Annotated in this window: 103 protein-coding genes and 1 pseudogene (1 of these 104 running past the window's edge); 68 read left to right on the forward strand and 36 right to left on the reverse strand. The window is 39.2% G+C overall.

The window, feature by feature from the left end; genetic code table 11:
• The 3 genes and pseudogenes from BUA53_RS03900 to BUA53_RS03910 all read right to left on the reverse strand — a co-directional run.
• Positions 1-306, reverse strand: a pseudogene (locus BUA53_RS03900) (hypothetical protein); the annotation flags it as partial.
• Positions 307-461: 155 nt separating this feature from the next.
• Entirely contained in the window at positions 462-1,439 is a 978-nt protein-coding gene (locus BUA53_RS03905) for an aldo/keto reductase (protein ID WP_139256337.1), read from the reverse strand.
• Between the two features lie 5 nt (positions 1,440-1,444).
• Positions 1,445-2,491 carry an NAD(P)-dependent alcohol dehydrogenase gene (locus tag BUA53_RS03910; RefSeq protein WP_072833958.1) on the reverse strand — a complete coding sequence of 349 codons (1,047 nt, stop codon included), beginning with the start codon at positions 2,489-2,491 and terminating at the stop codon, positions 1,445-1,447.
• 130 nt (positions 2,492-2,621) lie between these two features.
• Here BUA53_RS03910 and BUA53_RS03915 point away from each other — a divergent pair, with 130 nt between their 5' ends.
• Complete coding sequence (locus tag BUA53_RS03915) at positions 2,622-3,095, forward strand: hypothetical protein (RefSeq protein ID WP_072833959.1); 474 nt, start codon at positions 2,622-2,624, stop codon at positions 3,093-3,095.
• A 37-nt stretch (positions 3,096-3,132) separates the two neighbouring features.
• Here the strand turns inward: BUA53_RS03915 and BUA53_RS03920 are convergent, their stop codons facing one another.
• Positions 3,133-4,056 (reverse strand): DUF3078 domain-containing protein, encoded by a 924-nt coding sequence (locus BUA53_RS03920; protein WP_072833960.1) that lies wholly within the window; start codon positions 4,054-4,056, stop codon positions 3,133-3,135.
• A gap of 183 nt (positions 4,057-4,239) precedes the next feature.
• Here BUA53_RS03920 and BUA53_RS03925 point away from each other — a divergent pair, with 183 nt between their 5' ends.
• Together BUA53_RS03925 and BUA53_RS03930 are read left to right on the forward strand one after the other, a co-directional pair.
• On the forward strand, positions 4,240-5,304 hold the full coding sequence (locus tag BUA53_RS03925; protein WP_072833961.1) for an NADH:flavin oxidoreductase/NADH oxidase: 1,065 nt from the start codon (positions 4,240-4,242) through the stop codon (positions 5,302-5,304).
• A 58-nt stretch (positions 5,305-5,362) separates the two neighbouring features.
• Positions 5,363-5,938 carry an NUDIX domain-containing protein gene (locus BUA53_RS03930; protein WP_072833962.1) on the forward strand — a complete coding sequence of 192 codons (576 nt, stop codon included), beginning with the start codon at positions 5,363-5,365 and terminating at the stop codon, positions 5,936-5,938.
• 64 nt (positions 5,939-6,002) lie between these two features.
• On the opposite strand, the gene BUA53_RS03935 is transcribed toward BUA53_RS03930, so the two are convergent.
• Positions 6,003-6,347, reverse strand: coding sequence for a hypothetical protein (locus tag BUA53_RS03935; RefSeq protein ID WP_072833963.1), 345 nt, complete (start codon positions 6,345-6,347; stop codon positions 6,003-6,005).
• A 200-nt stretch (positions 6,348-6,547) separates the two neighbouring features.
• Here BUA53_RS03935 and BUA53_RS03940 point away from each other — a divergent pair, with 200 nt between their 5' ends.
• Entirely contained in the window at positions 6,548-7,129 is a 582-nt protein-coding gene (locus tag BUA53_RS03940) for a WG repeat-containing protein (protein ID WP_072833964.1), read from the forward strand.
• A 26-nt stretch (positions 7,130-7,155) separates the two neighbouring features.
• Here BUA53_RS03940 and BUA53_RS03945 read toward each other — a convergent pair whose 3' ends face one another.
• A complete protein-coding gene (locus BUA53_RS03945) occupies positions 7,156-7,941 on the reverse strand; it encodes a Rieske (2Fe-2S) protein (RefSeq protein ID WP_072833965.1) in 786 nt (261 codons plus the stop codon).
• Positions 7,942-8,142: 201 nt separating this feature from the next.
• On the opposite strand from BUA53_RS03945, the gene BUA53_RS03950 reads away from it, so the two are divergent.
• Entirely contained in the window at positions 8,143-8,520 is a 378-nt protein-coding gene (locus BUA53_RS03950) for a SnoaL-like domain-containing protein (protein WP_245793003.1), read from the forward strand.
• Positions 8,521-8,574: 54 nt separating this feature from the next.
• Here the strand turns inward: BUA53_RS03950 and BUA53_RS03955 are convergent, their stop codons facing one another.
• Positions 8,575-9,774, reverse strand: a complete 1,200-nt coding sequence (locus BUA53_RS03955; protein ID WP_072833966.1) for a DEAD/DEAH box helicase — start codon at positions 9,772-9,774, stop codon at positions 8,575-8,577.
• A 256-nt stretch (positions 9,775-10,030) separates the two neighbouring features.
• Positions 10,031-11,137 (reverse strand): AI-2E family transporter, encoded by a 1,107-nt coding sequence (locus tag BUA53_RS03960; protein ID WP_072833967.1) that lies wholly within the window; start codon positions 11,135-11,137, stop codon positions 10,031-10,033.
• A gap of 135 nt (positions 11,138-11,272) precedes the next feature.
• Here BUA53_RS03960 and BUA53_RS03965 point away from each other — a divergent pair, with 135 nt between their 5' ends.
• From BUA53_RS03965 to BUA53_RS21150, 5 genes are all read left to right on the forward strand, one after another.
• Positions 11,273-12,454, forward strand: a complete 1,182-nt coding sequence (locus BUA53_RS03965) for an AI-2E family transporter (protein WP_072833968.1) — start codon at positions 11,273-11,275, stop codon at positions 12,452-12,454.
• A gap of 342 nt (positions 12,455-12,796) precedes the next feature.
• The gene (locus tag BUA53_RS03970; protein ID WP_072833969.1) at positions 12,797-13,126 is read left to right on the forward strand and encodes a DMT family transporter; all 330 of its coding nucleotides are present in this window, start codon (positions 12,797-12,799) and stop codon (positions 13,124-13,126) included.
• A 52-nt stretch (positions 13,127-13,178) separates the two neighbouring features.
• Complete coding sequence (locus BUA53_RS03975) at positions 13,179-14,228, forward strand: nucleoid-associated protein (RefSeq protein WP_084079807.1); 1,050 nt, start codon at positions 13,179-13,181, stop codon at positions 14,226-14,228.
• Between the two features lie 101 nt (positions 14,229-14,329).
• Positions 14,330-14,506: a DUF1328 family protein gene (locus BUA53_RS03980; RefSeq protein WP_072834279.1), complete on the forward strand. Its 177-nt coding sequence runs from the start codon at positions 14,330-14,332 to the stop codon at positions 14,504-14,506.
• A gap of 132 nt (positions 14,507-14,638) precedes the next feature.
• On the forward strand, positions 14,639-14,803 hold the full coding sequence (locus tag BUA53_RS21150; protein WP_175546010.1) for a hypothetical protein: 165 nt from the start codon (positions 14,639-14,641) through the stop codon (positions 14,801-14,803).
• Positions 14,804-15,102: 299 nt separating this feature from the next.
• On the opposite strand, the gene BUA53_RS03985 is transcribed toward BUA53_RS21150, so the two are convergent.
• Complete coding sequence (locus BUA53_RS03985; RefSeq protein WP_072833970.1) at positions 15,103-17,496, reverse strand: hypothetical protein; 2,394 nt, start codon at positions 17,494-17,496, stop codon at positions 15,103-15,105.
• A 136-nt stretch (positions 17,497-17,632) separates the two neighbouring features.
• Positions 17,633-21,031: a methylmalonyl-CoA mutase family protein gene (locus tag BUA53_RS03990; RefSeq protein ID WP_072833971.1), complete on the reverse strand. Its 3,399-nt coding sequence runs from the start codon at positions 21,029-21,031 to the stop codon at positions 17,633-17,635.
• Positions 21,032-21,244: 213 nt separating this feature from the next.
• Here BUA53_RS03990 and BUA53_RS03995 point away from each other — a divergent pair, with 213 nt between their 5' ends.
• From BUA53_RS03995 to BUA53_RS04005, 3 genes are all read left to right on the forward strand, one after another.
• Positions 21,245-22,720, forward strand: coding sequence for a RapZ C-terminal domain-containing protein (locus BUA53_RS03995; RefSeq protein ID WP_072833972.1), 1,476 nt, complete (start codon positions 21,245-21,247; stop codon positions 22,718-22,720).
• A gap of 5 nt (positions 22,721-22,725) precedes the next feature.
• Positions 22,726-23,430, forward strand: coding sequence for a nucleotidyltransferase family protein (locus tag BUA53_RS04000; RefSeq protein WP_175546022.1), 705 nt, complete (start codon positions 22,726-22,728; stop codon positions 23,428-23,430).
• 157 nt (positions 23,431-23,587) lie between these two features.
• A complete protein-coding gene (locus tag BUA53_RS04005) occupies positions 23,588-25,534 on the forward strand; it encodes a M1 family metallopeptidase (RefSeq protein ID WP_072833974.1) in 1,947 nt (648 codons plus the stop codon).
• A gap of 55 nt (positions 25,535-25,589) precedes the next feature.
• Here BUA53_RS04005 and BUA53_RS04010 read toward each other — a convergent pair whose 3' ends face one another.
• Positions 25,590-26,696 (reverse strand): metallophosphoesterase, encoded by a 1,107-nt coding sequence (locus tag BUA53_RS04010; RefSeq protein WP_072834280.1) that lies wholly within the window; start codon positions 26,694-26,696, stop codon positions 25,590-25,592.
• A gap of 473 nt (positions 26,697-27,169) precedes the next feature.
• Complete coding sequence (locus BUA53_RS04015; RefSeq protein WP_072833975.1) at positions 27,170-27,553, reverse strand: RidA family protein; 384 nt, start codon at positions 27,551-27,553, stop codon at positions 27,170-27,172.
• 71 nt (positions 27,554-27,624) lie between these two features.
• Here BUA53_RS04015 and BUA53_RS04020 point away from each other — a divergent pair, with 71 nt between their 5' ends.
• From BUA53_RS04020 to BUA53_RS04030, 3 genes are all read left to right on the forward strand, one after another.
• Entirely contained in the window at positions 27,625-28,245 is a 621-nt protein-coding gene (locus tag BUA53_RS04020) for a 3-hydroxyacyl-CoA dehydrogenase family protein (protein ID WP_072833976.1), read from the forward strand.
• Positions 28,246-28,343: 98 nt separating this feature from the next.
• Positions 28,344-28,958 carry a 2'-5' RNA ligase family protein gene (locus BUA53_RS04025; RefSeq protein WP_072833977.1) on the forward strand — a complete coding sequence of 205 codons (615 nt, stop codon included), beginning with the start codon at positions 28,344-28,346 and terminating at the stop codon, positions 28,956-28,958.
• A gap of 36 nt (positions 28,959-28,994) precedes the next feature.
• Positions 28,995-30,074: a PA0069 family radical SAM protein gene (locus BUA53_RS04030; protein ID WP_072833978.1), complete on the forward strand. Its 1,080-nt coding sequence runs from the start codon at positions 28,995-28,997 to the stop codon at positions 30,072-30,074.
• Between the two features lie 114 nt (positions 30,075-30,188).
• Here the strand turns inward: BUA53_RS04030 and BUA53_RS04035 are convergent, their stop codons facing one another.
• Positions 30,189-31,019: a hypothetical protein gene (locus BUA53_RS04035; RefSeq protein ID WP_072833979.1), complete on the reverse strand. Its 831-nt coding sequence runs from the start codon at positions 31,017-31,019 to the stop codon at positions 30,189-30,191.
• A gap of 146 nt (positions 31,020-31,165) precedes the next feature.
• A complete protein-coding gene (locus BUA53_RS04040) occupies positions 31,166-32,383 on the reverse strand; it encodes an acyltransferase family protein (RefSeq protein ID WP_072834281.1) in 1,218 nt (405 codons plus the stop codon).
• A gap of 294 nt (positions 32,384-32,677) precedes the next feature.
• Between BUA53_RS04040 and BUA53_RS04045 the strand changes: the two genes are divergently transcribed.
• The 10 genes from BUA53_RS04045 to BUA53_RS04090 all read left to right on the forward strand — a co-directional run bounded on the left by BUA53_RS04045 (position 32,678) and on the right by BUA53_RS04090 (position 42,380).
• A complete protein-coding gene (locus BUA53_RS04045) occupies positions 32,678-33,190 on the forward strand; it encodes a UpxY family transcription antiterminator (protein WP_072833980.1) in 513 nt (170 codons plus the stop codon).
• Entirely contained in the window at positions 33,187-33,960 is a 774-nt protein-coding gene (locus BUA53_RS04050; RefSeq protein ID WP_084079811.1) for a polysaccharide biosynthesis/export family protein, read from the forward strand. The genes BUA53_RS04045 and BUA53_RS04050 overlap by 4 nt, the downstream gene beginning before the upstream one ends.
• A gap of 13 nt (positions 33,961-33,973) precedes the next feature.
• On the forward strand, positions 33,974-36,385 hold the full coding sequence (locus tag BUA53_RS04055; protein WP_072833981.1) for a GumC family protein: 2,412 nt from the start codon (positions 33,974-33,976) through the stop codon (positions 36,383-36,385).
• Complete coding sequence (locus tag BUA53_RS04060; RefSeq protein WP_072833982.1) at positions 36,385-37,350, forward strand: SDR family oxidoreductase; 966 nt, start codon at positions 36,385-36,387, stop codon at positions 37,348-37,350. Before BUA53_RS04055 ends, BUA53_RS04060 begins: the two co-directional genes overlap by 1 nt.
• Positions 37,351-37,499: 149 nt before the next feature.
• Positions 37,500-37,877, forward strand: a complete 378-nt coding sequence (locus BUA53_RS04065; protein WP_072833983.1) for a GxxExxY protein — start codon at positions 37,500-37,502, stop codon at positions 37,875-37,877.
• Between the two features lie 140 nt (positions 37,878-38,017).
• Positions 38,018-38,587, forward strand: a complete 570-nt coding sequence (locus BUA53_RS04070; protein WP_072833984.1) for an acyltransferase — start codon at positions 38,018-38,020, stop codon at positions 38,585-38,587.
• 48 nt (positions 38,588-38,635) lie between these two features.
• Complete coding sequence (gene rfbB, locus BUA53_RS04075; RefSeq protein WP_072833985.1) at positions 38,636-39,709, forward strand: dTDP-glucose 4,6-dehydratase; 1,074 nt, start codon at positions 38,636-38,638, stop codon at positions 39,707-39,709.
• Between the two features lie 115 nt (positions 39,710-39,824).
• On the forward strand, positions 39,825-40,280 hold the full coding sequence (locus BUA53_RS04080; protein WP_072833986.1) for a four helix bundle protein: 456 nt from the start codon (positions 39,825-39,827) through the stop codon (positions 40,278-40,280).
• Between the two features lie 20 nt (positions 40,281-40,300).
• Positions 40,301-41,161, forward strand: a complete 861-nt coding sequence (rfbA, locus tag BUA53_RS04085) for a glucose-1-phosphate thymidylyltransferase RfbA (RefSeq protein ID WP_072833987.1) — start codon at positions 40,301-40,303, stop codon at positions 41,159-41,161.
• Between the two features lie 16 nt (positions 41,162-41,177).
• On the forward strand, positions 41,178-42,380 hold the full coding sequence (locus tag BUA53_RS04090) for an acyltransferase family protein (RefSeq protein ID WP_139256338.1): 1,203 nt from the start codon (positions 41,178-41,180) through the stop codon (positions 42,378-42,380).
• Between the two features lie 223 nt (positions 42,381-42,603).
• Here BUA53_RS04090 and BUA53_RS04095 read toward each other — a convergent pair whose 3' ends face one another.
• Entirely contained in the window at positions 42,604-44,679 is a 2,076-nt protein-coding gene (locus BUA53_RS04095) for a hypothetical protein (protein ID WP_139256339.1), read from the reverse strand.
• A gap of 527 nt (positions 44,680-45,206) precedes the next feature.
• On the opposite strand from BUA53_RS04095, the gene pseB reads away from it, so the two are divergent.
• The 22 genes from pseB (at position 45,207) to BUA53_RS04200 (ending at position 66,977) form a co-directional block, all read left to right on the forward strand.
• Entirely contained in the window at positions 45,207-46,256 is a 1,050-nt protein-coding gene (gene pseB / locus BUA53_RS04100) for a UDP-N-acetylglucosamine 4,6-dehydratase (inverting) (protein ID WP_072833990.1), read from the forward strand.
• Positions 46,234-47,388, forward strand: a complete 1,155-nt coding sequence (gene pseC / locus BUA53_RS04105) for a UDP-4-amino-4,6-dideoxy-N-acetyl-beta-L-altrosamine transaminase (RefSeq protein WP_072834284.1) — start codon at positions 46,234-46,236, stop codon at positions 47,386-47,388. The genes pseB and pseC overlap by 23 nt, the downstream gene beginning before the upstream one ends.
• Positions 47,381-47,686, forward strand: a complete 306-nt coding sequence (locus BUA53_RS21155; RefSeq protein WP_175546009.1) for a hypothetical protein — start codon at positions 47,381-47,383, stop codon at positions 47,684-47,686. Before pseC ends, BUA53_RS21155 begins: the two co-directional genes overlap by 8 nt.
• Positions 47,601-47,942: a class I SAM-dependent methyltransferase gene (locus BUA53_RS21735; RefSeq protein ID WP_175546011.1), complete on the forward strand. Its 342-nt coding sequence runs from the start codon at positions 47,601-47,603 to the stop codon at positions 47,940-47,942. The genes BUA53_RS21155 and BUA53_RS21735 overlap by 86 nt, the downstream gene beginning before the upstream one ends.
• A 96-nt stretch (positions 47,943-48,038) precedes the next feature.
• Positions 48,039-48,911 (forward strand): aldo/keto reductase, encoded by an 873-nt coding sequence (locus tag BUA53_RS04115; RefSeq protein WP_072833991.1) that lies wholly within the window; start codon positions 48,039-48,041, stop codon positions 48,909-48,911.
• Between the two features lie 27 nt (positions 48,912-48,938).
• Positions 48,939-50,276 carry a glutamate-1-semialdehyde 2,1-aminomutase gene (locus tag BUA53_RS04120; protein WP_072833992.1) on the forward strand — a complete coding sequence of 446 codons (1,338 nt, stop codon included), beginning with the start codon at positions 48,939-48,941 and terminating at the stop codon, positions 50,274-50,276.
• Between the two features lie 2 nt (positions 50,277-50,278).
• Positions 50,279-51,280, forward strand: coding sequence for a UDP-2,4-diacetamido-2,4,6-trideoxy-beta-L-altropyranose hydrolase (gene pseG, locus BUA53_RS04125; protein ID WP_072833993.1), 1,002 nt, complete (start codon positions 50,279-50,281; stop codon positions 51,278-51,280).
• On the forward strand, positions 51,281-51,766 hold the full coding sequence (locus BUA53_RS04130; RefSeq protein WP_072833994.1) for a GNAT family N-acetyltransferase: 486 nt from the start codon (positions 51,281-51,283) through the stop codon (positions 51,764-51,766).
• Positions 51,756-52,799 (forward strand): pseudaminic acid synthase, encoded by a 1,044-nt coding sequence (gene pseI / locus BUA53_RS04135; protein WP_072833995.1) that lies wholly within the window; start codon positions 51,756-51,758, stop codon positions 52,797-52,799. The genes BUA53_RS04130 and pseI overlap by 11 nt, the downstream gene beginning before the upstream one ends.
• Positions 52,800-52,845: 46 nt before the next feature.
• Positions 52,846-53,553: a pseudaminic acid cytidylyltransferase gene (pseF, locus tag BUA53_RS04140; protein ID WP_072833996.1), complete on the forward strand. Its 708-nt coding sequence runs from the start codon at positions 52,846-52,848 to the stop codon at positions 53,551-53,553.
• Positions 53,543-54,478, forward strand: a complete 936-nt coding sequence (locus BUA53_RS04145) for a Gfo/Idh/MocA family protein (RefSeq protein ID WP_072833997.1) — start codon at positions 53,543-53,545, stop codon at positions 54,476-54,478. The genes pseF and BUA53_RS04145 overlap by 11 nt, the downstream gene beginning before the upstream one ends.
• Position 54,479: 1 nt before the next feature.
• Positions 54,480-55,787, forward strand: coding sequence for a DegT/DnrJ/EryC1/StrS family aminotransferase (locus BUA53_RS04150; RefSeq protein WP_072833998.1), 1,308 nt, complete (start codon positions 54,480-54,482; stop codon positions 55,785-55,787).
• Positions 55,772-56,752: a CDP-glycerol glycerophosphotransferase family protein gene (locus BUA53_RS04155; protein ID WP_072833999.1), complete on the forward strand. Its 981-nt coding sequence runs from the start codon at positions 55,772-55,774 to the stop codon at positions 56,750-56,752. Before BUA53_RS04150 ends, BUA53_RS04155 begins: the two co-directional genes overlap by 16 nt.
• Positions 56,749-57,306 carry a GNAT family N-acetyltransferase gene (locus BUA53_RS04160; RefSeq protein ID WP_072834000.1) on the forward strand — a complete coding sequence of 186 codons (558 nt, stop codon included), beginning with the start codon at positions 56,749-56,751 and terminating at the stop codon, positions 57,304-57,306. The genes BUA53_RS04155 and BUA53_RS04160 overlap by 4 nt, the downstream gene beginning before the upstream one ends.
• A 23-nt stretch (positions 57,307-57,329) precedes the next feature.
• On the forward strand, positions 57,330-58,553 hold the full coding sequence (locus tag BUA53_RS04165; RefSeq protein ID WP_072834001.1) for a polysialyltransferase family glycosyltransferase: 1,224 nt from the start codon (positions 57,330-57,332) through the stop codon (positions 58,551-58,553).
• A complete protein-coding gene (locus tag BUA53_RS04170) occupies positions 58,550-59,449 on the forward strand; it encodes a glucosamine inositolphosphorylceramide transferase family protein (RefSeq protein WP_072834002.1) in 900 nt (299 codons plus the stop codon). Before BUA53_RS04165 ends, BUA53_RS04170 begins: the two co-directional genes overlap by 4 nt.
• A gap of 1 nt (position 59,450) precedes the next feature.
• Positions 59,451-60,341: a GNAT family N-acetyltransferase gene (locus BUA53_RS04175; protein ID WP_072834003.1), complete on the forward strand. Its 891-nt coding sequence runs from the start codon at positions 59,451-59,453 to the stop codon at positions 60,339-60,341.
• A 58-nt stretch (positions 60,342-60,399) separates the two neighbouring features.
• Positions 60,400-61,680, forward strand: coding sequence for a lipopolysaccharide biosynthesis protein (locus BUA53_RS04180; protein ID WP_072834004.1), 1,281 nt, complete (start codon positions 60,400-60,402; stop codon positions 61,678-61,680).
• A gap of 14 nt (positions 61,681-61,694) precedes the next feature.
• Positions 61,695-62,795, forward strand: coding sequence for a glycosyltransferase family 4 protein (locus BUA53_RS04185; RefSeq protein WP_175546012.1), 1,101 nt, complete (start codon positions 61,695-61,697; stop codon positions 62,793-62,795).
• A complete protein-coding gene (gene asnB / locus BUA53_RS04190; protein ID WP_072834006.1) occupies positions 62,783-64,684 on the forward strand; it encodes an asparagine synthase (glutamine-hydrolyzing) in 1,902 nt (633 codons plus the stop codon). The genes BUA53_RS04185 and asnB overlap by 13 nt, the downstream gene beginning before the upstream one ends.
• Positions 64,675-65,904 carry a glycosyltransferase gene (locus BUA53_RS04195; protein WP_072834007.1) on the forward strand — a complete coding sequence of 410 codons (1,230 nt, stop codon included), beginning with the start codon at positions 64,675-64,677 and terminating at the stop codon, positions 65,902-65,904. Before asnB ends, BUA53_RS04195 begins: the two co-directional genes overlap by 10 nt.
• Before the next feature lie 86 nt (positions 65,905-65,990).
• Positions 65,991-66,977 (forward strand): glycosyltransferase, encoded by a 987-nt coding sequence (locus BUA53_RS04200; protein WP_139256340.1) that lies wholly within the window; start codon positions 65,991-65,993, stop codon positions 66,975-66,977.
• Here BUA53_RS04200 and BUA53_RS04205 read toward each other — a convergent pair.
• Positions 66,938-68,311, reverse strand: coding sequence for a hypothetical protein (locus tag BUA53_RS04205; protein WP_072834009.1), 1,374 nt, complete (start codon positions 68,309-68,311; stop codon positions 66,938-66,940). The genes BUA53_RS04200 and BUA53_RS04205 overlap by 40 nt on opposite strands.
• 264 nt (positions 68,312-68,575) lie before the next feature.
• Here BUA53_RS04205 and BUA53_RS04210 point away from each other — a divergent pair, with 264 nt between their 5' ends.
• The 9 genes from BUA53_RS04210 (at position 68,576) to BUA53_RS04250 (ending at position 76,612) form a co-directional block, all read left to right on the forward strand.
• Complete coding sequence (locus BUA53_RS04210) at positions 68,576-69,772, forward strand: glycosyltransferase (RefSeq protein WP_084079816.1); 1,197 nt, start codon at positions 68,576-68,578, stop codon at positions 69,770-69,772.
• 2 nt (positions 69,773-69,774) lie between these two features.
• Positions 69,775-70,509, forward strand: coding sequence for a tyrosine-protein phosphatase (locus BUA53_RS04215; RefSeq protein WP_072834011.1), 735 nt, complete (start codon positions 69,775-69,777; stop codon positions 70,507-70,509).
• Between the two features lie 104 nt (positions 70,510-70,613).
• Positions 70,614-71,489: a MerR family transcriptional regulator gene (locus BUA53_RS04220; protein WP_084079818.1), complete on the forward strand. Its 876-nt coding sequence runs from the start codon at positions 70,614-70,616 to the stop codon at positions 71,487-71,489.
• Between the two features lie 74 nt (positions 71,490-71,563).
• Positions 71,564-72,043, forward strand: coding sequence for an RNA polymerase sigma factor (locus BUA53_RS04225; protein ID WP_072834013.1), 480 nt, complete (start codon positions 71,564-71,566; stop codon positions 72,041-72,043).
• A complete protein-coding gene (locus BUA53_RS04230) occupies positions 72,040-73,515 on the forward strand; it encodes a phytoene desaturase family protein (RefSeq protein ID WP_072834014.1) in 1,476 nt (491 codons plus the stop codon). The genes BUA53_RS04225 and BUA53_RS04230 overlap by 4 nt, the downstream gene beginning before the upstream one ends.
• Before the next feature lie 3 nt (positions 73,516-73,518).
• On the forward strand, positions 73,519-74,361 hold the full coding sequence (locus BUA53_RS04235) for a phytoene/squalene synthase family protein (RefSeq protein ID WP_072834015.1): 843 nt from the start codon (positions 73,519-73,521) through the stop codon (positions 74,359-74,361).
• Positions 74,358-74,912, forward strand: coding sequence for an isopentenyl-diphosphate Delta-isomerase (gene idi / locus BUA53_RS04240; protein ID WP_072834016.1), 555 nt, complete (start codon positions 74,358-74,360; stop codon positions 74,910-74,912). Before BUA53_RS04235 ends, idi begins: the two co-directional genes overlap by 4 nt.
• A complete protein-coding gene (locus BUA53_RS04245; protein WP_072834017.1) occupies positions 74,909-75,412 on the forward strand; it encodes a sterol desaturase family protein in 504 nt (167 codons plus the stop codon). Before idi ends, BUA53_RS04245 begins: the two co-directional genes overlap by 4 nt.
• 87 nt (positions 75,413-75,499) lie before the next feature.
• A complete protein-coding gene (locus BUA53_RS04250; protein WP_262494387.1) occupies positions 75,500-76,612 on the forward strand; it encodes a lycopene cyclase family protein in 1,113 nt (370 codons plus the stop codon).
• Here the strand turns inward: BUA53_RS04250 and trxA are convergent.
• Together trxA and ligD are read right to left on the reverse strand one after the other, a co-directional pair.
• The gene (gene trxA, locus BUA53_RS04255) at positions 76,609-76,908 is read right to left on the reverse strand and encodes a thioredoxin (protein ID WP_072834019.1); all 300 of its coding nucleotides are present in this window, start codon (positions 76,906-76,908) and stop codon (positions 76,609-76,611) included. The genes BUA53_RS04250 and trxA overlap by 4 nt on opposite strands.
• A 117-nt stretch (positions 76,909-77,025) precedes the next feature.
• Entirely contained in the window at positions 77,026-79,128 is a 2,103-nt protein-coding gene (gene ligD / locus BUA53_RS04260; RefSeq protein WP_072834020.1) for a DNA ligase D, read from the reverse strand.
• A 670-nt stretch (positions 79,129-79,798) separates the two neighbouring features.
• Here ligD and BUA53_RS04265 point away from each other — a divergent pair.
• Positions 79,799-80,998, forward strand: coding sequence for an acyloxyacyl hydrolase (locus BUA53_RS04265; RefSeq protein WP_072834021.1), 1,200 nt, complete (start codon positions 79,799-79,801; stop codon positions 80,996-80,998).
• Positions 80,999-81,011: 13 nt separating this feature from the next.
• On the opposite strand, the gene BUA53_RS04270 is transcribed toward BUA53_RS04265, so the two are convergent.
• Positions 81,012-82,205: a glycosyltransferase family 2 protein gene (locus tag BUA53_RS04270; RefSeq protein ID WP_072834022.1), complete on the reverse strand. Its 1,194-nt coding sequence runs from the start codon at positions 82,203-82,205 to the stop codon at positions 81,012-81,014.
• 130 nt (positions 82,206-82,335) lie between these two features.
• Between BUA53_RS04270 and BUA53_RS04275 the strand changes: the two genes are divergently transcribed.
• Both BUA53_RS04275 and BUA53_RS04280 read left to right on the forward strand, forming a co-directional pair.
• Positions 82,336-83,289 (forward strand): polysaccharide biosynthesis protein, encoded by a 954-nt coding sequence (locus BUA53_RS04275; protein ID WP_072834023.1) that lies wholly within the window; start codon positions 82,336-82,338, stop codon positions 83,287-83,289.
• Positions 83,286-83,951 (forward strand): nucleotidyltransferase family protein, encoded by a 666-nt coding sequence (locus tag BUA53_RS04280; protein ID WP_245793006.1) that lies wholly within the window; start codon positions 83,286-83,288, stop codon positions 83,949-83,951. Before BUA53_RS04275 ends, BUA53_RS04280 begins: the two co-directional genes overlap by 4 nt.
• 13 nt (positions 83,952-83,964) lie before the next feature.
• Here the strand turns inward: BUA53_RS04280 and BUA53_RS04285 are convergent, their stop codons facing one another.
• From BUA53_RS04285 to BUA53_RS04330, 10 genes are all read right to left on the reverse strand, one after another.
• Positions 83,965-85,203: a glycosyltransferase family 2 protein gene (locus BUA53_RS04285; RefSeq protein ID WP_072834024.1), complete on the reverse strand. Its 1,239-nt coding sequence runs from the start codon at positions 85,201-85,203 to the stop codon at positions 83,965-83,967.
• Positions 85,204-85,206: 3 nt separating this feature from the next.
• Positions 85,207-86,385 carry a glycosyltransferase family 2 protein gene (locus BUA53_RS04290; RefSeq protein ID WP_072834025.1) on the reverse strand — a complete coding sequence of 393 codons (1,179 nt, stop codon included), beginning with the start codon at positions 86,383-86,385 and terminating at the stop codon, positions 85,207-85,209.
• A 27-nt stretch (positions 86,386-86,412) separates the two neighbouring features.
• Positions 86,413-87,687, reverse strand: a complete 1,275-nt coding sequence (locus BUA53_RS04295; protein ID WP_072834026.1) for an ABC transporter ATP-binding protein — start codon at positions 87,685-87,687, stop codon at positions 86,413-86,415.
• A 5-nt stretch (positions 87,688-87,692) separates the two neighbouring features.
• Positions 87,693-88,547: an ABC transporter permease gene (locus BUA53_RS04300; protein WP_072834027.1), complete on the reverse strand. Its 855-nt coding sequence runs from the start codon at positions 88,545-88,547 to the stop codon at positions 87,693-87,695.
• Between the two features lie 112 nt (positions 88,548-88,659).
• Positions 88,660-90,411 (reverse strand): AMP-dependent synthetase/ligase, encoded by a 1,752-nt coding sequence (locus BUA53_RS04305; RefSeq protein ID WP_245793007.1) that lies wholly within the window; start codon positions 90,409-90,411, stop codon positions 88,660-88,662.
• 500 nt (positions 90,412-90,911) lie between these two features.
• On the reverse strand, positions 90,912-91,916 hold the full coding sequence (locus BUA53_RS04310; protein WP_072834029.1) for a tetratricopeptide repeat protein: 1,005 nt from the start codon (positions 91,914-91,916) through the stop codon (positions 90,912-90,914).
• Between the two features lie 91 nt (positions 91,917-92,007).
• The gene (locus tag BUA53_RS04315; RefSeq protein WP_072834030.1) at positions 92,008-93,228 is read right to left on the reverse strand and encodes a DUF1015 domain-containing protein; all 1,221 of its coding nucleotides are present in this window, start codon (positions 93,226-93,228) and stop codon (positions 92,008-92,010) included.
• A gap of 2 nt (positions 93,229-93,230) precedes the next feature.
• Positions 93,231-94,364: a 3-phosphoserine/phosphohydroxythreonine transaminase gene (gene serC / locus BUA53_RS04320; RefSeq protein ID WP_245793008.1), complete on the reverse strand. Its 1,134-nt coding sequence runs from the start codon at positions 94,362-94,364 to the stop codon at positions 93,231-93,233.
• Between the two features lie 136 nt (positions 94,365-94,500).
• Positions 94,501-95,493 carry a zinc dependent phospholipase C family protein gene (locus BUA53_RS04325; protein ID WP_245793009.1) on the reverse strand — a complete coding sequence of 331 codons (993 nt, stop codon included), beginning with the start codon at positions 95,491-95,493 and terminating at the stop codon, positions 94,501-94,503.
• Positions 95,494-95,531: 38 nt separating this feature from the next.
• Positions 95,532-96,179, reverse strand: a complete 648-nt coding sequence (locus BUA53_RS04330; protein WP_072834031.1) for a DUF502 domain-containing protein — start codon at positions 96,177-96,179, stop codon at positions 95,532-95,534.
• Positions 96,180-96,287: 108 nt separating this feature from the next.
• Between BUA53_RS04330 and BUA53_RS04335 the strand changes: the two genes are divergently transcribed.
• The 4 genes from BUA53_RS04335 (at position 96,288) to BUA53_RS04350 (ending at position 103,152) form a co-directional block, all read left to right on the forward strand.
• Entirely contained in the window at positions 96,288-96,902 is a 615-nt protein-coding gene (locus BUA53_RS04335) for a TetR/AcrR family transcriptional regulator (RefSeq protein WP_072834032.1), read from the forward strand.
• A 4-nt stretch (positions 96,903-96,906) separates the two neighbouring features.
• A complete protein-coding gene (locus BUA53_RS04340; RefSeq protein WP_072834033.1) occupies positions 96,907-98,295 on the forward strand; it encodes a TolC family protein in 1,389 nt (462 codons plus the stop codon).
• 32 nt (positions 98,296-98,327) lie between these two features.
• Positions 98,328-99,506: an efflux RND transporter periplasmic adaptor subunit gene (locus BUA53_RS04345; RefSeq protein ID WP_072834290.1), complete on the forward strand. Its 1,179-nt coding sequence runs from the start codon at positions 98,328-98,330 to the stop codon at positions 99,504-99,506.
• Positions 99,507-99,585: 79 nt separating this feature from the next.
• Complete coding sequence (locus BUA53_RS04350; RefSeq protein WP_072834034.1) at positions 99,586-103,152, forward strand: efflux RND transporter permease subunit; 3,567 nt, start codon at positions 99,586-99,588, stop codon at positions 103,150-103,152.
• Between the two features lie 315 nt (positions 103,153-103,467).
• Here BUA53_RS04350 and BUA53_RS04355 read toward each other — a convergent pair whose 3' ends face one another.
• Positions 103,468-106,326: a M16 family metallopeptidase gene (locus BUA53_RS04355; protein ID WP_072834035.1), complete on the reverse strand. Its 2,859-nt coding sequence runs from the start codon at positions 106,324-106,326 to the stop codon at positions 103,468-103,470.
• 239 nt (positions 106,327-106,565) lie between these two features.
• Here BUA53_RS04355 and BUA53_RS04360 point away from each other — a divergent pair, with 239 nt between their 5' ends.
• Together BUA53_RS04360 and BUA53_RS04365 are read left to right on the forward strand one after the other, a co-directional pair.
• The gene (locus tag BUA53_RS04360; RefSeq protein WP_072834036.1) at positions 106,566-107,369 is read left to right on the forward strand and encodes a TIGR00266 family protein; all 804 of its coding nucleotides are present in this window, start codon (positions 106,566-106,568) and stop codon (positions 107,367-107,369) included.
• Positions 107,370-107,470: 101 nt separating this feature from the next.
• Complete coding sequence (locus BUA53_RS04365; protein WP_072834037.1) at positions 107,471-108,070, forward strand: LURP-one-related/scramblase family protein; 600 nt, start codon at positions 107,471-107,473, stop codon at positions 108,068-108,070.
• Between the two features lie 29 nt (positions 108,071-108,099).
• On the opposite strand, the gene BUA53_RS04370 is transcribed toward BUA53_RS04365, so the two are convergent.
• From BUA53_RS04370 to BUA53_RS04385, 4 genes are all read right to left on the reverse strand, one after another.
• Entirely contained in the window at positions 108,100-108,990 is an 891-nt protein-coding gene (locus BUA53_RS04370; protein ID WP_072834038.1) for a polysaccharide deacetylase family protein, read from the reverse strand.
• Positions 108,991-109,431: 441 nt separating this feature from the next.
• Positions 109,432-110,511: a carboxypeptidase-like regulatory domain-containing protein gene (locus tag BUA53_RS04375; protein ID WP_072834039.1), complete on the reverse strand. Its 1,080-nt coding sequence runs from the start codon at positions 110,509-110,511 to the stop codon at positions 109,432-109,434.
• 21 nt (positions 110,512-110,532) lie between these two features.
• Positions 110,533-111,549 carry an NAD-dependent epimerase/dehydratase family protein gene (locus tag BUA53_RS04380; RefSeq protein ID WP_072834040.1) on the reverse strand — a complete coding sequence of 339 codons (1,017 nt, stop codon included), beginning with the start codon at positions 111,547-111,549 and terminating at the stop codon, positions 110,533-110,535.
• A gap of 57 nt (positions 111,550-111,606) precedes the next feature.
• Positions 111,607-112,446 (reverse strand): 3-hydroxyacyl-CoA dehydrogenase NAD-binding domain-containing protein, encoded by an 840-nt coding sequence (locus BUA53_RS04385; protein ID WP_072834041.1) that lies wholly within the window; start codon positions 112,444-112,446, stop codon positions 111,607-111,609.
• 68 nt (positions 112,447-112,514) lie between these two features.
• Here BUA53_RS04385 and BUA53_RS04390 point away from each other — a divergent pair, with 68 nt between their 5' ends.
• The gene (locus BUA53_RS04390) at positions 112,515-112,709 is read left to right on the forward strand and encodes a hypothetical protein (RefSeq protein ID WP_072834042.1); all 195 of its coding nucleotides are present in this window, start codon (positions 112,515-112,517) and stop codon (positions 112,707-112,709) included.
• Positions 112,710-112,791: 82 nt separating this feature from the next.
• Entirely contained in the window at positions 112,792-113,409 is a 618-nt protein-coding gene (locus tag BUA53_RS04395; RefSeq protein WP_072834043.1) for a hypothetical protein, read from the forward strand.
• A 61-nt stretch (positions 113,410-113,470) separates the two neighbouring features.
• On the opposite strand, the gene pheS is transcribed toward BUA53_RS04395, so the two are convergent.
• Together pheS and ypfJ are read right to left on the reverse strand one after the other, a co-directional pair.
• Positions 113,471-114,502 carry a phenylalanine--tRNA ligase subunit alpha gene (gene pheS, locus BUA53_RS04400; protein ID WP_175546013.1) on the reverse strand — a complete coding sequence of 344 codons (1,032 nt, stop codon included), beginning with the start codon at positions 114,500-114,502 and terminating at the stop codon, positions 113,471-113,473.
• An 82-nt stretch (positions 114,503-114,584) separates the two neighbouring features.
• Positions 114,585-115,343, reverse strand: the 3' portion of a protein-coding gene (ypfJ, locus tag BUA53_RS04405; RefSeq protein ID WP_072834044.1) for a KPN_02809 family neutral zinc metallopeptidase. 81 nt of this gene lie beyond the right edge of the window; 759 of the gene's 840 nt are visible here — the last part of the coding sequence; the start codon falls outside the window, past its right edge — the gene reads right to left on this strand; the stop codon is at positions 114,585-114,587.

Here is a 115,343-nt window from a genome sequence, read left to right on the forward strand (position 1 = left end):
CAGAGCTGTATTGGCTAAAACAGCGTTATCCAATGACCTTTGTAGCTCAGTGATGTGATCAGATAATGAAAGATCCACAGCACCAGTTGGGGAGGACTGAGTAACCATGTCGATAGCATTTGAACCTGCAAGTTCCTTACGAAACTGCTTAACCCATTCACCAACAGTTTTTACCCGCTTAATATTAAATAGCTCTGCTGCCTCCAGGTAAGATAAACCCTTATCCAGAACAGTCCTTGCTAAATGCATCTTAAAAGTTGGACTCCATACCCACCGCTTGCCGTGTTTTTTAATGAACCTTTCCATAAAATTGACAGTTTGTCTGTAAACTTTTTCTGGAACGAGACACAATAGTTAATCCTCTTCATTTCTGCAGATTAGAGTATAAGAGGAATTATCAAAGCTGGAAGGGTAAGTATTGATACAGAACTTCTTGTCAAATTGTCAACAAATTCAACTCATTAACCTTCTTTCCCAATTGTAACTTCTTTCCAATCGCTTGCCTTATTTAATAGATTAATTGATGTCTGATCAAGCTGCAATTGAGCGGCTTCTATAAGGTCGTCCAGTTGTTCAATGCTGGTGGCACTGGCAATGGGAGCCGTAATGGAAGGCCGCGCAATCAGCCAGGCAATGGCGATACTGGCGGGAGTGGTATTGTAATCTTTTGACACTTCATCCAGTGCGTTCAATATGCGCAATCCCCGGTCATTCAGGTAAGTCTTAACGACGGCGCCGCCCCTGGCACTTTTATCTACATCTTCTGCTGAACGGTATTTACCTGATAAAAAACCACTGGCGAGCGCATAATAGTTAATGACCCCAAGGCCTTTTTCAAGGCAAAGCGGTTCATATTCCTGCTCAAATTTCTGGCGGTTATACAGGTTGTATTCGGGTTGAAGGGTCTCATAACGAGGCAGGTTATGCGCTTCATTATATTGAATGGATTCGCTCAATCTTTCAGGGCTTAAGTTGGAAGCACCAATCGCCCTGACCTTTCCTTCCTTTACCAGTTCAGCAAATGTTTCTATGGTCTCTGCCACGGGAGTATCGAGGTCATCCCAATGGCTTTGATACAGGTCTATGTAATCTGTCTGCAGTCTTTGCAAAGAAGCATCCACAGCTTCCAGGATGTGCTCACGGGTGAGCGACTTTTTACCCCCGGCCACTGCGCCACCAACCTTTGTGGCAATGACCACTTTATCCCTGTTGCCCTTTTGCCTTAGCCATTTGCCTATAATGGTTTCTGATTCACCTCCCTTATTTCCTGGCTTCCAGTGAGAATATACATCTGCTGTATCTATAAGGTTGAACCCTGCATCTACAAATGCATCCAGTAATTTAAAGGATGTTGCTTCGTCAATGGTCCAGCCAAAAACATTTCCGCCAAAAGCAAGGGGAGCGACGTCTATAGCGGAAGTTAATTTTCTATTGATCATTTTAATTATTTAAGTGTAGCCATGTCAATCACAAAACGGTAACGCACATCGCCTCTCATCATTCGTTCGTAAGCTTCATTGATATAATCGATATCGATCACCTCCACATCTGAAACAATATTGTGCTCAGAACAATAATCAAGCATTTCCTGGGTTTCAGGCAATCCTCCAATCAATGAACCACCAATGCTGCGCCTGTTGCCAATGAGATTAAAAGCAGGTACCTGCGCCGGAGCCGGTGGGGCGCCTACGCAGATCATAGTTCCATTGGTATTGAGCATGTTGAGGTAAATGTTATAATCATGCGGAGCTGAAACCGTATCAATGATAAAGTCGAAATAATTTTTAAGATCTTTTAGTTGCCCGGGGTCATTGGTTAAAGCAAAACGGTGAGCACCCAGTCTTTTGGCATCAGCTTCTTTAGCAGGAGAGTGACTAAGCATGGTCACCTCAGCGCCGAAGGAAACGGCAAACTTCACGGCCATATGTCCCAGTCCACCCAAACCTAAAATACCAACTTTATGACCCTTGCCCACTTTCCAGTAACGCAGGGGCGAGTAAGTGGTAATGCCGGCACAAAGTAGGGGTGCCACTGCTTCCAGGTTCAATTTATCCGAAACTTTTAATACAAAATCTTCAGTGACCACGATACGGTTGGAGTAGCCGCCATAGGTAATTGTTTTGCCATCTTTTTCATAGCTGTTGTAAGTGGCTACAGAACCATTTACACAATATTGTTCCAGTCCTTTTTCACAGTTGGAACATTCCCTGCAGGAGTCAACCAGGCAACCAACACCAGCCAGGTCACCCTCTTTAAATTTCGTTACATGCGCGCCCACCTTAGTCACCCTGCCCACGATCTCATGGCCCGGAACAATAGGATAAACAGAGCCTCCCCATTCATTTCTCACCTGGTGTATATCGGAGTGACACACGCCGCAATATAATATTTCAATTTGTACATCATGTAGTCCCGGTTCGCGCCGCTGGAATTCAAATGGCCCCAATGGGGCGGTATTATCCTGTGCTGCATATCCTTTCGTTGCTGTCATATGGCTATTGTTTATTGATTTTGAAAGGCAAAAGTAAGGCTTGGTACATTCAATAGATGGCTGAGGCTGCCATGTAGTTTGTTGTATTGAACATTTGATGCTTTAGTTTCGCGGGGTAGATATTACAAATATGAAAGCTGCTTCGAGTAATGAGATCAAACAGGAATTAAAGGGATTGTCAAATGCAAAGCTGCTTGAACTTTGCCTGCGGTTGGCGCGCTTTAAAAAGGAAAACAAAGAATTACTGACCTATCTTCTGTTTGAAGCCGATGACCTGGAAACTTACCTTAAGAATGTAAAGGACGAAGTTGACGAGCAGTTCCTGGAAGTGAATACTACAAGTATGTATTTCGCCAAAAAAACGCTAAGAAAAATATTGCGTATAGTCAATAAGCATATCCGTTATACAGGGAGCAAACAGGCTGAAGCAGAATTACTGATCTATTACTGCAAAAAACTTAAAGCGTTAAAGATTCCTTTCCGTAAAAGCAATGTGCTGGACAAATTATTTGATGCCCAGGTGAAAAAAATAAAAGCTGCTATCAATTCCATGCACGAGGATCTGCAATATGATTACATCAGGCAGCTGGAAGAGCTTCAATAAAATCTTTACTTAATACAACGCTTATAGGGAAGCGGTATTAAAATTTAGCCTGGAGTCCAATGCCTACCAATGATTTTAACTGCACTGCAGGGGATTTGCCATCATTTCCAAATAAGCGAACATCATCATCATAGATAAGGTCAACATTCCAGCTTGCTGAAAGCAGCTTTGATAACTTCAATAACAACACATTCGTCATGAATACATCTATCTTTTCAGGATTGTGCTTATAGTTGGAAAAAAGATCCAGGCGTGCTTTATAGCTAACTGTTTTGTTGAATTCATTAAAGTAATTGGCAGAAACAAAGGCACCGAATTCAGACCTGGAATGTTTGCCGGGCTCAACGCCATACAGACCCTTTGCTGAAAGCGAATCATTCTTTACAAAGACCCACCTGGCAGCAGCCGGAGACATGAAAAGAGAAAAATGTTCACCGGGCTTATAATCCATACCAATACTGGCGAGTAAATAGCCAGGGGATAAGAAGTCAGAGGCAAGGGACTTTATATCATTGGCATAGGTGTATCCCTTGAAAAGCTGTGACCTGAAGTTCAACAACCCTGACACATTCCACTTTGGTGCCACAGACCTTCCATAGATAGATAGCAGGTCGATCCTGTCATCATTTTTACGGCTACCCAGGCTCGTGGTATTTACATAACCAAGGTTGAAGTCAAGTGTATTGTCCCAGCTATGCTTGTCTTTTTTATAAAAGGAATAAAGATTTAATATGGAGCTTACAGCCAAAGAGAACTTGTCACCTCCTGCAGCCCAGTTGGTAAGGGACCCCTGGGATAGATTAAAACTGTAAAGGCCACCTTTTCTCCATTCTTTTTGAATAGTATCCTCAGGTTTTTTGATGGTAACTTTTGTATCCTTGCTTAGATCTTTAATCGTTTGATCCTGTGCTTTTGCTGAAAATGCAGCTAACAGGATTAGGACAGTTAGTAGTTTTTTCATATAATAAAATTACTACAGCAGGAATAGATTATAGCATTTGTTCATTTCATATGCACCTGGTACTTCATAGTAAAAATTTAGATCAGGACAGCTTCTCATTTTATAAAGCAATTGAAATTGGTTAAAAAAACCTTTTGCCTGTGGTATGGTTGGAAGTTTGCAGGGTTTCACTAAATTGTTTTTATGGCTTCATTGTTTGAATCATTAACTATTCGTTCTGTCAGGTTAAAAAACAGGATCATTGTTTCGCCGATGTGTCAATATTCCTCTACAGATGGTTTTATCAACGATTGGCACCTGGTTCATTTGGGTTCCAGGGCGGTAGGCGGTGCTGCAGCAGTGATGACTGAAGCAACAGCTGTATCACCCGGTGGCAGGATCTCTCCAGGAGACCTTGGCATCTGGAAAGATGAACATATTGAAGGATTGAAAAGAGTCACCGATTTTATTGCAGCCCACGATGCTATACCGGGCATACAATTGGCGCATGCCGGGCGTAAGGCAAGTCACCAGGTACCATGGAAGGGTGGTGAAGCATTAACAAAGGAAGAAGGCGCCTGGCCAACCATAGCACCCAGTGCCATAGCTTTTAAAGAAGGCGAACCTGCTCCGGGGGAAATGTCCATTGAGGAGATCAGGGACTGTGTGGTGCAGTTTAGAACTGCGGCAGAAAGAGCATTAAGGGCCGGTTTTAAGATCATTGAGATACATGGAGCTCATGGATATTTAATTAATGAATTCCTCTCCCCTGCCAGTAATAAACGAAAGGATACTTATGGTGGATCCTTTGAGAACCGAAGCAGGTTCCTTGTAGATATTGTTGAATCTATCCGACAGGTATGGCCGCAGGAGTATCCCTTGATTGTTCGCATTTCAGCAACAGACTGGACAAGCGATGGTTGGAATGGAGATGATTCTGTGATGTTGGGGAAACTACTGGAAACTAAGGGAGTTGACCTGTTAGATTGTTCTACAGGCGGTAATATCAGTGGCGTGCGCATTGAATTAAAACCTATGTACCAGGTTCCCTTTGCAGAAAGAATAAAGAAAGAAACTTCCTTGCTTTCAGGTGCGGTAGGCCTGATCACCACTGCTGCTGAATGTGAACAAATCATTGCACAAGGAAAGGCGGATGTGGTGTTCCTGGCAAGACAATTACTAAGAGATCCTTATTTCCCCCTCCATGCAGCAAAAGAGCTTGGGGTAGATGTACCATGGCCTGAGCAATACCAGCGGGCAAAAAAGTAATGCCTTGGGCGCTTATTATAAGTGCATAAAAATTGTATAGCGTATTGAAAGTGCAGTTATGGGAGATGTTACAATAAAAAATTCTGAGACCTTATCTAAATGGAAACACGAATTAAAGAAGATACAATTTGAGCGGACCAGTAAATCAGGTAGTACTCAAAGCCAGGAACGGGAGGTATATGATCATGGTAATGCTGTTGCGGCCTTGCTATACAATAAGCAAAAGGGCACTGTATTGCTGACCCGCCAATTTCGCTTACCGGCATATTTAAATGATGGGGAAGGTATGTTATTGGAGGCCTGTGCTGGTTTGGTAGAAAATGGTGAGGAACCTGAAGCAACCATGAAGCGGGAGATCAAGGAAGAAATGGGATATGAAATTGAACAGCTTCAAAAGATATTTGAAGTGTATTCTTCGCCAGGGTCTTTAAAAGAATTATTGTTCCTGTTTGTTGGTGAGTATGATCAACAGCAAAAGGTGGCAGATGGTGGTGGATTAAAAGATGAAGGTGAAGATATTGAAGTGGTAGAAATGCCGCTGGCCGAAGTGATTGAAAAAGCCAGCAGTGGACAAATAAGAGATGCAAAAACTGTCATCCTTATTTTATGGTTACAACAAAAACAACTTGTTTAGGAACCGGCAATAAAAAAGGTAAATCATTACTCATGATTTACCTTTTACCTGCTGCTTTGTGAGATTACTCTTCTTTCACTTTAGGTTTTAATTGATCTTTGGTTACAAATACCCTTCCGCCCTTTTCATTGATCCAGTAATATTTTGTTCCATCATCTACATAGATCTTTTGGCCTTCAGGACCAACCCATTCTGCTGATTCCTTGTCAGTAAGCTTTGCCTTTCCTTTTGTAGCAAGTTCGGCAGTTTCATTACCGACAGCTTTTGCGCCTTTTTTAATACCATGACCAGCTTTTTTAGCACCTTTCTTAATGCTGTGACCTACTTTGCTTGCCGTGCTTTGCGAGTAGGCAGGTGTAGTGAAACCAATAAAAGCGAATACGGCAATAATTGCCAGGATTTTTTTCATAGTGTTATGTTTTTTCAGTTTATACTCCGGAATGACAAGTAACTAAAAAGATGCCAGTTAAAACCCTGCAATAGTTAAAGTCCGTGACTTTTGTTTTGCCAACCAGAATCATATTTTTCTGTGCCTGAGGTCATACAAATTGGGAATTATCATTTCTACCTTTTGAGTAGAAAAAATTCTTCAATTATAAAATAGCAGTTATGAAATACTTGAGCATTTTAAGCTTTATGCTGCTGTGTACTCCAGGTTGGTCTCAGCAATGGGCTAAACAATATGATTATGTAGATGACTGGTATTGCGGTCTTTGCATAGTTGAGAAAGATGGAAAACATGGCTTTGTTGATAAGGAAGGCAATTTAGTTGTTCCTCTTATTTACCAGGAAGAGATGCATTTTAATGAAGGCATGGCTGCCGTGATGAAAGATGGAAAATGGGGTTTCCTGGACAGTACAGGGAAATTGGTGATCCCATTACAATATTCTGAAGTCTATACTTTTACTAATGGGCTTGGCCTGGTTATGAAGAATGATAAATATGGTTTTATTGATCCTTCAGGTAAAGCTGTCATTCCTTTAATATTTGATAATGCTTCAAGCTTTTCCGAAGGCCTTGCTGTAGTAAGTAAAAACGGGATGTGGGGTTTTATTGATACCCATGGTAAGGAAGTTATACCCATGAAATATAGTTATGCGGTTTCTTTTAATGAAGGTTATGCCAAAACTAAAAGGAATGGTAAGTGGTTATTGATTGACAAAAATGGAAAGGAATCTCCTGCTGAGTAACCTTACCATAAAAGGGTATTACTATCCTATAACAGAAGATAGATATTTCCGTTTGATTCCTCAAGCGTGTAAGTATCTATTTTTTCTTTTGCCGGTCCTGCTTTTACCTCTCCGCTGTTAGTGTCAAACTGGGATCCATGCCATGGGCATTGAACAGTGCCACAGATCATTGATCCATCGGCCAGTGAAGCACCCTTGTGGGAACAATGATCACTGAAGGCCACGTGTCCTTTTTCAGTATTACCAATAACGATCCTTTTGCCGTTAATGTGCATGAGCTTCATGGCGTTGATCTTTATTTCGCCTACCCTGGCAACCTTTATTTTTTTGTCTTCAGTGTTGATATATTCCTGGTTCCATTTGGCAGCATTGGCATAGCGGTGATCTATACCTATCTGGTTGCGGTGAACCAATGTGCCTCCCATCCATCCGGCAATAGATAACAATATTACGCCGATAGCTTCCAGGCCAAGAATAAGGTATGGATTGGCAGAAGCATCTCTACGGTAGAACCACACATACGTGAATATTCCAAGGTTGACAAGATTGATAATGGCATGCTGCGTGCCTCTTTTTTTGGCGGAACTTTCAGGAGGTATGGTCATAAAATAATCAATAGCTCCAGGAACAGCGGCTGCAAGCGCCCCGATAATACCTGCAATATCAAGGTAATAGGCCACCAAAGAAAGGGCTGGCCTGTTAGAAATGACACCAAAAAGGTCAAAAACAAAGGCCCCGGTGAAGAATGCGATTGGGAACGATACTAAAATGGGGTGAAGAGGATGAGAAGCCAGGTGTGCTTTACTTTTCATTCTTGTTAGTTTGCTGTACACAATCAAAAATCTTACCTCAACCACTGCTATTTATTGGTACATCATATTAGAGATTTCTTCACTAGCCAGGTTTTTGGACAGCAACAGTTTGGAAAATATCTTTTCCATTTATCATAATAGTATGGTGTGGTAGTAGATTGTATCTACCTTGTATGTCCTTTTCATCAAAACTTTTTTACCATGACAACCAAAGAAGCAACAATGACAACCCAGGAAATTGCAGATCGTTTTTATGAAATGACACAGCAAGGAAAATGGAATGAAATACAGCAGGAGTTTTTTGCTGAAGATGCGGAAAGTATAGAACCCGAACATTCTCAGGGTTTAAAGACTGTAAAAGGATTGGACGCTATTAAAAAGAAAGGTGAATCGTTCAACCAGATGGTAGAAGAAATGCATGGCGGTTACTGTAGTAAACCAGTAGTAGGCGGCAATTATTTCAGCGTAGCCATGGGTATGGATGTGACCATGAAAGGCTCAGGCCGGACCAAGATGGATGAAATAGCCGTGTATGGTGTAAAAAACGGTAAGATCATTAGTGAACAATTCTTTTATTAAAACAAAAAAAGCGATAGGGTCACTATCGCTTTTTTATTTTCATTACTATAGAAATCAGGCTCTTGCCCTTCTTTTAAATCCTGAAGTGGATGTATTGGGTGTGGCAACTTCCTTTCCTTTAGATTCAAAAGGATGTTCAACTGCGGGGATCTTTAACCCAATCAGTTTATTGATGCCTCGGAGGTTGCTCATTTCTTCCCTGCCATCGCAAAAAGAAAACGCGCTTCCATCTGCTCCTGCCCGGCCTGTACGGCCAATGCGGTGTACATAGGTTTCAGGCACATCTGGCAGATCAAAATTAATGACGTGTTCCAGGGCGTCTACATCTATACCACGGGCAGCAATATCCGTAGCTACAAGTACTTTCAGCTTACCTCTTTTAAAATTGGTCAATGCATTTTGCCTTGCTGACTGCGATTTGTTACCATGAATAGCATCTGCTCCAATTCCTGCTTTTTTCAGGTCTTTTGCAATTCTGTCTGCACCATGTTTGGTACGGGTGAAAACAAGTGTTCGCTTGATGTTTTTCTCCGTGAGCAGGTGAACCAGCAGTGTTAGCTTTTGGTTCTTCTCGATAAAATATACATATTGATCGATCTTCTCAACAGTTGAAGATACCGGGGTAACTTCAACACGAACTGGTTGCTGCAATAAAGAACCTGCCAGCTCTGCAATAGCAGGGGGCATGGTAGCCGAAAACAAAAGTGTTTGCTTTTGCTTTGGCAGCTCGCGAATCACTCTTTTTACATCATGGATAAAGCCCATGTCAAGCATACGGTCAGCTTCGTCCAATACAAACATCTGTAAATGGTCAAGGTGAACATATCCCTGGTTCATCAGGTCTAACAACCTTCCCGGGGTTGCTATAAGTATATCCGTTCCATTGCGTAATGCTAATGTCTGGGTATGTTGTGAAACACCTCCATAGATCACTTCATGGGTAATACCAGTGTAACGGCCGTAAGCTTCAAAGCTTTCGCTTATCTGGATAGCCAATTCCCTGGTAGGAGTAAGGATAAGGCCCCGGGTATGTTTATATCCTTTACTGTTACGTAGTTCCTGGTGAAGTAGTTGGAGCATGGGAATGGCAAAAGCTGCAGTTTTACCTGTGCCTGTTTGTGCCAATCCTAAAATATCTTTCCCTTTTAATACTACGGGAATGGATTGTTCTTGTATGGGTGTAGGTGTAGTATAACCCTCTTTCTTAAGAGCCTTTAAAATAGGCTCTATTAGACCTAATTGTTCAAATAACATGAAATAATTGATTCTTTTAATTTAAAAATAAAGCTCAGCTGAGCTTATTTCTCATCATTAGGACCAGATGAGCTTCTACGGAATAGGGGAGAAATTTATCAAGTCTTTAATTCGAGTACATGGTAAAGATAGTATTTAGTTTGTAAAAGCTATGGTAAATGAACGGCTTCTAAAATGGTTTTATAATGAATATGAGCATGATATAAATAAATAATTAAGCTTACATAGTAATTATGCCTGGTATAAGACGCTATAATCAGGATGTTTTTGCATTTTTTGGAGCTCTTTTTAGCAAAGGCCATTTCATAGAACTAGCCTGGTTACGTTCATCACCCAATAAAAGCCCCCATTGTTTAAATTCCGTGGTACGATCAAAAACGATCTTCAGAACAGCAATAACGGGTAGAGACAAAAACATTCCTGAAACTCCAGCAAGGGCCCCGGCTACAAAAACCCCAATGATCGTTATCAGGGCATTGATCTTTACCTTGGAACCAACGATACGGGGCATAAGAATATTATTATCAAGGAACTGAACAACTGCAATGGTTCCCAGAACTGCAAATATTGGCCATATTTCCTGGGAAGAGGAAATGGTTAATAATACGCCGATGATGTTTCCAAATAAAGCGCCTATGTACGGGATCAGGTTCAATATGGCAAAAATTGCCCCAATAAGAATGGCATGTTTAATACCTATCAGCAGGAGTATGCCGCCAAGTAAGATGGTTATATAAGAGATCTGTATTAATAGCCCGATAAGATAGCTTTTAATGATGGCTTCAGATTCTGTGATTACTTCTCCAACCTTTGAATGTTGGTTTTTAGGAAACCAATAATAGATGAACCTGATCAGTATATCCTTGTAATAAAGCAGGAGGAAAATATAAATAGGCAACAATCCAAGGAAAATAAGTATCCCGGTTACTGAAGAGGCAGCACCACTGAGAATGCCAGCAGCATAATTGAGTAATTTATCATTTTGTTCATTGATGAGTTGGGCTTGTTTTTCAGTAGATAACTTTGTTTTTGCATCAATCCACTTGCTTAAAGTATTAAGGTGGAGCTGAACATTAGCTTTGATCTGCGGAAAGTCTGAAATAAGATTACTTATTTGGGAAGAGAAGAACCAAACGAGTAAACCCACAATAATGATGAGTGAGAATACCGCTAAGAATATGGCCAGTGATTCAGGTAATTTTCTTTTTCTGAAAAAACGATAAATAGGAAGAAGCATAATTGCCAGGAAGAAAGCCATTACAATAGGCGTAATAATATCCTTACCTACCAGTATGATCATTCCCAGGAAATAAAGGCCCATTAGTTCTATAGCTCTTCTTACGGTCAGGGGCAATTGTGTCATGCAAGGATTTATATTATAAAAATAAGCACAGTAAAAATGCCTGGAATGTATTCGTGATTCCTAAGCCCAATTACTTAAAAATAGACCAACCTCAACAAATGGTACTGCTTTTGCATTTGGTATTCAAACCACCAGATGGAACAAAGACAGGATTTCGAATTGTATCCCTTTTATGTAAAGGCCAGCATTGTACTTGTTGGGTTGATAGCAGCTGTATTCATTTTATATGTACTATCTCCTGTTATTGTACCCCTGGCCTTCGCTGTACTGATCACTATTTTGTTGAACCGGTTGTATGTACAGCTTGAAAAGCGCATGCCAAAGGTTCTGGCGATCCTTGCCACAATACTCATTGCTATTCTATTGCTGGCTGGTCTCTTTTATTTTCTGTCTACCCAGATAGCTGGTTTCATGCAAAGCCTACCTTTATTAAAGCAAAAGATATTTGCGCTGCTCCATGACTTACAGATCTGGTCCAAACATAAATTGGGCATAAATGTCGACAAGCAGGTTTCTTCCATTACCACTGGATTCAGTGAAGGAGGGGGTCAAATGATCACTAATACCATAGGAACCCTGGTAGCAAGCCTGGGTGTGATCGTGTTGGTTCCCACGTATGTGTTCATGATGTTTTATTACAAACCTCTTATTCTTGATTTTATATTCCAGGTTTTTAAAGAGGAAAATTCGCTGAGGGTTGCCGAGATTTTGAGTGAAACAAAATCGGCTGTTCAAAGCTTTATGCAGGGCTTAATGATCGAAACGGCTATTGTTTGTATAATGAACAGTGTTGCCCTGTTGATCATTGGAGTGCCATCGGCCATAGTCATAGGAGTGATAGGAGGAATTCTGAATATCCTCCCTTATATAGGCGGTGTTGTGGCGATAGCCCTGCCGGTGCTCATGGTTACTATTACAAGTGAAGGATATACAGAACAGTTATTAGTAATAGGTGCTTATGCTATCATCCAATTCATAGATAATAATATCCTTGTTCCAAGGATCGTTTCCAAGAAAGTGCAGATCAATGCACTGATGTCCATCATTGTTGTTTTACTTGGTGGTTTATTATGGGGCATACCAGGTATGTTCCTCTCTATTCCCTTTATTGGCGTATTAAAGATCATTTTTGACCGGATAGAAGACATGAAACCATGGGGTAGATTGTTGGGCGATGAGATTCCAACAGAACATACAGGGTTGGTATGGCAAAAGCGATGGGACCGCATTTTCCGTCGTATGCAAAAGAAAAAGGAGATCGAGGAAAACCTTGCAGCTGCAGAGCAATCTGCGGGCGAAGACAAAACAACAAGCTGATCTGCTATATTTCTTTACTACTATGTATTTTTTTCAACCCGTAATGGAATTTGGCATCTTTTTTTCATAACCTAACCAAGGTAAAAGAGGTATGAAAAAGCATTATAAATTCAGGTTACATCGTTTCAAGGTAAAAGGCATGAATACAGTTCTGGCCTATGCTGCTTCTATGATGTTATCTGGAATACCTCCTGAAGTTTGCGAGTCTACAATATCTGGAGTATACTGCTCTGTCAAAAAATCCATTGCCGGATTGCTCCATTGACATAACTGCCAATATTTCAATTTAATTTCTTTATTTAAAATTTACAGTAGCGGTACATTCGCCACTAAAAAAATTCAATGGCCTGGATCTTATTGATTTTAGCAGGATTATTAGAGGTAGGGTTTACCACCTGTTTGTCCAAAGCAAAAGAAACCAGTGGAACAGCATTTTGGCTATGGCTTATTGGTTTTTTTATTTCAGTAGTATTCAGCATGTATTTTCTATACAAAGCCACTCAAACCCTACCTATGGGTACCGCGTATGCAGTTTGGACAGGCATAGGAGCTGCGGGAACTGCCATTATCGGGATCTTTTTATTTAAGGAGCCCGCAGGGTTATGGAGAATTTTTTTTATAGCCACCTTGATAGGATCTATAATAGGGCTTAAATATGTTTCCAGTCAATAAGATGCTTTCAGAAAGGGTAGAAATGATATCTTGCCGCCCTTTATATTGACCTATGATAGCAATGACAATAGATACACCCTGCCTGAAAGCTGTTTGTATGCATTATGTGGGGAGTAAGAATAACATAGATGCCTTACATATTTCTCATGAATCTTTAGAGCTTGACGGTGATAGTATCAAATTATTACAAGATGGATTTCTGAACAAATTCAAAACTATTCCGGAGCAATACGCATTTCACCATACTGATTCACTCAAATTCAATGAAGTATACACCTACTGCAGGCAATTGTTTGAAGATCCTTCCAGCTTATCACAGGTATCAGGTGCCATAGCCAGGCATTTATATGAATCTTCCACACACCCTAAGGTAAAAGGTGGTGAATTCTATATTGCTTATTTTGATGGGTTGCCTATGCAAAGCAGGATGTACAAGGCCATTGGATTATTTAAGACAGAAAACAAATCAATTTTCCTGGATGCCAGCAGGCAGCACGGAAGTTTTCAGCTGGATATGAAGGAAGGAGTGGAGCTTTCTAAAATTGATAAAGGATGCCTGGTCATAAATACAAAAGAAGAACAAGGGTATGATGTAATGATATTTGATAACCAGAACAGGGGAGAAGAAGCACAATACTGGAAAGAAACTTTCCTTGGACTTACTGCCCAGCAAAACGAATTTCATCACACCTCTCATTTTTTAAGTCTAACAAAACAATTTATTACTGAACAGCTTGAAACAGAACTAAAACTTCCTAAAACCGACCAGGTAGAATTGCTGAACAAGTCCATTGATTATTTTAAAAGCAAAGAGTCTTTCGATATTGAAGAATTTCAGAATGAAGTTTTCACCAATGATGAGCTTATAGGTTCTTTCCGGAGTTTTGGATCAAGGTATATTGAATCTTCTGACTTTGATATTGCTTCTTCCTTTGAAATTTCACCTGAAGCTGTAAAAAAACAAGCAAGGATATTTAAAAGTGTTGTTAAGCTGGATAAGAACTTCCACATCTACATACATGGGCGTACGGACCTCATTGAAAAAGGTGTAGATATGGATGGTCGAAAGTTCTACAAGATATACTACCAGGATGAAGCTTAAACAGATAAGGTTATTATAGCTTCCACATAATGGGGAAGGCTCAGTCTACTGGCATGCTTTATGAAATAATATCAGTATTAATTCACTTAAAACTTAAAGTTATGTTACGCTGGACAATCATTTTTTTAGTAGTAGCTATTATAGCGGCCATCTTTGGCTTTGGTGGAATTGCAGCTGGTGCTGCCGGTATTGCTAAGATTTTATTCTTTATCTTCCTGATCCTTTTTGTATTGAGCTTAATTGCTGGCAGAAGAGGCAGCGTTGGCGATGGTATATAAACATCTAAATATTGTATAAGTGCAATCCTTTTTAGGATTGCACTTATTTTTTAGCGTGTAAGAAGGGAACGGGAAATACCTTAAGAGAGGTCTATTCTTATAAAGTAGTAAATTTGGTTAAAACAATACACTATGGGATTACTTACACCTAAAGGCAAAAAGGGCGATAAAAAAGGATCTGCAGCACCAAAACATGCAGCACAGGGATCAAAGTTCATCACTAACAAAAGCTCTAAAAGTGCAGGTGGTGGCTTTGTCAAAAAAGGTATGACAGGGGGATCTCAGCGGGGCAGTTAATTACCCGGGGATCTAAAAATAATAAGGGGTTGCGGTGGCAACCCTTTTTTTATTAAAAAAGCGAGCCTGGTGGGACTCGCTGATCAGGAAATTTTGGTTGCTCTTGCGACAAGATCTTTCGGTAAATGAGGATGGTGACGGCTTTTCTTTCAGATGGTAGACTTAAAAACGGGCTTTTTCAAAAGGATATATCGAAGATAATGGGTTGTTAACCTCAAAGCATTAACTTATCGGCGAAGTCCATATAATCAACGTTGACCCGGTTTTGGAAAATCGTTGATTGATCATTTTAATAGATCCTATTCTATAACCTCTTCATGATGCGTAACCAATCCTTCTTTAGAAATTCCTTCAATAACCACTCTAAAGGCCTTTGATACATCATTATTGTAAAACTGCAATTGTACTGATGTATTATTAGGCCTTACAAGGACTAAAGGGTTCCAGTAAAGAGTGGTTCTTACATCTGGTTGTTCATTTCTCTTGTCAAACCTTGAATAATTTGGTGAATAAAATTCCCTGATGGGTGTGTAACCAATAATTGTATTGGTGTTCAGGCCACCAGGCTTTGACCTTGTATCATCTCCTTTACGTGTATAAACTGCTATAGCTCCTCCGCTTCCATTGAAACCGCCCATGAAAGGAGGACGGAAAACTTTTACAAAAGCAATATCTGAAACAGGAATGGTATTCAGGAATTCTGCATCTATTGGCATTTCATCAAGAAATAATTGAGGTGATCCACCCCGCCAGGATAAAGTGGGTGTACTTCCGGTAGAATTGATCTGCAGGCCTGCCACCTTTCCCTGGAGGTAATTGAATACATTCATTTGGCCTAAGGCCATTGGATCGTTGGCAAGGTCAAACTGGTAACCATCTCCACCACTGAACAAACCTTTTGTATATTTTTCATCCATTTGCTTTAACAAAGGCTTTGATTTCGCCGTTACAGTAATATTCTCCATCAATTTCCCTTTCTGCATTCTTTGAAGACGTACTAATTCTGCTGCAAGCAGTGTATGCCTGTAAAAACCTGAAGTATCGTTGGTGGGTTTGAATTTTATAAAGTTTTTGCTGGCACTAAGGTAATTGGGAGTTGATAACCTGTCGGTCATGAACTTGGCTTCAGCACTGCTGAATAATTTTGATTTTAACTGGTAATAGACCTTTAGCGTATCAAAGAAAATAAAATCCGGTTCTTTAAAACTGCCATCACGGTTAATGGGTGTTAAAACAGTTTGAGTAGCTGAATCCTTTTGAGTCAGGAAAAGGAAAATGCTTTCTTTACCACTTAACTGGCTTTTAGTAACACCATACACCTTTCCGGAAAGCGAAAGGTAAGAGGTATCACGTGGTTGCTGTATCTCAGGAAGTTTGCCTTTAGTGATATCCTCCCATTTAAATCTTCTCCATCCATGTGTCAGCATTACCAGGTCAAGATTGTTTAAAACTGAATCTGCCTTTGAGGAAAAGTAATAAGAAGGGTTATGCACATAACCTTTAAGGTCACCCGTAAGCAGGAAGTGAGTGATAATGCTTGATGAACTATCTGCTTCAATGCCTGCATCAGTAATAGACACTGAAAGATTGGCTCCCTGTAAACCTGCGGGAACATTTAACCGGATATCATTTTGCGCTCTCTTATTCAAACCCCAGTGAACTACTTCCAGGCTGGTAGCAAAACTATAATCTCCATTATCAATAAAAGTGATGCGTTCTGCAATGGCGTTCCAGTCAGCATCAAAAACTGTGATGGTAAGAATACCGGATGGTAGGTTTTCTGTTGGAATAACCTTTCTTGAAATTTTTGTGGCAACCAGGTTTACTTCAGACTTAAATGCAATGCCACCGTTCATAGTGCCAACTAGATGAAGCATTTTAAATTTATCCTCAACTGCATTACTTTGAATAGTCACAATACGTTTTTTCTCAGAAATGACAACCTGCAGTGATGCGCCAGATGTTTTAACAGGAGGCAATTCAGAGGTGTGTGATATACCTTTCCCATCTTTCCATTTTGCCAGATATATTGTGCCTGCAATGGGGGTGAATATAAAGCTGCCCATGCCATCATGCTTTGTGCGGAAAGAATCAATTAATGTTCCTTTGTTATCTTCTATAGCGCCACGTATATTGACAGGTAATCCATATTGGTCAGCAGCTTTAAAGGCCACCCTGTTAGATATACCTGCAATGGCATCTCCTCCCTCGGGAAAGAAATCCACTGTAGTTATGCTGGCAGTTGAATTAGTTTTTGCTGAGATGTTTTTGTTTAATATTCTTATATCCTTGCTATAAATAAATGAACTATCAAAGTTCAACATCCACTTTGTATAGCTTTTTACATGAATAAAGTTCCCGGTATAGTTATCGGGAATATCCAGCTGGCCATTAGACGTACCTTCCACTACAGGGCTAACCGTATGTGCAAGCACTTCTCCATTATCGCCTACCCAATCAATATAGATTGTCTTGGTTTGCTGGGCAGGAAACAGGCCATCCATCAGGTACGCTTTAAACCAAATAGTTTCCCCTGCCTGGTAGACGTCCTTATCGTAGTGCAGCCATACCTTTTCAGGTTGATAGTTACGGTTGTAATGGGCGAGGGTAGAATCGAGGGCCTGGGAACGTGCAATAGTGCTCATGGCCACAATGGCTGCCATGAATACCAGTTGTCGTAAATGTTTATCCATACTGCAATTGAAAGCTGTTAAGATACTATAGTATAAAATAATAATACTGCTGGTTTAACAGATCAGCAACAATTGAAAACTTTCATATAGTGGTATAAATATAAAGGGCCCTTTTACAGGTGCCCTTACAATATAATTACATATTGCGCCGGTATTGTCCGCCTACTTCGTATAGCGCATGTGTTATCTGGCCAAGTGAACAATACTTGACAGTTTCCATTAATTCGGCAAATAAATTACCATTATTGATAGCTACCTCTTTCAGCTTTTGCAAAGCCTGGGTGTTTTTATTTTTATTTCGTTCCCAGAATGCATGCAGGTTTTGTATCTGTTGTTCTTTTTCTTCCCTGGTGGAACGGATGACCTCTCCGGGTAAAATAGTAGGACTGCCTTTTTTATTAAGAAAAGTATTTACTCCTATCAGTGGCAATTCACCTGTATGCTTTTGATGTTCATAATAAAGACTTTCTTCCTGTATTTTATTGCGCTGGTACATCCTTTCCATTGCTCCAAGTACACCACCCCGTTCGGTAATGCGGTCAAATTCTGAAAGAACAGCTTCTTCCACAAGATTTGTCAATTCTTCAATAGCAAAGCTTCCCTGTATAAAGTTCTCTGTTTTAGCAGATCCCAGTTCCCTGTTGATGATCAATTGAATGGCCATAGCACGCCGTACACTTTCTTCAGTGGGTGTAGTAATCGCTTCATCATAGGCGTTGGTATGAAGGGAATTACAATTGTCATAAATGGCATACAGGGCCTGCAATGTGGTGCGTATATCATTAAAATCTATTTCCTGTGCATGCAGCGACCTTCCGGAGGTTTGAATATGGTATTTTAATTTTTGTGACCGGTCATTGCCTTTGTATTTATATTTCATGGCCTTGGCCCATACTCTCCTGGCCACCCTGCCTATTACACTGTATTCGGCATCCATACCATTACTGAAGAAAAAAGAAAGATTGGGCGCAAAATCATCAATGTTCATACCCCTGCTCAGGTAATATTCAACATAGGTAAATCCATTGGCAAGGGTAAATGCCAGTTGAGTGATGGGATTGGCGCCCGCTTCGGCTATATGGTAGCCCGATATAGAAACGCTATAGAAGTTGCGTACTTTATTTTCAATAAAGTATTCCTGCACATCACCCATTAGCTTCAGCGCAAATTCAGTGGAAAATATACAGGTATTCTGTGCCTGGTCTTCTTTCAGTATATCAGCCTGCACTGTCCCTCTAACCTGGGAGAGCGCTTCCGCTTTTAGTTGAAGGTATATTTCGGCAGGAACCACTTCCTCACCTGAAAGTCCAAGCAGCTTCAGGCCGAGGCCATTATTACCATGCGGTAAGCGTTCAGGAGAGGATGGATCATAGTAAATAGGCTTTGGCAGGCGGCCATATTTTTTCTCAAGCACAGATTGTACCTCATTCCATTTGCCATTGGCTTCAATCCACTTTTCGCACTGCTGGTCAATGGCAGCGTTCATAAAAAAAGCAAGTAACATGGGGGCTGGCCCATTAATGGTCATGGACACAGAGGTTTTGGGATCACAAAGGTCAAAGCCACTATATAACTTCTTTGCATCATCCACTGTGGCAATGCTAACCCCGCTATTTCCTACTTTACCGTAAATATCAGGCCTGGGAGCAGGGTCTTCACCATACAACGTGACACTGTCAAAGGCCGTGGACAACCGTTTGGCAGGCTGCCCTTCTGAAACGTAGTGAAAACGTTTATTGGTGCGTTCAGGTCCTCCTTCGCCGGCAAACATCCTGGTGGGATCTTCACCCTGCCTTTTTAATTCAAATACACCCGCTGTATAAGGAAATTCTCCCGGGATGTTTTCCTGTAATTGCCATTTCAAAAGGTCACCCCAATCCTTATAAGCGGGTAAGACAACCTTTGGAATGTGTGTGCCGCTGAGAGAAATGGTGGTCAGTGATTGCCTGATCACTTTATCGCGGACCTGGTATTCAAAAAATTCCGAGGTATATTTTTTCACCTGCCCCGGCCATTTATCTATTAATCTTTTGCATTCAGGATGTAAAGCATCTTCCAATTGCCTCCGTAAAACATCAAGCTCATTATAGGCCGGTGATTCCTTCCCTACGGTTTCCAATACCCCATTTACCTGGTATAGTTTCGAAGCAATGGCAGATTGTTCGGTCACCCATTGATCATAGGTCCGGTTATTATCTGAAATTTCTGAGAGATACCTTATTCTTTTTGGGGGAATGATCTGGGATTTTGTTGAAGTATCTTTTATATGGGCATGCGTTTCAATGCCGGCGAATTCCTTTCCCGTCTTTTTTGAAATAGCCACAATTAGCTTTTCGAACAGCTCATTAACGCCAGGGTCATTGAACTGTGCTGCTATGGTTCCTACTATAGGTAATTCTTCATCTTTGGCAGTCCAAAGCTGGTGATTGCGCTTGAATTGCTTACGCACATCATGGAGGGCATCAAGTGCTCCCGCCTTGTCAAATTTATTGATGGCCACCACATCGGCATAATCAAGCATATTGATCTTTTCCAATTGAGAAGCAGCACCATATTCAGGTGTCATTACGTATAGGCTGATATCACAATAGTCAAGAATAGAAGCATCGCTTTGCCCTACTCCTGCGCTTTCCAGGATAATAAAGTCAAAAGCTGCCTGCCTGCACACATCTATGGCATCCTGAACATATTCGCTGAGGGCCTTGTCGCTTTCTCTTGTTGCCAGTGAACGCATATAGGCTCTTGGTGATGAAATGGAATTCATGCGGATACGGTCGCCCAATAAAGCACCACCGGTTTTTTTCTTTGAAGGATCAACGGAGATCACTGCAATGGTCTTATCCCTGAAAGTGTTTAGGTAACGTCTAACGATTTCGTCCGTTACTGAAGATTTGCCTGCTCCGCCGGTGCCTGTAATGCCAAGTACAGGCGCATTAGCATTTAAGTTGTTGGCGGATATAGTCGTTTTGTTATTTGTAAAACCTGCTTCAGCCATTGTGATGGCCCGGGCTATACGCCGGATATCTTTTTTCTCGCCCAATGGCAATTTTCCATTCCATTTTTCAGAAGCTTTCCAAAAATCAGAATCTTTTTCACCTCCTTTGCCTTCATTTGTTTTGCACCTGTTGATGACGTCTTCAATCATTCCCTCCAATCCCATTTTTCTCCCATCATCGGGAGAATAGATGCGCGTGATTCCATAATCCTGTAGCTCTTTGATCTCCTGCGGAAGAATGGTACCACCGCCGCCTCCGAATATTTTAATATGTCCACAACCGCTTTCATCAAGCAGGTCTTTTATATATTTAAAGAACTCCACATGTCCACCCTGGTAAGAGGTGATGGCAATGCCCTGGGCATCTTCTTCAATGGCGCATTCCACTATTTCATGGGCGCTCCTATTATGTCCCAGGTGAATGATCTCGGCACCTTTGCTTTGTAATATGCGGCGCATGATATTGATGGCAGCGTCGTGGCCATCAAAAAGTGAGGCTGCTGTAACGATACGGACCTTTTGGGTTAATTCTTTATTCATATAATTGGCAAATCGGGGTATAAAGGTAGCCAAGGCCTGATTAACGAAGGCCAGGCTATGTATTTAGATACCTGTTTAATTCTTGCAAAATAAAGGCTTCCGTGATTCTTTATGGCCAACCGGCTGAATTCTGTTTGTAAACCATTTTATGTCAGTTGAAAAGAATTACCTTTCTTAGCCAACCCTTTTTAACCAGGAAGGTATTTTTGTTGTATGCAGTCTATAATAGATTCCGTTTCGCATTTGTATAGAAGCTGGTCCGGGAAAGATCCCCACCACGTTGATGTGTTGCCTCAATCAGGAAGTGAAAGAAGGTATTTCAGATTGTATAATGAACGTGGAGAGACCGTGATAGGTACCTATGGATTAAATGTCGCAGAAAATGAAGCATTCATTTATTTTTCAGGTCATTTCGCCAAAAGGGGATTGCCTGTTCCGCGTATTCTTGGTATCAACCATGACAGGATCGTTTACCTGCAGGAGGACTTTGATAATGTTTCTTTACTGGATATGCTGGAAAAGCATGGATTTACAGACCAGGTGTACAGTTTATTCAGGGAAAGCCTGCACCAACTAGCAAGATTACAGGTATATGGCGACGAAGGATTGGATTATAATAAATGCCTGACCAATAAAGAATTTGGTAAGCAGGCCATCATGGCTGATCTGCTTTATTTTAAGTACTACTTTTTAGATGCTTTGCGCAAGCCTTATGATAAACAGAAACTGATAGATGATTTTGAGGCCCTGAGCAATTACCTCACACATACAGAATATAAATACTTCATGTACCGTGATTGCCAAAGCAGGAATATCATGGTGAAAGAAGACAATTCTGTTCATTTTATAGATTACCAGGGAGGAATGAAAGGAGCTCCACAGTATGATGTGGCAAGTATGATATGGCAGGCAAGGGCCAATCTTCCTGATGACTGGAAAGCGAACCTCCTGGAAGATTATATGAACTCTTTTGAAAGCATCATCCAGGATTCTATCGATAAAGAAGTATTTCGCAGCCAGTATAATGGTTATGTCCTCATCCGGTTATTACAGGTATTGGGAGCTTATGGTTTTCGTGGATTGTTTGAACGCAAGGCCCAGTTTCTAACCAGCATACCTCTTGCACTTCAAAACTTAAGTTGGTTTATTGAAAACCATAGCCTGGGAATTGTAGTGCCCGAATTCAGAAAGGTCTTGAATATTTGTATAGACCAGGAAGTAATGGAACGCTTCAATCCTGTGCAGGCAGATGAAGAGACTCCCTTGCTGGTAAAGGTCAGCAGCTTTTCCTACCGTAAGGGCATTCCTGAAGATTCCAGCGGTAATGGTGGAGGTTTTGTTTTTGATTGCAGGGGCATCGATAACCCCGGTCGACATGATATATACAAAGAGGTTCATGGCCGGGATAAACCGGTTATGGAATACCTGGAACGCCAGACAAAGATGGAAGACTTCCTGAACAGTGTTTTTGATATTGTCGACATTTCAGTGGAAGCATATATAAAAAGAGGGTTCACCAGCCTCTGCGTAAATTTTGGTTGCACAGGTGGCCAGCACAGAAGTGTGTATGCAGCGGATGCATTGGCAAGACATTTGAAAACAAAGTTTAAGGTGAAAATAGAATTGACTCACCGGGAACAGGAGGCCAAAGACTGGAAGAATACGGTAGTTAAAAAGGAGGAATTGTGAAAGCAATGATATTTTGTGCAGGATTGGGTACGCGTTTTAAGCCATGGACTGATACTCATCCGAAAGCATTAGCTATTGTCAATGGTAAAAGCCTCTTACAACGCAATGTAGAGTACCTGCAGAAATATGATATAATGGATTTTGTGGTGAATGTGCATCATTTTGCCGACCAAATCATAGATGCAATTGATAAATCAAAAGGTTGGGGCAGTAATATCACTATAAGTGATGAAAAAGATGAAGTGCTGGAAACGGGTGGGGGATTGATGAAAGCAAGAAAATTCCTGGAAGGGGATGCCTTTCTTACCATAAATGTGGATATACTAACGGATGCCAACCTGAAATATTTCCTGGCCACCCATCAACAGGAAAACTCATTGATCACCCTGGCTATTACCAACAGGAAGACATCCCGATACCTGCTTTTCAATAAATATAATCGCTTATGCGGCTGGAGGAATATACAAACAAGGGAAGAAAGAATAGCACTGGAAGCAAAGGATATGTTTGAAAAAGCTTACAGTGGGCTTGCCATATTCGAACCGGGCGTTTTTGATTTGATAACATTACAACATAAGTTTTCACTGATTGATGTATATCTTTCCCTGGCGCATGATAATAAAATTGCAGGGTTCGACCATAGTGAGAGTAAATTTTTAGATGTAGGGAAGCCTGAAAGCGTGGAATTGGCGGAACGGCTATTCGAATAACTTCACAAGCACATTTTATACTTATAAAGCATGGTTAGCTTTACAGTTTTTAACCAGACATTTAACAGCAGGAAATGCTAAAAAGGATTACTGTTGTAAGTACACTATACAACAACTCTATAAAAACATTTAATTTACAACCCTTATTCTTGACAATATGAAGAAACTTGCCCTGTTTGTAATGGCGAATAGCCTGGTACTGCTTGTATTTTCTCAATCTAATTACGACCATAAAAAATTATTCGATCCCCAGTTTTACCCTGTAGCTGCCAATGAGTTTCGTAGCTCAGGTGGTGAGCCCGGTCCAAAATACTGGCAAAACCGGGCAGATTATAAGATCAATAGTACGCTGGACACTGCCCAGCATAAAGTAACAGGATCTGTAGAGATCACTTATACGAACAACAGTCCTGATAACTTAAACTTCCTCTGGTTGCAAATGGATCAAAATATTTACAAGGAGGATTCAAGGGGCTCTGCTACTACCACGCAAACAGGTGGCAGATGGGCCAATGCTAATTTCACACAAGGAGATGTGATCAAATCAATTACTGTGGAATCTGAGGGGAAGAAATATACCCCGGAATATAAAACCACAGATACAAGAATGCAGGTGTGGTTGCAGCAATCTTTGAAACCTGCAGGTAGCAAAACAAAGATTACCCTCAGTTATGAATTTGTAATACCTGAATATGGTACAGATCGTATGGGTAGATTGAATACAAAGAATGGCTGGATATATGAAGTGGCGCAGTGGTTTCCCCGCATGGCTGTATATGATGATATCCAGGGTTGGAACACTTTACCTTATTTGGGAGCAGGTGAATTTTACCTGGAATATGGAGATATTGAGTATGCTATAACAGCTCCGGCCAATTTGATCATTGTAGGTTCAGGGGAATTGCAAAATGAAAAGGAAGTATTAACACCCGCACAGGTTAGCCGCCTTAGCAATGCACGCAATAGTGACAAGACTGTTGTTTTGCGCAGTGCAGAGGAAGTTAAAGATCCAAAGTCGAGGCCTTCATCTGCCAACCTTACCTGGAAATTCAAGATCCAGAATACAAGGGATGTGGCCTGGGCTGCTTCTAAGGCATTTGTATGGGACGCTGCACGTATCAATTTGCCAAGTGGTAAAAAATCTTTAGCCATGAGTGCTTACCCGGTAGAAAGCATAAAGAAGGATGGCTGGCAAAGAAGCACTGAAATGGTAAAAGCTTCTATAGAACATTACTCCAATCAATGGTTTGAATTTCCATACCCTGTTGCTACCAATGTGGCAGGAATTGTAGGTGGTATGGAATACCCGGGAATTGTCTTCTGTAGTTCTTCAAGCATTGGTGGAGATCTTTGGGGTGTTACGGATCATGAATTTGGGCATACTTGGTTTCCTATGATCGTTGGAAGCAATGAGCGTAAATATGCCTGGATGGATGAAGGCTTCAATACATTCATTAATGATATCTCAACTAAGGCTTTCAACAAGGGCGAATATGCACAGTTTTCTTTTTTCCCGGAGGATGAAATGATAAAGTCTGTATTTAATGAAAAGATGGATCCCTTGTGGGCTACACCTGAAGTAATACAGCAGCCTAACCTGGGTATTGCGGCTTACCTGAAGCCCTCTATGATGTTGCATGCTTTAAGAGATGTTGTTCTTGGACCTGATCGGTTTGATAAGGCATTCAGAACCTATATAAGCCGCTGGGCATTTAAACACCCAACGCCATATGATTTCTTCAGAACAATGGAAAATGTGGGCGGGGAAGATCTTGCATGGTTCTGGAGAGAATGGATATTCAACAACTATAAACTTGACCAATCAGTAGCAGGTGTAAAATATAATGATAATGTTCCTGAGAAGGGTGCATCGATAACTGTAGAGAACTTACAGGAAATGGCTATGCCTGTAACCGTATTGGTGAAGGAAGCCAATGGTAAACAACAAAGGATCAATCTCCCGGTGGAAGTCTGGCAAAGAGGATCGGAATGGACGTTTAACGTAAACACTACCAGCCGCATTACAGATGTAGTACTGGATCCTGATAAGAATCTTCCGGATATTAACAGGAAGAATAATAGCCTGAATTCAAAAGGCTTTTAGGAAGACATTTTAAAATAATAATAGTAAGGCACCGTGTTAATTACATGGTGCCTTACTATTTGGTGCCATTAATTGTTTCCAATAATTCCTCAATAGGCGATTCTTCCAAAATGATCCTTTGTGCTGTTCCCTGTTTGGAATGCCATTTTATGAGCCGAAAACAATTCTCTTCTATCTCAATGCCCGTAATATCTCCATCACTATAACAACAGCAACCTGAATTAAAATAGGTTGGTTTTAAACGGAGGTAATCTTCTGAAATTTTTGAGTATTCAAATTTTCTAGCTTGTATTTCTTTTTCCAGGGCCTCAATCATGCCCTTGTCATTTAGTTTTTGTGCATACTGTAATTGCCGGTACAATCTTTCAATATGCGTTAATGCTTCAAAAACCGGCTGATGTGTGTGCCCTGTTATGAGGAAGAGGTCTTGTTGCTGAGCACTCCATTCATACATCATCTCATTATGCACGGTTTTTAATTGTGCATCGTAAGCAGGCGTATTTGGATTGATCTTTAAGTAAGATTGTAAAGGCCCCCAGATCCTGGATATAAAGAATTTACTCAGCATATTTCCATCGCTTATTTCATCTCCCTGGTGGCCATGGGTGCAAAATATATTGATGGTCCTTTCATTGATCCTGGTCTGCAGGATCACACCCTCATAAATAGGAACATCATAACCATAAGCTTCTTTTAATTGCATGCCTGCAAAAGGATCGTTATCCCAATAAAGATCATGGTTGCCAAATATCTTTATAAAGGCGTTTTTTGGAATGAAGCGGGCTTCTTTTTCGAATGAGGGCTGTTGCGCTTTCTTTACGGAAGGCCAAAGATTTTCCCAGAGTTCTTCACTATCTCCCAGGGCAATAAAATGAAAGCCCTTTGTGTCATAGTAATCCAGTGCGGCCAGGTAGTTGGGCTCGCATAACATAAAATCATCTGCACCATTCCTTCGGCCCTTATGCATGTCTGAAAATATGATAAACTTACCGGTGTGAATATCAAAAGGGATCACCAATCCTTTTTTTGTTTTTCCATTCAAAATACAGGATAAAAGATCACTGAGAGCGGTGAATACACGTTGCTTGTTTGGATGTGAAGAATATTTGGCACTAAACCACAACACTGGTTTCAACAATAATCGTCTCAGAAATTTTTGCATTGCCCTGGAATAAATGGATTGATCTGTTGTTTCTTTTTTGAAATTAAGGAAAAGCAAGTGTCTTCAGGAAGTAACTTATATTTTATTAATGGATTTATAATTTCTGAAACTATCTATCAATACTTGTACTGCTATCCACTGGTAGTATTAATCTTCTTTAATAAATCGATAGTGTGTCCTTATGGTTACCATATCATATACCCGTACTAAGTCCCTAGTATCCACGTACTATCGCAGTTGTTTCCCCGTACGTGAGCGGGAATCGTTCGGGGATGGTACGGGTATATAGCAGGGATACTCAGAGGAAAGCATCCTGTTGCCCTTCCGTTGGTCTAGCGTTACTATTTACCTTCAATTAAGATGGTTCATTTTAAATAATAGTTTTCTGAGTTATGCTAACTTCCATACAAGTAAAAAAGGCTTTCCTGTAAATCAGTAAAGCCTTTTATAAATAGTTAGAGTGTTGTAATTAATTACGCCTTCACGCCGATCATACTGATCTCTACGTTCACAAATTTAGGAAGCGCAGATACCTGGACTGTTTCCCTTGCAGGAAAACTATCAGAAAAATATTTGCCATAGATCTCATTGATCTCGCTAAACCGGTTCATGTCGGTAATAAATATGGTGGACTTTACCACATCATTAAAGGTCATTCCGGCTTCCTGTAAAATAGCTTTAAGGTTTTGCATCACCTGGTGAGTTTCTTCCTGGATATCGCGATTTTTTAAATTTCCTGTGGATGGGTCAATGCAAACCTGGCCGGAAATGTAGATGGTGTCTTTGACCAGGATAGCCTGGTTATAAGGGCCTATGGGTGCGGGAGCGTTTTTAGTAGTTATGATCTTTTTTTCCATACTACGAATTACATGATTTTATGTGGATTCCTGTAATAAATTTTAAACCGCTAAGTCATGAATTTGTATAAATGGATATAAATAAGGTAATTCGTGTGATGCAGATCGTAATTCTTACAGGTGAATCTTTGAAGGGAGAATTAGTTCAAAATGGCACAGAGCCTTCCCTTGAATGTATTTATGTGGATAGCGTTGGTGAAATGCTGAAGCATGAATATGCAGACGGTTTTGTGGACCTGCTTTTCGAACCCACCAATGAAAGGATAAAAGCATTAAAAGGTTTATTACCAAAGCCTGTCATTATTAATAGTGTGATACATACATTAGGAATGCTTTCTGCAGACTTCATTCGCATAAATGGTTGGCCAACATTTTTAGCGTCCGGGTTGGTTGAAGGGGCTGCTTCTGAATCTCAAAAAGGAAAGGGTGAAAATATATTGAATCAGTTTCGTAAACAGGTTTGCTGGGTGCCAGATATTACAGGGTTTGTCTCTGCCAGGGTAGTCTGTAAGATCATCAATGAAGCATGGTTAGCAGTGGAAGAAAATGTAAGCACACCCGCTGAAATAGATCTTGCTATGAAATTAGGAACGAATTATCCTTATGGTCCACTGGAATGGGCAGAAAAGATTGGTATTAATAAGGTGAAGTCCCTGCTGGAGCATATGCAAACACATAAATCAACACTTTAATTTAAATGATCACCTATTTAGTGTGGATATTTTTTTGTTGGCATATGCTAAAATAATTAGTAAATTGCAATAAGATTATTCACCCTTAAAAGGATAATATGGAACTTCCCGATCTGAAAATGGCAGGTTATCGTATAAACGAATACCAATTGGTTTTAAAACCTCATGAGGAATTGTGGAACCGGCTAAAAAAAATAAGGGGAGAGTTTGCTGAAACCTACCAGGTGCCTTTACCTAAAAATAATAAGCCACACATAACAGTGGTACGTTTCTATGCTTTCGAGATGAATGAAGAAAGGATAATGCAGCGAATCAATACCATTGCCATGGGTTTTGCCCCTTTCAAAATAGAATTGAAGGATTTTGGAAGCTTTCCTTCCCATACCATCTTTATCAATGTACTGTCTAAACTTCCTATTAAAAAGCTATCCGTAGCATTAAAAGATGTGCAGCTATTGATGAAGCCTGGCAAAGAGTTGAAGCCCCATTTTATTGATGATGCATTTATATCTGTAGGTTCAAAATTAAAACCCTGGCAATACGAAAAAGGATGGCTGGAATATTCACATCGTCATTTTACAGGTAGATTTATAGCTGACCACATGTTGCTGTTGAAGCGCAATGCCAATACTAAATTAGCTTTCCAGATAGCCAGGCGCTTTGATTTCCAGAACCTGCCTGTTATAACCAGGCAAGGTGCCTTGTTTGCCTGAAATACTATTTCAACCCCTGTTATTTATTGAATTCTTATGAAAGATTTTGACAAGGATGCTTTTGCCAACAATTATAAAAAGGGCAGGGGTGCACAGTTTAATACACCAAATAAGTTCCTTAAAACTGAAATAACCCGTGAGCATATAGAAGGAATAGATGAATGGATAGAAGAAGGTATCCATACCCGGTATTTGGAGATATTTCCTAAAACTATTGTCAACAAAGTGGATAGTCCTGATGTGGGGATGTGGTACAGTATGAACCCCTACCAGGGATGTGAGCATGGATGCGTTTATTGCTATGCACGTAATTCTTTTGAATACTGGGGATATAGTGCAGGGGTGGATTTTGAAAGTAAGATACTGGTTAAAAAAGATGCGCCAAGGTTATTAAGAAATTTCCTGATGCATCCGAAATGGGAATGTGTGCCCATTGGCGTAAGTGGTAATACCGATTGTTACCAGCCAGCAGAAAAGAAATTTCGGATCACAAGGCAATTGCTGGAAGTATGTAATGAATTTAACCAACCTGTTGGCATTATTACAAAGAATGCCGGCATACTCAGAGATAAGGATTTATTGGAAGAAATGGCCAGTAAGAACTTGGTGTCTGTACTGATGTCAGTCACCTCCTTCAATGAAGACCTGAGAAGGGCCATGGAGCCCAGAACTACAACCGGGCAACAAAGGATAAGGGTGATCCATGAACTCAGTAAGGTGGGGATACCTTCAGGTGTGATGTTAGGTCCAATGATCCCTGGCTTAAACGACCACGAAATGCCTGCAATTCTTAAAGCCGGAAGTGATGCAGGTGCTACCTTTTCAGCCTATACATTTGTCCGGCTGAATGGGAGTGTCAAGTTTTTATTCCATGACTGGTTGTATAAGAACTTTCCTGAACGGGCAGATAAAGTATGGCATATGATTGAAGATGGTCATGATGGAAAAGTTTCTGATAGCCGCTACGGGGTGCGGATGAGTGGGGAAGGACACATAGCAAAGCTGATCAACGACCAGTACCACACATATACTCATAAATATGGGCTCGGCCATGAAAGGATGAACCTGGATTGCAGTGGTTTCAGAAGGCCAGGGGAGCAGGGTAAATTATTTTGAACGAATTAAAACCTGACTACATTGCCTGGGTTCACAAGCTGTCACATCATTGCATTTCATTTGGAAGTAGGTAGCAAAGGCTAATGGAATTTCAAAAAGAGTTAGATCTAGTACTTAAGCAGCATTATTGTAAGCTATTTTTAATTTAAAAAATTGGACAAGCCTATGCGTTTGGAGATTACTCAATAACAAAAATGCAAATAGTACACTGCAAAAAATAAAGCCCCATGATTGCAATACAAAACAGGATTTGTGAAATAAGGTGGCAACCGGTGCCGGGTCTGCATTAACCTTTCCGTATTTAGGATGAGAAACAGCTTCATGAAAATCCGCAATACTTTTTTCTGGAATCCTATAAACAGAATCAAACCTGTTACTTGTTAATAGTAATTGTAAGGATTCTCTTTTGTTATTGAAATCAGGTTCCAGGTTGGTGTCGAAGTATTGCCATTTGCCATCAATTTTGCCCTCCACAGTATAATGATTTGGGAAGCCAACTTTCCTAAAATCTATCCCTTTCCGTTTAAATATTTCCATCATGACAATGGCTTGTTGACTACAAGCGGCCATTGGGTGTTTCATAATATCGTCTGGAAGGACAATAGCAGATAAATGGTTCCAAACAAGAGTGCCTGCAAGCCAGGCAAAAATATTATCTGAAGCAGTATAATGTGAGTAGCCGTGATAAAAACGTTTACGCACTACTTCTGCTACAAAATTGAAATAGTTGAGATTATTTTTGCTTTGATCTTTAAAATGAAAATCGGAAGCCAGGATGATATCATTGACACTTTGAAATTTCGCAAAATAGGAGGTATCGAATTCTTCCCAGGCATGACCAAGGTTCCTGGAATGATCCTCTGAAGGTTTAGGTACAATCCGGCTGGCGAAGGCACAGCAGGCTATGAATAAGAGTAGATAAGCAAGGATGGACTTGGATTTCATTTGGATGATTAGGATATTATTTACATATAAACCCTTAGGTGTTGACAAATATATATTGTACCGGCCATATATGCAACCAGGTTGAGAATGTTGTATAATATTACCTGCTTTTCAGTGGCAGTCTCCTTAAAAGCTATGTAATACAATTATACTTTGATGTATATTTTTTTCTTATCCAGTACATAACAAATAGCCCACATGAAAATGATCACAGTTAATGCAAATACCAGGGATCCAATTTCCGGCGGTCCTGGAATAAATTTATAGACGCTTTCATAGATCCAGCTCCATGGACTTGTGTATAAAGCCTCCCCTTTGTCATTAAATCCGTTGGGTATTCGTATCAGGCGAAGTCCTTTTGGCAGGAAGGCACTCAACGCAAATACAAATAAGGCGTTTTTCCCAAAAACATCAAAGAACCTGGTAAGCCATCCACGCATACCTTTAACTTCTATAACATAGATAAGGGTGGATAATATAGCTATAGCCAACCCTGTTGTGGCCATTACATAGGAACTTGTCCATATTTTTTTATTGATGGGAAAACTAAGACCCCAAATATACCCGCTGATCAAAAAAGCCATGGCAGCCACAAATAAAACTGTAAGCGTTTGGTAGATCTCAAATCCTTTCACGGCATTATCAGCCAATTGCTGAACATGTTTTCCTCTCTTTACGATATAGTCACCCACCAAATAACCAAAGATCACCTGTACAATGGCTGGTAAAGTGCTCATGAGACCTTCGGGATCAAATACAACACCTTCTCCATGGTACATATGCTGATCATGCAAAATAGCAAGGTCCATATTGGTTCCAAACCAACCTTGTAAACTATAAGGATCGGAAGGATTGCCGATAAAACAGAATAACCAATAAAAAAGCAGGAAGATCAGGCCCAGCAAAAAGGCACCTCTTGCTTTTAAATAATACACAATGATGGAAGCAAAGAAATAACAAACGGCAATCCTTTGTAATACCCCGAAAATGCGAACACCCACCAATTTTCCCTGGCTATTTGTCCAGGTCCATCCATTGGCAAATAATTGATCACCTTCCCACCTGCTGAATGGCCACCAATTTAAAAACAAGCCTATGGCAAAGATCAACAAGCTTCTCCTGATAACTTTTTTCCAAAATGTACTGTCCCCGGCTTCCTCCAGCCGTGGCATTACAAAGGCCATGGCATTACCCACTGCAAAAAGGAAAAATGGAAAAACAAGGTCTGTAGGAGTTAAACCATGCCAGGGTGCATGTTCCAATGGTGCATATATATGTGACCAGGAACCTGGGTTATTTACCAATATCATCAGGGCAACGGTGGCCCCACGAAAAACATCCAGGGAATAATATCGTTGTTTCAAGTGGCTTATTTTGATAAATGTAGCAATTTGATTAATAGCATGGAATCTATTGTCATCAAAATCAATCATTTATAGAAGGCAATGCAAGGGTAAGTATTTTCCTTTATTGCAAAAGCTGTTTAATTGAGTAACTTATTCAAAATCTGTCAATTTTGAACATTTGCCAGTCACAAGGCAACTGTTATATTTGCACGGCAGGTTTGGCTTGGTCACAAAAAATTCCATGTGACTGAGAGGGCGAAGCCATGAATTTTTTAGCTCCCTTTGAAAGTTAATTGGTTAAAATACAAGTAGTTGAGTTGTAAATGGTACGCCATATATACCCGTCCGAGGTGGGAAAAAAAAGTAAATACACTTTTGATCCAGAAGGGAATTGAAAGTTATTGCCCTTTAAATAAAGTGCACCGTAAATGGAGCGACAGGATCAAGATCGTGGATGAGCCTTTATTCAAATCTTATGTATTTGTGAAGGTTGGAGAAGAGGACAGGAGTAATGTGCGTATGACTGATGGCGTGGTGAATTTTGTATATTGGAACGGGAAGCCGGCCATAATAAAGGATAAAGAGATCATTGCCATTCAGCGTTTCCTAGACGAATACCATGATGTTGAATTGGTGAAAATGGAATTGGTGCCACAACAAAGAGTACGCGTCACAGCCGGGCCTATGATGGACCAGGAAGGAAGAGTATTGGAAATAAATAATAAAACGGCCAAGGTCTGTATAGATAGTCTTGGCTATATGTTAGTTGCCTATATTGATAAAAAAAGGTTGAGCTCGATACAACTTCCAAATCAAACTGAATGAGAATTTTTACTTGTCTGTTCCTGGCAGGGATGATATGTTTAGCCACCTCTTGCAGGGTACAAAAAAGAACGTTTAGCAATTACTTAGAGAATGTTGCTGATACCACCCTTCCCATTCAGCAGAATATACCGGATCCACTGATCCAAAAAAATGATATTTTGTCAATAAGAGTTTATAGTATGAGTATAAATCCTGCCACGGATATTCCCTATAATTTACCTGAACAGGCTGTAGCAGGAGGATCCGGGACCACTACTGCAGGTTTTTTAGTAGATCAGAATGGGAATATTGAGTATCCGCGTATTGGAACTATTCATGCAGAAGGCTTGACCAAGGAACAGCTTTCCGATACTATCAAGGATAAATTGAAGGAACAGTTGACTCAACCTTCTGTAATAGTAAGGTTTGTCAATCACAGGATAACTATTTTGGGTGAAGTAAAATCTCCAGGAACGTATACTTTAACTACAGATAATCTAACTATTTTGGAAGGCTTGGGGCTTGCCGGAGATATTACAGATTTTGGTAAGCGAAGCAATGTTAAGATATTAAGAGAAAATAATAACCAAAGAGAAATTGGAACAGTAAACCTTTCTTCCAAAGAAATGTTTACATCGCCTTTTTATCATTTACAACAGAATGATGTAGTTTTTGTGGAGCAGGAAAAACGTAAAATTCAACAACAAGAACGCCAAAATCTTGCTCAGCAAATTGGTTTGGCAACAAGTATAATTACAACTATTGCTTTAATTCTCAATTTTATTAAATAATCTAATATTCCTCATGTTAGTGGAAGAACAGGTGCAACCGGCTAGATCTGAAACCGCAAATCTTAACGTTAAGGACCTATTCTATAAATATGTCCGGTTCCTTCCCTTGTTTGTCATTTCGGTGGCCTTATCGCTAATTGTTGCCTTTCTGTACCTGCGCTATGCTACCCTGGTTTACCAGTCAGTAGGCACACTCGTCATTAAAGATGATAAAAATTCAGGTGGTGGCAGCAATGATAAACTGGAGCAATTATTAGTATCTGACGGTAAGGTTAATATTCAAAATGAGATTGAATACCTGCAATCACGTCCATTAATGGGAAGAGTGGTGCAGGCTTTAAACCTAAACTTTACCTACTTCGCAAAAGGGAATATAAAAGAATTAAATGTTTACAAATCCTGCCCGTTCAGGATTGAAGCTTTTCAAATCAATGATTCAGCTTCTTCATTTTCTATCAATATCAAATTTGAGGACGAGAATCGATTTACTATTAACCAGGAACCAGCAACTTTTCAATTTGGCCAGGTATTTAAAAACCGGAATGGAGTATTTAGGCTGGTAAGAAATTCCCTCGGGCAATTGGGAAGTGAATACCATGTTATTTGGAAACCTACCTCGGTAGCAGCTGGTGAACAAATATCAAACCTGGTGGTGGCTCCCAAATCCGGTACTGGAATATTGGTGATTACCAAAGAGGCAACCAATCCACAACTAGCTGCCGATGTTATTAACCAGTTGATGGAAGAATATAAAGGAGGTGTTATTGAAGACAAGAACGACGCCACACAAAAAACGATTGCTTTTGTTGACACCCGGTTAGCTGTAGTGCAGCACGAACTGGATAGTATAAACAGGCAATTGCTCGCCTTTCAGCAATCGAATAATATCATAGATCCTGAAGCACAATCTGGCAACTACCTTTCAAGAATTGAACAATCCAATAAGGAAGCTATTGATCAATCTCTTCAACTGAATAATGTAGAAATGATCCAGGCTTACCTGGAAGACAACCGAACAGGCCGGGACCCCGTGCCTACATCTTTAAGCATTGCAGATCCAACCTTAACCGCAATGGTAGCGGCGTATAATCAATCACAAATAGAGTTAAAGGCGTTACAGGAAAATGCACCTGCTGGTAATGTAGCTGTTCAGCAAAAGGCATTGGAGGCGAACCTGTTAAAAAATAAGATCCTCGAAAATCTAAAGACTGTTAAGTCAGCCTATAGTGCTGCACTGGGTTCAACCATGCATTCAAAGAACAGTGCACAGGGTGAAGTTAGGACCATGCCGTCAAAAATGCAGACCCTTTCTGATATTAAAAGGGCACAACAAACCAAGCTGGTAGTATACAATTCTTTATTGCAGAAGAGAGAGGAATCAGCAATTGCCCTGGCCTCTCAAATATCAAATACAAAAGTTTTACAGGATGCATCACCTAATAGTACTCCTATTAAGCCCAACCGGAAAAATATCCAGATGCTTTCTATTTTTATTGGATTGCTGATTCCTGGTTTATTCATTTTTGTCATCGAATTACTAAACGATAAGGTAACCAGCCGTTCTGATATTGAACGTGTAACCGGGGCTACGATACTTGGAGAAGTAGGACATTCATTTGGGAAGGAAACATTGGTTGTTACCAACAATAACCGGAAAGTGGTGGCAGAGCAGTTTCGTATGTTACGTTCCAATCTTCAGTATGTTTTAAATCATATTGATAGGCCGGTTATTTTAGTGACTTCCTCTTTCAGCGGGGAAGGAAAATCTTTCATCAGTACCAATATTGGTGCAGTATTAGCGCTAACAGGTAAAAAAACCATCATTCTCGAATTTGATATACGTAAACCAAAAGTGCTTGCTCATTTAAACCTGGGCAAGCGTCCGGGTTTGACCAATTATTTATTAGGCAAAGTTAAACTGGAGGATCTGCCTGTGCCAGTTCAGCAAAGTGATAACCTGTATGTACTGCCTTGTGGGCCGGTACCTCCCAATCCCGCAGAATTATTATTGGATCCAAAGCTGAATGAATTATTTGCTTATTTAAAAGCATCATTTGACGTAGTGATCATGGACACTGCACCTGTTGGAATGGTGAGTGATGCATTGACGCTGAGCAAATTTGCAGATTGCACTTTATATATTGTCAGGCAGGGACATACTTTCAAAAAACAGATCACGTTGATCGATGAGTTTTACCAAACAGGCAAGCTTCCAAAGATCTCAATCATATTGAATGATGTTAAAGTAAGGTCCGGGTATGGTTATTATGGATATGGCCGTTATGCTTATGGCTATGGACATAGCCATGGCTCAGGCTATTTTGAAGCGGAAACGCCACCTGCCGGAAAACTTGAAAAATGGTTTGGCTGGTTAGATACAAAGAACTGGAACAAAAAGAATAAAAGAAAAAAGACAACAGTATAATGCGCATATTAATAACAGGAGGAGCAGGCTTTATCGGATCAAACCTTACTGAGCATTTGGTTTCATTAACTGAAGTGGAAAAGGTGCGTGTATTGGATAATCTGTCTACGGGCAGCCTGAAGAACCTGGAAGCCTTGGTTAAAAATTCAAAATTTGAATTTATTGAAGGCGACATCAGGAATTATGATACCTGTTTGAAAGCTTGCACTGGCATGGACCTGGTTTCGCACCAGGCAGCCCTTGGCTCTGTACCTCGCTCCATCAATGAGCCGCTCACCACAAATGAAGTGAATATAACAGGCACCCTGAATATCTTTACGGCTGCGAAGGAAATTAAGATCAAAAGAGTGGTTTATGCAGCTAGTTCTTCTACTTATGGTGATCATCCGGGCCTACCAAAAGTTGAAGACAACATAGGCAAACCCTTATCACCCTATGCGGTAACAAAATATGTAAATGAATTGTATGCCAGGGTTTATGCAGATGTATATGGTATGGAATTGATCGGCCTTCGTTATTTCAATGTATTTGGTCCAAGGCAAAATCCACAGGGACCGTACGCTGCAGTCATACCATTGTTTATTAAAGCTGTATTGAATAATGAGCCACCGGTAATCAATGGTGATGGAGAACATAGTCGTGATTTTACTTTTGTGGGTAATGCAGTAGATGCCAATGTGAGGGCGCTTACAGTAGTTAATCCCGAAGCTGTTAACCAGGTATATAATATTGCTTTTGGTGAACGCACCACTCTGAATGAGGTTTTTGAAAGTATAAAAGGAGTAGCAGGTAGCGATCTTGCACCTTTATATGGGCCTGAGCGCAAAGGCGATGTAAAGCATAGCCTTGCAGATATCTCCAAAGCCAAAAATTTGTTGGGCTACCAACCTTCGACCAGTGTGAAGGAAGGTTTAAAAACTGCCTTTGAATGGTACAGGGAGCAACATCATTTTAGTTACTCTTAAAAAAAATAAACCGCTGCAGTAAATAAAAACCGCCGCGGACGCAGAGCCCGCGGAGATTTATTTTTCTGAGCTATTCTTATTTTCAAAACACAAGACGCTGCGAACACAGCGATCGCTGCGGTTAAAATGTCAGACTGTTCTTTTCTTATATGAATGAAAACGATTTAGGAACCCTTGTTCTAGATGCGGCTTTTGAAGTGCATAAAACTTTGGGCCCGGGATTATTGGAAAATGCTTATGAACATTGCCTGGCATTTGAACTGCTTCAAAAAGAGTTAAATATTAAAACCCAATGTCCATTGCCTTTAGTTTATAAAGATGTAAAGCTCGATTGTGGATATCGTTTAGATGTAGTTGTTGAAGATAAAATTGTTGTTGAAGTAAAAGCAGTTGAAGCATTAAACGATATACACCTTGCCCAGATGTTGACGTATTTAAAGTTAACAGGCTGTAAACTTAGATACCTGCTAAACTTTAATGTGCTTCTTTTCAAATCAGGGATCAGAAGAGTTGTCAATAACTTATAAAACAAAAAAACCGCTGCGCACCCCTGCGTTCGCTGTGGTAAATTGAAAAAAAACCGCTGCGAACACAGCGATCGCTGCGGTTTATCTTCTGGTAGTGGATATGGTGTTCAGTGGAACTTTTCAACTTTTAAACCAATCTCTTGGCCTACTTTGCCCACCCCACAGCAGTTATTGATGATGGTGCTCAAATCGGAGATGAGGTAAAAATCTGGCATTTCTGCCATATCATGACCGGTTGCCTCATAGGTGAAGGTTGTAGCCTTGGTCAAAATACCTTCGTTGCTTCCAACGTGGTGTTAGGTAAAAATGTACGCGTCCAAAACAATGTTTCAATATATGAAGGTGTCATCTGTGAAGATGATGTTTTCCTGGGCCCTTCCATGGTTTTTACCAATGTGATCAATCCCCGTAGCGCCGTAAACCGGAAAAATGAATTCCGACAGACAATTGTAAGGCGCGGAGCCACCATTGGTGCTAATGCCACGATTATTTGTGGCAATGAAATTGGATCATTTGCCTTTGTGGGAGCAGGATCAGTTATTACCAGGCCTGTAGCACCCTATGCCTTAGTTTTAGGTAACCCTGCCAAACAAATTGGATGGGTAAGTGAATTGGGTCATCGTCTCCATTTTAACAAAGACAGCATAGCCATATGTGAAGAAAGCAATGAAATCTATAAGCTTCATAATAACACAATTATAAAACAATAAAATAGTTAGCAGGAGCCTGCTATCACTTAAAATTTTGTGCCTTTTAAAATGAACAACGAGCAAACGATTATTATTACTGGTGGGGCTGGCTTTATCGGCTCACACGTGGTTCGGTTATTTGTAAAAAAATATCCTAATTATAAGATCATCAACCTTGATGCGCTGACTTATGCGGGGAACCTGGAGAACTTAAAAGATATTGAGGGTGCCACAAATTATGTTTTTGAAAAGGTTAATATCCTGGATGTTGCAGAGCTGGATCGCGTGTTTGAAACATACCATCCTGATGGAGTCATTCACCTGGCAGCAGAATCACATGTGGACCGATCAATAGTATCACCACTTGACTTTGTATATACAAACGTTGTAGGCACTGTCAACCTTTTAAATGCTGCGAAAAAGCATTGGTTTGATACTGACCCTACGCTAAACGCTAAACGTTTCTACCACGTATCCACTGACGAAGTTTATGGCGCCCTGGGAGATACGGGTTTTTTTACCGAAGAAACAGCTTATGATCCTCATTCTCCCTATTCAGCTTCAAAAGCTTCTTCCGATCATTTTGTACGTGCCTACCACGATACTTATGGTCTTCCGGTAGTGCTCACCAATTGTTCCAACAATTATGGTCCCAACCACTTCCCGGAAAAGTTAATTCCGTTAATGATCAATAATGTCATTCATAAAAAGCCGCTTCCGGTTTATGGTGATGGTTTATATACCCGTGACTGGCTTTTTGTGAAGGACCATGCGACCGCTATTGATGCAGTATATCATAAGGGAGCCAATGGCGAAACGTACAATATTGGGGGATTTAATGAATGGAAGAATATTGATTTAGTAAAGTTGCTTTGCAAGCTTGCGGATGAAAAGTTGGGAAGAGAAGATGGAGAAAGTGAACAACTGATCACCTATGTAAAGGATCGTCCGGGACACGATAGACGCTATGCTATTGATGCTACAAAGATCAATAAAGAGTTGGGCTGGAAACCCAGTGTGACATTTGAAGAAGGGTTATCCCAGACAATTGATTGGTATTTGCAAAATACCGATTGGTTGAATCATGTGACAAGCGGGGCTTACCAAAATTATTACGCTGAGCAATATGCTGAGAAAAGTTGAATCGTTGTTATGATGGTTTAATGTAGTTTAATATTGTTGAAAATTGTTTAAAAGTTATTATTTCTGGTAGCACTTTTCAACCATGTTCCACCATTTTAATCCTTAAACGTTCTACATGAATACTTATCAATTTTCATTTGAAAAGCTGGAGGTTTGGCAGTTATCCAGAACATTGGCAGTTGATATTTACAAACGAACCCAGTCATTTCCTCCAGAAGAAAAATATTCTCTTATTTCACAGATAAGAAGATCTGCTCTATCGGTTAGTGCGAATATAACTGAAGGAACAACCCGGGCATCGGCTAAAGATCAGGCACATTTTACAACTATTGCTTTTGGCAGTTTGATGGAATTGTTTAACCACTTGGTTATAGCTAATGATTTAGGATATATAAACGAAGATGAAGTGTGTAAGTATAGGGAAAAAATTCAAACTTTATCAGTCAAATTGTCCAACCTGAAGGCATCACAAATTAAAAGGATTGGAGTGTTATCATTGCTATGGTTAATACTTTTTGCTTCGCACATTCACCAGCCACTTCAACCTTTTAACCATATTCAACCATTTTAAACAACGATTCAACTTTTTTCATGAAAGGCATAATCCTAGCCGGGGGGTCCGGTACCCGACTTTATCCAATTACGAAGGCCATCTCTAAACAACTGATGCCTATATACGACAAGCCGATGATCTATTACCCGCTTTCCATATTAATGATGGCTGGGATCAGGGAGATACTGATCATCACAACACCTGAAGATAATCCTTCTTTCAAGAGATTGCTGGGTGATGGCAGCCAGGTGGGATGTAAGTTTGAATACGCCATTCAGGAAGTGCCTAATGGATTGGCGCAGGCTTTTGTGATCGGTTCATCCTTTATCGGAAATGATAAGGTGGCTCTTGTGCTCGGTGATAATATATTTTATGGAACCGGGTTAGGAAGACAACTGCAGGCATTGAATGATATTGAAGGGGGTTATGTATTTGCTTACCAGGTTAGCGATCCGGAGCGATATGGGGTAGTGGAATTTGATGATGATCATAAAGTGCTTTCAATTGAAGAAAAGCCTGGAAAACCGAAATCCAACTATGCTGTACCAGGGTTATATTTTTATGACAACAATGTTGTTGATATTGCCAAAAATCTCAAGCCATCACCAAGAGGTGAGTATGAGATCACGGATGTAAATAAAGTATACCTGGAACGCGGTGAATTAAAGGTAGCAATTTTGGATAGAGGAACGGCCTGGCTGGATACCGGTACATTTGATTCATTAAGTGATGCTTCAGAGTTTGTTAGAGTCATTGAAAAAAGGCAGGGAACGAAGATTGGGTGTATTGAGGAAGTGGCATATCGAATTGGTTTTATTGATAAAAAACAAATACTGGCTGCTGCTGACACACTGAGCAAGAGCGGATATGGAATGTATTTAAAAAAAATAGTTCAATAACTAACCCGTTTTTCCTGTGCTTAAACTAAAAACCGAAAATTTACTGCTTACTAATAATATGCCTATTAAAAGGTCTAGGGTTTTTTTCCCGAACCTCGATAGTTTGCGTTTTTTGGCTTTTTTATTAGTCTTCCTGCAACATGGTTTTTATAATGCTTTTATCTCTTTTAAAGGCTCCAGCTATTTATCAGACCGTGCTATCAGTTTCTTGTTTAGCGGTGGGTCAACTGGTGTTCAGATATTTTTTGTATTGAGTGGATTTCTGATTACTTATCTTTTACTCAATGAGCAAAAGAAAATGGGTCAAATTAACCTTGGAAAATTCTATTTACGTCGTACGTTGAGGATATGGCCGCTCTATTATGCTACAGTAATTTTTGCATTTATTATCTATCCTTACCTGAAGTCATTTATTGGTATTGATTCAGGACTCTGCTCAAGACCTTGGTTTTATTTTACTTTCCTTGCCAATTTTGACTCTATCCATATAAGTCAGTATTGCCCGGGTCAGGATGCCATGACACAGGGAATCGTTTGGTCTGTAGCCATAGAAGAGCAGTATTATATTTTTTGGCCATTATTGTTTCGAATTTTGTCTCCATCCAGGCAGTGGGTGATTTTTCCCACAGTAATAGCGGCATGTCTCATATTTCGGTATTATAATATAGACGCTCCAGGTAAGGTATTATACTTTCATACGTTTGCTGTGATGTTTGATTTAGCAATTGGCGGCCTTTTTGCCTATTTATGCATGAATAGCTATCTTTTTTTAGGGTGGATTAAGCAATTGTCCAAAACATCGATCTCATTCTTTTACTTTTTGGTTTTTACCTGCTATTTCTTCCAGGATCTTATATTTTCTCTGCCTGGCTCAGCAGTATATGGAAGATTGATTTTTGATTGTTTTTGGGCTTTTATTATTGTTCAACAATGTTTTAGCCGAAATAATGCATTTGCCTTAGGAAGAAATAAGCAGTTTTCAATTCTAGGAAAAATTTCATATGGTTTATACATGCTTCATCCCATAGGCATACTTATAGTCGATATCACTTTTCGTGTTTTAAAAATAAATTCGAATCTCCCTTTTGTTTTGATCATAATGGGTATGATAAGCCTTGCCATAAGCTTATTGATTGCAAAATTGAGTTACAAATGGTTTGAAGCACCATTTCTCAGGATTAAAGAGAAGTTTGCTCTTGTAAAAACACAAGTAGTTTGACAGATGTGAAGAGCTAAACTTTATAGCGCTATTATATGATTTGTATAGTCCAAAATATCTTTATTGCTTGAATCTTAATAGTGTGGGGTTATCCTTGCTTTATTGATTGTTATTTCACATATTAATTTGTGATCTAAAGTTTCGGCCCAAGTTACAAGCAAGTGCTTTGATTAAGGTTATGGAAGTTATTTGTCCAAGGTCAGAAATGTCGATAAATAGGTTTTTATTTTATTTCTAAAAAAAAATAGCGGTCAGGGATATTTACAAAACTATAATTAAAATTTCCCGAGATAACAGCTTTCAACAGTTTACCAGTTTCCTTTCCAGGAATTGAAAACTGCCTGATTTCAAATCCGCTTGTTTCAGTTCGTAATAGTTTAGAATCAATTTTCTTTTCCTGGGGAGTGAAAATCTGGAGCTGATTCAATTGTACTTTATAATCAACTTCTTTTGCACCAATAGGAAGGAAAATATACGAAGGAAAAAATTGGGGGTCATATGTATATAGATCTGTGGGGTCTTCAAATTTTTTGTAAAATGCAAGTATTTGACGGGGTGAGCCATCAAAGAACACCAGGCCATTGTCAATTTTTATGTTGAACCGGTAGGTTGTATAATCAGAGGCGTTCATGAAAATTGTGGTTTCACCTGCAGGTAGTTTAAGTGTTAGCTGACCTGTACTATTTTCAATAGAAATTGCTATTGGAGATAAATATTCTTTATCAATTCCGCTGATGATAACTTTTGGATTCTGCTTATTATTTGTAAGTGAATAGTTTATTTTCACTTCTGCAGTTTTTTCTGTGTAAATGCTGAAATAGCCTCTGTTAAGATAATTGCCACCAATATTAAATTCTTTTTTAGGTTTATATTTTCCTTTGATTGCTTCCATTGCAGAACTAAATGGATATGAGTAGCTGACCGATGGAGTTGTATATTTTAGTTGAAGCAATTGAAAATCCTGATCTATCTTTTGTGTAGTAACGGATTGTGGTATTTTGCCCCAGGCTGCCTCCTTTGGCTGTGTTTCCGGAAACCATTCGAAATGCATTTTTTGATACAATTGGTATTCTGGTTCTGATTTAGGAATATTCAAAAATCCGTAACTGGCCAATTGCATGATTCGGTAACTATCAATAATCCCCGATTCATAGATCTTCCAGGCATATTCTGTTACTGGAATAAGACGGTCCTTTATAGAACCATTGACCAAATCCCTGGAGTTGAATACTAAATGAACATAATAGAGATATTCTTTTAACTCATTTAACCTTGACAATACTTTGGAATCCCTGGTTTCCCCGCTAGTATTTTTTATTATGCGAACACAATTAGTAAGGCTATTAAGGCTAAAATTAGGGTCATTATAAAAAAGATCAAATAACTGGCTAATAGATTGGTCTGCCTCCTGGTAAAGATCTTTTGTTAGACGGTTTAAGTTGTTTTCCCAGTTTGCATCGCCATCTGACAGGTATCGGCCCATGATCCACAAAGGAATTCCTGTTGAGAACTTACTATAAGAAGATTCATAAGTAGTGCCTTCTGATCCTTTTTTTATACTATATATCAACCTTTTCATTGTTTCCTTTAAGCTAGCTCCACCGGGCAAATCCCACTGAGCATCCGGATACTTAAAGTAATCGTAAACACCAAACCTTTTTACTTTATCAGCCCACATTATTATAAATGAAGGGCCAAAGGCAATATTTTGGAACTGGTAAGGAATGATCTGGACAAAGACGCGGGGATTTAATGGGAAGGTTGGCGGTTCGGCATGTGAACTATATGCATACAGGTTGACGCCAATGTTCGGGTTGTTCGGGAAAAGTTTATCGAGTTTGGCAGCGGCAACATTAGCAGACATAAAAACCTGGTCGCTTACCGAAGGTATTTTTTTCCCTGTCAAAAATCCACCACCATCGGAAGGCTCCATAGAAACAAATTGTGTGACACCACTGGCAGGTAGTTGATAATCAGGATTTGTAAAAGGTTTTATGCTCCAGTTGGTATAAAATTCAATTGCTTGTTTGTTGAGGTAATTTAATTTGGTTTCAGGATCAATTTTTCCATTGCTGATCTTTGGTGAAACCAACCAATCCAGATGTTGAAGTAACTCATTATTGTTTTCCAGGATAAAATTTTCACCTCGATGGCCTGCAAGTTCGTAAGCAGTTCCAAACCCGTTGCGCACCCGCCAAAGATTCCAACTCTTTTGCACCGAATGATCATTATCTGAATTGCCAGACCCGAAGCCTCCTGTTCCAAAGAAATCACGTATTTGTGTAAAAGGTTGATCCATAGTTTTTCTCTTTAATCCAAAAATGTTGGAGATTTTGGGCGTTATAGTATAAAGATCACCAGGTAGGTAAAATTTAAAACCAAGAGATCGCAAGTATTTATAAATGCCAAATTCAAGACCTTCGATACCTAAGGACGAGATGATTATAGAATTTGAACCGTTACTTTCAATTTGAAAACCTTCTTTGGCTTTATAAGGTAACTTCGTGTTAGTTTGAAGGATAATCCCTTTTTTTACTTCTTTTAGTGTTAAAGCTTTCTGCCATCGGTTTCCAGAACATTCATTAAGCAGGTGAATTACATCATCTGAAATCTCTTTCGGAAAACTAGGTGGGTTATAAAAACTGTAAGCATCATTCGTAATTTGTGCTAAAACAGAAATTGGAATAAAAAAATAAATAAGGAAGAATAGGCTTTCCATTTTACTTGAATCTCTAATCATAACTCAATTCTCTTTAAGTAAAACTTAGAATAAATTATATTCATAAATTTTAATCAAAGCTGGTAAATAATTATTAAATAAAATATATGGCTTTAGATCTTAATGGGAAATCAATTCTGATTACTGGAGGCACAGGCTCTTTCGGTAAACAATTTACCCGTACCGTTTTACAAAAATGGCCTGGAATAAAAAGACTTGCTATTTATTCCAGGGATGAACAGAAACAGTATCAAATGGCCTTCGAATTCCCGGAGAGCGAGTATCCCATGATCCGGTTTTTTATTGGGGATGTGCGGGATTATGAAAGATTAAAAAGGGCTTGCAATGGCATAGATTATATTATTCATGCGGCTGCCATGAAGCATGTTCACATTGCAGAGTATAATCCTGATGAATGTGTAAAGACAAATATCGGTGGTGCAGAAAACGTCATACGTGCTTCCCTGGAAACAGCAGTACATAAAGTTGTTGCCCTATCCACAGACAAAGCCTGCGCACCCATAAATTTATATGGTGCCACAAAGCTAACATCTGATAAATTATTTATAGCGGCCAATAATATTAGGGGCAACAGGGACCTGGTGTTTTCAGTTGTCCGTTATGGGAACGTTATGGGATCGAATGGTTCTGTGATGCCTTTCTTTATGAAAAAAAAGAAAGAAGGATTTTTGCCCATTACAGATACAAATATGACCCGGTTCAATATTTCATTAACTGAAGGCGTTGAAATGGTATTGCATGCATTGGAGTCTGCATGGGGAGGAGAACTATTTGTACCAAAAATACCTTCATACCGGATAACTGATGTTGCAGAAGCCATTGCTCCTGGATGTGAACACAAAGTAGTTGGAATAAGACCTGGAGAAAAAGTACATGAAGAAATGATCACAAGTTCAGATTCATTCACCACGTATGATCTTGGAAAATATTATGTGATTCTTCCTCAAAAAACTGCATGGAAGCTGGAGGATTTTATCAGCCATTTTAATGCTAAAAAAGTAAAAGAAGGTTTTAATTATAATTCGGGTGACAATGAAGAGTGGCTTTCGATAGAAGAATTGAGAGAACTCATTAAAATTCACATGGATCCATCCTTTGAGATAAATGAAAACTATGAACCCTATACCGTACGGTAAGCAATCAATAACACAGGAAGACATTAAAGCAGTAACCGAAACACTGCAATCTGATTTTTTGACACAGGGCCCTAAAATCACTGAGTTTGAAAAGTCTTTCGCAAATTATATTGGTGCTAAATATGCAATTGCTGTGAGCAATGGAACAGCAGCTTTACATCTTGCAGCAATGGCACTGGGAGTTAATGAAAACACAAACGTAATAACAACACCTATCACATTTGCTGCATCTGCTAACTGTATTCGGTATTGCGGGGGTAATGTATATTTTGCTGATATTGATCCTGACACCTATCTTCTTGATATAAATAAAGTTGAAGAATTGATCCAATCTAAGCCAAACGGATTTTTCCAGGGAATTATCCCGGTTGATTTTGCTGGAAGGGCAGTGAACCTTGAAGCTTTCCGGAAGCTGGCTAATAAATATAAACTCTGGATTTTGGAAGATGCCTGCCATGCTCCCGGCGGTTATTTCACTGATTCAGACAATGTGCAACAATGGTGTGGGAATAGTCAATTTGCTGAAGCCGCTATTTTCTCTTTTCATCCTGTAAAACATATTGCCTGCGGGGAAGGAGGCGCGATTACAACCAATGATGAAAGAATATACAAAAAATTGTTATTGCTCCGCACACATGGCATTACAAAAGATCCTGCATTGATGCTGGAAAACCACGGAGGATGGTATTATGAAATGCAGGAACTCGGATATAATTATCGCCTGACAGATTTCCAGGCTGCTTTGGGGCTTTCACAATTACAAAGAGCCAATGAAGGATTAAAAAGAAGAAGAGAAATCGCAAAAAAATATAACGAAGCTTTTAATGCCAAAAAAGGATTTAAAGGACAGTCTGGTTATGTAGAAGGGCATGCTTACCATCTTTATGTTATTGAAGTTGAAAACCGAGATTTGCTATATAACTTTTTACGGGAGAAAAAAATTTTTACGCAAGTACATTATATACCAGTTCATTTACAGCCGTACTACCAATCCTTAGGTTTTAAAAAAGGTGACTTCCCAAATGCAGAAGCTTATTATGAAGAATGTCTAAGCTTACCAATATACCCTACGCTAACAGAGGAAGAACAGCAGTATGTTATTGATATATTAAACGATTTTTTTTATGAGTGATGGGAAGCAAAAAAGTGCCTTCCTGGAGTACGAGGCAAATCAATGGTTCAAAAGGAATTTTGAAGCTTTAAAGAATTATAGGGAGAAAGATGATAAGATCATATGCTTATTAAAAGATTATAAGATAGAACCAGTCCGGATACTTGAGATAGGGTGCAGTGCAGGTCATCGATTAAATGGATTAAAAAAAACGTATCCACTAACAGATGTTTATGGCGGTAGAGCCATCAAAGGAAGCCATTGCGTATGGGGAAACACATTATCCAAATGTGCATTTTTTGAATGCAACTGCAGATGACATGAACAAGTTTGGGGACGAAAGTTTTGACGTTGTTATAGTAGGATTTGTATTTTACGTAATCAAAAGACGCTTGCTGTTAAAATCAATTTCTGAAATAGACAGGGTTTTAAAGGATAAAGGATATTTAATCATAATGGATTTTTTTACTGAAACGACAGTTAAAAAAACTATGTCCACATTAATGAGTTTTCAGCTTATTCTATTAAGGAGAATTATGATGAAGTTTTTACGGCTACGCATTTGTATCATTTGATGGATAAGTCTTGTTACAACCACGAGACACTACAAAAAGATGGACAGGAAGATTTTCAAAATTTATATTCCATATCTCTGCTTAAGAAGGACCTGAATGCAAGCTATAAATAAGATAATTTTAGGTACTGTTCAATTTGGTCTTTCTTATGGCATTAATAATAATGCGGGCAAACCATCTTACGAGGAGGTAACGAAGATATTAGATAAAGCGTATGATTTCGGAATAAGTACATTAGACACAGCCGCTGCTTATGGGGATGCTATTGACATAATTGGAAAATATCATTCCGAGCGGGAACATCGATTTGCTATAGTCAATAAATTTCATGTCGATAACAATGATTTTAACCTTGAAAGCATTGTTCAACACAATCTTCAACGACTGCAAATAAAATCTTATCGGGCATATCTTTTTCATAGCTTTTCAGATTATTTGATCCATAAAAATTTGATTCAGAATTTATTAAAGTTGAAGGAAAGGGGTGCATTAGAACGTATTGGGGTTTCTGTTTATACTAATGAAGAATTGGAATCTTTGCTAACAGAGCCAGGCATTGACCTGATACAATTACCATACAACCTGCTTGATAATGATTCTCTTAGGGGTTATTGGTTAATGCAGGCAAAGCAAAAAGGAATTCTGTTGCATGTCCGCTCAGTATTTTTGCAGGGATTATTTTTTAAGCTTATAGATTCTTTCCCTTCCATTCTCCAGCCATTAACTCCACATATAAAAAAGCTGGAAGCCATTGCAAAAGAAGCAGGAACAAATATAGCTGCTCTGGCTTTGCAATATGTGCTGCAAAATACGTTAGTCGACGGCGTTTTAATTGGTGTTGATAGCCTTAATCAATTGCAAAATAATATTGACCTGCTGCAACATTCTATTGACAAAAATGTTTTTAGCGAAGTAAATAAAATCTCAGTAAAGGAAAAACAGTTACTTAATCCTGTTAATTGGATATAAAACTTAAACGAAAGAAAATTAATCAAAATGGATTTCAGGAATTCAATAAAATATAGGGAAGTCATCCACAAATTGGTTCCAGGTGGCGCGCATACTTACTCTAAAGGTGATGATCAATTTCCGGAATTAGCTCCGGCAGCAATTGAGCGGGGTAAAGGAGCCTGGTTGTGGGATATTGATGGCAATAAATTTCTTGATTGCTCCATGGGGCTTACGTCAGTAAGTTTAGGACATGCTTTTGAGCCAGTTTTGGACCGGGTGAAAATAGAGCTTGATAAAGGCGTGAATTTTCAACGTCCCAGTGTGATTGAAAAGGAAATGGGGGAAACTTTTTTAGAACTTGTGCCACAGCACGACATGATAAAATTTGCAAAAAATGGTTCCATTGTAACCACAGCTGCGGTAAAATTGGCACGTGCTTTTACCAAAAGAAAATTGATTGCTTTTCCAGGTGACCACCCTTTTTATTCTTATGATGATTGGTTCATTGGTAAAACAGCCTGTGACAGAGGGGTGCCAGATGAAACAAAAGAACTGTCTGTAACATTCAAGTCTTGTGATATAAATTCCTTAAAAGCTTTATTTGAGAAGTACCCCGGGCAGATAGCTGGTGTTATTACAGAACCTGAGAAAAATTTTTGCAATAAGAATTGTGCCTGTGGGGGAGAACCCGGTACGTTTTTAAAGGCTGCTATAGAATTGGTACATCAGAACGGCGCACTTTTTATTCTTGATGAAATGATCACAGGTTTTAAAACAGGTTTTCCTGGTTCAATAGCAAAATATGGTTTGGAGCCTGATATGGCAACCTGGGGAAAAGGAATCGCCAATGGCTTTTCATTTTGTGCATTAACAGGTAAGAGGGCAGTTATGGAATTAGGGAGTATTGATATACCTGGTCAGGAGAAAGTTTTCCTTATTTCTACTACTCATGGTGGTGAAACACATGGCATAGGTGCTTGCCTGGCTACCATAGACTTTTTTAAGAAAAATGAAGTAATTAAAAAGTTGCAAGAGACCGGAAAAACTATTATAGAAAAGTGCAGGGTGATTATTAAAAACGCTGACCTAAATGATTACATTATTGTTTCAGATTCGGAATGGATGCCTGCATTTGTTTTTAAAAATAGAAATGGGACTGCCGATATGGGTTACCGGACTTTGTTTATGCAGGAGATGATTAAAAACGGAGTTTTATTTCAAGGCATTTTTACATGTAGCTTCAGCCATAATTTGGATGAGATCAATGCCTTTACTTCTGCATTTAAAAAAGCTTCAGATGTTTACAAACAAGCATTGGAGAATTCTTATAAGGACTATCTGGTGGGTAATGCAACAAAGCCTGTATTCAGGAAAATTGTTTAAGCTTGAAGAGAAGAGTAATATTACGCGCAGATGGAAACTCAAAAATTGGCTTGGGTCATGTCCATAGAATTTATGCATTAGCTCAAATATTAGAGCCTCATTTTGATTGCATCATCAATATTCAGGAACCATCAAGTTCAATTTACAATTTATTTGGAACAAAATTTATTGTGCATTCATTGCCAAATTCAATTTATGGATCTGAAGCATTTTATAATGAATTGGTAAATGAGGTAACTGATACGGATATTGTAGTATTGGATGGATATGGGTTCAACACAGAATATCAAAGAAGGTTAAAAGCAAGAGCATATAAACTGGTTAGCATCGATGACATCCATCAAACGCATTTTCTTTCTGATGTGATTATTAATCATTCAGGAGGTATTACAGATTCTGATTATGATTATGAACCAGATTCTGTTTTATTGCTTGGGCCTGCATATACTCTAATTAAAAAAGAATTCCTGCATTCAGTCAGAAAGGAAAATTTAAATCAATTTCCGCCCAGTATCTTAATTAATTTTGGTGGTGCCGACCCTCAAAATAAAACCTTAACTACTCTGGAAAGCTTACTTAATAACTTTCTTGACTTTGGGCATTTGCATATAATTGTTGGTTCTGCTTATTTGTACTTAAAAGAACTTCAGCAAGTTATTAAATCAGCGGTACCTGCGGTTTTCTTACATACAGATTGTACCACAGAAGAAGTCATTTCCATAATGCATCAGTGCAATGTGGCTATTTTGGCACCTAGTACCATATTATTCGAATATGTAACCATACGAGGTTTAGCTTTTATAGAACAAACTGCTGATAACCAAAAGGATGTTTATGATTATTTTATATCGTCACAATTGGCGCTGCCTGTATCATACCTAAATGAAATCTTGACGAGCGAAAAAGTTTATATGGCAAAGGCTTCCAAATTAATAGCTAATCAAAATAAAGTATTTGATAGGAAATCAGGCGATAGGCTATTAAAGATCTTTTTGAATTTATAAATGAACTTAAAACTAAGATTGGCACGGGCCACTGATTTACAGATGATATTTCGTTGGGCTAATGATCCTGTTGTTCGGGCCAATGCTTTTAATCCTCATCAAATTACTCTGGAAGATCATACAAAATGGTACAATGAAAAAATGAAAAACAGGAATACGATTTTTTTGATCTTGGAGATGAACGATGAACCAGCAGGTCAAATAAGGTATGAGTTGCAGGAAGATGAAATTATTATTAATTATATGATTGCCACAGAGTATCGTGGGCATGGACTTGGCAACGAGATACTTGGTCTTGGAGAAAAATATTTGGCGGTAATTGAGCTTCCGGAAAACATACATAAGATTGTAGGATATGTAAAAAAAGAAAATATCGCATCGTTAAAAGCCTTTAATAAAAATAATTACCTCTGTTTGGAAAACGAGGGTCAAAACCATTCAGGGTCATTCAGATTCGAAAAATTAATTCAGAGAAATGCAGATTAATAATTACCAGATAAACACAGGAAATCAACCTTTCATAATAGCAGAAATGTCTGGCAACCACAACCAATCATTAGACAGGGCATTGGCGATTGTAGATGCCGCCGCGGACGCAGGGGTTCAGGCAATCAAGCTTCAAACATATACGGCTGATACAATAACAATGGATGCAAAAGGGGGTGCCTTTGAAATTGATGATGCCAATTCATTGTGGAAAGGCAAGAATCTTTACCAGTTATATAGGGAAGCCTATACTCCCTGGGAATGGCATCAGTCTATATTTGATCATGCAAAATCAAGAGGCTTGATTGCCTTTAGTAGTCCATTTGACGAAACAGCAGTTGACTTTTTGGAGAGCCTGGATGTTCCAGCTTATAAAATTGCATCTTTTGAAAACAATCATATCCCACTAATTAAAAAGGTGGCCCAAACAGGTAAGCCTGTTATTGTATCTACAGGCGTTTCTTCACTAAGCGACATAGAACTAGTGGTTACAACTTTAAGAAATAATGGATGCGAAAACTTTGCATTGTTAAAATGCACAAGTACCTATCCGGCTTTGCCTACGAATACAAATTTGAAAACAATCCCTCATCTGCGCGAAATGTTTCATTGCGAAGTTGGTTTATCAGACCATACAATGGGAGTTGGAGTTTCTGTAGGAGCGATAGTGTTAGGGGCTACAATTATAGAAAAACACGTTACACTCAATAGGGCAGATGGCGGAGTTGATAGTGCTTTTTCATTAGAGCCACATGAATTAAAGGCACTGGTCCAGGAAACAGAGAGAGCATGGCAAGCATTGGGCAGGGTGCAATATGGAGTACAGGAAACAGAAAATAAGAGCATTTTATTTAAACGGTCTATTTATGCAGTAAAGGATATTGAGGCAGGTGAAATAATAACTGCAGAACATATTCGGGTTATCAGGCCGGGAAATGGATTGCACCCCAAATATTTTGAGGAATTAATTGGTAAAAAAGCCCAAAAGTCCTTCAAAAAAGGCTCTCCCTTTACCCATGAAGGCTTAGCCTAAAAGGACCGTTTAAATCAAAAGCATTATATTAATTTGTAAGTTTGAAATGAAAGCAATCGCAATTATAACAGCAAGAGGTGGGAGCAAAAGAATACCCAGGAAAAATATAAAAAGATTTCTGGGTAAGCCAATTATTCTATACTCAATAGAAGCAGCCTTGCAGTCGGGCATTTTCGACGTAGTCATGGTATCAACTGACGATTTGGAAATTGCTGAAGTAGCTAAGAAAGCTGGAGCTGAGGTACCATTTCTGCGCTCGGAAGCGACATCAACTGATTTCTCCTCTACAGCAGATGTTTTAGTTGAAGTATTGGAGAGGTTCAAAGCCGAAGGGAAAGAGTTTGAATATGCATGTTGCTGTTATCCAACAGCTCCTTTTATAACTCCTGAAAAATTGAAAACAGCTTTTGAGATGCTCCAACATGCTGACGCGGATACAATATTGCCTATTGCTAAATACAGTGTTCCTATCTGGTGGGCACTTAAGTTGAATAACAATCAGGTATCCTTTCATTGGCCGGAAAATGAATTAAAAAGATCACAAGACCTGCCAGCTGCTTATTTCGATACAGGTCAATTCTATTTTTTTAGCGTACAAAGATTTTTAAAGAGCAAAAGTATATTTACGAATAACACCATAGGTCTGGAAGTGCCGGAAACTGAAGTACAGGATATCGATAATGAGGAAGATTGGAATCTGGCGGAAATAAAATACAGGTGGTTACACGAAAAGCAAAATAAAAATGTCTTTTAAGGCCCTTGTTATTGGGTGCGGCAATATAGGGTCGGGTTATGACTTTAGCAATGACCAGGTGCTAACCCATGCCAAAGCCTTTAGGTTAAATCCGGAGATTGAGTTTAGTGTCTCAGATGTTAATGAAAAGGCTGCAATTGAAACGGCAACTAAATATGGCGTTAGGTATTATACAAGGCTTTCAGATGAAGAATTAAAAGAGTTTAATATAATCAGTCTTTGTACCAGTACAAAATACCATTTTGAATACCTAAAAAGAATATCCGGATTAAGTTCTCCTTTTATAATTTGTGAGAAGCCTGTGGTTGCTACTCTTAATGAAGTGAATGCTTTACGAACATTGGAACTTGACCCTCAAAAAATTTTAGTTAATTATATTCGCCGGTTCCAACCCGGTTATCATTTATTGAAACACAGGCTTGCTGAAATATGCCACGTAGAGCAAATCAATTTAATTAACTTAAAATACCACAGGGGCCTTTTAAACAGCGCAAGTCATGGACTTGACCTGTTAACATTTTTGCTGGAAAGGGAAGTAAGATTTGACGAGGTTCAAATGCTTTCCAAGGGTTTTGATGCGTTTGAAACAGACCCAACTATTATTGGTAGCTTTTTGTTGAATGGTATACCGGTAATGTTGCAGGGCTTTATTGATAGTACGTATTCTATTTTCGAAGTGGAAATATATACTAAAAGTCAAAAGATACTTATTGAGAATAGCGGAGATACTATTAAGTATTACAAAACTGTTGACGGAGTTTTATTTGAAGATCGGAACATGCGGCAAGAGGAGGTACTAAAGGACTATATGGTTGCTGTAGTAGAGAAAGCTTTAAGCTGTATGAAAGGGAACTCAGAAACAAATTTTTCAAGTGCTTTGCAATTAAATGAAGAAGTGCTCAAATTAATAGAAACAATCAAATAATATGGCTAAGCTAGCTTTAAAGGGCGGGAGCCCGATTCGTGAAAAACTATTTCCTGCTTATAATACAATAGGTGCTGAAGAGAAAAAAGCAGTAATGGAGGTGTTGGATACAGGTAATTTATCACAATACCTTGGCGCTTGGGATCCAGACTTTTACGGTGGTCCCAATGTGCAGGCTTTTGAAGCAGCCTGGGCAGATTCTATTGGTGTGAAATACGGCATTTCAGTAAACTCAAACACTTCAGGATTGTTTACATCTATTGGTGCCATTGGAATACAGCCGGGAGATGAAGTAATCGTATCTCCTTACACCATGTCGGCTAGTGCTATTGCGCCCCTAGTGTATGGAGGTATACCCATATTTGCTGATATTGATTCTGTAACTTTTTGCATGGATCCTAAAAGCATAGAGCAAAAAATAACTCCAAGGACTAAAGCAATTCTGGTAGTGCACATCTTTGGGCATCCGGCTGATATGGATGCAATCATGAGCATAGCTAAAAAACACAATTTATATGTTATAGAAGATTGTGCCCAAGCACCAATGGGGAAGTACAAAGGAAGATATGTAGGTACCATTGGTGATATTGGAGTGTTTAGCCTGAACTACCACAAGCATATTCATACAGGCGAAGGCGGAGTAATTACAACTAACAACCAGGGTTTGGCGGAGCGTTGCCAGATGATCCGCAATCATGCAGAAAACATCGTTGGTCCTAAAGAAATAAAGGATCTTACGAACCTGATAGGCTATAATTACCGTATGACAGAGATAGAAAGTGCCATTGGCATTGAGCAATTAAAAAAGCTGCCTACGCTATTGGATCAGCGACTGGAAAACGTTGCTTATTTAAACGAACAATTAGTTAGGTATCCTGCTTTGGAATTACAGCCAGAACTTAAAGATGGCTCAGTACATACATATTATGTGCATCCAATTAAATTCAATAAAGAAATTGCAGGAATAGATCGAAACCTGTTTGTTGAAGCCTTGTCAGCTGAATTGCCCTCTGCTGTTTTACGAGAAACGGCCCCTTTAATAGGTTCGGGTTATGTGAAGCCACTTTATTTGCAACCAATATACCAGGAAAAGGCAGCCTGGGCCTTTAACCCGGCACTTTATAAAAATATTGTTGACTACAGCAAGGGGATTTGCCCGGTCACTGAGGAAATGCATTTTGAGAAATTATTTGGGCATGAATACATGCGACCAGGAATGACAAAGGGCGATTTAAGAGATGTGGTAAACGCATTTGACAAGATCTTTGAAAATATTAATGAACTGAAAGTTGAATGTATAACTGCTTAAAAGGAAATGGATTAATTGCATTTAGCGATCCGGCAGGTGCAAAGGCATGCCTGGGGTTAATTTCTATATTAAAACATATTCATAAAACAGGGGAATACACAGTTATCAGTAATAAGGAGTATGATTTTTATAAAGATTGGGATATAGATATTTCTATACAAACCAGCTTTAATTTAAAACTTCAAGTAGATAAGCCAGATTGGATTTTTACAGGCACGTCACATCCTGAATCATCAGGCAGATTCGAGCTGGAAATAATAAAGCAAGCAAAGCGACTTTCTATTCCAACCTGGGCTTTTATTGATCACTGGACAGCACTGGCTTTACGTTTTCAGGATAGAGATGGCTTTACCTGGCCTGATAAAATAATTGTATTAGACGACCATGCAAAAGCTTTAGCTATAGAAGACGGCATATCCAATGATTTGCTATGCATTCATTCGAATCCTTATATAGATTATATCGGACAATATTGGAAGCCATCTCTACAGGCAAGTGAATTAAAGGAAAGTATAGGAATAAAAGATAGATCTGCGACTGTTATTTTATATGCTCCAGATCCACTTTCTTTAAGGAATGAGGAAGAAGTTTGGGGTTTTAATGAAGGAATGGTTTTAAAAGAACTTTTAGAAATTTTAAAAGACATACCGAATGTGGTATTATTAATAAAAACGCATCCTTTACAACCAAAAGGAATAATGGAAGAGGTGAATTTATATTCAGGTTATCATATACCCGTTCATTTTATCAATAATATCAATAACCTTGAACTAATTAATATTGCAGATCTAATCATTGGCTTTTACTCCAACTTCCTTATTGAAGCCGCAGCGCTTCACAAGAAAATAATTCGATATTTTCCTAAGACCGGGGAACTGGATCCAATTAAACATCTTGTTATTGGTGAACGCGCTACAAGCTGGATTCAATTTGCAAATTTGACAAAAAACGAACTACAAAAATGAGCGATATAAAGTTTTTGGAAGGCGAAAGAATTTTATTGCGGCCGTTAGAGGAAAAAGATTTAAATAAAACCTACCTGCAATGGCTGAACGATGAAGAAGTTTGCCAATTCAATTCGCATGCTATTTTCCCATATACTTTGGAGAGGATGCAAGCCTATTATAATAGTTTAAAGCTAAACTATCAATCTGATGTAGTATTGGCTATAATAAATAAATCCAATACTGAGCATGTTGGCAACATATGCTTGCAAAGCATCGATTGGATAGCCAGGAATGCAGAATTTGCTATCTTATTAGGCAATAAAGAGTACTGGGGGAAAGGTATTGCTCAAGAGGCAGGCTTATTAATATGTGATTATGGATTTAAGCGTTTGAACTTGCATAGAATCTATTGTGGTACATCAGCGCGGAATACTGGTATGCAAAAATTAGCTACGAAATTAAGGATGAAACAAGAAGGAATTAGAAGAGAAAGTATGTTTAAGAATGGTGCTTATATGGATATCGTTGAATACGGTGTTTTAAAAAAAGAATTCTATAATACCCAATTTTAACGAACCAGGGCATTGCTTCAAAAATGAAAATATTAGTTGTAGTACCTCCGGAAAGGTTTGACTTTTACAATTATTTGTCAAAACTTGTCAATCACAAATTTGTATTGTTGTGGCATATAGATCATAACGAAATGCAATTGCCATTAGATGACCTGCCATTAAAATTTGATAAAATAATTTTTTGGAACCAATTTACTACCCCAAAAAAGCTGCTACAAAATATCCGGCCCGATAAGATAATCTTCTTTGAAATTATCGATCTGCGCCAAATAGCTTTAATTGTAGCAGCAAAAAGCTTTGGAATTTCAACTTTTTATTTGGAACATGGAGCTGCTGGGAACAGAGATGCGGCTATTATTCGATGGAATGAGCAAACTTTTACAAAGCACAAATTGCCATACCTGGCTAAACGTTTAAAGAACAATCTTTATGATATCGTAAAAGCGAAATTATTTTATTATAGTAATGTAAATGGGTTTGAAACATTAGATTCTTATAAAAGGTATTTCATTACACCTTTCCAAATGCTTAGATCCCTTCCAAATAAAGTTCTTTCGAAAAATAGATTTAGGGAGAGGGTTCCAAAGTATTCTATAGTTTTTAATCAAATTAATTTCGAACAATACGAATTATATACTGGCATTTCAAAAATGGAGGCTCTTTTTACTGGACTGCCTCATTTTGATAATTTCTATTCAAATCAACATATAGAAGAAGATTATGTAATTTATATTGATCACCCTTATTTAGAGGAAGGGATTTTGAACTGGACACCAGAGCACCATAAAAATATTTCTGAGGTGCTTTCAAGATTTGCTGAAAGTAATAAAGTAAAAGTTTACATAAAACTACACCCCATTTCAAATAAAAAAAATTGGCAATATTATAATTTTAATCCAGATTTTATTAAGATAATTCAATTCGGGGATTATACCGACCTATATCTAAAAAGCAAATTAATATTGGGTTTTAGTTCAAGCTTAATTACTGGTTTTTTGTGTGCAAAGAAAAATGTCGTGTTATTGGGATGGCATCCCACACCTCATATTTTTGGAATGGATTTCTCTAAGTCTGGTTTATGTCATACATCTTTTGATCTTGATGACTTAAATAATAAATACAATCATTGGATAAATGAAAATAAATGCACTGACTTAAATAAATATGAGGCTTTTCTTAAAGAATGCAACTATCCTTTTGATGGAAAAGCTACAGACCGTGTGCTTCAGGCAATACAAGAATTATGAGGACATATTTGGAAAGTGGCGCTCTTTGGTCAATTGGGATTTTTGCTGAAGATATAGGGTTTAGATTAAATGAGCCTCTCAGGAACTCTATAAAGATTTTTGATGCAAAGCAAATAAGGCATACAAGGAAACATGTGCATAGTTATGCAGATCCTTTTTTATATGTTTATAAGGATGCCTTATACTTGTTTGCCGAACTTCAGGAAATAGATGGCAAAGGATATATTAATGTGTGGCGAACAACTGATCTGATTCAATGGGATGATCTTGGGCCTATAATCAAAGATAAATTTCATCATTCTTACCCTTTTTTGTTTCGGGATAATGCCAAAATTTACATACTTCCGGAGTCAAGTGAAATGGGAAAAACATTTTTATATGAATTTGAAGACTTCCCAACTAAACCTATAAGGAAAATTCAACTATTAGAAGGGAATTTCGCAGACAGTAATATAATTTGTTGGGAAGGAATTTATTACCTGATTACTACAAATTTAGACACAGACGAACTTGAATTATTTTGGTCAGATAATTTGATAAATAAAAGTTGGTCAAGACATCCCTGCAGCCCCCTTACACAAGATAAAAAAATTAATAGAAATGGCGGGGGATTTATAGAATTAAATAAAAAGCTCTACAGAGTTGCTCAAAATTCCAGTTCATTTTATGGTGAAGGAATTGTTCTTTTAGAAGTGCTGATTCTTAATAAAGAAATCTATAAAGAAATCTTGATTAATCAGGATTATAGGCCAATTGAAAATCATAAATGGCAATATGATGGCAGACATCATTTAAGCACCGTACAATATATGGGTAAAACCATTATTGCCATGGATGGTTTGCAAAGAGACTTCCTGATCAATAAATTAATCAATTTCTTCTATAAAATATTTTAGTATGAATTATAAGATTCATCCGGTCGATATTAAAAACCCGGAGATAGAAGAAAAGCTTAGAATGCTTATTAAAGATGCTTTTCAAACAAAGGAGCCCATCCCACCGGGTCATTTATTAAAGAATACAACTACCCCTAAAGCTTCTAAGGAAACTGTTTTTCTTGCAGCTTTCGAAAATGGTGAAATGATTGGATGTAATGGTTTTATGTCCACAGATTTCGTTTATAATGGTAAAATCTCCAGTTGCTACCAAAGTTGTTGGTCAGCAACTCATCCTAAACACCAGGGGAAAAAAGTTTTTGTAAACATTATAAACGAAGGGAAAAATGTGCTGAAAGAAAAAGGAGCCGGCTTTATATATGGTGTGCCCAACAATAATTCGCACCCCATTTTTACAAAAAAGCTGGGATTTAAGGAGATCCCATCTGTAATGATTAAAATTCCAAATATTCCCTATTTACGCGACAGCTATTTTACAAAAAAAACTAAAAATATTGAGTCCTTTAAATCGGCAACATTTTATCCTTTAGAAGATCAAATTATTGATTTGAAAAAAAACATGCCTGGAGAGGATGTAATTGAAATTACTGAGAATAGAAGCATTTTGTGGGGTAAATTAAAAATCAGTCCAAGTAAATTTGGAATCAAGCTTAACTATTTTTATGTAGGCGGTATGGAATTATTTGATACCAAAGATCTTAAAAGGATGTTAGACCAGGTGTTTAGAAAATTCAATGTTAGGTATATTCAGATCGTATCTTGTAAGAGCAACCTCTATAATGGCCTGGTTAAGGGTTGGAAGCCAACCGCAATGAATGGATTTATATTTTATGAATTAAATGCGCCAGTTGAAAATGTAAATATCTTTTATGGTGTGATTGATGTTTTTTAATAGTATTTTATTCCTTCTTTTTTTCGTATAGCTTTTCAGCCTTAGGATTTATATTTCCATGAAATTTCTTAAACAGCTTTCTCTTTATACACTTGTTGGCGTATTGGCGGCAGGCATTAATTTTTTTGTCATGCCTGTATTGTCACATTATCTTTCTCCCTCTGACTATGGTACTTTGTCCTTATTTAACTCATACATAACTATATTAATTCCCTTAATTAGTTTATCAGCTAATAGTTTGTTAAACGTAGAATATTTTAAGGGGAAAAGTAAGGATGAGTTTTCACGACTATTTTCTTCTATACAGGTTATTCCTTTTTTTACTTCTGCTATTCTTGCAATATTAAGCTGGCAATTCTTTACTCAGGTTAATAATGAAATGGAGCTTCAGAATGTTGGAAAGAATTGGGGTTATATAATGATAGCCATAGCTTTTTTTACCATTTATTGTGATCAATTCAGTGTATTCTTAATCCTTGGTAAAAAAGCTGGTCAATTTACTTTGTACAGCTTATTTAAACTTTGCATAGAAATATCTCTAACTCTTTATTTTGTTATAGTCAAAGGTTGGGAATGGGAGGGCAGAATTTATTCTTCATTGATCACAACTGGTATATTTTTTTGTGTCAGTTTAGTTTATTTCCACAAGCAAGGTTTCATAAATGGAGTAATTCGGATCCAATTACTTAAAGAGGGTTTATTCTTTGGAGCGCCATTAATTCTGCATGAATTAGGAAAATTTGTAGTTAATCAATCTGATCGGTTATTCATTGCAAAAATGGTTTCTTTAAGCGAGGCGGGTATTTATAATATTGGTTATACTATTGGTTCAATGGTAATGATCATAATTAATGCATTTTTTAATTATTATAGTCCTTTTTTGATGGAGCGTTTGTCAAATCTTACAGATGACAATAAATTGCAGATAGTAAAAATGAGTTATCTATATGCTTTGGGGTGTATTGTAATACTAGTGGGAATACAACTTTTTTCGTCCTTATTTTTCAGATGGTTTATTGATGGTCGTTATGTCACCGGAAATCGATATGTATTTTGGGTAGCTTTAGGATACTGTTTCTGGGGTACATATATGTTATTTACCGGCTTTGTTACTTTTTATAAGCGAACAAAAGTATTGGGATGGCTTGCTTTATTTAATATTTTCACAAACCTTGGTTTTAATTATTGGTTTATCGGACTTTTTGGTGCTATAGGTGCAGCTTATGCAACAGCACTATCATTTTTATTACTTTGCTTAATAGTTGGTTATAAAGCAAATCAACTGGTAGCTTTGCCATGGTTTAGTTTTCAAAAGATAAAAATAACCAGGCTTGTGTGAAAGTGAAGTTACTGATGAAAACAAAAAAGCCAATAATACTTCATACGATTGATTCCCTTTCTGTTGGTGGAGCTGAAATATTACTTAATAATACGATCAAACTACTTCCAGAATTTGATCATATTGTAGTTTATCTATTTAAACAAAATGAACTTAAGCTATCTATATTGGAAGATGGTGTTGAACTGATTTGTTTAGAATATAAGGGCTGGTCAAATTTGCTACCTGTAGTATTAAAACTTAAAAAGACTATTCAGGAAAAAAAACCCTTTTTAGTTCATTCACATTTGTTCTATAGTACTATTTGTACAAGGCTTGCAGTACCTTCTTCTGTGCCATTGGTATCAACTTTACACAGTTTGTATAGCAAAGATGCATTTGAAAAAAATATACAAAGCATTTGGGCAGAGCGTTTCTTATTAAAGAAAAAACATGCTTTGATAGCTGTTTCGAAATTTGTTTTGGACGACTATTTACTCCACATTCCTTTTTCTGGAAAGCGTTATGTATTGTATAATTTCTTGCCAGATAATATGTTCAATTTAAAAACATATATTGAATCGAGCATCCCTATTAAATGCGTGGCTCTGGGTAATTTAAAGGAAGCGAAAAATTACCGATACCTGCTTGAAATATTCAAATGCTTGAAGAATTTAAATGTAAGCCTTGATATTTACGGTGTTGGTACAGAGGAAAACGAATTGGCAGAGATGATTACGAGCAATGCTTTAAACGTAAAGCTTTGCGGAGCTGCTAACAATATTGTTGAGATTTTGCAATCTTATGATTTATTTATTCAGGCTTCATCTCATGAAGGATTTGGAATTTCAGTAATTGAAGCTATGGCAGTTGGAGTTCCTGTAATTCTTTCTGACATCCCTGTATTTAGGGAAATTACCCAGAATAGGGCTCAATTCTTTCCATTAGATGATGCTTGTAAGGCTGCAGAGATAATTAAAGAAGTAATGGGTAATATGGAACGAAACCAAGCAATTGCCCTCAAAGCTTATGATTTTGCATTGATGAACTATTCATCAAAAAAATATAAAGAACAATTGCTTCATATTTATGAAGACATCACCCGACAAAAACTTATCAACGAATGTGCGGCATAGCAGGATTTATAGATTTTAAAAATCGCAGCACGGAAGATGTGCTTTCAGAAATGGCTGCAGCGCTGTCTCACCGCGGCCCTGATGGACAGGGTACCTATTTTCAACAGCTGCAATATGCACAACTTGGCCTGGGCCACCGACGCCTTTCCATAATTGACCTGAGTCATGCTGCAGATCAGCCAATGCATTATGATGGCCTTCACATCATTTTTAATGGTGAAATATATAATTACAATGAGATAAGGGATCAGCTTATTCAAAAAGGCCATCAGTTCCAAACCCATTCTGATACAGAAGTGATACTGCATGCGTGGCGTGAATGGGGAGAGCAGGCAATTGAACAATGGCATGGAATGTTTGCCATTGCCTTGTTTGATGAAAGAAGTAATGAGCTGATTTGTATTCGGGACAGAGCTGGAGTAAAGCCATTTTATTACTATTGGAAAGATGATACTTTCTTATTTGGATCAGAGCTGAAATCCCTGATAGCCCATCCTGCTTTTATAAAGCAAATTGACAGGGATGCTGTTGCCTCTTACTTACAGTATGGATATATAGCACACCCGAATTGTATTTACAGTAATACCTATAAACTACCAGCTGGCCATTTATTAAGGCTTGAATTGGATTTAAAACTGGTTAATACTGTTCAGTACTGGAACGTGTATGACCATTATAATAAGCCTAAACTCCAGATAGATCTACCAGAAGCTATTGAAGAGACGGAAAAGATCCTGGAAAAAGCCTTTCAATTTCGTATGGTGGCTGACGTGCCTGTTGGTGTATTTTTAAGCGGTGGTTATGATAGCACCTGTGTTACAGCATTATTGCAAAAGAACAGTACGGAAAGGATCAAAACATTTACCATAGGTACTACAGATAATAAACTGGATGAAGCACCTTTTGCCAAACAGATAGCGGATCAATTGTGCACTGACCATACTGAATATTACTGCACCCCCAAAGAAGCATTGGATATCATTCCGGGACTTCCTTATTATTATGATGAGCCATTTGCAGATAGCAGCGCCATCCCTACAATGCTGGTCAGCAGGATGGCCAGGCAAAATGTAACGGTTGCTTTATCTGCCGATGCAGGTGATGAAATTTTCGCCGGGTATAATCGGTACGATTATATATTCAGGTATGGGCGAAAAATAAATGCACTTCCCAGGCCGGTACGTCAATTAGCGGTTGCTGCTATGTCCGGCATTTCATCTAAACGAATTCCTTATTGGCGGAATCAACCCAATTTTCATAGCCGCTATGATAAATTGAAAAATATATTGGCCGACCCATCACCATCAGAATTATTGAAAAACCTCAACCAGGTGTTTAACGATAAGGAAATCGAAGAACTCTTTGCAAATCATGTAACTGAACTGAATACTTCTCATAATAGTTCAGAACTATTGAACATGGACCAGGATCCCCTGGCTTATATGATGGCCATAGATTACCAGACCTATATGGTTGATGATATTTTGCAAAAAGTAGACAGGGCTACTATGGCAGTAAGCCTGGAAGGACGGGAACCTTTTCTTGACCAGGATATTATTGAATGGGCTGCTCAATTGCCCTCCAGCTATAAATATTATGAAGGTCAGAAAAAATATATATTAAAACAGATTGTACACAAGTATATTCCAAAGGAAATAATGGAACGGCCTAAAATGGGATTTGGCATCCCTGTTGACAATTGGCTTTCACATGAATTGAAAGACCTGGTGGAAGAGCATCTAAGTGAAGCAAGCCTAAAACTTCATGGTTTATTCAATGTGCAGGAAGTAAGAAATATCGTTTCAGACTTTTTAAATGGCAGAAAAGAAAAACACCTGAAAGTTTGGTATTTGCTGATGTTCCAAATGTGGTATAAACAATGGATGTAAAACAGGTCCTCTACCTATCCTATGACGGCATGACTGATCCTTTGGGTCAATCACAGGTGCTTCCCTATCTTATTGGCCTGGGCAAAAAAGGATACCGGTTCACCCTTATTAGTTTTGAAAAACCAGGAAGGTATGAAAATGCCAAGGATGTTATAGCTACCCTTTGTAGCAGTAATGGAATTGAATGGCACCCTTTGATATATACTAAGAGTCCACCTATATTTTCTACTATAAAGGATATAGAATCTTTGAAGTCGAAAATAAGGTCACTACATAAAGTAAACCGTTTTGATATAGTACATTGCCGCAGTTATATTACAGGTATAACCGGCCTGTGGATGAAAAGAAAATGGGGCACCAGGCTTATATTCGATATGCGCGGTTTCTGGGCAGATGAAAGGGTTGATGGTGGACTATGGAATATTAAAAACCCGGTATTTGCTTCCGTTTACAGGTTTTTCAAAAGGAAGGAAAGAGAATTTTTAGAAAACGCTGATCACACCATAACTCTTACCAACACGGCAAGGAAGGAAATGGAATCCTGGGATGCCAGTGAAAAATTTGCACCTGTTGAAGTAATTCCCTGTTGTGTGGATCTTAATCTTTTTGATCCTTCCACCATTAATGCATTACAGGCTGGAACACTTAAAAGCCAGCTGCAAATCGATGATGATCAAAAAATAATCAGTTACATTGGTTCCATAGGTACCTGGTACCTGGTCGATGAGATGGTGGAGTTTTTTAGTGCATTTTTAAAAGAAAATATAAATGCCGTTTTTCTTTTTGTTACTAAAGATGACCAGGAAGAGATCAGGAGGGTATTCAGAAGGAAAGATATACCACTGACTGCTTTACGTATCGTGTCTGCAGAAAGAAACCATGTGCCATTGTATATTTCCATTTCGGATTACTCCATTTTTTTTATAAAACCGGCCTATTCAAAAAAAGCTTCGTCCCCTACCAAACAAGGCGAAATAATGGCCATGGGTATACCTGTTATTTGCAATGATCAGGTAGGAGATACCTCTATCGTGGTTGAGAAATATGATGCGGGAATGGTAGTAAAAGAATTCTCCCGGGAGGCCTATGAGACATATGTCAGAACCTTAAATGGCAAGGCTTTTAATAATGAAGCTATCCGCCGGGGCGCTAAAGAGTTTTTTTCCCTGGATACCGGTGTGGAAAAATACAGGGCAGTTTACGAAAAAATTATACATTGAATTCTGCTAAAATATTATTGTTGCTGCCATATCCGCTTCATACAGCACCTTCACAACGTTTTAGGATTGAAGCTTACTTTCCCCTAATGCATCAACATGGTATCGTAATAAAAGCTCAGCCTTTTTTTAATGAAAAGGCCTGGAGCCGGTTATACAAGCCTGGATATTTTATATCCAAATCTTTGGATGTAGGTAAAGGTTTTATTAAACGTCTTTGGGCAGTTATTTTCCTGGTTCATAAATATGATTTTGTTTTGGTTCATAGGGAAGCATCACCAATAGGACCACCAATATTTGAATGGATTGTTACCAAAATATGGAGAAAGAAGTTGGTATTTGATTTTGATGATGCTATTTGGATACCTGCTATTTCTGAACAAAATAAAATAGCTAATTCAATAAAATGTTTTTGGAAAACAAAATGGATCTGTAAGTGGGCATACAAAGTGGCTGCCGGAAATAATTACCTCGCAAATTATGCGAGCCAATTCAACGCCAATGTTACAATATTACCTACTTCGGTGGATACCCAAAACAGATATAGAACTTTGGTTAATCAATCCATTTTTAAACCAGCTATTGGATGGACTGGCTCCCATTCAACAATGAAATACCTGGATTTGGTAATTCCATTTTTAAGGCAATTGGAAAAAGAAAAGGAATTTGATTTTTATGTAATCAGTAATAAGGAGCCGAAATTTGAACTTCAGTCATTAAAATTTATTAAATGGACAGAGGAGACAGAAATAGAAGATCTGTCAAAAATTAATATTGGACTGATGCCATTGGAAGCAGACCGGTGGAGTGAAGGGAAGTGTGGTTTCAAAATTATTCAATACCTGGCTCTTGGTATTCCGGCTGTGGCAAGTCCAGTTGGGGTCAATGCAAAGATCATTGAGAATAACCAAAACGGCTATTTGTGCCAGAATGAAAATGAATGGTACCAATCCATCTCCTTGTTACTGGATGATAGGTATTTGAGAAAAGAAATGGGAAGGAAAGGAAGAGAAAAGATAATCAGGGAATACAGCATTCATGTTAATGCTGACTTGTTTTTAGAGCTCTTCAAATAGCTTTTTTTATACAAAACGGTCGGAATTTCAAAATTATAGTATAATATAATAAGAGATGCAGCATAGAATGGAAGGCACGGAATCTTATAGCGGGATAATGCCCCGAAATTATAAGAGGAAATGCCTACTGCAAAAGCGAAAATGATAGAAAAAACCAAACAAAATGATAAGTTAGGATCTTTGATGACCATTGAAAAGATCCTTGTTTTTCTTTTTGCAATGACTTTTAAAGTGAAATAAAGAAATAACAAAGCTTCTAATCCCGATAACAGCACGATGATCTTTTTCGATTCCCAAATAAAAGGCCTGAACAAGGTTACCACAACTGCCTGCGGGAATTTTGTTAACATTCCAAGCAGGCTGGGATCAAATGCTCCCAGGTCATACGCTGATCCTTCATCCCCGGAAGAATAGGCGATCCATCCCCTGGTTTCTGCAGCTGTACTTGCAACATTTTCCAATGAGTATTTATTCATCTCTGAAGCAAATCGCTTTGAAAGAAAGAAAAATCCCCCAACAGTAATGGCTACAAATAGTAAGTTAACCATCCAACGAAGGCCAATGGTTTTTATTTTATGTGAATAGGTCAATAATAGCCATAGGGCCAGTGCCGGTAAAAAAGCCAGTAATATATAGAGTTTGATCACAGCTATTAAATAAAAGCTTACCCCAAGCATCAACAGGTTTTTTATTGAGAAATCCCTGTTAACAAAGATCCTGAAAGTTGTATAGGTCAACCAGCCTAAACCGAACATGCAGACGGTGTCCTTAAACATAGCTGAACCCCAAACAAAGGTGCTCGGAATAAAAAGAAAAGCGATAGCTAATTCCTTATGTAATTTAGGATACAGGTTTACGAAGGTCCTGTACATGGCCCAAACACCAGTAAAAGAAAAATAAGCAAATAATAAGGCAATAGGTATATAGCTGGTCCCATTAAATAGCCCGAAAATGGAACCAAAAATTGCAACAAAATAAGAGGATCTGTCATTATACCACTCCAGTTGGGAGGTATATTTATATAATTGAGGATTTACATCAGGCGATCTTCTGAATAAGAGGTCGAGCCAATTTGATACAGAATCATCTAAAGCTGAATTAATAACCTGGCTGTGGTGAAAGAAATTAAAAGTGTCACCACCACCATAATAAAACTGGTACACCAGGGCAATAAAAATGGCTCCTCCAAATTTTACATACAATCCTGGTAAATAATACTTCCTTAAAGGATGACCCACAGGATAACGCTTATCTCTTTGATTTTTAGCAAGCGCAATCAATATGAAAAGATAAATAGGCGTTAGGACCAGGTCCCAGATCGTTAAATACTGCACGGGACGAAAATAAAGAATTCAAAAGGGTTTGTGCATATTCTTCTTAAATAATGCTTAACACTTCATCTGGTTTAGGATAGATATTTATTAATGCTTTAGTATTAAAAAATGCTCTAAAATTTGTTGTATAATGCTAAAAAAATTAGTAAATTGAGTTAAGTTCTTTGACATATTGAATAAATAAAAAAGAGAAATAACAATATTACATGGGTAACTTAAGCATCGTGTTGTGGGCTTAGCCATTTTTTCCTGCATCTTTGTTTTATGCCGCGTGTGTTACGTATATTAAACAGATTGGCTGTGGGTGGACCAGTGCTAAATGCCACCTACTTGTCAAGATTCCTGGCCCCGGATTTTGAGACCATTTTGGTGGTAGGCGAAAAAGAAGACCATGAAAAAAGTGCAGCCTACCTGGCTGACCAGCTTGGGATCAATTATGTCACCATAAAAGGAATGGGACGGTCTATTAATCCGGCAAGCGATTATTTGGCTTACCACCAAATAAAGAAACTAATAAAAACTTTTAAACCTGATATCGTACATACACATTCTGCCAAACCCGGGGCATTAGGTAGGTTGGCAGCTTCAGCATCCAGTGTGCCTGTAATTCTTCATACCTTCCATGGCCATGTTTTTCATTCCTATTTTGGTTCAATTAAGAGTAATGTATTTATAAATACAGAGCGGTACCTGGCCCGGAAAAGCGACGCCATTATAGCCATTAGTGAGCAACAGAAAAATGAACTGGTACAGCAATTTAAAATTGCGCCTGATGATAAATTCCATGTAATACCATTAGGATTTGACCTGGACAGATTTCGTAATGGTACAGACGAAAAAAGGATGAAATTCCGTGCTGAGTTTTCTATCGATGATGATACCCTTGCTATAGGAATTATAGGACGCCTGGTACCTGTCAAAAATCATTATTTATTTCTTAAGGCGATAAAGCAGGTTTTGGAAAGAAGCCATAAGAAAATAAAAGCGCTCATTATAGGCGATGGAGAAACAAGGGCCGATCTGGAAAACCTGGCTAATGAAACGGGCATCCCTTTCTCAACTGAAAAAGATAGGGAACATGTCCATCCTTTAATTTTCACCTCCTGGAGAAGTGATATAGATGTGATCAATGCTGGTTTGGATATTGTTTGCCTGACGTCCTTTAATGAAGGCACACCAGTAAGCCTTATAGAAGCGCAGGCTGCCGATAAAGCAGTTGTGTCAACAAGAGTAGGTGGCATAGCCGATATTGTAGTAGAAGGTGAAACAGCGCTGCTTGCAGATGTTAATGATACCCAAACTTATTGCGATCATCTTTTGCGATTGGTTGAAGACGATGCTTTAAGGTTATGCATGGGCAGCAATAGTTCGAAACATGTATTGCAGAAATTTAGTTACCAGCGTTTGATGAATGATATGTCGCAACTTTACTACCAACTCCTAGAAAAGAAAAAAAGATAAGAATGTTGTTTTTCAGGAAAAAAGAAAATACTTCTGTGGACCTGGGCTGGCTGCAAACCGATATGCATTCCCACCTTATTCCTGGTATTGATGACGGATCACCCGATTTGGAAACCTCCCTGGAACTTATAAAAGGGTTTGCCAGTTTTGGTTATAAGAAAATAATTACTACACCTCACATTCTTTGGGACGTATATCCAAACACCCGGGAAATTATCCTGGATAAATATGCAGGTTTAAAGAACGCTGTTCTGGAAGCTGGCCTTGATATTCAAATTGACGTGGCAGCTGAATACTTTCTGGATGAACATTTCAACGGGTTATTAAAAAATAAAACACCGTTATTAACCCTAAGTGGCAACATGGTCCTGGTGGAGTTTTCAATGCTTTCCGCTCCTTTTGACCTCCAGGAAATGCTTTTTGAAATGCAACTCCAAAATTACCAGCCCGTGATTGCACATCCGGAACGCTATAGTTATCTAAACAGGAAAAGAGAAGTGTTTGATGAACTCAGGAATGCCGGTTGCCTTTTCCAGTTAAACCTTTTATCGCTGCAAGGGTATTATGGCAGTGCTGTGCAGGAATTAGCTGAGTACTTATTAAAAAAGGACTATTATGATTTTGCCGGTTCTGACCTCCATCATGAAAGACATTTGGCCGGGCTGCAAAAGCTGAAATCAGCTGCCTGGATGCGAAAACTGATGGAATCTTCATCTATCAAAAATCATTTGTTATAGCTATTTGTAAGCCTGGTTAAACATGATAAATCCGTGAGAATATTGTTTTAAACGGTGATTCTAACCAATTTTCAACTAATCTTGATTTAGTTTGTACTAAGATCATGTCATTTACCATTAAAGAGCTGGAATCACTATCTGGAATAAAAGCCCATACCATTCGGATATGGGAACAACGCTATCATTTTTTAAAGCCCTCCCGCACTCAGACAAACATACGTACCTATAATAACGAGGAATTAAAAACGCTGTTAACTGTGGCCCTCCTGAATAAGTATGGCTATAAAATCTCAAAGATCGACGAGATGCACCCGGATCAAAGGGCAAGGGAGGTTCTGCAACTTCCGGGTAAAGAGGCTTACGAAGAAGGACTGGTGAATGAATTGATAGGATACATGATCGATATCAAAAGTATTGAGTTTGAAATGGCTCTGAATAGCTATATAGCTGAAAACGGAATTGAAAAAACGATCAGTACGCTTATCCTGGGTTTTTTGGAAAAGGTCGGAATCTTATGGCAGACCAATAAGATCATCCCGGTACAGGAACACATCGTTTCAAATATTATCCGGCAAAAATTGGTCAGGGCAATAGATGATCTTCCATTCGTGCAAAGAACTGCTCCATTATTTGTTTTGTTGTTGCCTGAAAATGAGCACCATGAAATGGGGCTATTATTTGTTTATTATTTATTGCGAAAGAAAAATATACCGGTGATCTATTTAGGAGCTAATGTGCCTTTAAAAGACGTTAGTTACCTTTGCAAACTTACTGCTCCACAATATTTGTATTTGCATCTTACATCATTGCCTATGCAGTTAAATCTCCAAAAGTACCTTCAGAACCTAAGTAACCAGGCTCCCTCTGCAAAAATTCTTGTTTCTGGAAGTTCCGTTCAGAAAAAGTCTACGCCTCTTCCAAATACCATTTATTTTCAATCGATTGTAGCGGTTTTAAGCTATATAGATTCCCTTGGGTAATTAATTGTTTAACAAATTATGCCATTGTTTAAACAAAATAATGTTTAAGTTTGTAGTATAATAAATTAAACAAGATGGGTACTCAGGAATTCAATTCATTAGTTTTAAACAACACTGATGGGCTTAGACCTTTTGCTATCTCCTTGACAAAAGACCACGAAACAGCGAAAGATCTCTGCCAGGAAACTCTCTACAAAGCTTTTGCATATAGAGATAAGTATCAACCCGGTACTAATATCAAGGCCTGGTTGTTTACCATTATGCGAAATATTTTTATAAATGAATACCGGCGTGAGGGTCGTAAAAAAATGGTAATGGATACTGTGAAGTACTCCCAGTCTGTTTATGGTTTATCCTCTGAAATCAACGTCAGGCTTAGGGAAATAAATAACAGTATTCATGAATTACCTGCTATCTTTAAGACAGCCTGCCAATTGTATTTACAGGGCTATAAGTACCATGAAATAGCCGTTGCCCTGAACGAACCTATAGGAACTATTAAGAGCCGTATCCACTTCGCGAAAAAGCATTTACAAAAACAAGTTGAACGTTGAGCAAATCTGTTATCATAATAGGAGCTGGCTTCTCCGGTTTATCAGCTGCTGCTTTCATGGCTAAGGCAGGTTGGAAAGTTATGGTTATTGAAAAAAATAATACTGCAGGGGGGAGGGCCAGGCAACTAAAAGAACAGGGTTTCACTTTTGATATGGGCCCAAGCTGGTATTGGATGCCTGACGTTTTCGAACGCTTTTTTAAACAATTTGGCAAAAACGTTTCGGACTATTATGCTCTCAAACGACTTGATCCATCTTATAGGGTCTATTGGTCCGATACTTACACCAACATTCCTGCGAACTACCAACAGTTTAGAGGCTTATTTGAAAGCATGGAAAAAGGGAGTGGTACCAGGTTGGATCAATACCTTAAAGAGGCCTCGCTAAAATATGAAATTGGTATACAGGATTTGGTCTATAAGCCCGGACAGTCAATAACTGAATTCCTTGACTGGAAAATAATTAAGAATACCCTTAAGCTGGATGTATTTACATCTATAAAAACACACGTTTCTAAATTCTTTAAAAATTCCAGGCTTAGACAATTGATGGAATTCCCCATTTTGTTCCTGGGAGCTTTACCTCAAAATACGCCTGCATTATATAGTTTAATGAATTATGCTGATATAGTTGGAGGTACCTGGTATCCTGAGAAAGGCATGTTCTCCATTGTGGAAGGCATGAGAAAACTGGCTGAAGAACTGGGAGTTGTTTTTAGGTACAACGAAAGTGCAGAACAAATTATCATTGAAAAAGGTGCTGCAAAAAAACTGCTAACGGATAAAGGTGAGTATGAAGGGGATGCAATCATTAGTGGTGCAGATTACCAGTTCACTGATTCGACATTGCTTCCTGTTGCTTACAGAAATTACACGGAACAATATTGGAATAAAAAAGTATTAGCACCATCATGTCTTTTGTATTACGTAGGCCTCAATAAAAAACTGGATAATGTTTTACATCATTCGTTATTTTTCGATGTTGAATTTGATCAGCATGCTTCGCAGATTTATACTGATCCCCAATGGCCCGATGAACCATTGTTTTATCTAAGTGTTTCTTCTAAAACGGATGATACGGTGGCCCCTGAAGGTTGTGAAAACCTTGTTGTGCTGATTCCTGTGGCATCAGGTCTTGAAAATGATACGGAAGAATTAAGAGACAGCTACTTTCAAAAAATATTGAAAAGATTAGAAAAACATACAGGTCAGTCTATAGCTGATTCCATTATTTATAAAAGATCTTATTCTGTGTCTGATTTTAAAACTGATTATAATTCCTACAAAGGGAATGCTTATGGATTGGCCAATATATTAAGCCAGACTGCTATTTTCAAACCTTCCTGTCAAAGTAAAAAAGTTAAGAATCTTTTTTACACAGGTCAATTCACTGTACCGGGTCCAGGAGTACCACCCAGCCTTATCAGTGGGGAAGTAGTTTCTAAACAAGTTATTAAAGCCTTTAAGAACTGATCTATGACTATAGACTTATTTCACAAGGTGAGTTATGATTGCAGTAGAGTTGTAACTGAAAATTACAGCACTTCATTTTCCTCTGCAATCCAGTTGTTGCATAAAGATTTAAGGGTGCCTATTTATAATATTTATGGGTTTGTGCGTTTTGCCGATGAGATAGTTGATACGTTTCATCAACATAACAAAATAGACCTGTTGGATCAGTTTAAAACTGAAACGTTTAGTGCGATTGAAAAAGGTATCAGCCTGAATCCAATTTTAAATAGCTTCCAAAAAACAGTGAATCAATTTGCCATAGATCTGCAACTCATCCATGCTTTCTTTAAAAGTATGGAATCAGATCTTACGCAGAATAACTATGACAGGCAGGGCTATGAAGAATATATTTACGGATCTGCAGAAGTAGTGGGACTCATGTGCCTGTATGTATTTTGCGAAGGGGATGCCAGGCAGTATGAAAAATTGAAATCACATGCAAGGGCATTGGGAGCTGCGTTTCAGAAAGTAAATTTCCTTAGGGATATCCAGTATGACTTTAATGATCTTTCGAGGCTATATTTCCCTGGATGTGATTTTCATAATTTTACAGAGAAAGACAAAGTGAAAATAGAAGAGGATATTGCGTTGGATTTTAAAAATGCTTACCAGGGTATTTTATCCTTACCTATAAAAGCAAGATTTGGAGTGTATGTTGCCTACAAATATTATTATTCCCTTTTCAAAAAGATCAGGGCTATTCATCACAAGGAAATATTGCGGCAACGTATTCGCATTCCTAACTACCAAAAAGCATTTATCATATTAAGGGCAAGTGTAAAAAATGGATTACGTTTGATAGAATGATTACCCAGGAAGTCATATTAGTGAATGAGAAGGATGAAGAAATAGGTACCATGGAAAAAATGGAAGCACACCGGAAAGGCCTTTTGCATAGGGCTTTTAGTGTTTTTATTTTTGATAAACAAGGGCGTATGCTTTTACAACAAAGGGCCTTAAATAAATACCATGGCGCCCTTTTATGGACCAATGCTTGCTGCAGCCATCCTTATCCGGGTGAAAAAACGCATAATGCAGCTGAGCGAAGATTAGCGGAAGAGCTTGGTTTCGTTACCGGCATACAGGAAATATTTTCATTTATATACAGAGCTGATGTAGAAAATAATTTGATTGAACATGAATATGACCATGTATTCGCCGGGGAATATGAAAATGAAATATTATACAATGAAGCTGAAGTTGCCAAAGTGGATTACAGGAAATTGACAGATATAAAAAAAGATATTGAAATCAATCCTTCGCAATATACATCATGGTTTAAATTAGCTTTTCCCAGGATTGAAAAATGGTGGAAAGAAAAATATAATAACGTCACTGTAAATATTCAATTCGAATGACAGCGTTATTATACATATTGGTTTTATTGGCTACTTTTTTTTGTATGGAAGGCATAACCTGGTTAACCCACCGTTACATCATGCATGGCATCCTCTGGGTACTGCATAAAGACCATCATCAGAAAGAGCCCGGATTCTTTGAGAAGAATGATTTGTTTTTTGTCATTTTTGCTGTTCCATGCATCTTACTTATACTGGCAGGCACACTCAGATCTATATGGTGGTGTCAGGCGATTGGTTTTGGCATTATGGCATATGGAGCAGCCTATTTCATTGTGCATGATGTAATTATTCACCAGCGGTTTAAATGGTTTTCCAAAAGCCGGAACACATATGTCCGCGCCATAAAATGGGCCCATAAAATGCACCACAAGCACTTGAGTAAAGAGCAGGGCGAAAGTTTTGGAATGTTGCTGGTTCATAAAAAATATTGGGAAAAAGTGAGGAGAGAAAGGCAATTGATGGCAGCAAAGAAGGTTAGCTATGCCCCCGAACAATAATGCTTTCAATTCATTAAAATTTTTAGCTTATTTAGCTTAATTCCATTTACCTCTACTCTGAAATCACCCCTCCAATATGATTACATCATTTCCGGTGCCGGATGCGCAGGATTAAGTCTTGCCATGCATATGATTCATTGCGGAAGATTTGCTGACAAAAAAATATTATTGATAGATAAGGATCCAAAAAAGAACAATGATCGCACCTGGTGCTTTTGGGAAAAAGATAAAGGTCTTTTTGAACCTATTGTTGTCAGGGAATGGAATAAAGTATCATTCATTGGAGAAGGTTTTGATAATGAACTGTCATTAAACCCGTATACATATAAAATGATCCGGGGAATAGACTTCTATAACTATTGCCTTAAAGAGATCAACAAACAGCCCAATTTTACACTCCGCTTTGAAGAAGTCGATGATGTATTTAGCAGTGACAGCACCGGGGTCATCGTAAATGGAAAGCCTGTTTACGCAGAATATGTTTTCAACAGCATCCTATTTGAGAAACCACGGCTCACTTCGAAGCAATACTGGTTGTTACAACATTTTAAAGGATGGGTCATTGAGACAGACGGAAAGGAATTTAATGAAGACAGGGCAACTTTAATGGACTTCAGGCCCTGTCAGCAAAATGGAACTACGTTTTGTTATATTCTTCCATTCTCATCAAATAAAGCTGTTGTTGAATATACCCTCTTTAGCAAATCACTATTATCTCTTCCGGAATATGACCTGCAACTAAAAGAATATTTAAATAACATCTTGCAAATCAAATCTTATAATATCATTGAAGAAGAATTTGGAGTGATTCCAATGACAAATTTTTCTTTCCCTTCCCGGCAAAATAATATTATTAATATTGGAACTGCAGGTGGCCGCACCAAGGGATCTAGTGGCTATACTTTTCGATCAATTCAAAAACAAAGTCAGCATATTGTACAACAGTTACTAAAAAACGAAGATCCTGTTAGTAAAAAGGAACCAGCAAGATTTACTTTTTACGACAGCGTACTATTAAATATTTTATATAATAATTCACTTCCTGGTAAAAAAGTATTTACTGACCTGTTTAAAAAGAATCCCACAGCTTCTGTATTGAAATTTCTAGATAACGAGAGCTCTCTAACTGAAGAATTGAAAATTATAGCTTCACTTCCAACATGGCCATTTCTGAAAGCGGCAATTGACCAAATGACTTAATTACTATGTTGATTAATAACCTGAACTAATGTATTGGCAGGCACTACTCCTGATTGTCGCCATTTGACCTGGCCATCTTTAAAAAGTATGAGAGTAGGGACACCTCTTATTTGGAATTGCTCCGCTGCCTCTTGGTTTTTATCAATGTCTATTTTTATTATAGTAGCCTTATCCCCTAAAGCATCTTTTGTTTGTTTTAAAATAGGAGCCATCATTTTGCATGGGCCGCACCATTCAGCAAAAAAATCAACTAAAACCGGCTTGCCTGATTGTATCACTTCCTGGAAACTAGACATAAGCTTTTTAAATAAAACAACATATAGCGTACCAAGCTGATAAAATTTGACAATAAGTCATTTTAATCAACTTTTTGAGCATATCAATACTTATTAGAACAAACACTTCAGTAATGTCTAGATGAGGTTGGAAAGTCCTTTTAAAATATTGTTTAGATCAATGCCTTTTCCTAAAACACCACTAAAAAGATCTCCTTCAGCTTTTAATCTTTCAAAAATATTTTTCATCGTAAAATCAGAGGTCTTCAGGTCTTTTTTAACTTCATCCCAATGTAATGGTGTGGAAACAGTTGCCCCAGGTTTTGGACGAACAGAGTAGGGGGAACATATTGTTTGAATAGGCCTGTTTTGCAGATAATCTAAATAGATCTTATCCAGACGTTTAAGGGGGCTACGTTCCAGGCTGGTAAACTCCGGAAGCTCTTCATGAACAATATTAGCGATCAACTCTGCTAATTGTTTGGATTGCTCATAATTATATTTGGCCCCAAGGGGTATATATATATGAATGCCGGTTGAACCTGAAGTTTTAGGGTAAGAAGGTATTTGCAAAGAATCCAAAACCTTTTTGACCACAAGTGCTGTTTCAATTACTTTTTCAAAAGAAATATCACCTGGGTCAAGATCTATCACACACCAATCAGGGTTATTTGGTTTTTGGATGCGGGAGTGCCAGGGATTGATCTCAATGCAGCCAAGATTTAGCATATAGATGAGGGAGGCAATATTGGTGCAGATCAGGAAGTTTTTTGGCCCAGAGGAATCACTGATACGTTCAAAAGTCTTAATCCATTTATCTATATGTTCACCCATATTCTTATGGTAGAAACTTTTGCCTTCAATACCATTTGGATAACGGTTAAGTGATTGTGGCCTGTCAACAAGGTAGGGCATAATATATTCCTCCATCCTGTAATAATAATTTACAAGGTCACCCTTTGTGATCTTTTCCTTAGGCCAGAAAACTTTATTGAGATTGGTTAATTTCAGATCATGCCCATCCAGTATGGCTATTTTTTCTTTTTCATCAGGTAAAACCAATGAACCTGGAAGTTGGTCATGAACTGTTTTTAAAAGTATTTCCCGAGTATCTTGTTCTTGTTCATTATTTAATTCAAAAGCAACCTTATCTTCTCTTAATCCCTGGAAGGAAGCATGCCGCATAATTCCCTCTGTGGTTAACTCTGTGTATTTCACTTCACCCACTAAAAATGGTTTTAACCACACAACTGAATCACTTAATGCCGGTTCCTGGTCAAAAGGGCAATTCCTGGTTATGTGGGGTTTCATTCTTTTTACTAGATCTTGTTGCCCTTGTTGGGTGAATCCAGTGCCAGCCTGTCCAATAAATACGAGCTTACCTTGTTCATAAACACCCAGCACAAGTGAACTAAATAATCTGTCTGAATCTCTTTTTTTGGTATAACCGCAAATGATGACTTCATGTCTTTGTTCCGCTTTTATCTTCAGCCAGGTTTTGCTTCGAGAATCTGGTATATAAATCGAATCCTTTTTCTTAGCTACAATGCCCTCAAGATTATTTTCCCTGGCAATTTCAAAAAAGTCTTTTCCAATTGCATCAATATGATCACTGAAACGGATTATACTATTGTCAGGAATTATTTTTTTTAATATTTCCTGCCTTAAGTACAATGGTTCTTCCATAATATTCAATCCATCCAGCCAGAGAAGATCAAAAACATAATACACCAGCTGCCCTTGCATTTTCTTTTCCCATAATTGTATACCATTGAAATCCGGAACTCCTGATTCATTAAGCACAACTATTTCTCCATCCACTACGGCGTTAATTTTCCACTCTTCAAGGGCATTGTGAACTGATTCAAATTTTGTGTTGAAGGAATTATTGTTTCTTGACCTGATATCCACATGGCCATTTTTTAAATAGGTCAGGCAGCGATAGCCATCAAGCTTTAATTCAAATTGCCAGTTTTCATCATTAAATGGTTCATCAACCAGGGTCGCCAGCATAGGTTTAATATCAAGAGGCATCTTACTTGCCCTGGAATTGGAAAGTTTTCTTTTTTCCAGTTCTATGATACTGGATAGGTTTCTCTTATTGCCTTGAACATCTATTGAAATAGATGTATTTTTTTTGCCTTTGGAAATTTTCTTATTGGCTGGTAATTTTTTTATTGGCTTGCTTAGAGATTGCGAAGATTGTTTAGAATTTCGCACCTTGTTCCTGGGTTGGCTCATATACTATATAGTTACAAAAAACAAATGCCAGTTGCCAGTACTTACTTCAGGTAAACATTGTAAATAGCTAATATCAAATGAGTTGTGAATTATCCACCAATATCCACATCATTGCACATAATGTTGCTAATCTTTGTGTATAACCTTACTATTTTATTGATTTTCAATAGCCAGTATATAAAAATTTGGCGGATAGTAAAACGAAACCCCTTTTGGAAAAAAGGGGTTCTTGACTTTATGAGAGTTGAAATTTAAACATTTAAATACCAAAGAACACTCAATAGTGTAATAAGAAAGATGACAGTGTGATACAGTTCTTTGCCGTGATCTTTTTGAATTTGTTTTTGATTCATAGCGGTAGCGTTTAAGAGTGATTAATACTCCATAGGAAAATGGACGCTATGATTTTTCTTTAAGGAATTGGTACAGATTAAAAAATATGATCGGCTTAAATGTTCTTAGGAATTTCAGGAGGAGATTGGTACGGTCAATAAGCTGATGTAAACCTAGTAGCAGATTTTTATCTATGCAATAGGAAATATACGATGTGAATAACTTCCATTATATGTAATACTAATAGCCTATTGAAAAATGATAACTATATAACTAGAATCTTTATCCTAGGTATAAAAAGTGTATAATTGATGTCTGTAAAAATGATAAATCTTACATGAGTCAAAAATTGTATAGTCCAATACTTTGTTTCATCCTGGCAATAAATTGCACATTATTGGTAAAAGCCCAGGATAAGAGAACCCAATATCCTTCCTTCTTGTCTAATTCCTATTTTAATGTCAACATAGGATATATTGATTATCCGTTTTCATCTGCTCAGTTAGAACAGGGTAACCAGGTTGAATCTATTGAAGTGCCTCACACTGCAGTAAGGGTTGTGCTCCTGGGGCATCAATTCAATAAATACTTATCTGCCCAGGTAAGTTATATGAGACCTGTGAAATATGTCGCCTATAAAAGCATCAATGGCGATAAACAGGATCACCACGTATGGATGCATTTTGGAACACTAAGTGCAAAAGGTCAATTGCCATTGGGAAAAAAGCTTGCAGTGTATGGAGAAGCAGGCTTGGGAATTGTAACCCGGAAAGGTTTTATGATCAATGATAAGCCGGTTGTCAAAAATGCCAGTTATGGCACTGTCTTTCTTGGAGGTGGTTTGGAATTACACGCTAATCGCCGCTGGGATTTTTTATTGGGTACATCTTACCTGCCGGGCAGCATTAATGAAAATCAACCTCACACTATATATTATTCTGCCGGCTTCCGCTATAATATGCGTCCACTTTCTGAAGAGCGCGTCCGCCAGGCGCAGCAGGAAGGTTATACATTCCCGCATAATATGATTCAGGTAGGAATTACTACCAATACATTGGGATATAATATCAATAATTTTACTTCTAAAACTATTCCTATCTTCTGGGGTGGAGGAATAGAAATTGAAAAAGGTGTCACACTTCGATATCAAAGGAATATCTATCATACAGGAAAAGTATTTGCATTAAATGTTGGAACGAGTGCATCCTGGTTTAGAAGCAAGTTAAATAAAGATGAATTTTATACACTGGCGCTCTCGCCGATATTTCAATTCAATGTATTGCGAACCAAACCTGCCGACCTATATGTTTTTTATTCAGTAGCAGGTCCTAGTTATATTTCAAAACTAACAATTGATGGAAGCAAAACAGGAAGACACTTTACCTTCCAGGATTTTATGGGTATAGGATTGTTTACAGGAAAGAGCCGGCATATCAACGCTGAGGTGAACATTAACCATTATTCCAATGGAAATATATTTACAGAAAATGCAGGTGTCAAAATACCGTTGACGTTCACCCTGGGATATGCATTTTAATGAAGGATTGGTTCTAATTAGGCAGTGCATTTACTTTTTTATTCCGCTTCATAGTTCTGTAATAAGCAAGTGGGCTTGACAGCATACCTTTTAGTTCCTGGTATGTATAACTTCTTGGAATTTTTTCAGGTGAGAGAAGGTTCTTTACATTCCATTTGTAAAACCATTCTTTTAGAAAGAAATAAATAATGTTAATTGGTGGTATGGATGAAGTTCTAAGGCAATGAATTAAATAACATCCGAAACTCCTGCCATTATCATACACTTGTTTTTTTAATTGTTCTTCTGTCCTACGATGAAAGTGCCATACCAGCATGCTGGGATCATAAATAAATAACGATCCCTTTGAGACGATCCTGTGAAACATTTCAACATCTCCTCCACCATGGCTAGGCGTTCCTACATCAAGACCTGTATGAAATAAACCACATTTTGAAAAAACTTCTTTTCTGAAGGCCATATTAGCACCAATACCAAAGCTACTTGCCCAAAAAAGTTCTTGTTTAGTTATTCTTTCTTTATGTATAAAACGTCGCCTGAATCCATGTCCCATTCCTCCATATCCTGATTCAAATAATTCCTGTGCTTTTGTTTCCATTTCTGCAGGCGCAACATATCCACTGACACCCATCACATCCTTATTTGAAAAAATATTGTTTATAGATTGAAGCCAGAATTTGTCAACCTTCACGTCATCATCAGTAAAAGCAATAATTTCATTCGAAGCTTCCAGTATGCCACGATTCCTGGCCCAGTCAAGTCCTGGGCGTAACTCTCTGAAATATTTTACCGGGTAGTTTTTGCATAATTGAAGCGTTTCATCATTTGATGGAGCGTTGTCAATGATTAATATCTCATAGTTCACATAATCTAATGCCATAACGGAGGCAAGGCAATTGATCAACTGTGCAGTTCTATTCCTGGTGCAAATAACAATGCTAATACCTTGCTGAGGCCTCTGGTTTATATTTACACCATGAGGGGTTCTCAATAAAGCTGTATGTATGATACTTGATGAAAGCTGTAGATTAATGGCGGATTCTATATCTGATGCGGTAATTTTTTCTTTTCCTTTCGATTTCAAATGAACCCATCCTATAAGTTCCCTATAAGAACGTATCAATATCCGGTACGATTCAAATTGATCATTTACAGTAAGATCAGTCCAGCCCTCCGACAATTCAATTTCCAATAGTTTGGTTGCCATTATATCAATAACTGTAGAAAAGGAAAAATTATGAAAACAATATAGTTGATAAATAAAACTATTTTAACTGGTAAAATTCAATTTTTCAAACTTTATTTACAGGTAGAAAAATATAATCTTCAAACAACTAATGAAAGAAACGATATTAATAACGGGAGGAACAGGATTTTTGGGTAAGCGCCTTGCTTTAAAACTGAAGGACAAGTATAGAGTTATACTCACCGGTAGAAATAATAAACAAAACCTGGCAGCTAAGAAGTTTACTGGTTGTGAAATGGCCCCAATGGATGTTTCAAACATTGAATCAGTTAGGGATGCTTTTCGGGAATATAAACCACAGGTGGTGATCCATGCGGCTGCAACTAAATTTGTTGACCTGGCAGAAAAATTTCCAATGGAATGCGTGGATGTTAATGTTATAGGTTCACAGAATGTGGCCAGGGTTGCCATGGAAACCGGGGTTAAAAAGGTAATTGGAATATCCACCGACAAGGCCGCACCGCCGGTGCGCAATACTTACGGATTAAGTAAGGCATTAATGGAGCGAGTGTATTGTTCTTTAAATGGAAAGTCTGAAACAAAATTTACTTGCGTTCGTTATGGAAATGTAGCATGGTCCACAGGTTCTGTTTTCCCCATCTGGAAAAAAATGCTTGAAGAAACAGGAGTAATCGGTACCACAGGTCCTGAAATGCGGCGTTTTTTCTTTACTGTAGATGAAGCGGTAAACCTTGTTATAACGGCTTTAGATCATATGGAAGAAGTCCAGGGAAAAGTGCTATCAAGAAAAATGAAAGCAGCACAGATAGAAGAAATACTAAAGGTCTGGACCAGGGAGAAGGGTGGGAGGTATGAAAAAATTGAAGGGCGCCCTGGCGAAAGGGATGATGAATTTTTGATAGGCGACCTGGAATTACCATACACAGAGGAAGTAATTTATGATGGCATTCCTCACTACCTGATCTCTTTCAACGACAAAGTTTCCAGGCCGGTAGCTTTTGGATTGTCTTCAGCCAATACAGATAAATTATCCGAATCAGAAATACTGGCTATTATCAATAATCCGCCAATGGAAGAAGTATGAGCCCAATGATTAATTATGCCATAATTATGGCTGCCGGAAGGGGGATGCGCCTGATGCCTTTAACGGATATTGTTCCCAAGGCAATGGTACCTTATAATGGTAGTACACTCATCGCTATAGGCATCGATAAGATCAGGCAGCATATTCCCAATATTTATATCACTGTTGGTTATAAGGGTGCTATGCTGGCCAAACATGTGATCGAACATAATGTAACCGGCATTTTAAATACAGAAGGCCATGATAATGCCTGGTGGATCTTTAATACCCTTTTAAAGCATCTTGATGAGCCCATATTTGTGTTGACCTGCGATAATGTCACTGACCTGGATTTTGAAACATTATCACAGGAATACTTTTCTTTTAACAGCCCTGCATGTATGGTGGTTCCGGTGAAGCCAGTTGAAGGCCTTGAAGGGGATTATATTTTTCACGAGAACAATGTGGTAAAGAAATTATCAAGACATGAAAAATCAGATACCTATTGTTCGGGTATACAGGTTCTAAACCCCTGTAAAATAAATAGGCTGGTTCCCCCCGTTGAAAATTTTTATGACTTATGGAGTAGCCTTATAGCTAAGAATGAGTTGTACTGTAGTTATACGCTTCCTTCAAAATGGTTCGCTGTGGATACAGTGGAACAGCTACAGCGTTTAAAATAAAACACTTGTATCACTAGTTCTGCTCTTTTAATTTTTCTAATGACAAAGCTTTGATCAGTGGCTTGGATAATTCCTTAGCAAGCATTCTTCGAAGGTGTGCACCTTTTATAGGTTCAGCTCCTCCTTTAAATGGTATCTCCCCTATAACCTGGCTATTTAATTTAACCCGTATACTTTCAGTCCTTTTATCATCAAGAATTCTTTCTGCAGCGCATAGTCCCATTTGCAGGTCTATTTCCAATGTGTCGCTTTTAACTTTTCCGGGATAATGATTCAGGTAAGACCTTAAGTTTTCTTTTGTTCCCAATTCATCCAAAAGTCCCCGGTAATACCAATAGGTATGCAGTTTATAACTCAACTTTTCCCAACGATACCGCATTTTTATCCTTTCCAGTATTAGCAGCTCATTTTCAAGAAATTTGCTTATTCTATCTGTAATCATTGGCCACTTTATAAGGAAAAACGCTGTTTTTGATTGAAGAAAATCATATCCTTTTGCTGTATACTCCTTTTGCAATTCATTTTGAATGCCCGGATGTAACCGCCATAATTTTACATCAGTACGTCCTTCCTCTCGTTTTCTTCTTAAAGAACGAATTAAATTAGTTACCTCATCACAATGATAGCCCCAGGCATCTTTAGAAAATTTAAATTCAGCACCCAATTGCAATAACCTCATCCCCAGTTCATAATCGTCTCTGCAGGTAAACGTGGTAATGAAACCCTGGGCTTGCCTGAATAAAGTGGAGGATATTGAAAAATTACCACTCAACAGGTCTTCATAACTGAACCTGTAACCCCTGACCCGCATTTGATAAAATTTCTTTTCCCACCAGGCTCTTAAATTCAAACGGAAGAAATCCGGATTATCAGGCATGGTCAATGGTAAGTAACCCATTACTACCGACATAGGATTACTATGAGCAGATATATGTGCTTCAACAAGAGAAGTGGAAGGGTCTACATCATCATCCAGAAAAATAAAGATATTGCCAGAGGCCAGTGCTGCACCCTTATTCCTTGGAACCGCAGGACCAGCCCCATTGGTTTCGGCATATTGAAAATGATACGGTGCCTTGTATTGTTTCAGAATTTCAAAGGTATTGTCGCTGCAACTGTTGGCAACTACTATCACTTCCATTTGTGATAATGGAAAAGTTTGTTCACCCAGCTTATTAAGCAATCTTAATATAGATCCTGACCGGTTATGAGTAGGTATAATGACACTTACATGTATGGATTCATTTGTCATTTCTTACACCTTATTTTTTTCTTTGTCAGATTTGAAATATTTCCATGGGCCTAATACACAACCTTCAATCTCTGCCAATAAAATGTGAAGTGGGTGACTGCCAGGCCGTTTTAACATAGATCTCCAAAGATTGGGCAACTGCATGTGTATGAACCATGCATAGGGCATTTTCAATATGCCCCATTCTTTTTCTTTAACCAGCAACCTTGTCCAGAAGGCATACACTCCAATACCATATCCACGGATAGCCTTCCGGGTTTCTTTCATAGTACGCCTGTGGCGATGCCAGCTCAGTGCTTCCGGCTCGTAAATGATTTGGTAGCCCTTTATAAGGATCCTTGCAAAATATTCATGGTCACCACCTGACTCTGTAGGGGTTCCTGCATCCAAGGCCTCATCAAAATAACCTACAGCTTGCAATACCGATTTGCGAAAGGCCATATTGGCACCAGCCCCAATTTGCCCTGTTTGTAACGGGTTATGAGAGTTATGTGTATACTTTTTTCTTTTGAATCCCTTGCCAAATGGAGAATACCGCTCAAAGATTTCCTGTGCTTCAGTTTCCAGTTCCAGGGGCATTGTCATTCCTGTCACACACATTACAAGTGGTGTATTGAAATTTTTAATAAGTGCTCTTAACCACATTGCATCTGGCACGGCATCATCATCTGTAAAAGCCAAGATTTCATTCCTAGCTTCCATAATGGCCCTGTTGCGGGCAATATCCAGGCCTGCTCTTGGCTCAAGTACATACCTTACAGTGGGGTAGGAGCCCACTAATATTTTTGTATCATCATTAGATGGCGCGTTATCAATAACAAGGATCTCTTGTCCGTCATCAGGCAATTGCATCAAAGATTCAAGGCATCTTTTCAGATCTTCAGTTCTGTTCCTTGTACAAATGGCCACAGTAGCCTTAGGAGGCACAAAGTCCACAAGGTCTGTCTTACTCCATTGCAGGTAATCATGCAGAAAGACCTTTTTTACAATTGCTTCTGCACTTGTTAGCATTTGCTCTGCATACTCCTCTGTTTTCAGGCATCCATTAGTTACAGGGAGCGTGATCTTTCCAACAGGCTTCCCTTTATAGCGCATTAATATAAAAGCATGGGTATAATGATCCTTTACAGTAATTACCGGCGGTAGGTTTGTAAGTTCAAGGTCTAGTACAGCAGTTGGCATTGAAAGGTAATTACAGAAAAAATAGTATTAATCTAAGTTCACTTTTTTGAAAAATGAGGTATCTATTTGTGGACGGATAATACCGGGCCATAAACCAAAATAGCTCATGCCTTCCCTCATGTCTTCTACATCAAAACTTATACAATTGGTGAAAGCATACAAGTGAGTAGAATGGTTCTTAACTACAGTAAGTCCAATAATATAATTATTATTATTCAGCAGGTTCCCGGGTATTATGCTTCTCAGTCCAAGTACAGCCTTTTCTGCTTTTACTGATGGCGAACCAAGATCAAAAATGCATTCTCCGGCATTGGTTAGCAACCGAACATTGATGTTCATATCAAATCCTTCCTGTAAACACCAGAACTCAACATCCAACTGAATGGGTGTTTCCACAGTAATCATATCATTCTTTACACTGCCTATCGGTTTCACTTCTATACTCTTCATACGAATGAAGTGATTGCCCGGGGCTGTTTCAGGTTCATCCCAACTTTGACCGGTCCTGAACTGCTTTGAATTCCCTATATAGGACGCTACCACATCCCTTGCATTACCCATCATTTTCATTCTGCCAGCATTGAGCCACAGCGCTGTTGTGCAAAGATTTGTTACCGCCTGCATATTGTGGCTTACAAAGAGTATGGTCCTGCCTTTTGTATGAGACACTTCCTGCATTTTGCCCATGCATTTTTTCTGAAAGTCTGCATCACCAACGGCCAGTACCTCGTCTACTATCAATATGTCTGGTTCTAAGTGCGCTGCCACGGCAAAGGCTAACCGCACATACATGCCTGATGAATATCTTTTAACAGGGGTATCAATAAATTTCTCAATGCCTGAGAAAGCTACGATCTCATCAAACTTGCTGCGGATCTCTTCTTTGTTCATCCCTAATATATAGCCGCTGTTATAGATGTTTTCCCTACCGGATAGTTCACTATGAAAACCGGTGCCTACCTCCAGTATAGAATTTACCTTTCCCTTTCCCCTCACTAACCCTTTACTTGGTTGTACAATACGTGAAATGATCTTTAAGAGAGTCGACTTTCCTGACCCATTGCTGCCAATGATGCCTAAGGCTTCTCCCTGGTTCACTTTAAAGTTGATATCTCTGAGCGCCCATATCAGTTCATTGTTCATTTCAGCTTCTTCATCCTTCTGCTGGAAAAACGGGTCTTCCTTTTTTAAGATATTCTTATTCCACCAGTATTGCAGGTCCTGGCGCAGCGATCCTGTTCCTATGGCCCCCAGCTTATATACCTTGGCTAAATGCTCAACTTCTAATACTACTTCGGCCATAATAATTAAACTACATCAATAAGTTTACTTCCTTGTTTGGTAAATAGATACAACGATCCGAATAGGGTAAGCACAATGAACAATATACAATATAATAATTGCAGCGGCGCTACTGTACCCTGGCCTAATAACCCCAACCTGAATAATTCAAATAATGGTGTCAAAGGGTTAATGTTGACAACCCAGCGCAACTTTTCCTGCACAGCAGACAGAGGATAAATAACAGGTGTAACAAACATCAATAGCCTTATACCCACATACACAAGATTTGAAATGTCCCTATATTTTGCAGTAAGCACTGAGAAAAATAATCCCAACGTAAAACTGATCACTCCAGTTAAAATAATTGCCAGTGGAACTAACAACAGGTTAGGGCTTAGAGGAACATGAAAATCCTTAAAAATTATATAGTACCCGATCATCAATACCAATAGTATCAATTGCACCAATAACCGGAAAAAATGAGTGAAAAGCACAGATAGAGGCATGATGATGCGGGGAAAATAGACCTTGCTGAAAATTTGAATATTATCCCTGAATGTATTGGAAGTGCCTACAAAACTATCATTGAAAAAGTTCCAGAGTACAATACCGGAAAAATAGAACAATACAGGTGGCAGGTTTTCACCTGTGGGAATTCCTATTAGCTTGCCAAACACCAGTACATAGGTCACTAATGTTAGTAAGGGTTGAAATAAGATCCATACAGGCCCTAAAATGGTTTGTTGATAGTTGAGCAAAAATTCTCTTCTCACCAGGCTGCCAAGCAAATGCCTGTAGGACAATATGTCCCGGACACCCCACTTGAATTTTGGCCGGGATTGTATTTCCCAATCCCATTTTTGCTCTTGATGCAGCATGATTGATCAATAATTAATTGTTACCTGAAAAGCTTAAAGATAGAACAGCCCCCCGAAATGTAAAATAGAGGAACTTTCGTTTAATAATGATGACAGGTATAAATTGGTGAACCTATCTATATATCCTGTCTACAGCTTCATAATATTTTTCCATAACCACTTTCCTTTTCAAAGAAAGCTTTGGCGTCATTTCTCCTGATTCAATGGTCCACTCATTAGGCAATAATTCAAATTTCTTCACCTGCTCCACATGGTTAAAAAATTTATTGAAGCTATCTATGAGGTCTTTATATAACTGTATCACCTTTGGATGCCTGATCAATTCTTCATTGGTAAGTCCCTTTACCTGTTCCCTGTCGCACCAATCTCTGAGGTTACTAAAGGCTGGTACGATCAATGCCCCTACAAATTTCTTTTCGGATCCTACAAGCATCACCTGCTCAATAAAGGGCGATTCCTTTAATTTATTTTCTATAGGCAATGGCGCAACATATTTGCCACCACTTGTCTTGAATAATTCTTTTTTACGGTCTGTTATCTTCAGAAACTTATTATCAATTATAGCACCTATATCGCCTGTGGCATACCAGCCATCTTTAATGGCTTCATCTGTTAGGTCAGGGCGCTTATAATACCCCATCATAATATTTGGACCTTTGCAAAGTATTTCCCCATCTTCAGCAATTTTCACTTCCACGTTATTGATTAATGGTCCCACGGTGCCAAACATCCTGTCCTCTTCATTGTATCGGTTCACTGCTATCACAGGCGAGGTCTCAGTTAATCCATATCCCTCCATGATGATGATCTTGCCAGCTGTGAATATCCGTATCAGCCTTACCTGGCAGGCGGCCCCTCCGGTAACTATGCATTTGATATTCCCTCCCAGGCCTTCTCTCCATTTGCTGAATATGAGTTTATTAGCAAGTGCCAATTGTATATCATACCATAAACCCCGTGGCTTATTGATCTCGAATTTTTCAGCTAAACTGTGTGCCCAGTAAAAGAGCTTTCTTTTAGTGCCTGTTAGTTCCGCACCCTTGGACATTATGCGGTCATACACTTTTTCCAGCAACCTTGGTACAGTGGTAAACATAGTCGGTTGAACCTCTTTCAGGTTATCTCCAATGGTTTCCAGGCTCTCGGCATAATAAATAGAAGTATTATTAAATAAATACAGGTAGGTAACCATTCTTTCAAATATGTGGTTCAGCGGAAGAAAGCTTAATGCCCGCATATTATCTCCGGGAGGGAAACAGGGCATAGAAGCCATCACATTTGAAAGTAGATTCCGGTGAGATAACATAACGCCTTTGGGGGTACCCGTGGTTCCGGAAGTATATATAATTGTAAAAAGGTCTTCTATATTGATCTTTTCCGATATGGTGCTTAATTGCAGGTAATGCTGTTGTTTACCCAGGGTCAACAATTCTTTCCAGTGACGGGTACCAGCTACCTGTTCAAAACTGTAGATTTCCTTTATGCTTTTGATCTTACCTCTAACATTTTGAACCTTATGAAAAAGGTCCTCATCATTGACAAAAACAGCCTTTACCTGCGAATCATTTAATACGAACTCCAGGTCGTTAATATGTATGGTTGGGTAAAGAGGAACCAACACAGCTCCCATTTGTTGCACTGCAAGATCAAGGAACATCCATTCAGGCCGGTTCTTACCAAGAACGGCTATTTTATCCCTGCCTTCAATAGACATATCGCCTGCACTATAGCCTTCTGCCAACAATCCGGTACTTAGCTGGTCCACAATATCTTTTACTTCAGCAGTGGGGTATTTGCGCCATTGACCTCCTTCCTTGGCAGCAAAACAGGCTTTATTTCCTCCATTAGCAAGCTGGGTTTCCAAGCAATCGAATAACCGGTGTGGATGATTCATCAATAAAACAGGGTTTTCAACAGAACAAATTAACTAATTAAGCATAGATAAGAAAATCAATGACAATAAAAAAAGACTGTTTTGTAATAGCTATTGATATTCCTGGGTATTGGGAAATAAAATGTCTGGGAAAGGTAAGTGTAACTAAGCCTTTGACTCGGTCTCATACCTGTCTGCTCTATGGCTACGCCCTATCTACGCTATAGTAAAGGTATAGATACTCCGTGCCCGCACGGAGTATCTATACCGTAGGTAGGGAGTAGATAGGGCGTAGGTAGGTAGTAGCTATGCCCCAAATTCTTTCTTTCGCTGGTATTAGCAGTAAAACATATTAAGTAAAATGGATATTGGGTTAGTCATTTTTATATAGTGATGAAAGATGCGGTAGTATTCAGAATTTGATTGGGTATAAAATAAAAAAGGTGTTCCTTGTTAGGGAACACCTTTTTTTAAAGAAGTACAGTTATGCTTTATAATTCATTATAATGTTGTCCTGCAGGCATTTTAAATACCCGGCCTTTTTGAAACTCGGTAAATTTCGTATAGGTTTCTGCATTGGTCTTGGTCCATTGATCAAAGGCTGAAAGGTTTTCAACTGCACCAAATAACCATTGATTATAGGCTTCAAATAAGCCAGCCTTGATCAATTGCTGCTGGTAATCAAATAGACGATATGGGTATTTGGCAGCATAGGTTTTAAACCAATCAAGGATGAAACGGGTTCTTACCATGTTTAAGGTTTCCGTATTGATTCCTTTGTTTACCAGCGACCCCTGTTTGTTAAACGTTTGAAGTACAGCATTGGCAAACTCAGAACTCTTGCCCTTGGTTTTAGTTTCCAGGTCATTATAGAGTTTCTCCTTGTAGGTTGTTAAAAGCAGTTTCTTCATTTCTGTGGCCCTGTCTGTGAGGTATTCCATATTTACGAATATCTCACCATAAAGAAGTGTCCACACCTTATCCTTGGTATAATAATAAAATAAGGCTGCATTGTAGTAATTGCCTGGAAAACTGGGAGCAGCTTCTATTCCTTTCTCCCAGATCTTTATAGCATCATAATCTTTTTTCTCCCACAGCAACTCACCATATTCGCTGTATAAAGGACCGCTCTTTGGAAATTTCTTCAGGGCTTTCTTATACATTTTATCTGCTTCCTTTACCTCCTCCAAAGCTTTGTAAACATTGCCCCCTAACTGGTACACTACTTCATCTGCATTGTTATCGTCCAGCATGGGCTGTATCTTTTCCAGTGCCCTGGTATAATCTCTTTTATAGTAATAAGCCATGACCAGGTCTTTTTGCAGGTCAATGTTCTTAGGATCCTGCTGCAAAGCCCTGTTCAATACCAGTATGGCATTATCCCAGTCTGCTGCACGCATGTAGGTGCGGGCAGTTTCCAGCGCACTTGTTTCCTGCTGGGCAAATGTTACTGTGATACAACTAAAAGAAAATAATAAGAGAAATATTTTTTTCATGATCCAAATTAAAAATTAAAAAGGGCTGTATCCTAACATCCCTTTAGAAAATAACAAATTCTTCTGAGCCTTGATGAGCAATAGTTTGCTATTAAAAACAATGGGTTAACAAGCCATCCCGAAGCTTTGGTTCAAACCAGGTGCTTTTTGGAGGCATCACATTTCCACTGTCAGCAATATCAAACAATTGTTGAATGCTCACAGGGTGCAAACTGAATGCCACTTTCATTTCGCCCGAGCTCACTCTTTTTTCCAATTCTGAAAGACCCCTGATTCCTCCAACAAAATCAACCCGGGTGTCTGTACGGGGATCGCTGATTCCCAGTATCTTATCAAGAATATTGTCTTGAAGTATCGTTACATCCAAAACACCGATAGGATCGGTTTTGTAACTGCCTTCTTTTGCTGTTAGCAGGTACCATTGATTATTTAGAAGCATTCCAAACTGGTGAAGCTGTGAAGGGGAAACAGCAGAATCCTTTTTTTCTACTTCAAACTCCTCGTTTAATTTCTGCATAAATGCTTCTTCACTCAAGCCATTCAGATCTTTTACCACCCGGTTATAATCCAATATGGCTAATTGATTGGCAGGGAATATAGTAGTAAGGAAATATTGGGCTTCTTCGTTGTCAGGAAACTGCTGGCTTACCCTGGCTGCCGAAGCAGCACGGTGATGACCATCGGCTATATAAGTAAAAGGAACTTTTTCTTTGAAAATATTGGTGAGTATATCAATGGTAGGAATTGAGTTTACCACCCACACAGAATGGGTTACCCCATCTTCGGCCGTAAAGTAATAAGCTGCATTGTTATCTTTTTTGCACTGTTCGAAAACATCATTTAAATCTTTGATATCCTTGCAGGCCATAAATACATTTCCTGTTTGAGCCCTGATGGCAGCCATGTGGCTGATACGGTCCTGCTCTTTTTCAGGTCTTGTGAATTCATGTTTTTTTATGATGTCGTTAAAATAGTCCGCTACTGAAGAAAGGCAAACCAGCCCGGTTTGCGTACGTCCCTTCCAGGCCAGTTCATAGATATAGTAACAAGGATATTCTTCAAAAAATAAAACCTTACGATCCACCAGGTGCTGCAGGTTTTCTTTTGCTTTTTGATACACCTCGTCACTATGCACATCAACTGCAGGATCAAGGTCAATTTCTGCTTTTGTTACGTGCAGGAAGGATAAGAGATTGGTGCCTGCTTCCTTTCTTGCTTCGTCAGAATTTAATACATCATAGGGGCGGGAAGCTACCTGTGCCGCATATTCGTTGTGTGGACGTAAAGCCTTGAAGGGTCTTATTTCTGCCATATCTAATATTTGTGATTGGCAAAGTAAAGCATTAAATCGGTCAAAGCTTTTACGCTTTCATAAGGAAGTGCGTTGTACATTGATACCCTGAACCCTCCCGTTGTGCGGTGGCCTTTGATGCCTATCATGCCTTCTTTTTCGCAAAGTGCCAGGAATTCTTTTTCCACTTCAGCATTTTCAGCCACAAATACTGCATTCATTTTACTGCGGTCTTCTTTGGCCACTGTGCCCCTGATAGCCGGAATAGAGTCCAGTGTTTGATAAAACAAATCAGACTTTTCGTTATTTCTTTTTTCTGCCACACTTACACCTCCCATATTTTTTAACCACCTGAGTGTGAGCATACAGACATAGATGGCAAAAACTGGTGGCGTATTTAGCAATGAACCTGCTTCAATATGATTGCGGTAATCAAGCATGGTAGGTAGCTTTCGGCTTACTTTCCCCAGGCAGCGCTTATTTACTATGACAACATTTACACCCGCAGCGCCTATATTTTTTTGAGCACCTGCATAGATTAGGTCAAACTTGTTGAAATCTATTTCACGACTTAGAATATCACTGCTCATATCCGCCACAAGTGGTACATTCTGATCATAGAAAAGGGAAAGGTCTTGCCACTGAGTACCGTATACAGTATTATTGGTGGTGAGGTGCAAATAAGCAGCGGAAGGATCTGCCTTAAAATCTTTAGGTAAATAGCTGTAATTGGCGTCTTTAGAACTGCAGACAACATCAACATTGCCAAACAGCTTTGCCTCTTTAATAGCTTTTGTTCCCCAAATACCTGTATCTGTATAGGCGGCAGAAGCTTTTTCATCCAACAGGTTCATTGGAACCTGGAAGAATTGTGTGGAGGCACCTCCATGCATAAACAGCACTTCGTGTTCAGCATCCAGGTGCATCAAATCCTTTAAAGTATGTATCGCTTCATCTATAACAGCCTGGAACGTTTTTGTCCTGTGACCAATCTCCAGGATAGATAATCCTGAATTATTGAAGTTAATGATTCCCCGGCTTGCTTCTTCAAATACTTCTTTCGGTAGGATAGAAGGCCCGGCTCCAAAATTGTGGACCATAGCTGTTTTATTTTCATTGCCCGTTAGTTGGGTCAAAATTTCGTTATTGGCATTCATGCTGTATCGTTGAACTACAAATTTAAGTTCTAAACCAGCATTGTTCTGTAAACTGCAATAAATGCCCGCCTGGGGTTGATTTCTAAGTATTCTAAAGTATTATAGTGTATAAGTCATGACAATGAAAGATCCACAACTAATCTTCTTCCCTTCCCTGTATTTTGCCATTTCTCCAGGCCTGGTTAAGTTTTTCAAATTCAGTAAGTTCCTGTGCATTAAAAATATTGGCATCTAAAGGAGATAAGGCTGGTTGGCCCGCATTTACCCAAGCAGTATACCAGAAACTGGCAATAGAATATATAGAAAGCCGCATACGGCGCAGGATCATACCTTTTAATTTTTCATCATAAGCTTTACTAAACGCAGCTGAATATTGCCTGATGATCAATCCATTTCTTTCTTCAAATGAAAATTTCTGTGCGGCCGGGAACTGCCTTGATAGTTCTCTTTCAATGCGCAGCACAGTGTCTGCAGCTGCGCCACTTTCTTCTATCCTTTTCCATATATATGCCGAAGGATCAGGAATGTATTCCGCCTTGCCAATAAAAAAATCCCATTCATTATCCGCCAGCAATTCGGGGATACGGCTTTCCCAAAAAGCATGAATGCCTTTTTGGTTGGTATACTGCCCATTATGGTTGCTGTTAGCGTGTAAGGGCACATGTGCATCTGCTATGTAATGACCTAATTCAGCAGAGAGCTTTAGTATTTTCCGGGAGTCCTTTTCTTTGTAAGCTGCGGTTAACCGCTTTTGCATCACATCCACCCACCAGGGTACTATTCCATATTTTTTGAGAGAATCCTCTGTATATCTTTTTACTGCATCCTCCCATTTATGAGGAATGGAGTCGTAAGGATAATGGCCATATTTATCCATATCCATAAAATGCCTGGGGCCTTCTTCCGCAACTATGTACCTTCTTTTGTCAGGATCTACTGCGTGTTCTGAAATGAAATCAACCTGGGGTTTATAAAAACGGATCAATTCGGGAGGTAACAGGAAAACAGAATAATAATTGATCTTCCTGTGCCCGAAAAACCCCCAGGAATGGCAATTAGAATGAAATACACTAAGGAGTAAACATACTAATAAGCATTTCCTGCCATTAATGGTTCTTAAAGACCTCACAAGCAATAGATTGGTTAAATAGTGAACTGAAAATAATGTTATTCCTCCAGTTTTCCGGGTACTTTATCCTCTTCCACACTGGTTACACCACCACTGATTGCAAATTTCATAGCTTCTGAAGCCCCTATATTAATAACTGGCTTAACCCTGTTACGTGGCAACAAATAGACATTACCAGCAATAGAGTAAGACATGGGGATATACACCGCAACGTAATCTTTCAATCCAAAATCCGATGCATCCTCGTGGGTAAGAAAACCAATGCGCCAGACGTCCTGGTCATCAATATTGGCCAGCACAGGCTTATTGAATTTTTTCTTTTCCCCTGCAAAGGCTTCAAAGAAGTCTTTTACAGATGAATAAATAAACCTGATGCCAGGGGTTTTCATCAATATGCTGTCAAACAAATGGAAAAGCCTGTTCTTTATAAAAAAAGAGCTCAAGTAGCCGATCAGGCAAATGGCAGCGATAACGAGCAGGAAACCAAGCCCGTAGTTTTGAATGTAGATCCTTCCTGTTTCATCTTTCGCAGTAAAGAGCGGTATAAGACTGTCAATGGAAGAAACTATCCAGTATACTGCATAGGCAGTGATAGCCACCGGGGCCATGACCAGCAGACCTTGCAAAAAGTACTGAAATAATTTTCCTGCTTTGAAACCATCCTCTTTTATCGGTGCATCGTTCATTTGGCAAAGGTAATTCTACAATTCATCCTTTAAAATCTACCGTTCACAATTAATTAATGATGGAAACTTTGGTTACATAAAAAGTTTCCATAGTTTTGCCCGCCAAATATGGAACCTAAAGATCGCATATTAAAAAAAGCAGATGAATTGTTCAATCGCTATGGTATTCGTTCTGTTTCCATGGATGACATAGCCTCCCAGTTAGGTATGTCAAAAAAGACAGTTTATCAATACTATGCAGATAAGGATGAACTGGTTACAGATGTTTTTACCGGCATCATGGAATCCAACAAGAACCGTTGCACAGAAGGGCATGAGCTTTCTGAAAATGCACTTCATGAGGTCTTTTTATCCTTTGACTGGGTGCAGGAAATGTTTGCCAATATGAACCCTGCTGTTCTTTTTGAAATGGAAAAATATCACCCTGGGTGCTTTAAAAAGTTTAAGGAGCACCAAAACGGCTTTATGTATCACATGCTCAAAAGCAATATAGAGAGGGGTATGAAGGAAGGGCTTTACCGCGATGACCTGGATGTAGATATCCTGACCAGGTACCGTATTCATAGCATATTGCTTGCGTTTGATCCTGAGGTTTTTCCTGGCAACCGGCACAATATAATCTACATAGAAAGGCAATTACTGGAGGTGTTCCTTAATGGAATAGCTACGCCAAAAGGACATAAACTGATACAGAAATATTTAAACCAACGAACCAAAAAATAAATAGATGAACAGAAAGGCATTACTGGGATTTACACTCCTGCTATTGGCAATAGTGTCGCAGGCCCAACAGAAATATGAATTAACAGTAAAGGAGGCGGTGGATCTTGCCTATAAAAATGTAGTCGATCTGAAGAATGCGCAGATCGATTACCAGATACAAGTGGCTAAGAACAGGGAGATACTTGGCCAGGCATTGCCCCAATTGGCAGGCAATGCAGGAGTAAACAAGTACTTAAAAGTACCTGCCTTGTTATTTCCGGATGCTACCTCCACAGCAGTTTATTCCATACTGAAAGATGAAGGTGTTTCTGGAAATAACGGTCCTATTACCACTGTGCCATCCCCAACTTTGAGACAGGTAAGCTTTCAGCAGCCCTGGAATCTAAGTTTAGGAGCTACACTTACCCAGTTATTATTCCAGCCGGATGTATTTGTAGGCCTGCAGGCGCGCCAGACAGCACTCGATTATTCGCAGGCATTGGTGGAGCAGGCCAGGGAAAAGATTAAGGACTCTGCCTATAAAAGATATTATGCTATCCTCATAGCGGAAAAACAATTGCACTTTATTGATGAGGGTGTTCAACGCCTGCAAAAGCTCTATCATGATGATTCGATAATGTACAAAAATGGTTTTGCAGAAAAACTTGACCTTGATAAAGTGCAGGTGCAATTAAATAACCTCTCAACAACACGCAGTGCTGTTGAAAATGCAGTGGAGATAGGCTATGCTGCAATGAAGTTTGCCATTGGATTGTCTCAAAAGGACACTATTGTGCTGAAAGATGATCTGAACTCTGCATCTGTTAAGGAAAATATTCTTGGAGAAGGTTTCAGGTATGAAGACCGTACCGAGATAAGGACACTGAACCAATTGGAGAAACTGCAAAACCTGGATGTGAAACGATACCAACTGGGCTATTTGCCAACAGTTGCTTTGGCAGGTAACTATACACTTAATGGAATGGGACCTAAATTCTTTACCTCGGGGGAGGATTTTTGGTTCAGCAGTTCCTATGTAGGTATTAATGTCAATATTCCTTTGTTTGATGGCTTTCAACGCAGGTATAAAGTGCAGCAATCCAAACTGAATGTTGAGAAATTACAAAATACTATTGTCAATGTTAAACAGGCTATTGACCTGGAGCAGAAAATAACTTTTAGCAGCCTGCGCTCGGCACTATTTAACCTGGACGTGCAGGAAAGAAATATGGAGTTGGCACAAAAGGTTTACAACGGTACCAAACTGAAATTTGAGCAAGGCCTGGGCAGCAGCTTTGAAGTATTGCAGGCCGACGCAGATATGCAAACTGCTCAATCCAATTATTTCAATGCATTGTATAATGCCATAGTAACAAAGATCAGTTACCAGTCATCACTTGGAAAACTTCAATAATGAACCACTACACTCACCATAAAATTTATTTAATGAAATCGAAATTGATAGGATTTATCATTGTAGCTATCCTTGCTACTGCATGTGGCAATACCAAAAAAGATAGTGAAGGCTCACTCAATGATAAAAAGGCCCAATTGGAAAAGCTTAAATCAGAACAAAAAAAGATTAATGAGGATATAGCCAAACTGGAATCGGATATAAAAAAGGCAGATCCAACTGCCATCGTTACAAACGCAAAACTGGTTTCAGTGTTACCACTTGCTACCACTGATTTCTCACATTATATTGAATTGCAGGGCAGGGTAGATGCGCAAAATATATCCTACGTAGCACCTCCGAATGGCCAGGGTGGTATAGTAAAGGCATTGTATGTTACCCAGGGCCAGTCAGTACGTAAAGGGCAGGTATTGGCACGCCTTGACGACCAGATGATCAGGCAACAGATTGAGCCACTGCGTGTGCAATTAGCCAGCGCAGAGGATACTTATCGCCGCACAAAAAGCTTGTGGGATCAGGGCATCGGAACTTACCAACAAGTTTTGTCAGCTAAAACTCAAATGGAAAGCCTGAGCAAGCAAATTGGTGTGATTCAAAAGCAGGCATCATTAATGACTGTTACGGCACCCAGCTCGGGCATAGCTGACCAGGTGAATGTTCGCGTAGGTGAAATGTTTGTAGGCGCCACACAGGCCGGACCGCAAATTAGAATCGTTAATACCAGCAACCTTAAAGTTGTAGCCAGTGTTCCTGAAAATTATCTTGGCCGCGTGAAAGTTGGAAGCAGGATACAGATCGTATTGCCAGAGCAAAATAACCGTGTTATTGAAGCTGTAGTAAATGTGGTACAAAAAGTAATTGATCCTAATACGCGTTCCTTCAACATAGAAGCGAAGATACCTGCTGACGCCAGCCTTAAGCCCAACCAGGTAGCACAGATACGTATACTTGATTATAGTGCAAAGGATGTTATTGCTATACCATTGAACGTGGTTCAAAGCGATGAGAATGGTAAGTATGTATATGTTATGGAAAAGAGCGGCGATAAAATGATTGCCAAAAAGAAAACTGTAACTGTAGGAGAATCTTATGCTGACCTCATAGAGATCAAATCAGGGCTGGCACAGGGTGAACAGTTGATCACCGAAGGATACCAGAATCTTTATGATGGACAGGTTATAGCCACAGTGGCGGTTAAGCCTGCACAATAATTTGATGACTTGAGAGCATCCGGATTCAAAACTAATTATCATGCTTTTCCTGTAGAGGAAAAGGCCAAAAAATAACATAATGAAACTTATAGAAGGGATAAAAGATAAGTTCAAGGAATTTGGTCCAACCAGTTGGGCTGTGAACAACCAGACGGTGATCTATATCCTGGCCATCCTCATATCATTATATGGCCTCAATAAATTCACTACCATGCCTAAGGAGCAATTCCCTGACATAGTAGTGCCTACCATCTCTGTTGTAACAGTGTATGTAGGAAACTCTCCCAAGGATATTGAAAACCTGGTCACAAGGCCGATAGAAAAGCAAATCAAATCTATCAGTGGGGCTAAAGTTAATAAGGTCAATTCTGTTTCGCAGCAGGATTTTTCCCTCATCACCGTGGAATTTGAAACAGATGTAAAAACAGATATTGCCAAGCAAAAAGTAAAGGATGCTGTTGACAAGGCTAAAACCGATCTGCCGACTGATTTGACTTCACAACCGGATGTACAGGAATTTAACTTTAGTGAGTTTCCCATCATGTATGTGAACATCAGTGGAGATTATGACCCTGTGAAATTGAAGCAGTTTGCCGATAAGATGCAGGATCGTTTTGAAGAGCTAAAGCAAATAACAAGGGCAGATATTGTTGGTGCCCCGGAGAGAGAGATCCAGGTGAACGTGGACCCCTATAAAATGCAGGTAGCCAAACTTACATTCACGGATATTGAAAACGCTATCAACAGGGAGAACAGGGACATAAGTGGCGGACAGGTAGAAGTAGGTAACATGAAACGTACCCTTCGTGTGAAGGGCCAGTTTGTTACTGCTCTTGATATGCAGAATATTGTTGTAAAAAATATCCAGGGTGCTCCCATTTATCTCCGTGATGTGGCCCAGTTGGTCGATACAGTGAAGGAAAAGGAAAGCTATGCCAGGTTAGATGGAAAGCCTGTAATTACTATCAATATCGTAAAGCGTTCAGGTGAAAACCTGATAGATGCTGCAGACAATATCAAAGCTACGGTTGCTGACATGAAAGAGAAGCAGGAACTTCCTCCCAACTTGCGTGTGGAATTTACAGGTGACCAGAGCAAGCAAACCAAAACTTCCTTTAATGAGCTGGTCAACACGATCATCATTGGATTTATACTGGTGCTTTTGATCCTTATGTTCTTTATGGGTGTTACCAATGCCTTCTTCGTAGCCTTAAGTGTGCCTTTGAGTGTGTTTGTAGCATTCATGTTCCTGCCGCTCGGTGATCTGCTGGTAGGGGGTACGATGACACTGAATTTCATTGTGCTGTTTGCACTGCTCTTTGGCCTGGGTATCATAGTAGATGATGCCATTGTGGTTATAGAAAATACGCACCGGATCTATCATAATGGAAGAGTGCCCATTGCGCGTTCCGCAAAACAGGCAGCAGGCGAAGTATGGATACCTGTGTTGGCTGGTACGCTTACAACACTGGCACCCTTCTTCCCTCTACTATTGTGGAAAGGACTGATTGGTAAGTTCATGATCTACCTGCCAACCATGTTGATCCTGACGCTTGCAGCTTCTCTGATTGTGGCCTTTATATTCAACCCAGTGTTTGCTGTTACGTTTATGAGACCGGAAGGAAGAGAACATGAAATGCCCAAGCGTAACCTATTCCGTAAATGGTGGTTCTGGTCAGCTATTGCATTCGGTGTTTTGTTTCACCTGGTCGGATGGCATGGCATTGCCAACTTCCTGCTGTTCATGGCGGTGGTATCAATCATTAATGTTTTTGTGTTAAGAGATGTGATCCATTATTTCCAGAATCATGTGCTTCCCTGGTTGATGTCTCATTATGAAAATCTCCTGAGATGGGCCTTGTTACGCAGGAGACCTGCACGGTTACTGGTAGCCTTGTTTATATTATTTCCAGTAGCAGCTGCGTTGTTCGTTTGGCGCACACAAGGCAAACAAACCTTTTTCCCAAGCGGCGATCCGCATTTTATATATGTGTATTTAAAAATGCCTGTAGGCACAGATATCAAATACACGGACTCAATAACGCATGTGCTGGAAAACAGGGTACATAAGGTGCTGGAAAAAGAAAAGCCAGGTGCGGAAGGTTCTATTGTAGAAAGTATTATCTCTAATGTGGCAGTTAGTGCCAATAACCCACAGGATAATAATCGTAGTGTGCAGCCAAACCTTGGAAGGGTGCAGGTATCCTTTGTAGAGTTTGAAAAGCGTCATGGCAAAAGCACCAAGCCTTACCTGGATGCTATCAGGAAGGCCATACAGGGTATTCCGGGAGCTGAGATCACAGTGAACCAGGAAGATTCAGGTCCTCCAACAGATCCTCCAGTAAACGTTGAGGTTATTGGAGATAATTTTGAATCTATTGCCAAGGTAGCCTACGATCTGAAGAACTACCTGGATACAAACAGGGTAGAAGGTATAGAACACCTGAACATGGATGTAGATGTTAATAATCCCGAGATATCAATTACTGTTGATCGGGAAAAGGCAATGATGGAAGGGATCAGTACAGGGCAGGTAGGTATGGAAATTCGTACTGCAGTTTTTGGTAAGGAAGTAAGTAAGTTAAAAGAAGGCGAGGACGAATACAAGATACAACTGCGTTATAATGACCTTATCCGTAATAACGTGACGGATCTTATGAGCAGGCCTATTACTTTTCGTGACTTCAATACGATGGCCATCAAGCAGATCCCTTTAAATGCCATAGCTAAAGTAGATTACACCAATACCTCGGGAGGTATCAGGCGTAAAAACCTGAAGCGAACAATACAGCTTCAATCCAATGTACTGGATGAAACCCAGACACAAAGGATCAATGCAGACCTTGCAGTTAAGATCGATGAGTTCAAATCAAAATACAAGATACCTGCAGATGTAACAGTTCGTCAAAGTGGTGTGAGTGAGCAACAGCAGGAAACCATGTCTTTCCTGGGCAAATCGCTGATATATGCATTAATGCTCATCTTCCTCATATTGGTAATGCAATTCAATTCAATGAGTAAGCCATTCATTGTATTGACCGAGATCTTCTTTTCCATCATTGGTGTGATGATCGGTTATGCTATAACAGGTATGACCATTGCCACTATTATGTTAGGCGTTGGTATTGTTGGATTGGCGGGAATCGTGGTCAAGAATGGTATCCTGCTGATCGAGTTCACAGATGAATTGCGAAGCCGTGGTATGAGGACAAGAGAAGCTGCTATCCAGGCCGGAAAGATCCGTATCATTCCAGTATTGTTAACGGCGCTTGCCACCATGCTTGGATTGTTTCCATTAGCTGTAGGTTTGAATATAGATTTTGAATCCTTCTTTAAGTATGGCAATCCACACCTGTTCTTTGGTGGAGATAGCGTAGTATTTTGGGGTCCTCTCAGCTGGACTATTATATTCGGTCTTATCTTCGCCTTCTTTTTAACCTTGGTAATGGTACCTAGTATGTATTTGATTGCTGAACGCCTTCGCAGGCCTATGAGCAAGTTTTATGGTACTAAGTTCATTGCCTTGTTAGGATTCCTTGGGCCATTTTTCTTTATTTTCGTTGGAATAATGTTCGCCGTAAGAAAGTTTCAAGGTAAACCGGTTTGGATGGGTCAATTAAAACCTTCACCAGGTCGGAATACATAAAATAGCTGGGCGTTATATCAGGAAGGTTTTTAAACTTAGTTAGGTAGCGGTCTTTAAGACCGCTTTTTTTATGCATTCAATTTGGCAACAACCTGATCTTCTTAGGAAGGGACAATTTTATAATGCTTTTGATCTATCTGGCTTTTGAATAGTTTAATAGTTTTATTTATGACCGCCGAATAAAAGGAAGTTTCTGTATTGCCATTATTTGCTGTTTAAGGTTCAGGTAGTAATCATTTCAAAACTATTGCATAAAAAAAGTTGCCTCCCCTTAATAAGTAGGGAGGCAACTTTTTTTAAATTACTGACTGATTATTAAAATACTTTTTTAGAATCCACTTTATTCCCATCACTATCCAATTCTACCACTTCATATCCAAGCTTTTTGACTCCTTCCAGTACTTTGGCTTTATCACCTACCAACAAAATATTGATCTTTTCAGGGTGCAGGTATTTTTTAGTGAAAGCCTGCATTTGTGATTTTGTCATTGCATTTAGGATCTTTGTTTGCATAGCTGGATAATTAGCCGGCAAATTATAATCAAGTATCCTGCGAATAAACATAGCTTTTTGAGGACCAGTTTCATAACGCAATGCATCGCTCTGGCCAATAGCTCCTTTCATGAAGGATACTTCTTCATCTGTTGGTCCATCCTGAACATAATTATTCATTTCCCTCATTACCTCAGCCAGTGCACTGTCAGTAGCGTCAGCCCTGATGCCTGATGAGAAGCGGAATTCCCCCGTATTGTCATCACCTGTAAAACGGCTGCTGGCTCCATAGGTCCAGCCCTTTTCCTCGCGAAGGTTCATATTCAGTCGGCTGTTGAAACCACCACCCAGCGGAAAGTTGGCAAGGAAAGATTTGTAATAATCACCTGTGGCATCATACTTCAATCCTGTAGCATAACCAACCCTGAATTCAGTTTGTGCACCCTTGGGAACATCCACCAGGTAAACCCTGGTTTTATCAACATGAGTAGGCGCATTTGAAGGTTTCACCAGGTTCACCTTTTTATTAGGCAATTGTTTCAGAAAATCCAGTTGAGGTAATAGTTCTTCCTGTTTGATATCTCCAACAACAACCACCTTCGCTCCCTGGGAGGTCATGTAATTCTTATAATAGTCCTCTATATCCTGCAGGGTAATATTTTTTACGGTTTCTTCGGTTCCATCTTCACTTACTCCCAGGATATTATCGGCACCATAATTTAATTTGGCAAATACACTGTTGGCAATAGTAGCTGGCTGGCCTTTGGCCGCCTTCAACGATTGCAATGCCTGTTGTTTCAGCCTGTCAAAAGCATCCTGCTTGAATTGAGGCTGGTATAAACGCTCCTTTAAAATAGCGAGTGTCTTACCGAAATTCTTTTTCAAAGATTGCACAGTATAGGTCACATCATCTGTATTACTTACAATGCTGATGGTGCTTCCTAAAGATTGAAGGGCCGCTGTTAGTAGTTCTGCTGTATGCGCTTTAGTATCTTCCATCATCATATCTGTGAAAAAACTGGATAATCCAGCCTTGCTTAGATCATTGGCAGATGCCAGGTGACCGCCGGGTATACTTAAAGAAAACGTAACAGTTGGCACTTCACTGTTTTGAGCCCCGATCACTTTAATTCCATTTGGCAGGTCCTTCTTCCAAAACTGTGGAACTTTTACAACAGGGTTGGCACCAGTGGCAGGTATTTTTTTACGATCGAAATTGTCCTTTGCTTTTACATATTGCAAACCATTGTAGCCATAATCAGGTGCGATATATTTTGTGGAATCTATCTTGAAATTATCTGCTCCTGCAATGAGTGCATCCTGTCCTTTTGGTGTTGCACTTAATACGACAGCACCTTTTCCTTTCAGGTAAGTATAGTACACCCTCAACACATCATCTTTTGTCAGGCTGGAATACATTTTCAACAGGTCGGCTATCTTGTTAGGGTTACCTGTGAAGGTTTGAAAATTAGCCAGCTGGCTCACTTTCCCCTGAACGCTCTGCAATCCATTGATCAATTGGGCTTCTCTTGAACCCTTGAACTTGGCGATATCTTCCTCAGTCACTCCTTTGGTTTCAAAGCTGTCAAGGGCATCCCGGAAATTTTTTTCCAGGTCGGCAAGTGACTTACCCGCCATTGGAGTTAATTGGAAAATGAACTCTCCTGCCAATTCATCAAAACGACTGAATGCACTTGCCTGTAAGGCCTTTTGCTTTTTTGTTAATTGCTGGTATAATACCGATGTTCTTCCTTGTCCAAGCAATTGTGCCAGGCACTGAAGCGCCGCCATATCTTTATTATAATTGGGAACTGTTGGGTATACTACTGCCAGCAAAGGCAGTTTAGCATAATTGTCAGTATAAGATGCATAACGGTCACCTTCAAGGTGCACAGCAGGTAATACAACCGGTTTTACTTCCGGGCATTTTGGAATGGAGCCAAAATATTTTTCAACCATCTTAACAATGGTAGCTGTTTGTACATCTCCACCTATGGTAAGGGTAGCATTGTTTGGTCCGTACCAGCGCAGGAAAAAGTTTTTCAGGTCATTCACATCTCCACGGTTCAGGTCTTCTATATACCCGATCACTTCCCAGGAATAGGGGTGGCCATAAGGGTATAGGTTTTTGCTGAAGGTTTGGGATACAAGACCATATGGTACATTGTCTACTCTCTGTCCTCTTTCATTCTTAACAGTGGCTCTCTGTACTTCAAAACGTGATTGGGTTACCTGGCCAAGCAGGAACCCCATCCGGTCAGCCTCCAGCCAAATGGCTTTTTCAACCAGGTTGCTGGGGATGGTTTCGTAATAGTTCGTCCGGTCACGGTTGGTAGAACCATTCAGTGATCCACCACCACCTGTAATGATCTTATCATGCTGTCCTTTCAAAGCATTATCTGAACCTTCAAACATCATGTGTTCAAAGAAGTGTGCAAATCCTGATTTTCCAATCTGTTCCCTGGCCGATCCTACATGGTAGGTTACATCCATGTGAACAACAGGATCGCTGTGATCTTCATGCACAATAAGGGTTAAGCCATTGGGTAATACATACTTTTCATAAGGAATAACGATCTCATTGCCTGTTTTGGTGATTTTCTCTACCAGCTTTGCCTGCCCAAATGTGATGGTAATCCCCATGAACACAAGGGAGGTAAGCAGCAGTAATTTTTGTTTCATGTTAGTTTTGTTTTTAAAAGCGAAGCGACAAAATAGAGCAAAAAGAGATGCACCTTGTTACCATTTATAAAAAAAGATGCAACATTCGTTCAATACCGATTAAGTACCGTTAAAGACTGATAAGTAGCCACTTATAGATTCCAGGAAGGCTATAAAAGAAGCAGTATATATCATTTCCGGCCATCCCATTCCCAGCGCCTGGTTTCAACTTTCTCTTATCTTAGAAAAAAATTCTTACTATGAATGAATATGGCCAGAAGGCCCATGAGATAGATTACCGCATTATTGGTGAAGAAATGCAATGCGTAGAGATCGAGCTCGATCCTGAAGAAACAGCCATCGCCGAAAGCGGTGCGTTTATGATGATGGATGATGGCATCCAGATGCAAACCATCTTTGGAGATGGTGCGGGCCAACGCCAGGGCCTGTTAGGGAAACTTATGTCAGCAGGAAAAAGAGTGCTGACAGGTGAAAGTTTATTTATGACCACGTATACCAACATTGGCCATGGTAAAAAGAAAGTATACTTTGCTTCTCCTTATCCCGGAAAGGTCATTCCCCTTGACCTGATTCGCCTGGGTGGTAAAATGATCTGCCAAAAAGATGCCTTTTTATGTGCAGCCAAAGGAGTAATGATAGGGATAGAATTTCAAAGGAAGCTGGGTACTGGCTTATTCGGTGGGGAAGGTTTTATTATGCAAAAGCTGGAAGGAGATGGAATGGCCTTTGTCCATGCAGGTGGACATATAATGGAGAGAGAGTTGCAACCTGGTGAAATACTCAAGATCGATACCGGCTGTATAGTTGCCTTTACCCCAAGTTGCGATTATGATATCCAGTTTGTTGGGGGCATCAAAAATACCATTTTCGGAGGTGAGGGACTTTTTTATGCTACATTAAGAGGTCCGGGAAAGGTGTGGGTGCAAACCCTTCCGGTCAGCAGGCTAGCCAGCCGCATCCTCCAATATGGTACGGTAAGCCGTAAAGAAGAAGGGGGCATACTGGGAGGTTTGGGTAATATGATCGATGGCGACGGTTGGTAAAGATATTTTCAAGCAGTTAAAAAGCCTCCCTGTGAGGCTTTTTACATTTTTACATCTCTCCTTATTCTGCTTTCTTTGCGTTCTTTTAAACCTAACTAACTATGTCTGTTTTTTTCCCACCCTTTTTTGAAAGCAATGAATACTTTATAGATGAAAAAGTATCCTTCCTTAAGTTCCATAATGAGTACAAGGTTTACGATCCTATGGGTTTACAGGTTGGAAGTGTTCGTCAGCATGTGCCGGGTTGGCATAAATTCCTTCGCCTGTTCCTGAAGAAAGCTTTCTTTCCATTCACCCTTCATGTTACTGATACCAACGATGTTTTACTGGCCAGCATTCAGCGGGGATGGACATTCTGGATGTCTAAAATATTGATTACTGATCCCAATGGAGAAGTTACCGGTTCAATTAGGCAGCAGTTCCGTTTTTTTAAGCCACGCTTTGCCATCTTCGATGCCAATGAGCAGCAGATCGCCGAGATCAATGGCGATTGGAAAGCGTGGAATTTTAGTATTACAGATACTAATGGAACTGAAATAGGACTGATAAACAAAAAGTGGGCAGGGGTGGCAAAGGAATTCTTTACATCTGCCGACAAATACCATGTAAGCATAGTTCCTCAATATGCTGAAGATCAAAATAAGATGAATATTGTGATCACTGCCATAACCATAGATATGGTGCTTAAGGAAAGCAAGTAGTTTAAAGCCCCGCTCTGCGGGGCTTTATATTATTTTATAGCTATTGTATCTTTTTTCTGGGGGGTAGTACCTGGGTAAGCACTTGCCAGCGACAACTCGTATTCATCTTTTTCCTTTAAGATCTTAATAAGTTGCCTGAGCTGGAACGAATCTGCGCTTTTAGCATATACCTGGTCATGAGCCAGTAATACCAGGTGGTCGGGATGTTTTGTATTTCCCTTCCTGAATACACTGTCTATTTCATCAGACATTTTCTCAGCGCTGGTCATCACGCTCATGGTCTTGTGATCAAACTGCCATTCCAGATCCCAGCCCATCACAATAAATCCTGCCTTTTGAAGCGAATCAGCGGCTGCAGCGCTTTTTTTGATGTCAGTAAACTGAATGCTGTCTGTACGCCAGATATTCCTTCCTGGTGTGCGCACAATATCATTTGTTAAATGCAGGCTGTCCTGGCTTCGTTCGAAATCGTGTACTACAGAATCGGGCTCCTGGTAAAATTTCTCATAATGGTTGTGGGCATGAGAATAACTATGGTTACACAATTCTATCTCCCTGGCCATTTGTAAGCTGTCCCACATTCTTTCCTGGCTGCTGCTGGCAAAGACATGTTCGCCCACGATGAAGAAAGTTACAGGCACTTTTTCATCCTGCATGATATGCAGGACATTTTTGGTGCCCCGGTTGGGACCATCATCAAAGGTGAGGTAGAGTTTTTTCTTTTTCTTTTTGTTCTTTATAGTTGTTTTTGCTGGGAGTTCTGTAATTACTGAGACAGCAGCAGCTTCTTTAATAACTGCGGCAGGCGGAGTAAATATTACTCTTGAAGGTTTGTGACAGGAGAACAAAAAAATAAATGCAAATAGACTGGTTTTGGCTAAAGTGGAATAAGGATCACCACCATCATCTGAGGATTCCATCTGAAATAAATATTTACTATGAATATATTACTGAACACAGCCATTATGCAAATTTCTTTGGTTAAAGAAAATGTAAAGGCAAACAACGTTTACCTGGAATCTTATTTGTTCAAGTTTCTTCTTTTGTTTTTGTCGCAGTAAGCCTTCGGTGGTTGGAGTTTAAGTTATAGTCTAATGTTTATTGTATGGTTTTTTGTTTATTCAAAACTTTACCGATAAAATAAATCCTTCTGTCTAAAATATTTGCTGCACCAATAGCGAAACATAAAATTTGCACCCGATAAACCACCATCCAATGTTTAACCTGTTCGATATTCAATTCTTAAGAACAACCATCAAAGTAATTGCAGTTGTGATCATGCTCTTTGTGATCGTCAATGTTTTTGCATAAGAGGTTCTTCCCTGTTTTTATTCCCTTGTAGTTTTACCTGGTCTATCCATTCAGTTCCCGGGTTCATAATCGTATGGAAGCAGGTCAGCGAGGTTCTTCCAACTCCAGTAGCCCTGGTTGATCCAATTTCTCTGGTCAACAAAATACCCGTTGGGTTTTATCAATATCGCATCCAGCAGGTCCACATAAGAGATCTGGGTCTTTACGTCAAGAGGTAATCCATACTGCTGCAGGTACTCTTTTTCAGGTGCCTTTTTTGAATAGGTTATGCTCACCTTCCCGGGAAACCATAGTTCTGCGTCGGATGTAGTATCATTGAAGAAATAATAGCTGGAATCGTATGGATTTGCCAGCCGGTCAAACTTTGTTGTACTGTTCTTTGATAAAATGTCTACAGTAAACCCACTTTGTTTAAGGGTACTGTCATAATACGACCTGATAAAATGAAGCCTTGATCCATAATAAGCTTGTTCTCTTGCCTGTTTCCATTCCGCTTTTTGTTCCGGCGTCCCCTCCATATCAGTGTACAGGCAATAGCCCCTGTATGAATTGATCTCAATTTTATAAGAATGAACAAATGAATCCAATTCATAGCGCATGGTATAGCCAAGTGCATTGTTCTTCACTTGCAAAGGCTCTGAAGCTAATACCTTTAGCCGGTCATTTTTTTTATAATAAAAGAATTTAAGCACTTCTGGATTCACCAGGGTGCAACTATCAGCAAAAGGTGTGCGCCCAATAAAATGGTCAATAAAGAACTTACCGTATTTCTCCCATCCATCCGTTACTTCATTGCTGCTCCTTATCACGATCTCGCTCATGCTGTTATCAGCCTTTTGAAGCTCAAGGTTGAATTCCCTGTCAGAAACTGCCTCAAAGTTGATAGTGCGGCTTACATAGCCTGTAAAGGATACGATCAACTCGTACCCGCCTTTATCCAGGTAAAGGCGATAATTTCCTTCTTTATCTGTAACAGTGCCCTTGGTAGTGTTCTGCGCAAATACAGAAGCACCTTCCAGTGGCAACTTTGTTTCAGCATCAGTAATTTTTCCTGTAACAGTACTTTGAGAAAAAACAATGGCAGATATGAACAGGGAAATGGAGGCCAGGAGGAGGTGTGGTCTTTTCATAGTAGTACTAAAATAGAAAAATTAAAGCGTTATTTCACCTCTTCCCAGTGCTGCTTTATATTTTTCACAGGAATTTGCAATAACGGTTTCAAGAGGAGTAAAGCTAAATCCCGGGAGTGCTGCACATAATGCAGAATTATCAAAGCTTGTCTGGCTCTGTGCTACCTTGGCTGTTTCCCGCGTCAAAAGTGGCTTACTTCCAGTAAGCATAGCTTTCATGCTTTCCATTCTCCAGGCTAGTTCACCCATTGCTTTGGTGGCTTCCCGGGCAGGCCTTGGTTTTCCAAAATTATCAGCAATAGTATTGAACAGTTTTTGGAAAGGCCAGTTCTCTGCATTCAGAATATATCTTTCCTGGCTTATGTCAGACTCAAGCAATTGCACCGTTGCTTCTGCCACATCTTCCACACCTACAAATCCATTAACGCCTTTCGTATACCAGTTAAATCCTTTATAAGCATTTTTAAAGATGGCACAACTTGATTGATGCCAGTTTCCATAACCCAGGATGGTACTTGGATTGATCACAACCCCTTCCAGTCCCTCGGCAAAGCCCCTGTACACATGCATTTCAGCATGGTGTTTAGAAATGGCATAATGCGTATTGCTACTGTTGTCTTGCCATTTCTTTTCTTCTGTTACCATTTCTTTCCTGCTGGTTCTTCCCAGCGCTGCAACGGAACTCACATGTATCAATCTATTAACCCCGCGCTCAACAGCACAATTGACCACGTTTGCCGTTCCCTCAACATTCACCTGGTACATTTTATCGCGATCTTTCCTGTCAAAGGATACAATAGCTGCGGCATGTATCACTGCCCATACACCTTCCAGCGCATCTTCAAGCGATACTACATCCAGTACATCAGCATCTACCCATTCCACTTTTTCAAGGATTCCGGATGGAATGAAAAACGGAAGTGCAGCAGAGCGCCGGGTGGCCCTGACAGTAAATCCCTTTTCTATAAGATTCTTTAAAATATATGCACCGAGAAAGCCCGTACCGCCGGTTACAAGAACTTTTCCTGTTTGATTCATTGACATTAATGGTGACGAAAATATTACGAATCAATGGTTTCACCTATCAACTGCTCACTAATAATCATAATATCCTTTTTTAGTCTTCTTACCAAGTTGTCCCAGCCTGACTTTTTCTTCCTGCAGGTAAGATGGTTTCAGGCGTTCAGGTCTATTCAATTGTTCATATACAGAGCAGCTAACAGCATAATTAACATCATTTCCAATAAGATCCATTAATTTAAATGGTCCCATTTTAAATCCCCGACTTTCTAAAATCTGGTCAATAGTGGCGTAATCGGCAATTCCTTCTTCTGCAATACGTAATGATTCAATATAAAAAGGCCGGGCCACCCGGTTTACTATAAAGCCTGGCGAATCTTTACATACAACGGGCTGTTTACCCAACTTACGTGTAAATTCCACCAATGCAATTATTGAAGCATCACTGGTAGCTTCTCCTTTTACTACTTCCACCAGTTTCATTACAGGGGCAGGATTAAAAAAATGGAGGCCTGCAAAGCGTTGAGGGCCCGGGATATGTTTTGCTATGGCATTAATAGAAAGAGAAGAGGTGTTTGAGGCGAAAAGAGTTTGTTCAGTATTGATCTTTGATAGCTCACCAAACAGGCCAATCTTGGCTTCCATCTTTTCAATGATGGCTTCTATCACCAGGTCTGCAATGCAATCAGCTATTGAATTTGTGAACCGGATGTTGCTAAGCATGTTTTCTTTTTGATCTGCCTGGAGCCTTCCTTTCTCTACCAGTTTGTCCAGGTCATTGTTGATCTTCTGTTTAGCTCTCTCTAAAACTTCTTCGTTCAGATCGTAAAGAATGGTTGAAAAGCCAGCACTGGCGCAGGCTTGTGCTATGCCACTACCCATTGTTCCCGCTCCGCAAATGCAAATCTTGTTCATCTGTTGATATTAGTCAGTAAAAATATGGTACAATAATTTCTAACTTTATAAAGACCAAAGAAATCAGGATGAAATATAAAAATGCCATATTGGTTGCACTGGCTGGCGCTTTTGCTGCAGTGGTAGCAGTTTTAGTAGTCAGGAAGAAACAGGAAATGGAGGGGGAGAGGCCCCCACGCAAGGCACCGCAATTGAAGGATGTCAAGAATCCTGGCGACCAGTCAGAGTTCTTAACTTCTCCTGGTGACTCCGAAATAGGTTAGCCAGGCCGATATTTCCACACCGCTGAAAATACCATGACAGAAGATCCCTTATCTCTATATACTAAAACTTTAAATCTTCATTATGCCTACAACTGCCGGCAGTGACGTGTTTCGTAGAAGATATTCTGGTTCTGTTGCTTTCCTGGTAGGGTTGCTGCTCTTTTTTCTTCCTTTTGTGGTAATTAAATGTAATAATACTCCGTATGCAGAAAATACGGGGTTAGGACTTGCTTTTGGCACCAATTACCAGGTTACAGCTCAAAAACAGCTTCCCGATATCCTGCAAAATAATAAGGGTAAAGAAGTCAATAAGGAAGAAGAAAAAGGGAAACTCTATGTGATGGCCCTGGTTGCCCTCCTGGCGGGCGTAGCAGGCCTGCTCTTTTCTTTGTCAAAAACCCGTAGCTCGTCATCGGTTTCCAGTCTTATGGGAGTACTAGCCGCTGTATGTCTTATTGTAGTTATGTTCCAGATCAATAGTGATGTGAAAAGAAATTCAGGTGGTAATGTCACGGGGGATATTTCAAATAATATAAAGGTTACAGCCAGTTATACTGTATGGTATTTCATTGCTATTGCCAGCTTCCTGGCTGCAGCATTCTTTAGTTATAAGCGTGGAGATCTCTCAGCTTCAGCTGGTACGGATCCGCTACCTAAGGCTGATAGAGAAGAAATGGCTAAGCCCCCGGATGGTTGGTAAGGGCAGTCTTCAATAAAAAAGACCTCTTTTGAAGGTCTTTGATCATTTAGCTCATATTTTATCAGACTGCACTATCAAACTGTTTCAGAAAGCGGGCGTCGTTTTCACTAAACAGTCTTATATCATTGACATCATACAATAACAAGGCTGGTCGCTCTATACCCATTCCAAAAGCATAACCTGTATACTTGTTGCTGTCAATGCCACAGTTCTCCAACACTTTCGGATGTACCATGCCGCATCCCAGTATTTCCACCCAGCCGGTATGTTTACAGATACGGCAACCTTTGCCTCCGCAGATAAAGCAGCTCACATCCATCTCCGCACTGGGTTCTGTAAAAGGAAAATAGGAAGGCCTGAAACGGACCTTCGTGTCCTTGCCAAACATTTCCTGCACAAAGAAGTACAGTGTTTGCTTCAGGTCGGCAAAGCTTACATTTTCATCAATGTACAACCCTTCTATCTGGTGAAAGAAGCAATGAGAGCGGGCAGAAATTGTTTCATTGCGGTACACACGCCCGGGACAAATGATCCTAATAGGCAGTTTTCCTTTTTGCATCTCCCTTATCTGCACATTGCTGGTATGCGTGCGTAACAACCAGTCAGGGTTCTGATGAATGTAGAAAGTATCCTGCATATCACGGGCAGGATGATTCTCCGGCAGGTTCAATGCGGTGAAGTTGTGCCAGTCGTCCTCTATCTCGGGGCCATCTGCTACCGAAAATCCCAGTCGTTGAAAGATATTCACCATGCGGTTGCGCACAAGCGTAATTGGATGGCGGGAACCAATAGTAATGGCGTCTCCCGGCAAGGAAAGATCTATTTCTTCTTCTGTGGAACTGGTAGCACCTGCAGAGGATTCTTTTGCCTGTTCATAACGGGCTTCGGCAAACTGTTTGAATTCATTCAGTACCTGTCCAAACTCTTTTTTGCGATCATTTGGCACATTACGCATCTCGCCAAAAAGATTTTTTACAAGCCCTTTGGTGCCCAGGTACTTGATACGGTATTCTTCCAGCTGCTGGGGCGTTACGATCTCGTATGCCTCAATATCTTTCCGGAATCCTTCAATTTGCTGCAACAATCCTTCCATGACCGCAAAGATAGGAGATGAAGCATTAGAGCCCTTAAGCAGTGAGAGCCAGTAATTGAATAAACATCAAAAAGGAATATTCCTATAATTCAGTAGCATTAAAAGTGTCGCCCTGGTTAATATCACCGGTATCAAAACCTTTCTTGAACCAATACATCCTTTGAGCGGAGGTGCCGTGGGTGAAGGACTCCGGCACCACATAACCCTGGGCTTCCTTCTGCAGCCTGTCATCACCAATGGCATTGGCCGCATTCAGGGCTTCCTCTATATCGTTGGCTTCCAGGTAGCCTTTTCCTTTTTCATAATGCGCCCATACACCAGCAAAGAAGTCGGCTTGCAGTTCCAGGCGCACTGAATATTGATTGTATTCTTCTTCGCTAAGGCGGCTGCGTAGTCTTTGCACTTTATCGGAGATACCAAGAAGGTACTGGATATGATGACCCACCTCGTGTGCCACCACGTACGCCATGGCAAAATCTCCCGGCGCGCCAAAGCGTTCTTTCAGATCGTCATAAAAGGAGAGATCTATATATAACTTCTGGTCTGCGGGGCAATAAAAGGGACCTGTAGAGGCACTGGCATTACCACAGCCCGACTGGGTTACACCACTAAATAGTACTAGCGTTGGCTTAGGATAATCCTTTCCTTCTTTCGCCAGTAACTGTTGCCAGGTATCTTCCAGGTCTTTAAGCACTACGCTAACAAACTGGGCTTCCTGGTCCTGGGCAGCTTTCTGCTCTGTGCTCATGGGCTGGCCCTGGTTTGGAAGGGGTAACTGGGTATTGCTTCCGTCGCCTCCCAGTAATAGGTTCAATACAAGTGCAATTACACCAAGTATTCC

Origin of the sequence: Flavisolibacter ginsengisoli DSM 18119, assembly GCF_900129295.1 — a bacterium.
Classification (GTDB): Bacteria; Bacteroidota; Bacteroidia; order Chitinophagales; family Chitinophagaceae; genus Flavisolibacter; species Flavisolibacter ginsengisoli.

Excerpts from the sequence above, each read along its gene's own strand:
- BUA53_RS03930 (WP_072833962.1), top strand. The coding sequence starts at position 5,363 with ATGGGAGATGTTACAATAAAAAATTCTGAGACCTTATCTAAATGGAAA.
- BUA53_RS04280 (WP_245793006.1), top strand. The coding sequence starts at position 83,286 with ATGAGCCCAATGATTAATTATGCCATAATTATGGCTGCCGGAAGGGGG.
- BUA53_RS03910 (WP_072833958.1), bottom strand. The coding sequence starts at position 2,491 with ATGACAGCAACGAAAGGATATGCAGCACAGGATAATACCGCCCCATTG.
- BUA53_RS04265 (WP_072834021.1), top strand. The coding sequence starts at position 79,799 with ATGAGTCAAAAATTGTATAGTCCAATACTTTGTTTCATCCTGGCAATA.
- BUA53_RS04350 (WP_072834034.1), top strand. The coding sequence starts at position 99,586 with ATGAAACTTATAGAAGGGATAAAAGATAAGTTCAAGGAATTTGGTCCA.
- BUA53_RS04285 (WP_072834024.1), bottom strand. The coding sequence starts at position 85,203 with ATGACAAATGAATCCATACATGTAAGTGTCATTATACCTACTCATAAC.
- BUA53_RS04235 (WP_072834015.1), top strand. The coding sequence starts at position 73,519 with ATGACTATAGACTTATTTCACAAGGTGAGTTATGATTGCAGTAGAGTT.
- BUA53_RS04215 (WP_072834011.1), top strand. The coding sequence starts at position 69,775 with ATGTTGTTTTTCAGGAAAAAAGAAAATACTTCTGTGGACCTGGGCTGG.
- BUA53_RS03925 (WP_072833961.1), top strand. The coding sequence starts at position 4,240 with ATGGCTTCATTGTTTGAATCATTAACTATTCGTTCTGTCAGGTTAAAA.
- BUA53_RS04310 (WP_072834029.1), bottom strand. The coding sequence starts at position 91,916 with ATGAAAAAAATATTTCTCTTATTATTTTCTTTTAGTTGTATCACAGTA.
- BUA53_RS04060 (WP_072833982.1), top strand. The coding sequence starts at position 36,385 with ATGCGCATATTAATAACAGGAGGAGCAGGCTTTATCGGATCAAACCTT.
- BUA53_RS04220 (WP_084079818.1), top strand. The coding sequence starts at position 70,614 with ATGTCATTTACCATTAAAGAGCTGGAATCACTATCTGGAATAAAAGCC.
- BUA53_RS04050 (WP_084079811.1), top strand. The coding sequence starts at position 33,187 with ATGAGAATTTTTACTTGTCTGTTCCTGGCAGGGATGATATGTTTAGCC.
- BUA53_RS04165 (WP_072834001.1), top strand. The coding sequence starts at position 57,330 with ATGAAAATATTAGTTGTAGTACCTCCGGAAAGGTTTGACTTTTACAAT.
- BUA53_RS03940 (WP_072833964.1), top strand. The coding sequence starts at position 6,548 with ATGAAATACTTGAGCATTTTAAGCTTTATGCTGCTGTGTACTCCAGGT.
- BUA53_RS03990 (WP_072833971.1), bottom strand. The coding sequence starts at position 21,031 with ATGAATAAAGAATTAACCCAAAAGGTCCGTATCGTTACAGCAGCCTCA.
- rfbB (WP_072833985.1), top strand. The coding sequence starts at position 38,636 with ATGAACAACGAGCAAACGATTATTATTACTGGTGGGGCTGGCTTTATC.
- BUA53_RS03995 (WP_072833972.1), top strand. The coding sequence starts at position 21,245 with ATGCAGTCTATAATAGATTCCGTTTCGCATTTGTATAGAAGCTGGTCC.
- BUA53_RS21735 (WP_175546011.1), top strand. The coding sequence starts at position 47,601 with ATGGCGGTAGAGCCATCAAAGGAAGCCATTGCGTATGGGGAAACACAT.
- BUA53_RS03905 (WP_139256337.1), bottom strand. The coding sequence starts at position 1,439 with ATGATCAATAGAAAATTAACTTCCGCTATAGACGTCGCTCCCCTTGCT.
- BUA53_RS04150 (WP_072833998.1), top strand. The coding sequence starts at position 54,480 with ATGGCTAAGCTAGCTTTAAAGGGCGGGAGCCCGATTCGTGAAAAACTA.
- BUA53_RS03965 (WP_072833968.1), top strand. The coding sequence starts at position 11,273 with ATGGAACAAAGACAGGATTTCGAATTGTATCCCTTTTATGTAAAGGCC.
- BUA53_RS04035 (WP_072833979.1), bottom strand. The coding sequence starts at position 31,019 with ATGAAATCCAAGTCCATCCTTGCTTATCTACTCTTATTCATAGCCTGC.
- BUA53_RS04170 (WP_072834002.1), top strand. The coding sequence starts at position 58,550 with ATGAGGACATATTTGGAAAGTGGCGCTCTTTGGTCAATTGGGATTTTT.
- BUA53_RS21150 (WP_175546010.1), top strand. The coding sequence starts at position 14,639 with ATGGGATTACTTACACCTAAAGGCAAAAAGGGCGATAAAAAAGGATCT.
- pseC (WP_072834284.1), top strand. The coding sequence starts at position 46,234 with ATGAACCCTATACCGTACGGTAAGCAATCAATAACACAGGAAGACATT.
- BUA53_RS03975 (WP_084079807.1), top strand. The coding sequence starts at position 13,179 with ATGATAGCAATGACAATAGATACACCCTGCCTGAAAGCTGTTTGTATG.
- pheS (WP_175546013.1), bottom strand. The coding sequence starts at position 114,502 with ATGGAAGGATTGTTGCAGCAAATTGAAGGATTCCGGAAAGATATTGAG.
- BUA53_RS04290 (WP_072834025.1), bottom strand. The coding sequence starts at position 86,385 with ATGCCAACTGCTGTACTAGACCTTGAACTTACAAACCTACCGCCGGTA.
- BUA53_RS04330 (WP_072834031.1), bottom strand. The coding sequence starts at position 96,179 with ATGAACGATGCACCGATAAAAGAGGATGGTTTCAAAGCAGGAAAATTA.
- BUA53_RS04115 (WP_072833991.1), top strand. The coding sequence starts at position 48,039 with ATGCAAGCTATAAATAAGATAATTTTAGGTACTGTTCAATTTGGTCTT.
- BUA53_RS04380 (WP_072834040.1), bottom strand. The coding sequence starts at position 111,549 with ATGAATCAAACAGGAAAAGTTCTTGTAACCGGCGGTACGGGCTTTCTC.
- BUA53_RS04375 (WP_072834039.1), bottom strand. The coding sequence starts at position 110,511 with ATGAAAAGACCACACCTCCTCCTGGCCTCCATTTCCCTGTTCATATCT.
- BUA53_RS03935 (WP_072833963.1), bottom strand. The coding sequence starts at position 6,347 with ATGAAAAAAATCCTGGCAATTATTGCCGTATTCGCTTTTATTGGTTTC.
- pseB (WP_072833990.1), top strand. The coding sequence starts at position 45,207 with ATGGCTTTAGATCTTAATGGGAAATCAATTCTGATTACTGGAGGCACA.
- BUA53_RS04335 (WP_072834032.1), top strand. The coding sequence starts at position 96,288 with ATGGAACCTAAAGATCGCATATTAAAAAAAGCAGATGAATTGTTCAAT.
- BUA53_RS04065 (WP_072833983.1), top strand. The coding sequence starts at position 37,500 with ATGAATGAAAACGATTTAGGAACCCTTGTTCTAGATGCGGCTTTTGAA.
- idi (WP_072834016.1), top strand. The coding sequence starts at position 74,358 with ATGATTACCCAGGAAGTCATATTAGTGAATGAGAAGGATGAAGAAATA.
- BUA53_RS04160 (WP_072834000.1), top strand. The coding sequence starts at position 56,749 with ATGAGCGATATAAAGTTTTTGGAAGGCGAAAGAATTTTATTGCGGCCG.
- BUA53_RS04245 (WP_072834017.1), top strand. The coding sequence starts at position 74,909 with ATGACAGCGTTATTATACATATTGGTTTTATTGGCTACTTTTTTTTGT.
- serC (WP_245793008.1), bottom strand. The coding sequence starts at position 94,364 with ATGAATGCCAATAACGAAATTTTGACCCAACTAACGGGCAATGAAAAT.
- BUA53_RS21155 (WP_175546009.1), top strand. The coding sequence starts at position 47,381 with ATGAGTGATGGGAAGCAAAAAAGTGCCTTCCTGGAGTACGAGGCAAAT.
- BUA53_RS04370 (WP_072834038.1), bottom strand. The coding sequence starts at position 108,990 with ATGGAATCCTCAGATGATGGTGGTGATCCTTATTCCACTTTAGCCAAA.
- BUA53_RS04175 (WP_072834003.1), top strand. The coding sequence starts at position 59,451 with ATGAATTATAAGATTCATCCGGTCGATATTAAAAACCCGGAGATAGAA.
- BUA53_RS03920 (WP_072833960.1), bottom strand. The coding sequence starts at position 4,056 with ATGAAAAAACTACTAACTGTCCTAATCCTGTTAGCTGCATTTTCAGCA.
- BUA53_RS03960 (WP_072833967.1), bottom strand. The coding sequence starts at position 11,137 with ATGACACAATTGCCCCTGACCGTAAGAAGAGCTATAGAACTAATGGGC.
- BUA53_RS03950 (WP_245793003.1), top strand. The coding sequence starts at position 8,143 with ATGACAACCAAAGAAGCAACAATGACAACCCAGGAAATTGCAGATCGT.
- BUA53_RS04210 (WP_084079816.1), top strand. The coding sequence starts at position 68,576 with ATGCCGCGTGTGTTACGTATATTAAACAGATTGGCTGTGGGTGGACCA.
- BUA53_RS04180 (WP_072834004.1), top strand. The coding sequence starts at position 60,400 with ATGAAATTTCTTAAACAGCTTTCTCTTTATACACTTGTTGGCGTATTG.
- BUA53_RS04270 (WP_072834022.1), bottom strand. The coding sequence starts at position 82,205 with ATGGCAACCAAACTATTGGAAATTGAATTGTCGGAGGGCTGGACTGAT.
- BUA53_RS04130 (WP_072833994.1), top strand. The coding sequence starts at position 51,281 with ATGAACTTAAAACTAAGATTGGCACGGGCCACTGATTTACAGATGATA.
- BUA53_RS04120 (WP_072833992.1), top strand. The coding sequence starts at position 48,939 with ATGGATTTCAGGAATTCAATAAAATATAGGGAAGTCATCCACAAATTG.
- BUA53_RS04025 (WP_072833977.1), top strand. The coding sequence starts at position 28,344 with ATGGAACTTCCCGATCTGAAAATGGCAGGTTATCGTATAAACGAATAC.
- BUA53_RS04300 (WP_072834027.1), bottom strand. The coding sequence starts at position 88,547 with ATGCTGCATCAAGAGCAAAAATGGGATTGGGAAATACAATCCCGGCCA.
- BUA53_RS04365 (WP_072834037.1), top strand. The coding sequence starts at position 107,471 with ATGTCTGTTTTTTTCCCACCCTTTTTTGAAAGCAATGAATACTTTATA.
- BUA53_RS04145 (WP_072833997.1), top strand. The coding sequence starts at position 53,543 with ATGTCTTTTAAGGCCCTTGTTATTGGGTGCGGCAATATAGGGTCGGGT.
- BUA53_RS04200 (WP_139256340.1), top strand. The coding sequence starts at position 65,991 with ATGCATCAACATGGTATCGTAATAAAAGCTCAGCCTTTTTTTAATGAA.
- BUA53_RS04360 (WP_072834036.1), top strand. The coding sequence starts at position 106,566 with ATGAATGAATATGGCCAGAAGGCCCATGAGATAGATTACCGCATTATT.
- BUA53_RS04315 (WP_072834030.1), bottom strand. The coding sequence starts at position 93,228 with ATGGCAGAAATAAGACCCTTCAAGGCTTTACGTCCACACAACGAATAT.
- BUA53_RS04295 (WP_072834026.1), bottom strand. The coding sequence starts at position 87,687 with ATGGCCGAAGTAGTATTAGAAGTTGAGCATTTAGCCAAGGTATATAAG.
- trxA (WP_072834019.1), bottom strand. The coding sequence starts at position 76,908 with ATGTCTAGTTTCCAGGAAGTGATACAATCAGGCAAGCCGGTTTTAGTT.
- BUA53_RS04030 (WP_072833978.1), top strand. The coding sequence starts at position 28,995 with ATGAAAGATTTTGACAAGGATGCTTTTGCCAACAATTATAAAAAGGGC.
- BUA53_RS04185 (WP_175546012.1), top strand. The coding sequence starts at position 61,695 with ATGAAAACAAAAAAGCCAATAATACTTCATACGATTGATTCCCTTTCT.
- BUA53_RS03985 (WP_072833970.1), bottom strand. The coding sequence starts at position 17,496 with ATGGATAAACATTTACGACAACTGGTATTCATGGCAGCCATTGTGGCC.
- BUA53_RS04055 (WP_072833981.1), top strand. The coding sequence starts at position 33,974 with ATGTTAGTGGAAGAACAGGTGCAACCGGCTAGATCTGAAACCGCAAAT.
- BUA53_RS04010 (WP_072834280.1), bottom strand. The coding sequence starts at position 26,696 with ATGCAAAAATTTCTGAGACGATTATTGTTGAAACCAGTGTTGTGGTTT.
- BUA53_RS04005 (WP_072833974.1), top strand. The coding sequence starts at position 23,588 with ATGAAGAAACTTGCCCTGTTTGTAATGGCGAATAGCCTGGTACTGCTT.
- asnB (WP_072834006.1), top strand. The coding sequence starts at position 62,783 with ATGTGCGGCATAGCAGGATTTATAGATTTTAAAAATCGCAGCACGGAA.
- BUA53_RS03970 (WP_072833969.1), top strand. The coding sequence starts at position 12,797 with ATGGCCTGGATCTTATTGATTTTAGCAGGATTATTAGAGGTAGGGTTT.
- BUA53_RS04345 (WP_072834290.1), top strand. The coding sequence starts at position 98,328 with ATGAAATCGAAATTGATAGGATTTATCATTGTAGCTATCCTTGCTACT.
- BUA53_RS04080 (WP_072833986.1), top strand. The coding sequence starts at position 39,825 with ATGAATACTTATCAATTTTCATTTGAAAAGCTGGAGGTTTGGCAGTTA.
- BUA53_RS04390 (WP_072834042.1), top strand. The coding sequence starts at position 112,515 with ATGAAATATAAAAATGCCATATTGGTTGCACTGGCTGGCGCTTTTGCT.
- BUA53_RS03955 (WP_072833966.1), bottom strand. The coding sequence starts at position 9,774 with ATGTTATTTGAACAATTAGGTCTAATAGAGCCTATTTTAAAGGCTCTT.
- BUA53_RS04340 (WP_072834033.1), top strand. The coding sequence starts at position 96,907 with ATGAACAGAAAGGCATTACTGGGATTTACACTCCTGCTATTGGCAATA.
- BUA53_RS04395 (WP_072834043.1), top strand. The coding sequence starts at position 112,792 with ATGCCTACAACTGCCGGCAGTGACGTGTTTCGTAGAAGATATTCTGGT.
- BUA53_RS04015 (WP_072833975.1), bottom strand. The coding sequence starts at position 27,553 with ATGGAAAAAAAGATCATAACTACTAAAAACGCTCCCGCACCCATAGGC.
- BUA53_RS03980 (WP_072834279.1), top strand. The coding sequence starts at position 14,330 with ATGTTACGCTGGACAATCATTTTTTTAGTAGTAGCTATTATAGCGGCC.
- BUA53_RS04385 (WP_072834041.1), bottom strand. The coding sequence starts at position 112,446 with ATGAACAAGATTTGCATTTGCGGAGCGGGAACAATGGGTAGTGGCATA.
- pseI (WP_072833995.1), top strand. The coding sequence starts at position 51,756 with ATGCAGATTAATAATTACCAGATAAACACAGGAAATCAACCTTTCATA.
- BUA53_RS04225 (WP_072834013.1), top strand. The coding sequence starts at position 71,564 with ATGGGTACTCAGGAATTCAATTCATTAGTTTTAAACAACACTGATGGG.
- BUA53_RS04000 (WP_175546022.1), top strand. The coding sequence starts at position 22,726 with ATGATATTTTGTGCAGGATTGGGTACGCGTTTTAAGCCATGGACTGAT.
- BUA53_RS03945 (WP_072833965.1), bottom strand. The coding sequence starts at position 7,941 with ATGAAAAGTAAAGCACACCTGGCTTCTCATCCTCTTCACCCCATTTTA.
- pseF (WP_072833996.1), top strand. The coding sequence starts at position 52,846 with ATGAAAGCAATCGCAATTATAACAGCAAGAGGTGGGAGCAAAAGAATA.
- ligD (WP_072834020.1), bottom strand. The coding sequence starts at position 79,128 with ATGAGCCAACCCAGGAACAAGGTGCGAAATTCTAAACAATCTTCGCAA.
- BUA53_RS04355 (WP_072834035.1), bottom strand. The coding sequence starts at position 106,326 with ATGAAACAAAAATTACTGCTGCTTACCTCCCTTGTGTTCATGGGGATT.
- BUA53_RS04275 (WP_072834023.1), top strand. The coding sequence starts at position 82,336 with ATGAAAGAAACGATATTAATAACGGGAGGAACAGGATTTTTGGGTAAG.
- BUA53_RS04195 (WP_072834007.1), top strand. The coding sequence starts at position 64,675 with ATGGATGTAAAACAGGTCCTCTACCTATCCTATGACGGCATGACTGAT.
- BUA53_RS04020 (WP_072833976.1), top strand. The coding sequence starts at position 27,625 with ATGGATATAAATAAGGTAATTCGTGTGATGCAGATCGTAATTCTTACA.
- rfbA (WP_072833987.1), top strand. The coding sequence starts at position 40,301 with ATGAAAGGCATAATCCTAGCCGGGGGGTCCGGTACCCGACTTTATCCA.
- BUA53_RS04155 (WP_072833999.1), top strand. The coding sequence starts at position 55,772 with ATGTATAACTGCTTAAAAGGAAATGGATTAATTGCATTTAGCGATCCG.
- BUA53_RS04095 (WP_139256339.1), bottom strand. The coding sequence starts at position 44,679 with ATGGATCAACCTTTTACACAAATACGTGATTTCTTTGGAACAGGAGGC.
- BUA53_RS03915 (WP_072833959.1), top strand. The coding sequence starts at position 2,622 with ATGAAAGCTGCTTCGAGTAATGAGATCAAACAGGAATTAAAGGGATTG.